Below are 113,384 nucleotides of genomic sequence, written 5' to 3'. Positions count from 1 at the left end.
GAACGACCAGATGGCCTACGGCGCGCGCCTCGCGCTGTACCGCCTGGGCCTGCGCGTCCCGGACGACATGTCGCTCGTGGGCTTCGACGACCTGCCCGGCTCGTCGTACACCATGCCGCCGCTCACCTCGGTCCGGCAACCCATGGGTGAGATGGGGCAGTGGCTGGCCCGTTACGTCCTGTCCCGGCTGCGCGACGAGACCATCGAGCCCTTCGAGCCGCGCCAGGAACTGATGCTGCGCGAATCCGTCGCCAGCCGCCGGGGCCGCTGACCGCACCCGGAGACTGCCGGCCCCGCCTGATACGGACTCGGATTGAAGGGGCTGCAAAGACCCTTCAATCCGAGCGGATGCGACTCGTAGAGCTGCCCCGCAGAGTAGGAGAGAAACGCCCCTCCGGACGTGGAGCTGACAATCCGGTGAAGTTCCGGATTGTCAGCGAAACAAACGGAATCCGTATGACATTCGCAGAGCTGCCCTCCGCATGGAGGCATCAGGAGTTCCCGTTCCTGATGCCTCCATGCGCGGCGGTGTGTCTCGTCAACAGCCTGAAGAGGATTCCGGGCATGGAGTTGGCAACCCGGTGCCCTGCCGGAGAGTTGACGAAACAGACGGAACCCGCATGAAAGGGCATTCTTTCACCTTTGACTGGAGAGACGCGCTTCCAGACAGTCTGAATCGATATACACGCTCCTGCCAGCCTGACGATGAGAGGGGAGGGCACTTCCCGTCTTGACAGCGCTTTCAAAAGGCGAGTACAGTAACCCCAAGCAGAACCGAAAGTTCAGACCTCTCGTTCACCCGCGAACGAAACGCCGTGCCACACGCCGCCACCGCGCGCCGCGTGCCTCATGGCGACACCTGAGCGGTCTGCCACGGCCCCCACCCGCCCCTGCTCCCGGAGGAACCACCATGCGCCAGCTGCCCCGACTGACCCTGACCCTGACTGCCGTCCTCTGCGCCGCCCTCGGCAGCGCCAGCGCCCAGAAAACCACCATCACCGTCGGCGTCTTCCCCGACCTCGACAGCGTCGTGAAGGCCGCGCTGCCCGGCTTCAACAAGCTCTACCCGAACATCACGGTCAAGATCAACTCGCTGGCCTACGCCGACCACCACACCGCCCTGACCACCGCGCTCTCCACCGGCAAGGGCGCCGCCGACGTGGTCGCCATCGACTTCGGCTACGTCGCCCGCTTCGCGGAAGGCAACGGTCTGGTCGACATCAGCAAGGCCCCCTACAATGCCGGGCAGTTCCGCAACCAGTTCGTGGCGTACACCTACCCGCAGGCCATGACCCAGGACGGCCGCATGGTCGGCATGCCCACCGACATCGGTCCCGGCGCGATGTTCTACCGCACCGACATGCTCAAGAAAGCCGGCGTGAGCGCCGCCTCCCTGAACTCCAGCTGGGAAAGCTACATCAGCAACGGCCGCAAGGTCGTCGCCGCCAACCCCGGCTCCTTCCTGATCCCCGACGCCGGGCAGGCCGCGCAGATCATCATCCGCACCGGCCTCAAGAGCGGCGAGGGCCTGTTCTTCGACAAGAACAACAACGTGCTGGTCGATCCCAAGAACCCCCGCTTCGTGCGTGCCTTCACCATCGCCAAGCAGATCCGCGACGCCAAACTCGACGCCCGCGCCGGCGGCGCGTTCAGCCCCGAGTGGACCACCGCCTTCCAGAAAGGCAACCTCGCCACCGAGTTCAGCGGCGCGTGGCTGGTCGGGCACATGCAGAACTGGCTCGCCAAGGACTTCAGCGGCAAGTGGGGCTCGCAGCAGCTGCCGGGCAACACCTTCGCCAGCTGGGGCGGCTCCTTCTACGGCATCCCCCAGCAGAGCCAGCACAAGACCGAGGCCTGGGCGCTCATCAAGTACCTGACCACCAACAAGGACCAGCAGGTCATGGCGTTCAAGACCACCGGCGCGTTCCCCGCGCTGCGTTCGGCCGCGAACGACCCCGTCTTCAACGAGGGCGTGCCGTACCTGAACGGCCAGAAAGCCCGCGTGCTGTGGCGTCAGGCCGCGCTGAAAATCCAGCCGCTGGACGTGAACAAGCTCGACCCCATCGCCGAACAGATCGTGAACGACGCCCTGAACAGCGTCCTTGACGGCAGCAAGGACATCACGGCCGCCCTGACCGAGGCGAAGAACCTGATCACCCGCCGCGCCCGCTGAACCACGCCGGCGAGGGGCAGGTCCGTTCGCCCGTTCAGAGGCGCCGGACCTGCCCCGCGCGTTCCGCCCGGCCCCCGCCCACCCCCACCCGGTCGGCGCGTCGCACCGCCTGCGCAGCACAGGCCCTGGAGACCACAGGCATGCAAGCAACCCTGAAACCATCCAAACCCCGCCGCCGCCCCAGCTGGAGTGACTTCCAGCGGCGGTACGCGCCGTACCTGTTCATCAGTCCGTTCTTCATCCTGTTCTTCGCGTTCGGGCTGTTCCCGATCCTGTTCAACGCCTACCTGAGCTTCCACCAGTGGCAGCCCGGCACCGGCCTGGGCGAGATGAAGTTCGTGGGCCTGCGCAACTACACCGACAACCTGACCGACCCGACCTTCTGGCAGTCCCTGAAGAATACCGCCATCCTGGCGCTGCTCTCGGGCCTGCCGCAGCACCTGATCGCCATTCCGCTGGCCTTCGCCATCCAGGGTGGCCTGCGGCGCATGCAGAACTTCGTGACCGCCGTGTACTTCCTGCCGTACATCACGTCCATCGTGGCGATCTCGGTGATCTTCTTCACGCTGTTCTCGTGGCAGTACGGCGTGATCAACTCGGTCCTGAACGCCCTGAGCGGCCTGCCGCTGATCGGCGCATTGTTCCCCTCCGAGAAGATCAACTGGCTGGGCGAGAAGGAGTACGTGCAGAGCGCCGTCGCCATGGTCGTCGTGTGGCGCTACACCGGCTGGAACATGCTGCTGTACCTCAGCGGCCTGCAGGCCATCCCGCGTGAACTGTACGAGGCGGCCAGCGTGGACGGCGCCACCCGCGCCCAGCAGTTCCGCTACATCACGCTGCCGCTGCTGCGGCCCATCATGTTCATCGCCGTGACCCTCAGCCTGATCGGCGGCCTGCAACTGTTCGAGGAGCCGTTCATCCTGACCAACGGCAGCGGCGGCGCCGGACAGGCCGGCCTGACCACCGTGATGTACATGTACCGCACCTACGCCTCGTACTCGGACGCCGGAGTGGCCGCCGCCATGTCCTGGCTGCTGTTCCTCGTGATCGGCGTGCTGACCCTCGTGAACAACCGCGCCTTCGGCCGCAGCGGCCTCGCCGGAAGGGACTGACCATGACCACCGCCCCCACACCCGACCGCCCCGCCCGCCGCGCCCCCAGCCTGGACGGCAAACGCATCGGCGCGTACCTGCTGATCGCCCTGGGCGCCCTGCTGACCATCGCGCCGTTCTACTTCATGTTCGTGTTCGCCACGCACACCCGCAGCGACATCTTCCAGCTGCCGCCGCCCACTTGGTTCGGTAGTAACCTCGACGAGAACTACCGTAACCTCGTGGAACGCGTGCCGTTCTGGCGCAACCTCTGGAACAGCCTGTACCTCGCGGTGCTGACCACCGGCTTCACGCTGTTCTTCTGCACGCTGGCCGGGTACGCCTTCGCGATGTTCTCGTTCAAGGGCCGCGAGGTGCTGTTCGGACTGCTGCTGGCCACCATGCTGATCCCCGGCACACTGAACATCGTCCCGTACGCGCTGATCATGCAGGCGCTGGGCTGGATCGACCAGCCGCGCGCCCTGTGGGTGCCGGGCATGGCGAGCGCCTTCGGGATCTTCCTGATGCGGCAGTACATCGGCAGTTCCATCCCGCGCGAACTGGTCGAGGCGGCCCGCATCGACGGCGCCACCGAATTCGGCATCTTCCGCCGCGTGATCGTTCCCCTGACCGGCCCGGCCATGGCCACGCTGGGCCTCGTGACGTTCGTGCAGTCCTGGAACGGCTTCCTGGGGCCGCTGATCATCTTCCGTACCGCCGAGACCTACACCGCGCCCCTGGCGCTGCGCTCCATGCAGGGCATCGCGAACACCGACTGGGGCGCCCTGATGTGCGGTGTCGCCCTGACCGTCGTGCCGCTGCTGATCCTGTTCGCCCTGGCCTCCCGCCAGCTGATCGAGGGCCTGACCGCCGGCGCCACCAAGGGCTGAGCCGCTGTTCCCCGGCCCGTCACATCCCGCCACCACACTCCACCGTCGCCCCTCCGCCCCCGCCGCACAGGAGTACCTGACATGACGAACACCCTGACCGACACCGCTGCCCTGACGCCCGCCGCCCGCGCCGCCAACCTGACCCGCCGCGACTTCCCCGCCGGATTCGTGTTCGGCGTCGCCACCAGCTCCTACCAGATCGAGGGCGCCGCGCAGGAAGACGGCCGCAGCCCCAGCATCTGGGACGTGTTCTGCGCCCAGCCGGGCCGCATCAGCGACGGCAGCAGCGGCGCGGTCGCCTGCGACCACTACCACCGCTGGGAACAGGACCTGGACCTGATCGCCGCGCTGGGCGTCGACGCCTACCGCTTCAGCGTCGCGTGGCCCCGCGTCATCCCCGCCGGACGCGGCCCCGTGAACCCGGCCGGCCTGGACTTCTACGAACGCCTGACCGACGGCCTGCTCGCACGCGGCGTGCAACCCCACGTCACGCTGTACCACTGGGACCTGCCCGCCACGCTGCAGGACCAGGGCGGCTGGACCAACCGCGACACGGCCTACGCCTTCGCCGAGTACGCGGCGGCCGTCGCCGGGCGCCTGGGTAACCGCGTGGTCAGCTACGCCACCCTGAACGAACCGTGGTGCTCCTCGGTCCTGAGCTACGAGATCGGCGAGCACGCCCCCGGCACCCGCGACCGCGCCGCCGCCCTGAGCGCCGCGCACCACCTGATGCTGGGCCACGGCCTCGCCATGCCCGAAATCCGCCGCCACGCCCCGCAGTCCCAGGCGGGCATCGTCCTGAACCTCGGCCCGCAGGAAAGCGCCAGCGACCGCCCCGAGGACATCAGGGCCGCCCGGCACGCCGACGGCCGCCTCAACCGCTGGTTCCTGGACCCCCTGCTGCGCGGCGAGTACCCGGCCGACACCTGGGAGGACGTGGTGGCCGACGCGCCCCCCGTGCAGGACGGCGACCTGCGACTGATCGCCGCGCCGATGGACTTCCTGGGCGTCAACTACTACTCGCGCGGCGTGATCGGCGCGCAGGGCGGCGTGATGCCCGAAGGCGCCAGCGTGACCGACATGGGCTGGGAGATCCACCCGCAGGGCCTGACCGACCTGATGCTGCGCCTGAAAGCCGACTACCCGGCCCTGCCGCCCATCTACATCACCGAGAACGGCGCCGCCTTCGCCGACGAACGCAGCGGCGACCGCGTGCACGACCCGCGCCGCACCGAGTTCATCAGCACCCACCTCAGCGCCCTGCTGGACGCCACCCAGGCCGGCGTGGACGTGCGCGGCTACTTCGCGTGGTCCCTGATGGACAACTTCGAGTGGGCGCACGGCTACCAGAAACGCTTCGGACTGGTGTACGTCGATTACGCCACCCAGGAACGCCTGTTGAAAGACAGCGCCCTGTGGTACCAGGCCTTCCTGAAATAACCCAGCCCAGGGCAGTGACGGTTCCCGGACGCACCGTGCGTTCCCGGCGGAACCGTCACTGCTCCTGTGGACGCCCGCCGCGTTCCGTCAGGCGCGCGTGAGAGACCTGCACTAAGCTGGAACGCGATGCACGCTCCCGCCCGACCCTCCGCCCGCCTCGCCCGGTTGTTCCCGCTGGCCGCCCTGCTGTGGCAGGGTGCGCTGGGCGCGCCGCCCGTGGACACCAACTACTACCCTCACCGTCCCGGCACGCGCTGGACGTACTCCAGCGGCGAGACGCAGGTCGTCGGCGCCCCCATCACGCACCGGGGCGTGCGGGTGGTGCCGGTCAGCCACCAGTACGGCAGCACCACCTACACCCAGGACCTGATCGAACACCGCGCGGACGGCAGTGTGTGGCTGCGCGGCGTGAACGCCGGGGGCCGCCTGAGCTGGTACGCCTCGCCGCTGAACATCTACCCGCCCGGCCCGCTGTCGCCCGGCCGGAGCTGGACCGGCAGCGCCGGCACCCTCAGGACCCGCTCGACCGTGACCGGCGTGACCCCGCTGAAACTCGCGGGCGGCACGTTCAACACCCTGACCATCCGCACCGAGACCACGGCGGGCGGCAAGGTCAGCGTGCAGACCACGTACTTCGTGCCCACCGTGGGGATCGTGCGTTACCAGACGGCCGACGGCAGCGTCATCGACCTGCTGCGCTGAAGCGTGCCAGGCCGACCCCCGACGCTCAGGGTTTGCGACGGCGCACGCCGTACGTCAGCAGCGACGCGTACATGCGGGTGCGGGCCGTGGCGCCGCGCCAGAACCCGCGTTTCTTCTCCTTGACGACCTGCGCCACGTTCGACAGTTCCACGTACGCCCAGCGCGCCCCCGTGACCTTCAGGTGCCGGGTGATCGCCGGTTCCGGCCAGCGCTCCTGATCCAGCCCCGGCACACCCAGCAGCCACTCGCGGCGGCAGGCGCGCTGCCCGCTCAGGTGCGGCGTGAGTTTGTTGCCCCAGTCGGTCACGAACCCGCCGCCCTCGAACACCCCGATGCTCATGTCCAGCCGCCCTTCCTGCACCGGCGCCGCGAGGATCTGCAGGTGCGCGGCGCTCAGGCCGGTCAGGTCCGCGTCGAGCAGCACGACCAGTTCGGCGGTCGTGGCGTGCAGCGCGGCCAGCAGCGCCGCACCCTTGCCGCCGTTCTGCGCGAGTTCCACGACCCGCGCCCCGGCGTCCCGCGCGGCCTGCGCCGTTCCGTCACTGCTGCCGTCGGAAGCCACGACCACGTCCGGCGTGAACTCCAGCGCCACCCTGACCACGGCCCCCACCGTGTCCTGCTCGTTGAACGCCGGAATCAGAACGGCCAGGGAAGGAGAACGGGACACCGCAGACATGCTGCCCATGGTAAGCGAAGGCGGCCCCGCGCGGCACGTTCTGCACGTTTCGTATGAATTCCATCAGCACTCATGGACGGACCGGGGGCCGCTGCCGTCCGTGAGCGCCACGCCCGGAACCCACTGGGCCGATACCGGACCGGCACGGACGGCATGGTTCTGAGAAACGCCGTGAGCCTGGATCAGTGCAGCAGGGACGGTTTGGCGCGCACCTGCAGGTCCGGGCCGATCACGTCCAGCGCCTCGTCGTGCCCGGCGGCGGCGGCCAGCCAGGTGCCGTGCCGCACGAGGATCACGTTCAGGTCCGGCACGCGCACCACCAGCAGGTCCTGCAGGATCATGGGTGCGTGACCGGGAATCACGACGGCCAGCTCGGACTTGTAATCCATCCGCAGCGTCACGGACCGCGTGCCTGCCTGAAGGGTCAGGGGCGCGTCCCCGAGTTGCACGCTGAGGAACCCGCCGGTGTCGGGCAGTTCGAAGGTCTCGCCCGCCTGCGGTTCGGGCAGCGTCTCGGGGCTGCGCAGCGCCACGTGCAGCGCCTCGTGCAGGCGGCGGCCCAGCAGCGGATGCACGCCGAGTGCCTCGGCCGCCGCGTGGAAGGTCTGGGCGGCCTGCACGGGGTCCGTGCGGGCCAGGCGCACCATCAGGGACTCCACGCCCTTGCGGGCAAAGGCCATCAGGGCGTCCGGGGTGGCGTCGTGGTACTTGCGGGCCGACGCGCCCTGCAGGGACGGCAGGTCCAGCGCCGCGCCGCGCAGCAGTTGCGCGGCCGCGCGGGCCAGCCGCAGGAACACGAACTCGCCGCCCGGATCCAGCAGCAGCGACACGGCCCGCCCCAGCGACGCCCGTTTGCCGAGTTCCAGCGCCGCCTGACTTTCCAGGCGCAGCATCAGGTAGTCGCCGCTGACGAAGGCGCGCAGTTGCGTGTCGGGCAGCGTGATGCTCTGCGGGCCGTCCGGCGCGTCCCGCGAGGGCCGCAGCAGCGCCACCTGCCCGCCCACCTGCATCTGCCAGTTCTTGCCGATGGGCTGCCACAGCAGGTCCAGGCCGCGCCAGCGGGCCGCCTGACCGCCGCGCAGGTGCACGACCAGCACGTCCGCGCCCTCGTCCGGGCCGCGCATGGCGGTCGCGGGGTGCCGGGCGTACAGGACGCTGCCGTGCGGTACGACGCCCAGCGTCGGGAGGGGCGCGGCGGCCATCAGCGGTTCCAGGAACTCGGTGACGCTGCGCGCCGCCGCGCGGATCGCGGGCCGCTCGCGCGGGTCGCGCGGCATGGGGTACTCGGCCTTCAGGGCGCGGATCAGGGACTCGCGCGCCCCGGCGGCCAGCGGTTCGCGCTCGGCCGCTTCCAGGCGGGCGGCCAGCACGTCCTCGTCCGGGTGGCGCGGGAACGGCTCGGCCGCCACCTGCGACAGCGCCGTCCGGACCCGCTGCCGGCCCGTGTCGGTCAGCAGCAGGTTCGACAGCGCGCCGGCGAGGTTCTGCACCACTTCCGGGTCGTGCAGGTCCATCAGCGGGTCGTGCGCGGCCGGGACCGGCACGGCGGGGCCACTGCTGGTCCCGGCCCGCTCGGCGTTCTCCGTGACCGCGAACAGCACCCGCAGGCGCGCCAGGGTCGCCTCCCGCTGCCAGCGCAGCGCCTGCTCGCGCACCTGCCGGGCCGCCTGATGGTGCCACGCGAGCAGTTGCAGTTCCTCCCAGGCGCGCGACTCGTCCGTCTCGGTACTGGCCGGCGCTTCCCAGGTGCTCGGGCCGCCGAAGCCCGCCCGGACCGGTTCGGGAGCGCGGTCGGCTTTCTGCACGGCGCGGTACTGCCGGTCGGCCTCGATCAGCCGGCGCAGCAGCGTGGGTTCCAGGGGCGCCTGCAGCAGTTCCTCACGCAGCAGGCCCAGCGAACGGCGACCGCCGCGCGGCACACGGCCGGCCAGCGCGTCGGCGACCTTGTACTCGAACAGTTCGGTCAGTTCGGTCCAGTAGGTGGTCGTCACGCGCGCCCGCCATTCACCGCGGGGGTGAGGCACGGGATCAGGACAGTGGGCATCCCATCCAGTATGCCGCATGAACCGCGGGGCGCGTCACGTCACTGCGCCGCGCTCTGGAAAGCCGCAACCTGTAAGCTCAGGGCAAGACTGGCCCTGTATAACTGTGGGTAATGTTCCCGCTGCTTCCCTTCCCGCGCCCGGCCGGTACTTCACCGTGATCGCGCTGTTGCTCGTACCCCTGTTCGTCGTGGGCGTCCTGCTGACCGTCCGCGCGCCGGAACGCGCACTGAGCGTGGTGGCCGCGGCGGCGGCCGTCCTGCTGCTGCTGCTGGTCGGGGGTCTCGCCCTGACCGCCCAGGGTGGCCCGCCCGCACTGGAGAACCTGAACCGCGCGCAGGGCGTGCTGGCCGTCACGGCCTTCGTGCTGGTCACGGCTGCCTTCCGCCTGGGCCGCGTCGTGATGCCCAGCCTGGACCGGCCGGGCCGCGCGCCTGCCCAGAAGCCCGTGCGGGTGCAGCGCACGTCGACGCCCGTGCCCCCGTCCCGGCGCCCCACGACCACCCAGACCGTCTCGGACCTGCGGTTTCAGGAGTACGAGGTGCTCGACCGGGTCGGGATCGGCGGGATGGGCAGCGTGTACCGCGCCCGCCGCCGCCAGGACGGCCGCGTGGTCGCCCTGAAGGTCCCGCAGGACAAGTACCTCGCGGACGCCAAGTTCGTCAAACGCTTCTACCGCGAGGCGGAGGTCCTCAAGCGCTTCAACCACCCGAACATCGTGCGGGTGTACGACTACCGCATGCAGGACCCCGAACACTACATCGCCATGGAATTCCTGGACGGCGACAGCCTCGAGGCGCTGCTGGAAAACCGCACGCTGACCTTCCACGAGGGCACGCAGCTGATCCGCGCGCTGGCCGACGCCCTGCGGCACATCCACATGCAGAACGTCGTGCACCGCGACATCAAGCCCGCCAACGTCATGGTCCTCAAGAACGCCTTCACGGACGGCGTGCTGCGCGACGGCGGCGTGAAACTCATGGACTTCGGCATCGCGGTCGGGAAGGTCCTGACCCGCCTGACCATGACCGGCGCGCGCGTCGGCACGCCCATCTACATGGCCCCGGAACAGGCCAAGGGCAACCGCGTGGACGCCCGCAGCGACGTGTACTCGCTGGGGCTGCTCGCCTACGAGATGGTCACGGGCCACACCGCCTTCAAGGGCAGTTACGAGGCCGTGGTGCACCAGCAGGTGTTCGAGACGCCCAAACCGCCCAAGCAGGTGCGGCTGGAAGTGCCGGGCAAACTGAACGACCTGATCCTGAACATGATCGAGAAGGACCCCGCCCAGCGACCCACCCTGGACGACGTGATCGCCCGCATCGACGCCGGCGTCCTGACCGACGAGGTCTTCAACGACCCCATCGCGCTCGCCATGAGCGTGCAGGAGAAACGCGGCACGCTGCGCCTGCTGGACCTGAAAGGAAAACTGCGCGCCAGCCTGCGCGACCAGACCGGCGGCGCCCAGGGCCTGCCCGGCGCGCCCAACGCCATGACCGGCGACCCGGAAGGCAACCTGTACGTCACGCTGCTCGACTACCGCCAGGGCAAGGCCGGCGCGCTCGTGCGCAAACTCGGACCTGACGGCGCGGAACTCCTGAGCTTCGGCCCCTACGGCCTGAACGAGGGCGAACTGCTGCAACCCGTCGGGATCGCCGCCGCGCAGGGCCAGGTCTTCGTGCTGGACGCCGAGGCGCATCAGGTCGTGGTGTTCGACGCGCTCGGGCGGTTCATCCGCCGCTTCGGCGGGCGCGGCCAGGGCCTGGGCCGCTTCGAGAAACCCAGCGGCATCGTCGCCGCGCCCGACGGGCACGTCTACGTCCTGGACACCGGGAACCACGAGGTGCAGCGCTTCAGCGCGCAGGGCGAGTACCTCAGCCGCTACGCGTTCCGCCTGGACCGCAACAGCGACAGCCTGCGCCCCCTGGAGGGCCTGGGAGTCGATCAGTTCGGCGCGGTGTACATCGTGGACAGCGTGGCCCGCAAGGTCCGTAAGATCGAGGCGGACGGCACGCCGGGTCTGACCTTCGCCATGGAAACCCTGGTCGGCGAACCCACCGAGGCCCCCTGGCTGATCCAGGTCGGCCCGGACGGCCAGATCTTCGCGGTGCGCCAGGGCGGACAGGTGCTGCGGACCTTCTCCAGCGTCGGCGACCTGCTCTCCTCGAACGACATGTACGCCCCGGTGCAGGCCATGAGCATCCTGAGTCGCCCGGCCGTCCTGGAACCCGCGTGAGCGCACCCGACCCCACCCCGCCTCCCGGCCTGCCGACCCTGACGCTGTACACCCGCCCCGGCTGCCACCTGTGCGAGCAGGCCGCCGGGAACCTCGCCCGCCTGGACTTCCGGGTGCAGAGCGTGAACGTGGACCTCGACCCGGAATTACGCGCCCGGCACGGCGACCACGTGCCCGTCCTGGCTCTCGGGGACCGCGTGCTGGGGCGCGGCGTGTTCAGCCCCGCACGCCTGAGCACCCTGAAACTCGCCCTGATCCGCGAGTACCACCCCGGCTGAGTGCCCCCGCCCCGCCCGCACACCCCTCCCGCCCGGAGGGGGTTTTTCGTTCACGGGGCCGGATGGCGGTGATCCGAACGGTTCAGCGCGGGTCCGGGACGCTATGGTAAACGCATGAACGTCACCCCCACCCACCCCGCCGGAGCGCGCGCGTGAGCTGGCTCGAACGCCTGCGCGACGGGCTCAGCAAGACCCGCCAGCAGATCAACACCACCGCCGGCTTCCTCGGACAGGACGTCCGGGACGTCGTCACCAACCGCCTCGACACCATCGAGGACCTCGAATACGCCCTGATCGCCGCCGACGTGGGCCGCGCCGCCACCGAGGAGATCCTCGAGGACATCCGCCGCGCCGAGGGCAAGAACCTCCAGCAGGCCCTGATGGACGCCCTGACCCTGCAACTCGAACCCGACGCCCGCCGCGCCGAATTCCGCAAGCTCGGCTTCGCGCCCGACGCCCGCCGCACCGGCGTCGACCCCAAGGGGCACGTCGTGATGGTCATCGGCGTGAACGGCGTCGGCAAGACCACCACCATCGCCAAACTCGGCCAGTACTACATGAACCGCGGCAAGAGCGTCATGTTCGCCGCCGGGGACACCTTCCGCGCCGCTGCCGGCGCGCAACTCGGCGAGTGGGGCGAACGCCTCGGCATTCCCGTCGTGCAGGGCACCGACGGAGGCGACCCCGCCGCCGTCGCCTTCGACGGAGCCAGCGCCCGCGCCGCGCGCGGCACCGACCTGCTGTTCATCGACACCGCCGGCCGCCTCCACAACAAGCACAACCTGATGGAAGAGCTCAAGAAGGTCCGCCGCGTCGTCGAGAAGGCCGACCCGGCCGAACCCTCCGAGACGTGGCTGGTCCTGGACGCCGTCACCGGCCAGAACGGCCTGCAGCAGGCCAAGAAATTCCACGAGGCCACCCCCCTGACCGGCGTGATCGTCACCAAACTCGACGGCACCGCCAAGGGCGGCATCCTGGTCGCCATCGTCCGGGAACTCGGCGTGCCCATCAAGTTCATCGGCGTGGGCGAACAGGCCGACGACCTGCAACCCTTCGACAGTCAGGAATTCGTGCGCGCCCTGTTCGACGTGAACATCCCGCGCGAGTAGCGAACTGGAACGGCAGGCGGGCGGCCCGGTTGGATGGGGCCGCCCGCGCTGCGTCTGGAACTTCAGGGAATGTCGAGTTCGCCCTGCCAGCCGGCCGGGAGGTCCAGCAGCTGACGCAGGGGCGTGTCGCCGTGCTTGAGCAGGAAGGTCAGGAAGTTCATCTCGCGTTCCTGGGGCACGCCGTTCGGAAGCAGGTGGGCTTTCAGGCGGGTCAGCTGGCCGCTGCGGTCGTTCTCGGCGCGGGCCAGGGCGCGCGTGGCGAGGTGTTGCAGGTGCGCCACGCGCGCGGTGGTGCGGGCGCGGGTGCGCTGCGCCGCGCCGTGCAGGGTGGGGTCCAGCGCGGCGAGTTCGTCGGTCAGGGCGAGCAGCTCGGCGTCCAGCGCGGCCAGTCGCTCGGCGCTGGCGGCGGCCGCGCCCCGCTCGGCGGCCAGCGCGCGGCCCAGCACGCCTTCCGGCTCGGCCTGCACCTGCGCGGCCGTGGCGTTCAGGCGGCCCAGCAGGCGGCGCACGTTCGGTTCGATCCACGTGACGCTGAGGCGCGGCCACAGCAGCGGCTGCCCCAGCCCGTGCAGCGGGTACACGTCCCGCAGCTGCGCGCCGTACGCGATCTCGCCCGGCCCGACCACGAAGGCCAGCGTGGGCAGCAGAGCGTCCTGCACGGCGGGGCGCAGGCCGGCAGCGGGCGTGAGGCGGCTGGGATCGCCGGCCAGCACGGCCAGCAGGTCCGCGCGCGAGTACGCAGCGTGATCGGTGCGGAAGGTGCGGCCGTCGAAGCGCAGCAGGCGACGCTGCCCGTCGTCTTCCTCGATGAACAGGTTGGTCGCCCCGGCCGGGCGGCGCAGCTGCGGCACGAATCCGTCGGTTTCCAGGCGAGCGGCGGCCGCCTCGATGGCCTCGCTGGACGCCAGGGGGCGTTCCAGTTCGCGGGCCAGGGTGGGGGCCATCAGGGCCGCCAGGGCCGGGTGCAGCGGGTCCAGGATCAGCAGGCCCGCCGGGGCCAGCAGACCGTGAATCAGGCGGGCGAACACGTCGGCGTAACTGCCCGCGCCCGCTGGCCCGCCCACGGCGCGCTCGAAGCGGGCGCGGACGGCCGCCACGTGCGCGGCGGGTGCGTCGAAGGCGTCCAGCAGCGCGTGAACCTGCGCCGTCCACTCCGCGCGCCACGGCACGCGCCCGACCGGCACGCCCTGCGGCACGTCCAGCGTCAGGCGGTGCAGGCGCTCGGCAAGGTCCAGCAGGGTGGTGCCCGCCACCTCGGCTGCGTCATGATCCTGACTGGCGATCCAGTACACGGCGACCACCGGGGCGTCCTCACGGTCCTCCTGGCGGGCCAGCAGCGCCGCGTCGGCGGCCTTGTGCACCGAGTACGCCGGGCCGGTCAGGGCGCCCGCCTGCTGCCCGGTCACGACCACGCGGGACGCCGGGTGCGCCAGTCGCTCCAGGGCCGCCTGTGCGTGGGTGTCCAGCGTGCCCAGGTCGCGGTGGTACGCGCGCAGGGCCTCTGCCAGCGCGGCGCGGTCCACGTCGCCACGGGTCTCGGCGCGTGCCTGCGCCAGCGCCCCTGCGGGCAGGCGGAAGTACTCCTGCATGCCCCCCTTCCTGAATTCCGCTCCTGCGTTCCGCGCCATTGTTCTTCCTTCCGCCCGGCGCCCCGTGTTCGCAGCGGCGCGGGCCGTCCCCGGCGTCTGCCGGGGCGCGTGCGGTGCCCGTTCTCTCCGGCTACCCGGTATGAGCGGCAACGGGACTCACACTACACTGACTGTCACAGCACACTGTGAAGTAAAGCCGACGGACGGTGCGGGACACGGCGCGGGGGCGCGGACCCGCCCCAGCCTCAGCGCAGCGGTTCGCGCGTCGCGCGTTGCAGGCCGTCACGGTCGGTCAGGATGATCCGGCGGTACCCGAGGTCCAGCAGGCCGCGCGTGCGGAAATCCCCCAGCAGTTTCGTGATCGTCTCGCGCGTGCTGCCCACCACGTGCGCCAGATCCTGATGCGACACCCGGTCGCGCAGCGCGTGCGACCCGCCCTCCGGCCATGGCCCCTCGCGCTCGGCGAGGTTCAGCAGCGCCAGCGCCAGCCGCTGCGACACCTCCAGGAACACCAGACCCGAGAGGCGCTCCTGCACGCCGCGCGTCTGCCGGGTGATCTGCTCGGTCAGGGCCACACCCACCGCCGGGTGCGCCTGCGTGACGCGGTGCAGGGTGTCCTGACCCAGCATCAGCGCCTCGGTGTCGTCCATCGCCTCGGCGTACATGCCGCAGCGTTCGCCGGGAATCAGGGACATCACGCCCAGCAGCGAACCGGGGCCGTGCACGTCCAGCGTGACCTCCCGCGCGCCGGACCCCAGGCGGTACAGCCGCACGGACCCCCGCGTGATGACGTACAGCGTCTCGGCGGCGTCCTCCGGGTGGTACAGCAGTTCGGCGCGGGTCCAGCGTCCCAGCCGTCCCGCCGCGACCACCTGCGCCTGAGCGTCCGCAGGTAAAGCACCGAAAGCACCGGGCAACATGCGTAGCAGTATGCCGTACCGGCGCGCCCCGCGCGCAACTCCACCCGCCGGGGCGAGCGGGCACCCCCCCAGGCCCAACTGCCCCCCAGGCCCAACTGCTCTACAATCCGCGACAGCATGACCAACCCGGACCACACCCAGCGACTGACCCTGTTCGACCTGCCGCTGGACAACATCACGCTCGACGGCACGCTGGACCGTCTGGGCGACTGGATCTATCACGCCCCCCGCGCGCCGCACACCGTCGTGACCCTGAACCCCGAGTTCATCGTGCAGTCACGCACCCAGCCGGACTTCGTGACCGCCATGCAGGTCGCGGACCTCGTGACCGCCGACGGCGTGGGCATCGTGTGGGCCGCGCGGCAACTGTGCGCGCAGGAGGTGCCGCGCGCGCCGGGCTTCGACATCGTGCAGGGCCTCATGCGACGCCACGGCGCGGACCTGCGCGTGTTCTTCCTGGGCGCCAAGCCCGGCGTGGCCGAGGTCGCCGCGCAGAACGCCGCGCGTGACTACGGCATTCAGGTGGCGGGCATTCACCACGGGTACTTCGACCTGCCCGAGGATCAGCGCGTGGCGGAACTCGTGCGCGACAGCGGTGCGGACCTCCTGCTGACTGCCATGGGTGCTGGACGGCAGGAGACCTTCAACCAGTACTGGCGGCAGGTCATGAACACCCCGGTCATGATCGGCTGCGGCGGCGTGATCGACGTGCTGGCCGGCACCGCCGACCTCGCGCCCGCCTGGACGCGCCGCCTGGGCGTCGAGTGGATCTGGCGGGTCGCGGGGGACCGCAAACGCTGGAACCGCGCGCCCCGCCTCGCGAAGTTCGTGCGGATGGTCCGCGCCGAGAAACGCCGCGCCGCCCGCGCCGGCTGATACGGACTCCGATTGAATGGCCTACAAAGCCCGCTGGGTCCGAGCGGATGCGACTCGTAGAGCTGCCCCGCAGAGTAGGAGAGAAACGCCCCTCCGGGCGTGGAGCTGGCAGGGGCGGTGAAGTTCCGGATGGTCAGCGAAACAGACGGAATCCGTATGACCCGCACCCGGAGTCCGGTCAGGCGAGGCCGCAGGCGCGCTGCACCAGCAGGTGCAGTTCGTCGCGGCCCAGGCGGCGGGCGTCCAGCGTCAGGCCGTCCGGCAGGGCGCTCAGGCCCGGCACCAGCGGCACGAACCGCAGTTCCGGCCGGGCGATCAGGTCGCGGCGGGTGGTGAAGGCCAGCACGAAATCCACCCGCAGTTCGAAGTGCGCGTTCAGTTCCGCGCGCAGCGGGGCCGGGTCGCCGCCCAGCAGGGCCAGCAGCGCCGGGTGCGGCGCGAAACCGTCCTCCAGGTCGCGGGCGGCCCGCGCCTCATCCAGGAAGATGCCGGCGTTCGCCAGGGTGTACCCGCTCACGCGGCGGCGGCAGACTTCCGGCGCGTCGCCGCGCACCAGCGTCACCTGCCGCCCGGCCCGCGCCGCGCCGCCCAGCATGGACCACAGGCGGCCCAGGCTGGAGTAGCGGGCCAGTTCCGCGTACCCGGCCGGACGGCTCGGCAGGGGGTGGGTGGGGCGCGGCGTGGACGGGGCGCTCATGGCCGGATGCTAGCGCCTGCCGTGAGCGGCGCGCCGGGCGTCCCGACCGTGAAGACCGCATGAACGGAGCGGCTCGTGAAGCGCGACAGCGCACGCAATCTGAGAATTGTTGAACGCGGTACAACACAGGGCATGAACACTCCCAACGTGGACGCCCAGGCGCTGCTGGCCGGGCTGGACCTCGAAGCGCTCGCCCGCCTGAACCAACGACTCGACCTGGGTGCCCTCGTGAAGGCCGCCGCCGGCATGAGCGACACGCAGCTCAAGGGCCTGACCCGCCTGATGAGCGCCGCGCCCGAGAAGGCCCCCCACCTGCCCACCCCGAACGCCGACTTCTTCGGGCAGATGGACACCCTGACCCAGCAGCAACGTGACTTTGCTGGCGAGGTGCGTGGCTTCATGCACACGCACGTCTCGCCCATCATGAACGAGTACTGGAACCGCGACGAGTTCCCCCGCCACCTGATCCCGGAACTGAAAAAACACGACTTCATGCGCCGCATCTGGAACGAGGACGGCAGCCGCACCCCCGACGCCACCATCATGGAAGGCCTGTTCACCATGGAAGCCTGCAAGGTGGACGTGAGTACCGCCGTGTTCTTCGGCGTGCACGCCGGACTGGCCTTCGCGTCCATCGCGCTGGGCGGCAACGACGCGCAGAAGGCCGAGTGGCTGCCCAAGATGCTGGACATGGAGGCGATCGGCGCGTTCGGCCTGACCGAACCCGAGGGCGGCTCGCAGGTCAGCCAGGGCATGCGCACCACCTGCAAACGTGACGGCGACAGCTGGACCCTGCGCGGCCAGAAGAAGTGGATCGGGAACAGCCCCTTCAGCGACTTCACAGTCGTCTGGGCCCGCGACGTGGACACGCAGGAGGTGCGCGGCTTCATCGTCCGCGCCGGAACGCCCGGCTACGAGGTCGAGAAGATCCAGGGCAAGACCGCCCTGCGGATCGTCGAGAACGGCCTGATCACCCTGACCGACTGCCGCGTGCCCGACACCGACCGCCTCCAGAACGTGCAGGGCTGGCGCACCACCGCCGAGGTCCTGAAACTCACCCGCGCCGGCGTGGCGTGGCAGGGCGTCGGGTGCGCCATGGGCGCCTACGAACTGGCCGCCGCTTACGCCCAGAGCCGCGAGCAGTTCGGCAAGCGTATCGGGGAATTCCAGCTCATCCAGAATCACCTCGTGCACATGCTGGGCAACGTCACCAGTCTGTTCGCGCTGTGCCTGCGCCTGAGCCACATGGCCGACGCGGGCGACATGCGCGACGAGCACGCCGCGCTCGCCAAGGTCGTCACCGCCGCCCGCTGCCGCGAGACGGTCGCCCTGGCCCGCGAAACCTTCGGCGGGAACGGCATCCTGCTCGAGTACGGCGTCGCCAAGCACTTCGCGGACACCGAGGCCATCTACTCCTACGAGGGCACCAACGAGATCAACACCCTGGTCGTCGGGCGGGCCATCACCGGCCTCAGCGCCTTCGTGTAAGGGCGGGGGAGGGCCGGGCCTATGCTGGGGGCGTGAGCACCGAACCTGCCCCGACCACCCCGGCCCCTGCCCGCCCCCGGCGTCGCCCGCGCCTCTCGCCCCGCGTGCGGGCGTGGGTGATCGCGGGCGTCTCGCTGCTGGGCGGGTACCTGATCTCGACGGCGCGGCAGGCGGTCGTGCGGCCCCCGCTGGTCGTCGGGCAGGACGGCGTGCCCCCGTCCGGCACCGACACGGCGCGCGTGACGCTGGAAAACGTGGGCGGCCCCGTCATTGACATCCGGCCCGCGCAGGGCGAGGCCGACACCCTGCTTGTGTTCTACCCTGGCGGGCTGGTGCGCCCCCAGGCCTACGAGTGGCTGGGCCGCGCGCTGGCCGCACAGGGCGTGCAGACGGTCATTCCCGCCTTCCCGCTGGATCTGGCCGTGACCAGTATTAACCGCGCGGACGGTCTGATCGCTCAGTACGGCCAGGGCAAGCGCGTGGTGATCGCCGGTCATTCGCTGGGCGGCGCGATGGCCGCGCAGTACGCCGCGAACAACGCCGACGCCCTGGCGGGACTGATCCTGATGGCCGCGTACCCCGCCGGGAACGTCAGCCTGAAAGACCGGACGTTGCCCGTGCTGTCGCTGCTGGCCGAACAGGACGGGGTGGCCGCCCCCGACGATGTGCGCGGCGGCCTGGAACGCCTGCCCGGCGGCACGACCCTGACCGTCATCCCCGGCGCGGTCCACTCGTTCTTCGGGCGGTACGGCCCGCAGAAGGGCGATGGCCTGCCCACCGTCACGCACGCGCAGGCGGAAGGCGAGATCCTGAACGCCGTGCAGGACTTCCTGGCCGGACTGCAATGACCCGGTACGCTGGAGTGCCGCTGGCCCTGACACTCCCACTGCTGGCCGGGTGCGACCCGCAGGGCCTGGACCTGTACTCGCCGAAGGACGCGCGGGACTACGTGCGGTCCTGCGCCCGCGCCGCCAGCGACATCATGTGCCGCGCCATGCAGCCCACCCTGGCCGCCGTGAGTGGCCCCGTGAGCGTGCTGCTGCCCAACATGGGAGATGACGACCGCCAGGACGCCCTCGCGCAGTTCCTGGCCGGGCGGGGCACCACCCTGGCCACCTTCCGGAGCGACGCGGCCCTCCAGGCGGCGTTCGCCCGCGCGAACATCTTCCCGGTCTCGTGGCTGCGTACCGGCACCCTCCGTACGCTGGACGGCACGCCGCACGAGGTGACCTGCACGCTGTCGGGGAGTGACCCGACACCGGACTGCCAGATCGACACGCTCCGCGGCAGGAATTCCCTGTACGAACTCAAGCCCCAGGCCGACGGCCTGTACGCGACGTTCCCGGCGACACCGGGGCAGCTCAGCTTCTTCCCGTTCTGACGGCCCTCACGACGCCCGAGCATGGGCAACGGCTGAAGGCTCCGCGCACCCGCCCGGCGACCGGCGGGGGAATCATGCCGGGATGAACGACCTTCCATCCTCCTCCCGCGACGGCTCTCCGCAGGACGACCGGTCCCGCGACGACCGGCCCCGCGACGGGTTCGTGCAGGTGCGCGGCGCGCGGGAACACAACCTGAAGAACGTGGACGTGGACCTGCCCCGAGACGCGCTGGTGGTGTTCACGGGCGTGTCGGGCTCCGGGAAGTCCTCGCTGGCGTTCGGGACGCTGTACGCCGAGGCGCAGCGCCGCTACCTGGATTCCGTGTCGCCGTACGCGCGGCGGCTGTTCAATCAGCTGGGCACGCCGGACGTGGACCGCATCGACGGCCTGCCGCCCGCCGTGGCCCTGCAACAGGGGCGGGGCGTCACGTCGGCCCGTAGCAGTGTGGGCAGCCTGACCACCCTGAACAACGTGCTACGCCTGCTGTACTCCCGCGCCGGGGATTACCCGGCGGGGCAGGGCATCATCTACGCGGAGGGGTTCTCGCCGAACACGCCCGAGGGTGCCTGCCCGGAATGTCATGGGCTGGGCCGCGTGTTCGCCGTGACCGAGGAGAGCATGGTTCCGGACCCGTCCCTGACCATCCGTGAGCGGGCCGTGGCGGCGTGGCCGACCGCGTGGGCCGGGCAGAACCAGCGCGACATTCTGGTCACGCTGGGCTACGACGTGGACACCCCCTGGCAGGACCTGCCGCGCGAGGCCCGCGACTGGATTCTGTTCACGGACGAGCAACCGCAGGTGCCGGTGTACCCAGGCTTCACACCCGAGGAGACGCGCCGGGCCGTGAAACGCCGCGCCGAACCGTCGTACCTGGGCACGTTCACGTCCGCGCGGCGGCACGTGCTGCACACCTTCGCGAACAGCGGCAGCGAGAGCATGAAGCGCCGGGCGGCGTCGTTCATGGTGATCCGCGAGTGCCCGGTCTGCCACGGCAAGCGGCTGACCCGCGCGGCCCTGGGCGTGACGTTCGCCGGGCTGGACATCATGGATTTCTCGCGCCTGCCGCTGCGCCGCGCCGCCGAACTGCTCGCCCCCGCCGCCGCCGGGCAGACCGACCGCCCGGACGCCACGCCCCGCCCGCCCGAGGAGGCGCTGGCCCTGACCCGGCTGGCCGCCGACCTGTGCGCCCGCGTGGACGTGCTGGAACGCCTGGGCCTGGGCTACCTGACCCTGGAGCGCGGCACGCCCACCCTGTCGCCCGGCGAACTGCAACGCCTGCGGCTGGCCACGCAGCTGTACTCGAACCTGTTCGGGGTGGTGTACGTGCTGGACGAACCCTCCGCCGGGCTGCACCCCGCCGATACCGAGGCGCTGCTGAGCGCCCTGGACCGCCTGAAAGCCGGTGGGAACTCGCTGTTCGTGGTCGAGCACGAGCCGGGCGTGATCCGCCACGCCGACTGGATCGTGGATGTCGGCCCGCACGCGGGGCAGCACGGCGGGCAGGTGCTGTACAGCGGTCCCCCGGCGGGCCTGCGGGACGTGCCGGACTCGCTGACCGCCCGGCACCTCTTCGGGCCGCCCGCACCTTTGCCGGGTGTGCGCCGCGACCCGACCGGCTGGCTGGACCTGAGCGGCGTGACCCGCAACAACCTGCGCGGCGTGGACGTGCGCCTGCCGCTGGGCGTCCTGACGGCCGTGACGGGCGTCAGCGGTTCCGGGAAGTCCAGCCTGATCACTCAGGCCCTCGCGGACCTGCTGGGCGCCCATCTGGGCCGCGAGATCGCCCCGGTCGAGGCGGGCGCCGACCCGGCCGACCTGCTGATCGCCGACGACGCGCCTGCCCCCACGCAGGGCAGCCTGGGCGGCGACGTGGGGCGCGTGCGGAGGCTGGTGCAGGTCACGCAGGCACCCATCGGGCGCACGCCGCGCAGCAACCTCGCCACGTACACCGGCCTGTTCGACCACGTGCGCCGCCTGTTCGCCGCCACACCCCTGGCCCGGCAGCGCCGTTACAGCGCGGGGCGGTTCTCGTTCAACGTGAAGGGCGGCCGCTGCGAACACTGCCAGGGCGAGGGCTTCGTGACCGTCGAACTGCTGTTCCTGCCGTCCGTGTACGCGCCCTGCCCCGTCTGCCACGGCACCCGCTTCAACGCCGCCACCCTGGAGGTCACCTGGAACGGGCTGAACATCGCGCAGGTGCTGGACCTGACCGTGGACGCCGCCGCGCCGGTGTTCGCGGACGAGGCGCCCGTCCACCGCGCCCTGAGCACCCTGCAGGAGGTCGGCCTGGGCTACCTGCGCCTCGGGCAGCCTGCCACGGAACTCTCGGGCGGCGAGGCGCAGCGCGTGAAACTGGCCACCGAACTCCAGAAGGCCGTGCGCGGCCACACCGTGTACCTGCTGGACGAACCCACCACCGGCCTGCACCCCAGCGACGTGGAACGCCTGCACGCCCAGCTGCGCCGCCTCGTGGACGCCGGGCATACCGTCATGGTCGTCGAGCACGACCTGGGCGTGATCGCCGCGAGCGACTGGGTCGTGGACCTCGGCCCCGGCGCGGGCGAGGACGGCGGTCAGGTCGTGGCGCAGGGCACACCCGAACAGGTCGCCAGGGCAAGCGGCAGCCGCACCGCGCCTTACCTGCGCCGCGAACTGGACGGACACGCCCAGCCCGCCCCGACCTGAACCGGCCTAAACAGCGAACCTCCCCCGAAAGTGGGGGAGGCCTTCATCTGCCATCCGCTATCAGGCATCTGCCGTCAGGCCGGATTACTGGAACAGTTGCGCGACCTTGATCAGTGTCTGCCACACGCCCCAGACGAGGGGAATGCCGGGCACCAGCCACGTCAGGTAGATCACGGGGGAGAGCGGTTCGGTGGATTCGGGGGTGGAACGGGTCATGCGGACCTCCTGGCTGGGATGGGTATCAGTCGTGGCTGGGGGCGGGCGTGCGGTTCTGCGCCCAGAACTTCTCGGCGACGGGGCGGACCAGCAGGTTGGCCACGAACCCCACGACCAGCAGCGCGGCCATGATGTACATGGTGGTGCTGTACGCCTGTGCGGCGGGAATCCCGGCCCTGATCTGACTGTCGCGGAAGCCGTTCACGAGGCTGGGGCCGACGATGGCGGCGGCACTCCAGGCGAGCAGCAGGCGGCCGTGGATCGCGCCGACGTTCGCGGTGCCGAACATGTCCCGCAGGTACGCGGGAATGGTGGCGAACCCGCCGCCGTACATGCTCATGATCACGCAGAAGCCCGCCACGAACAGCACCAGACTGCCCATGTTGCCGAACATGGGAATCAGGAAGTACAGCACGGCGCCCAGCGCGAAGAAGATCATGTACGTGGGCTTGCGCCCGATGCGGTCGCTGGTCGAGGACCAGATGAACCGCCCGGCCATGTTGAAGATGCTCAGCAGGCCCACGAAGCCGGCGGCGGCGGCGGCCGTCACGCCGTTCCCGGCGCCCAGCACGCGGTCACTGAACATCTCCTGAATCATGACGCTGGCCTGCCCGAGCACGCCGATCCCGGCGGTGACGTTCAGGAACAGCACGGCGAACAGCAGCCAGAACTGCGGCGTGCGGAAAGCCTGATCGACCAGCACGTTGTGCGAGGAGATCATGCCGCCCGCCGCCTGCGGTTTCGGACTCCACCCGGCGGGTTTCCAGCCCTCGGCGGGCACGCGGATCAGGAATGCGCCGAACAGCATGAACAGCAGGTACACGCCTCCCATGACCAGGAAGGTCGAGCCGACGCCCAGCGTGCCGTCCCCGGCAAAGCGGGCCATCAGCGCCGTGCCCAGCGGACTGCCGATCAGGGCGCCGCCGCCGAAGCCCATGATGGCCATGCCGGTCGCCAGTCCGGGGCGGTCCGGGAACCACTTGATCAGCGTGCTGACCGGGCTGATGTACCCCAGGCCCAGGCCGATGCCGCCCAGCACGCCGTTCCCGAGGATCACCAGCGGCAGCGAGTGCAGTTTCACGCCGAGCGCCGCGACGAAGAACCCGCCGCAGAACAGCAGGGCGCTGGCGAACATGGTCTTGCGTGGCCCCTCGCGTTCCACCCACTTGCCGAAGACGGCGCTGCTGGCCCCCAGGAAGAACAGGGCCACGCTGAAGATCAGGCCCACCTGAAACAGGGACCAGTCGCCGGGCGCGCCGGTCTCGGCAGTCAGGTCGCCGCTGATCAGGCGGGAGAGGGGCTTGTTGAACACCGAGTACCCGTAGATCTGCCCGATGCTCAGGTGTACGGCCAGCGCGGCGGGCGGGACCAGCCAGCGCGTCCAGTTCGGTCCTGCAACAGAATGCTCACGATCCAGAAATCCCATACGTCCTCCTGAAGCCCGTCAGTTTGTTTGACGTCAAGGAGTCTAACGGGCGTTAGCAGGGGCGCACTTCATCGTTTCGGACCTGAAAACTCATCTGGCGGTTCATCGACCAGGCAGTCCGCTCAATAGACCTCCTGCGAAAGTGGACTTTCAAGCCGCCCCGCTTCTCCGTTATTGCTGCCGGCAAGGAGGAATCTGGACACAGTTGCGAGGGACAGAGGAACTATCGCTGGAGGTCAAAAGAGCGGAATGATCCGGATTCCGTTTGTTTCGCCGACAATCCGGAACTTCACCGGATTGCCGGCTCCACGTCCGGAACCCGTTTCTCTCTTACTCGCATCCGCTCGGATTGAACGGGCTTTGCAGCCCATTCAATCGGAGTCCGTATGACAGAACAGTATCTTGAGCGGAATGGATCTCCCAAAGCTCAACAGCATCCTCGGCAATGCCGATCTGGCACGATCGATGCAGACGATGACGGAACGTGAATTGCGTCAACTGGCCGTGAACACCATCGAATGGGCACTGGGGCAATGTCAGGTAGACCCGCTTCAGTTTGCTCGCCCGCTAGACGCCATCTTGCTCGACAATTCGAACGTTGACAACGTTGACTGGGAGAGCTTGCGTGCTCTCGCAGACGAACTGGACGAGCAAGTTGATATCCACAATGAACCGTTTGCGCACGGCCCGCCGGCAAGCACAGAATCAGCGAATTTCCAGCTGAAATTTCAACTGGCAAGAATGTTGGCAGCTCTCTGTGAGGGTGGTGATCGTACGCGGCCGACTTTAGACAGCACCGTTTGGTGTCTGTACGAAGTGGCGTTCGCCGTTGGACAGCCAACTTTCGATGGCTATATCAAGACTCTACGGACAGACCAACATTGACGCTTCAACAGACCTGCCGCGAAAGTGGATTTTCAGATCGCCCCCCCACTGTTGCCTGAAGCGAGGAATCCGGCCGCAGGTTCGGTAGTCACAGAGACTGTTGCAGGAGGTCTAGTGGAACGCCACCCGCTCCGCCCCGGCGTACACCGTCAGGCGGCCCTCACGGGTGAAGCCGCACAGCGTCACGCCGAACACGGACGCCGTATCGACCGCCAGACTGGTCGCCGCGCCCACGGCCACCACCACGCCGATCCCGGCCGCCACGGCCTTCTGCGCGATCTCGAAGCCCGCGCGGCTGCTGACCACCAGTACCTGATCCCCCAGCGGCCCGGGCTGCTGGAGGTGTGCCCAGCCGACCACCTTGTCCACGGCGTTGTGCCGCCCCACGTCCTCACGCGCGCAGCGCAGCGCGCCTTCCGCCGTGAACAGCGCCGCGCCGTGCAGACCCCCGGTCGCCGCGAAGCCCGGCTGGGCCGCCCGTAACCTCTCGGGTAGGCCCGCCAGGAACGCGGCGTCCAGCGGCCCCGCCGTCCAGACCGGCGGCACAGCCCGGACCGCCAGCGCCTCGATGCTGCCCGACCCGCACACCCCGCAGGCACTCGACGACACCGCCAGTCGCGCGCCCGCCGCCAGCCGCGCGAACTCCGGCGTGCGCAGGTACCACACGTTCGCGTTCTCCGGGTCCGGGGCCAGCGTGAATGCGGCGGGCAGCAGACCCTCGGAGATCAGCCAGCCCAGCAGCAGGTCGCGGTCGTGCCCGGGCGTGCGCATCAGCACACCCAGCGGCAGGCCCGCTCCCGCGTCCTCCGTTCCCACACCGCCGGGCGCGTGCAGGCGCAGTTCCAGCGGCTCCTCGACCGCCACGGCGTCCAGCCGCTCCGCCGCCCCACCCGCCCGGAACAGCGTGACGGGGAGGCCCACGCTCGCCTCCCCGCCCTGGCTGCCGGCCGTGCTCAGCGGCCCACCTCGGACTGGTTCGCGGTGTTCGGGACGTCGCCGTTCGCCTCGCGCAGCGCCCGCCCCGCGCCCTTCAGGACCGCGAACAGGGCGCCCAGTGCCACCTGCACGTCCCGGTCCTTGAGCAGGCCCATCAGTTCGCCCAGGCCCACGCCCTTCCCGGCCGCGACGTGCCGCGCGCCCTCGTTCACGCCGGTCGTGATGGCGCTGCCCAGAATGCCGACCTCGCGCGGGTCCAGCGCCGCCAGGGTCTTGCCCAGTTCCGTGGCGTTGCGCAGCAGGGTCGTGCCGCTCTCGCCGCCCGTGATGTGCAGCAGCGACGCGATCAGACCCTCGCCGCCCCGCACGGTCTTGCCCGCCACGTCCAGCACGCCGTGCTCATGCAGTTGCCGCAGCAGGTACAGGCCCTCCAGCAGCGCGTCGGTGGAATCCTCGACCTCGGAATGCAGTTTCTCCTGCGCGGTCGGGATGCGGGGCGTGAATTCAAGTGGTTTCGCCATGGTGTCTCCTGCGCGGAAGCGGGGAGGCGGTTGCCTGCCCCGTCCCGCTGAATGTCAGTCGTCAGCGCCGCCCATGACCGAGCCGCCCAGTGCCGGGCCGGCCAGCGCGTCGGCGCGGGCGTTCAGGCTGTCGCCGTGCATGGGCAGCAGCCCGCCGGGGAACACGTAGTCCGGCCGTGACCACTTGCGCTCGACTTCCACGCCCGTCTGCGGGGTGGGGTGGCCCCAGCGGTGGTTCCTGGCGGGCAGCGGGTTCTCGCCCACGTCGTGCAGGACTTCCATGCGCACGCGGGTGTCCTTGTACGCGGGGGTGTTCGTGATGCTGTCGCCCCGGCTGCCGGTCAGGAAGTTCACGGCGTCCTCGGCCTTGCGGGCGTTCATGGGCACGAACACCTCGTTCCCGCTCACGCGGGCCGTGACGAGTGCGCGCAGGCGAACGGCGCCGTGCTCGCTGATCAGCCGCACCCACTGCCCGCTCTGGAGTTGCCGCTCGGCCGCGAGTTCCGGGCTGACCTCCACGAACGAATCCGGGGCCTTCCCGGCGATGCCCTCCGCCCGGAAGGTCATGTTGCCCTCGTGGAAGTGCTCCAGCATGCGCCCGCTGTTCAGGTGCAGGTCGAATTCGTCGTTCGGGGCTTCCTGGCGGGGTTTGTACGTCGCCGGGTACAGGCGGGCCTTCCCGTCCGGGAAGTTGAAGCGCTCCTGGTGCAGCAGCGGCGAGTCCGTGCCGTCCTCCGCGACCGGCCAGCACAGCGTGTCGTACCCCTGCAGGCGGTCGTAACTGACGCCCGCGAAGAACGGCGTGAGGCGCGCGATCTCGTCCATCACCTCGCTCGGGTGGCTGTACTTCCAGTCGGCGCCCATGCGCTGCGCGACTCCCTGGTAGATCTGCCAGTCGGGTTTCGTGCCCTTCAGGGGCGGCATGACCTCGTACAGACGCTGGATGCGGCGTTCGGTGTTCGTGAACGTGCCTTCCTTCTCCAGCGACGCGGCGGCCGGGAATACAACGTCCGCGTACCGGGCGGTGTTCGTGAAGTACAGGTCCTGCACCACCAGGAATTCCAGCGCCTCGAAGCCCTGCGCGAGGTGGTTGGCGTTCGCGTCGGTCAGGCTCATCTCCTCACCGGTGATCCACATGGCCTTCAACTTGCCCTGGATGGCCGCGTCGAGCATCTGGGTGTTGTCCAGGCCGCGTTCCGGGCGCAGCGTGACGCCCCACTCGCGCTCGTGGCGCTGCACGACCAGATCGTCCCCGACCGGCTGGTACCCGCTCACCTGATCGGGCATGGCGCCCATGTCACTGGCGCCCTGCACGTTGTTGTGACCACGCAGCGGGAAGCCCCCGGCGCCCAGTTTGCCGAAGTTCCCGGTGATCAGCAGCAGGTTGCTGATGGCGGCGCTGGTATCGCTGCCGCCGCACTGCTGCGTGACACCCATCGCCCACAGGATCGCCACGCGCTCCTCGGCGGCGATCTGGCGGGCCAGGGCCTCCAGCGTCCCGGCGTCGATGCCGGTCTCGCGTTCGGCGTACGCCAGGGTGTAGGTGCTGATGGACTGCCGGAATTCCTCCAGGCCGTTCACGCGCTCCGCCAGGAACGCCCTGTCCTCCAGGCCGTTGTCCAGGATGAACTTGCTGACGGCGGCCAGCCACACGAAGTCCGTGCCGGGTTTCGGGCGGATGAACTGGTCGGCGCGGGTGGCGAGTTCATGCTCGCGGATGTCGAACACGATGACCTTCGTGTGGCCCAGCTTCTGCGCGCGCTTCACGCGGGTCGCCAGGACCGGGTGGCTCTCGGCGGCGTTGCTGCCCACCGTGATCACCAGAGAAGCGTTCTCGATGTCCTTGATGGTGCCGCTGTCCGCGCCGATCCCGGTCGTCAGGGACAGCCCCTTGCTGGCCGGGGACTGGCAGTACCGCGAGCAGTTGTCCACGTTGTTCGTCCCGATCACCTGACGGGCGAACTTCTGCACCATGAACGCTTCCTCGTTGCTGGCCTTGCTGCTCGCCACGAACGCCAGGGCGTCCGGACCATCCTTGGCGCGGATCTCCATGAAGCGCCGCGCCACGAGGTCCAGCGCCTCGTCCCAGGTCGCCTCGCGGAACCGGTCGCCCTCGCGGATCAGCGGGGCGGTCAGGCGGTCCTCGCTGTTCACGTAATCCCAGCCGAACTTGCCCTTCACGCAGGTGCTGATGCCGTTGGCATGCCCCAGGCCGGGTTCGACCTTCAGGATGTGCCGCTCGTCGGTCCACACGTCGAACGAGCAGCCCACCCCGCAGTACGTGCAGACGGTCTTGGTCTTCTTCATGTAGCGGTCGCGCGCGGCCGACTCGATCTCTGACACGTTCATGATCGGCTTCAGGCCCGCGCTGGCCTCCACGCCCTTGACCACGTCGATGGCGGCGTCCCAGACGGGCAGCGGAATGCCCGTGAACAGGCCCGCCTCACCGATCATGGAGTTCTCGATCAGGGCGTTACAGGGGCAGACCGTGACGCAGTGCCCGCAGCTGACGCAACTGCTCTCGCCGATGGGTTTCCCGCCGTCCCACAGCACGCGCGGCTGCTCCATCTCCCAGCCGATGGTCAGGGTCTCGTTCACCTGCACGTTCTGGCAGGCCTCCACGCAGCGTCCGCACAGGATGCACTGGTCCGGGTCGTACCGGTAGAAGGGGTTCGACTCGTCCTTCTCGTAGCTCTTGGGCTGGAAGGGACGGGTCTGATGATCGATGCCCAGCACGCCCAGCGTGTTGTGCACCGTGCAGTTCCCGTTGTTGTTGTCGCAGACCGTGCAGTACAGGTCATGGTTCGCCACGATCCGGTCGTAAGCGTCCCGCTGCGCGGCGCGGGCGGCGATCGTCTGCGTGCGCACCGTCATCCCGGCCGCCACCTTCGTGCCGCAGGCGCGGCCCACCACACCGTCGATCTCGACGGCGCAGGTATCGCAGGTCTGGATCGGCCCCAGCTGCGGGTGGTAACACACCTGCGCCAGCTCGATCTGCGCGCGGTTGATCACGTCCACCAGCGGCTCGCCCACCCACGCCAGTTGCGGCGCGCCGTCCACCGTCACCTGAACCTGCTCGCCACGTGGCGGCCGCGTCGGCCCCACCGTGGAACGGATGTGCACGTCGTTCGGCACGTCAATCTCGCCCATACTTCCTCCCTGAAGCTTTCAACGGCGAGTATAGGCATGACCGTTCGACATGAAAGAACTGTCGCATGAAGCCCGGCTTCATGAACGCCCAGTGCGCGGCTACAGCACCAGCACGCCGTGATGCTTGGCCTTCTCCTGCGGCTCCACGTGAATGCTGATCGACGACTGCGGCGTCCCGGCCCGGATGGCGTCCTCGAGGCGGTCGCAGATGCTGTGCGCCTCCTGCACCGTCATGTCGCCCGGCACCACCATGTGAAACTCGATGAACGTCACGCTTCCCGCGTGCCGGGTCCGCAGGTCATGCATCTCCAGCGCGCCCTGCCCGTGCAGCCGCATCGCCAGCCGGATCTTCTCCTCGGTCTCCCGGTCCACCGCCGCGTCCATCAGGCCGCCCACGCTCTCCCGTACCAGCCGCCACCCGCTCCAGAGGATGTTCAGCGCCACCAGGATCGCCAGCAGCGGATCCAGCCACGCCTGACCCGTCAGGTGCGCCGCCAGCACGCCCAGCAGCACCCCCACGCTGGTCACCACGTCACTGAAGATGTGCCGCCCGTCCGCCAGCAGCGCCGGCGACCGCAGCGCCCGCCCCTGTCGCAGCAGCACCGACGCCCACACCGCGTTCAGCACGCCCGCCGCGAGGTTCACGCCCAGCCCCGCCACGCCCGAGAGCGCCGGCAACTCTGCCGGGTTCAGCAGGCCCGGCAGCGCCTCGCGCACGATCGCCGCCGCCGCCAGCACGATCAGCACGCCCTCGGCCACCGCGCTGAAGTACTCGGCCTTCGTGTGCCCGTAAGGGTGGTTGGCGTCCGCCGGGCGGGCCGCGACCCGCAGCGCGATCAGCGCCGCCACCGCCGCCGCCACGTTGATGATGCTCTCCAGCGCGTCCGAGTACAGCGCCACGCTGCCGGTCATCAGGTACGCCACGTACTTCAGGGCCAGCACCACCACCGCCACGAGAATGCTGCCCAGCGCCAGCCTGGAAGCGCGGGACGAGGTCTGCACGGAGGTCGAGGAAGCCGTCACCCGTGGAGGGTAGCAGGGTTAGGCGACCCGAAAACCGTGCCCTGCCCAGGAACACGCCCCGCCCGCCCATTACGCCCAGGGCAGAACGCAGGCTGGTACAATTCCCAGGTGAACCCGCCCGACCTGCTCGCCCAACTGAACCCCACCCAGGCACAGGCCGCCGACCACTACGAAGGCCCCGCCCTCGTCATCGCCGGCGCCGGCAGCGGCAAGACCCGCACCCTCATCTACCGCATCGCCCACCTGATCGGCCACTACGGCGTGCAACCCGGTGAGATCCTGGCTGTGACCTTCACCAACAAGGCCGCCGCCGAGATGCGCGAACGCGCCAGCCACCTCGTCCCCGGCGCCGACAAACTCTGGATGAGCACCTTCCACTCCGCCGGCGTGCGCATCCTGCGCGCCTACGGCGAACACATCGGATTGAAACGCGGCTTCGTCATCTACGACGACGACGACCAGCTCGACGTCCTCAAAGACATCATGGGCAGCCTCCCCGGCATCGGCCCCGACACCAACCCCCGCGTCCTGCGCGGCATCCTCGACCGCGCCAAGAGCAACCTCCAGACCCCCGCCGACCTCGACCGCGCCCACGAACCCTACCTCAGCGGCATCCCCAAAGAAGCCGCCGCCGAAGCCTACCGCCGCTACGAAACGCGCAAAAAAGCCCAGAACGCCATCGACTTCGGCGACCTCATCACCGAAACCGTCCGCCTGTTCCGCGAAGTCCCCGCCGTCCTGAACGCCGTCCAGAACCGCGCCAGATTCATTCACGTCGACGAGTACCAGGACACCAACAAAGCCCAGTACGAACTGACCCGCCTGCTCGCCTCCAGGGACCGCAACCTGCTGGTCGTCGGGGACCCCGACCAGTCGATCTATAAATTTAGAGGCGCTGACATACAAAATATCCTTGATTTCCAGAAAGATTACCCTGATTCTAAAGTATATATGCTGGAGCACAACTACCGCTCCAGCGCCCGCGTGCTCGGCATCGCCAACCGGCTGATCGAGAACAACGCCGAACGCCTCGACAAGACCCTGAAAGCCGTCAAGGAGGACGGGCCGCCCGTCGTGTTCCACCGCGCCACCGACCACCGCGCCGAGGGGGACTTCGTGTCCGAGTGGATCACGCGCCTGCACGCCCAGGAAGGCCGCCCGCTGACGGACATGGCCGTGCTGTACCGCACGAACGCGCAGTCCCGCGTGATCGAGGAGAGCCTGCGCCGCGTGCAGATTCCCGCGAAGATCGTGGGCGGCGTGGGCTTCTACGACCGGCGGGAAATCCGCGACATCCTCGCGTACGCCCGCCTTTCCATCAACCCCAGTGACGACGTGGCCCTGCGCCGCATCATCGGGCGGCCCCGGCGCGGCATCGGCGACACGGCCCTCACGAAACTCCTCGACTGGGCCGCCGCCCACCGCACCAGCCTGCTCGAAGCCTGCGCCCGCGCCGACACGGACGGCATCCTCGACCGTGGCGCGCAGAAAGCCGTGGATTTCGCCGCGCTGATGCACGCCATGAGCGACGCCGCCGACAACTACGAACCCGGCCCGTTCCTGCGCTACGTGATCGAAACCAGCGGGTACCTCGACCTGCTCCGCCAGGAAGGCCCGGAAGGACAGGTCCGCGCCGAGAACCTCGACGAACTCGTGAACGCCGCCGAGGAATGGTCCCAGGAGCATGAAGGAACCATCGGTGACTTCCTCGACGACGCCGCCCTGCTCTCCAGCGTGGACGACATGCGCACCAGACAGGAGAACAAGGACACCCCCGAAGACGCCGTGACCCTCATGACCATGCACAACGCCAAAGGCCTGGAATTCCCCGTCGTGTTCATCGTGGGCGTCGAGGAAGGCCTGCTGCCCAGCAAAGGAGCCATCGCCGAGGCGGGCGGCATCGAGGAGGAACGCCGCCTGTTCTACGTCGGCATCACCCGCGCCATGGACCGCCTGTTCCTGACAGCTGCCGAGAATCGCATGCAGTACGGCAAAACCAACGCCGCCGAGGACAGCCGCTTCCTCGAAGAAATCGAAGGCGGCTTCGACACCGTCGACCCCTACGGGCAGGTCGTCGAGTACCGCGCCAAAACCTGGAAAACCTACCGCCCCACCGTCCCCACCGCCAGCGCCGTCAAGAACACCAGCCCCCTCACCGCCGGCATGGCGTACCGGGGCGGCGAACGCGTCCGCCACCCCAAATTCGGCGAGGGACAGGTCCTCGCCGTGGCCGGTATCGGCGACCGGCAGGAAGTCACGGTGCACTTCCCGACCGCCGGAACGAAAAAACTCCTGGTGAAATTCGCAAATCTCTCACCCGCCTGAACGCCGCGCCGGAGTGCCAGACCAGCGCACCCGGCCGCCCGATCCGCCCAGCCCAGGCCCGCGCCGGAAGGTCACCGCGACCTGAGCCGGAACTGGGTGGGCGCGGGACACCTCAAGATCGGGGATACGATCAAGCAGGCCGACGGCACCACCGGATTGGTCGCCAACGTCGCCAACGTCACCACCGTGCAGCAGACGCGCGAGATGTTCAACCTCACCGTCAGCGAAGCCCACACGTATTATTGATACCGGCGTAAATCCGCATCACCTGTGCTGGCACGCAATACGTTCTAGCCAGCGTTCTCACAGCCCAGGGTAATGCTGGGCAATGTCAGCTTACGCCGTTGTCAATAAGTCATGATCCGCTTGACGTTGCGTCAACTAGCAACATCCTTGCCAAAGCCCTTTTCAGGCGCCTTTTAGGCCGTCTTTTACCAACGAGAAGGATCAAAAGGCGAAGCGGGCGGCATAAAAGCATTAAGACGCTCCACGGCCTGACGATGGCGTTCCTCTACGGCTTCGTCCCGGGAGCGGTCATCACCTAGCAGAGTAATCCAGACACCCTCACCCAGGCGCGCCACGTATGCTAGCCCAGCCTCAACGGTCAGGAGGGCTGCTGGAAGGCGCCGCGTGAGTTCTGGACCAAGAAAACAGTTTCGCGAAACCCTTGTCCAGTATCTAGGAAAATAGTAAGGGATATGGTCAGGGTTCGATGGAGCAACAACGTTTGCAATCACTGAGCAGTGCATTGGCTGCACAGCAGTCAGAAATGTCTGCATCGTCTGGTGAGCCGGATGCGTATCTCCTAAATTGAACTTCCAATTCCAACCGTCGCCATGGAAAGTTATATGGGCAACAGCCCAGTGTCTACGTTGCTCTAAGGTTAAGGGGAGTTGGTCATCCTCAGCGATCTCAACGGCAATGTAGTCGTCCAAATCGCTTGAGCCACGGAGCAGGAATTTTATGGCGCGTTCAAAGTCGTCCACTTGCAGCTCTGATCCATCCTCCATAGAAACGCCGCGTTCATTCAGCCACACAAGGTCATCCGCTAGACTCTTCGCAAGCTCATGCAGGGGTTTATGCCTATGCCACTCGGCCGGGTAAGAATGATGACCGGGTGTATCTTCCTCAGGGGCATACTTCTCCAGGGATTGTAAATCGAGTAAACCGCGTGCCAGTCGGTCAATGTTCATTAGGCCAAACATGGTTGGGAAAAAAGGCATCAACACCTCCTGTAGAGATTTCTCGGCGTGAAAGACAGTTTCATGCCGAGAAATCAATTTCTTTAGAAGAGTACTCTAAGATTCGCTCGGAAGATTACTGGTCTGTGCGTCATTCGGGATGGTCGTAGGGCTTCTTCCACCTCTGATCACAACTTTCGCCGTCTGTGATTAGCGGTCGGTCGAAAGCGCAAGCGCCCAGTCAGCGCATGAGTCCAGTCAGGACCGCGACGGGGTCCTGACCGCGCAACCGCGCGGTCTCCACGGTGGACTTGATCCGCATGTACGTCTGCGCGCCCACTGCATTTTTGCTGCACTGCGAGACCTTCCTTGCCATCACCATCGTCCGCAGGCTCTGTTCCGCTGCGTTGTTCGTCAGTGAAATGTCCGGGTCCTTCGGGAACCGCCACAGCCCCATGGCACGGCTGGGGTGCCGTGCTGAACGTGACCACCCTGACGTGCTTCCTGTCGGGTGGGCAGAAGCGGGAGGCGACGGCGGCGGTGGTGCGGGCCGGGGCGGAGTTCGTGAAGTCGGGTGCGGGCTTCGGCACGGGCGGCGCTGGCGCAGGTTCGCGCTGTTACTCTTCGTGGTTGATGATGTGGCGGATTTCGCCGGGTGGAACGTCCAGCAGGTCGCGGATGACCAGTGGGTAGACCGGGGTAAATTCTGTGGCGTTCAGTGGGAGCCAGTGGCAGGTCACGCCGGGGTTGTCCTGCACGGTGAATGGGCTGTCCGGCAGTTCCGGTGGGGCGGGTGTGTGGTAGTAGAAGCCGATCTCGTGCTGGCGGCGGTCGGGGGGGCCGAAGAAGTTCTCGACCACGCCGACCAGTCGCAGTGGGCCGGGGGGCAGGCCTGTTTCTTCCGTCCATTCGCGGGCGGCGGCGGAGTCCTCGCCGGTGGTGAGGGCCCCGCCGGGCAGGTAGTGAAAGCCGATGCCGGGCTCGGTGTTCGTGAGGAGCGTGTCGCCGCGCGTGCAGAGGATGGCGACCCGCACGCTGAATTTCACGTTACCCAGGGGCAGGCGGATATCGGTTATGCGCTCGCTTCGGCGCGTACGCTGGCGTCCGGGTCGGCGCGCAGGCGTTCGCGCAGGGTGGGGGAGAGGTCGGTGCGTCCGGCGAGGGCGAGGCGCACGCCGTCGTCCGGGTCGGCGGCCAGGGCGGCGTGCGTGCCTTCCGGGAGGTTGGGGTGGTGCGCGGCGGCGCGGCGCACGCCGGCGTTCGGGTCGCCGGCCAGCCGGGTCAGGATGTCCGCATTGGTGGCGGGGGCGTACGCGACGGCGCGGCGCACCTCGGGGTTCGGGTCGGCGGCCAGTCGGGACAGCAGGTCGCCGCTCAGGTCGGGCCGCACGGCGAGGACGGTCCGCACGTTCGGGTCCGGGTCGCCGATCAGGGCAGCCAGGACGGCCGGGCTGAGGTGCTCGGCGCTGGCGACGTGCAGGCGGATGTCCTGTTCGGGCGCGCGGGCCAGCGTCAGGACGGCCTCGTCGGGCAGGTCGTTGCGTTCCAGCACGGCGCGGCGCACCGTTTCGGTCTCGTCGGCGGCCAGTCGGGTCAGCGTGGCGGGGGGCGTGTCGGGGCGGCGGGCCAGGGCGGCGCGCACGTCCGGGTCGGCGTCCAGCTCGGCGCGGTCCAGCCACGCGGCGGGGACCGTCCAGCCCTGCAGGGCGGCGGCGCGCACGGTCGGTTGGTCGTGCGTGGCGAGCCACTCGCGGACGCTGCGGGGCAGGTCCACGCGGCGGGCCAGGGTGGCCAGGACGTCCGGGTCGCTGTCGGTCCCGAGGGTCAGGATGCAGTCGAGCGGCAGGTCCAGTCGCCGGGCCGCGCTGGCGCGGACCAGTCCGTGCGAGTCGCCGACCAGGGTGCGCAGGGTGTCGCCGGGCAGGTCCGTGCGGAGCGCGACGGCCTTGCGCACGTCGTAGTCGTCGTCGGCGGCCAGTTGCCGCGCCAGCGGTTCGGGCAGGTCCTCGCGGCGCGCGACGGCTTCACGGATCTGCCAGCCGGCGTCCACGGCCAGCGCCGCCACGCGCGCCTCGCTCAGGTCGGGGCGGGCGGCCAGGGCCGTGCGGACCGCGTAGTCCTCGTGGCGCAGCGCAGCGTCTGCCACCCAGCCGGGCGAGCCGTCCGCGTTCAGCAGCGCGATCACGCTGTCCGCCGGGAACGAGGACAGCAGGTTCGGGCGGGCCAGTCTCATCAGCGGCAGGCCGGGGTTGGCCAGCACGTCGGCCGGGTACGCGGCGGCCAGCGCGCCCAGGATGTCGGTGGGGGTGTTCGGGTGCCGGGCCACCAGCGCCCTGACGCGCGAGTCCGGGTGGGCCGACAGGCCGCTCAGCAGGTCCGCCGAGGCGCGCGGACTGGCCGCCGCCTCCAGCGCCCCCTCGGTCCCCAGGGTCGTCAGGGTCCGCGGATCAAGGTCGGAGAACGTCATGCGCCCGACTATGCCACGCGGCGCGGCTGGCAGTCCGTATCAGCGGCCGAAGGCCTGCACCCAGTAGTTGGCGAAGGTGTTGGTGGGGGTGCCGTTGCCCACGGCCGCGCCGAACTGGGTCCATTCGGGGTCCATGAGGGTGCGGCAGTGGCCGGGGCTTTTCAGCAAGGTGTCGAGCGCCTGTTCGGGGGTGATCGCGTCGTACGCGGCGTTCTCGCCGGCCACTTCACCCGTGAAGCCGTGCTGACGGGCGCGCTCCAGGGGTTCGCTGCCGGTTTCGGGATTCACGTGCCCCCGGAAGTTCAGGCGGATCATGTCGTCGACGTGCATCTGGGCGCTCAGGGCCAGGGGTTCGTGCCAGACGAGCGGGCCGGTCGTGCCGAACAGCCTGTCCCCGCAGCGCTGGCCATGCCGGCGGGCCTCGTTGGTGATGTTCATGAACCGCACCATCCACTCGCGCGGGTCGCTGAGGTCCAACTGCGCGGGCTGCACGTACACCAGCGCGGCGCGTCCGCCCTGCACGGCCACCCCGAAGCGGCTGAAGCCGACGCGGTGCCCGCACTGGTTGGCCAGGGCGTCCGCGACGGCCCTGACCTTCCCGAGTTTCGGGAGCGTGAACTGCGCCGAGCGTTTGGCGGGGTACTGGGCGCCGCTCAGTTCGGTTTTCAGTGGGAAGCCCCGCAGGACCCGCGCGGCGACCTCATCCAGCGTCGCGTCGCGCCGCGATTCCTGCCCGCAGCTCAGGAAGTCGGCCTGCACGAGCTGGGCGAACACGTCGGCGCTGCTGACCATCAGGTCGGGGCTGAGGACTGCGCCGCCCGGCAGGGTCACGCCGCTGCCGGTGGCGGGGGCCGGGGGCGTGCCGGTGGGCGCCGCGGGCAGCGGCACGGTCGCCTGGGCGTGAGCGGCGGTTCCTGCGCCCAGGCCACTCAGGGCGGCGGTCAGGAGGGCGGTGCGAAACCGGCGGGAGAGGGTAATGGGTGAGGAAAGTCTCAACATCTTCAGCCCACTACATCATGAGAACTGCACACTGTCCTCACGATCTGCCGCATGAGGATGCGGATTCTCACATCCGCAGGGCATACACCCGCCGGGGGGGCAGGCTGGATCAGCACCCCGGTACGGGCGCGGTACTCCGCTGCACAGCGCTGCCCGGCCGGCGGCGGCGGGGGCTACCATGCGGGGCATGAGCGACGCACTCCCGACGCAGCACACGCCCCTGAACCGCACCCGCCTGATCGCCCCCGGCCCGGTCGAGGTCGCGCCGGACGTGCTGGCACAGCTGGCGCAGCCGCAGATGCACCACCGCGCCCAGGCCGGTATCGACAAGCTGATGGAGGCCCGCGCCAAGCTCACGCAGCTGCTGGGTGACCCCTACGACGCGGTCATCACGACCAGCAGCGGCACCGGCGCGTTCGAGGGCGCGCTGCTGAGTACCACCCCGCCCGGCGCGCGGGTCGTGAACGCCCAGGCCGGGAAGTTCAGCGAACGCTGGGGCGAGATGGCGCAGCGCTTCGGATACGACACGGCACTGGTGGCCCGGCCCTGGGGCGAGGTGCTCGACCCGCAGGAGGTCGCGGACGCCGCACGCGGCGCGCACACGCTGCTGATCACGCACAGCGAAACCAGCACGGGCGCCCTGCACGACCTGGAAGCCATCGCGGGCGCCGCGAAGGCCCAGAACCCGGACCTGATCATCATTGCCGACTGCATCACGTCGTACGGCGTGGCCGAACTGCGTCCCGCCGCCTGGGGCGTGGACGTGATCGTCTCCGGCAGCCAGAAGGGCACCGCAACCCCGCCGGGCCTGGGCTTCGTGCTGTTCAGCCCCGAGGTGCAGGCGCGCATGATCCGCAATCCGGGCAACGCCTTCTACCTCGACATGACCCGCGAACTGGCCGGGCAGAAGGCCGGCAGCACCCCGCAGACGCCCGCCATCAACCTGATCTACGCCCTGAGCACCGCCCTGGACCGCCTGCTGAGCGTGCCGCACGAGGTCCTGTGGGCCGAGCAGCGCCGCAAGACCGACGCCCTGATCGCCGCCGGAACCGCGCTGGGCGCGCCCGCCTGGGCTCCGCGCACCAGCCCGGCTGTCGCGGTCCTGACACCCCCGGCTGGCATCACCGGCCGTCAGGTAGCCGCGCAACTGGCCGACATGGGCCAGCGCGCCCTGCCCGGACAGGCCCCCCATGAGGACACCGTGTTCCGCGTGAGCACCATGGGTTACGCCGACCGTTACGACGCCCTGGGCATCGCCGGGATTCTGGAGGACGCCTTCGCGGCCCTGGGCGTGCCCTTCGAGCGGGGCGCCGCCGTGAACGCCGCGTGGCAGGCCCTGAAAGGCTGATACGGATTCCGTTTGTTTCGCTGACAATCCGGGACTTCACCGGATTGCCAGCTCCACGTCCGGAACCCGCTTGACTCCCACTCTGCGGGGCAGCTCTACGAGTCGCATCCGCTCGGATTGAAGGGTCTTTGTAGCCCCTTCAATCCGAGTCCGTATGAGTGCCGCACAGCCCCGCACAACATGAAACCGCCCCAGCCTGAAGCCGGGGCGGTTTCATCTGGTGATGGTTGGTGTTAGCGGACGGGGGGCGTGCCGCTGGGTGGGTCACCGGCCGGGGGGTCACGGCGCTTGGTGCTGGTCACGCCCGCCAGGATGCCCAGACCGAGCAGCACCACGGCGCCGATCAGGGTGTACGACTGCGGCCAGGCGAAGGCGTTGCCGGCGATGAACAGTGCCACGATCAGCACCACGATTCCGATCATATAGATGGTGAAGTTCGACATGATGACCTCCTGTTCCGGTATAGGGACCGGACGCTGAATGCAGGGAATGGACGTTCGGTATTCACGGTCGGTCTTGTGATCCAGCAGCGTCCCGTTGAATGTGACCAGTGTAGGGAATCGAATCTGACGCTGCCGAAATGAAGTGTTGAACGGATCTTGAAAGGGGCTTTAAATGGCCTTCAGGTCTGTCGGGGCTCAGGCCGGTGCAGGCGCGAGGACCCCCCGTGCCGTACCCTGTCCGGCATGACCCGCGCCCTGTACCACGTTTCCCACGACCTCCTGTTCACCGCGCAGGTCACGCACGCCGCCGGGCACGAGGTGGCGCTGGACGCCACGGCCCTGTACCCGGAAGCGGGCGGGCAGGCCGCCGACACCGGCACCCTGCGCTGGGCAGGCGAAAGCGGCGAGCCCCGCGAGGCAACCGTGACGCACAGCCGCAAGGAGAAGACCACCGGCCTGATCTGGCACACCCTGGACGCCGGCGCCCCCCCGGTCGGCACGCCGGTCACGGGCGAGGTGGACGCCGCGCGGCGCTGGCGGCACTCGCAACGGCACAGCGCCGAGCACCTGCTGGCCCAGGCGTTCGTGCGCGTGAACCCGGCATTCACGGTGGACGCCGTGAACATGACCGGCCCCGAATGCACCCTGGACCTGCGCGGCGACCCGGCCGAGGTGCACGTGCGGGCCGCCGAGGCGCTGCTGCGCGAGACGCTGGGGCGCACCGACCTGACCCTGGACACGCCGGTCGTGCCGGACCATGCCCTGCACCTCTACCCGCTGCGCCGCGAGACGAAGGTCAGCGGGGACGTGCGCCTCGTGATCTTCCGGGACCGGCAGGGCGAGCCGTTCGACGTGAGCGCCTGCGGCGGCACGCACGTCCCGCGCGCCGCCATGGCCGCGCCCGTCGTGATCCTGCGCACCGAGCGCGTGCGGGGCGGCGTGACCCGCGTGACCTTCATGGCGGGCGAGGAAGCCGCCGCGCACCTGAGCGGCGTGTACGCCGACGCCCGCAGACTGGCCGTGGAGTTCAGCGTGCCGGTCGAGCGCCTGCCCGGACGGGTCGAGGCACTGAGCACCGAGCGGGCCGCGCTGGCCGCGCAGCTGGACGCCCTGCACGCCGCGCACGCCCGCACCCTGCGGGACGCCGCGCCCACGGAGACGCACGGAACCGTGACCCTGCGCCCGGTAACCCTGCGCCCCGTGACGCTGCCCGACCCGGCCGGTCTGCTGCCCGCCCTGACCGACCTGAAACCCGGCGAGGTCGTCGTGGCCGTCACCGACGCGGGGCGCGTGGGCATCGGGAGCGCCCACCCCGACGTGAACGCCGGAGGGCTGCTGCGCGCCGCGCTGACGGCCAGCGGCGGCAAGGGCGGAGGCCGACCCGACCTCGCGCAGGGCAGCACCAGCGACCCCGCTGCCTTCCTGGCCGCAGTCCGCGCCCACCTGCTGAACTCCGATTGAGCGCCCCGGATCCCCCGTCCCGGAGCTGCCCGGACGATCCTCCCGCACGCGCCTGTTAGCCTGTAAGGCATGAGTATTCACCTGAACGCCGAACCGGGCCAGATTGCCGAGACCGTCCTCCTGCCGGGCGACCCGCTGCGCGCCAAGCACATCGCCGAGACCTTCCTCACGGACCCCGTCCTGCACAACACCGTGCGCGGCATGCACGGCTACACCGGCACGTACAAGGGCAAACGCGTCAGCGTGCAGGGCACCGGCATGGGCATCGCCAGCTCCATGATCTACGTCAGCGAACTGATCACGCAGTACGGCTGCAAGAACCTGATCCGCGTCGGCACCGCCGGCAGCTACCAGGAGAACGTGCACGTGCGAGACATCGTCCTGGCGCAGGCGGCCTGCACGGACAGCAACATCAACAACATCCGCTTCGGCGCTAAGAACTTCGCCCCCATCGCGGACTTCGACCTGCTGATGCGCGCCTACCAGATCGCCCGCGAGCGCGGCCACACCACGCACGTCGGGAACATCATGAGCAGCGACACCTTCTACCACGACGATTTCGACCAGTACAAAATCTGGGCGGACTTCGGCGTGCTGGCCGTCGAGATGGAGGCCGCCGGGCTGTACACCCTGGCCGCCAAGCACGGAGTGAAGGCCCTGACCGTCCTGACCATCAGCGACCACCTCGTCACCCGCGAGGAAACCACCGCCGAGGAACGCCAGCTGACCTTCAACGCCATGATCGAGATCGCCCTCGACGCCGCGCTGGGCGAGTAATACGGATTCCGTTTGTTTCGCTAACAATCCGGAACTTCACCGGATTGCCAGCTCCACGTCCGGAACCCGCTTGACTCCCACTCACATCCGCTCGGATTGAACGGGTTTTGCAACCCATTCAATCGGAGTCCGTACAACCCTTCGGGCTTCACCTGCCGGGTCGCCGTGTGCGGCCCGGTTTTACACTGCGAGCATGAAGCGTGAACGGGGCTGGACGTTCGGGTATCCGGCGGTGATAGGTGGCCGTCAGGCGATGTGGGGACCTGCCCGGCTGGCCCGGCTGCGGCTGGCGCTGGGATTGCTGTTCCCGCCGCTGCGCTGGCCCCGGCGGCGCGTGGCGGACCTGCCTGCCCCGCTGCGCGGCGTGGTGTGGCCGGCGGGCGTGACCCCGCTGGGCGTGTACCGTGACCGGGCGGACGAGACTTTCGTGCGTCTGCGCGGCCCGACTGACCCGCACGGACAGTGGCGGGCGCTGGCCGGTATCCGCGCCGCGCTGCTGGCGGCCGGGTGCCCGTCCGTGCCGACGGGTGCCGTGGGCTTCGGCGTGCCTGCCGACCTGTTCGGGGTGGGGGAGGAGTCCCTGCTGGTCATGGTCAGCTCGGATGGCGGAACGCTGGACCTGCCGCTGCTGCCCCGGTCAGGGCACGCGGCCGCAGGGCCGGGCCTGAACCTGGGTGCCCCGCCCGGCGTGTCCTGGCCGGAACCGCAGGGAGCACCGCACGTCCTGTTGCCGCCGGGCACGGACATCCGCGCGGCGTTCACGCACTGGCTGGCACAGGCGGCCGCGCAGGGCTGGGCGGCCCAGCCTCCGCTGATCGGCCCCGCGCAGGCCTTCACCGTGTTGACGAACGGCGAACGGGTCGTGACCCTCAGTGCCGCGCAGTTCAGCGACATGCCCCCGGTGTGGGTCGCCGCGCTGGAGGGTGACCTGTGGAGTCATCTGCGGCGCGCCGCCCGTCCGTAGGGGCGATCAGTACTCGCTGTCGGCGCCGAACACCGGGCTGGTCAGGATGGCGTACCCGGTGGCGGTCGCGGCGTCATTGCGGCTGCCGAGCGTGAGCATGATCGCCTTCCCGAGCGCCTCGTAGCGGTCCACGCGGGCCTTCCAGTCGGCCGGGTCGAACTGCACGTAATCCTCGTCCGGGCCGGGGCGGTAGCGGCGCAAGGCCGCGATGTACGCCGCGTGGTCCGCGCGGGCCTGCGTGACCTGCCGCGCGTACAGGGCGCCCGTCTGCCCGCCGAGGGGGCTGCGGGCCAGCGCCGCCAGACTCCCGATCTGCTCTTCCAGGAACGCGTAGGACCGGGGGACGGCGTGTGCGTACAGGGTGCCGCCCCCGGCGCGCGTGCCCGCCAGTTCGCTCTCGATGGCGCGCATCTCGCGGTACTGCCTTCGCAGCGTGTCGATCCGGGCGCTGAGTTTCGGGTTGCCGGTCAGGGTGCGGCGCAGCGCGGCGGCGCGGCACTCGGCCCAGTTGTAACTGGCGTTGTCCTGATCGACTTCAGACCACGTGCTGATCGTCAGGTTGGCGTAGGTGCCGCTGTCCACGGCGTTCGCCAGCGCGCAGTTCGCCGGGGCCTGCGCCTGCGCGGCGCCGGGGGAGAGACTCAGGAGCAGGCTCAGCAGGACGGACCGGCGCAGGAGTGTCATGCCCCCAGCGTACCCGGCCCGGTCTGCGCTGCCTACCGCTTACGTCCGGCGTCCCATCCGCGCGATGAAGAACCCGTCGATGCCGCCGTCCGGGACGGTCAGCACGCCCGGTCCCGCCGGGACGGTGGGCACCTCGACGCCCGTCACGGGCTGCGCCTCGAAGTCCGGGTGGGCGTCCAGGAAGGCCTGCACGACCTCCGGCCCTTCCTGCGGCGTGACCGAACACACCGAGTACACCAGCGTTCCGCCGGGCTGCACCAGCGCCGCCGCGTTCGGCAGCATCCGTGCCTGCAACGCCGCCATCTCCTGCACGGCGTCCGGCGTGAGGCGCAACTTGATTTCCGGGTGGCTGCGCAGCGTGCCGCTGCCGGTGCAGGGGGCGTCCAGCAGCACCACGGCCGCCGGTTCCAGGGTCAGGGGTTCGGTCAGGTCGTGCGTCACGAACTCGGCTTTCAGGCCCAGGCGGCGCAGGTTCCCGCGCGCCGCGTCGTGCTTGCGGGCCACGAGGTCCACGCTGGTGACCTGCGCGCCGCGCGTGGCGAGCATCGCGGCCTTCACGCCCGCCCCGCCCGCCAGGTCCAGCACCCGCACGCCGCTCACGTCGCCCAGCGCGTCCACGCAGGCCAGACTGGCCGGGTTGATCGGCTGGGCCTGCCCGTTCTCGTACGCGGCGGTGCGGCGCAGCGGGCGGTCCAGTTCCACGCGGTCCACGCCCTGCACGCCCGGATGCACCACGCTGCCCTCTTCCTCCAGGGCGCGCACGCCCGCTTCCGACAGGCTCAGCCACAGCGGTTGCGGGCGCAGCAGGTCCGCCATGACCGCGCCCGCCTGCTCACCGAACGCCGCGCGGTACACCCCGGCCAGCCACTCGGGCAGTTCCGTGCGGGTCTCGTCGGTCGCGTCGGGCAGCGTCACGCGGCGCAGCACGGCGTTCACCAGTCCGGGCGGCCCCAGCCGCGCCCCGCGCGCCAGGTTCACGTACTCGCTCGCCACGGCGTGCGGCGCGGTGCCCAGGAACAGTTTCTCGAACGCGCCGGCCATCAGCACCGCCCGCGTCTTCGGGTGTGTCTCGCCCTTCAGCATGGGGCTCAGGGCGCGGTCCAGCGTGAGCGCGTGCCGCAGAGTGCCGTACACGATGTGCGTCGCCAGTCCCGAATCCCGGCCCGGCAGGCGCGCCTGTTGCAGGGCGTCATCCAGCGCCGGAGCCGCAAACGCGTCGCCGTTCAGCACGCGCAGCAGCACCCGCACCGCCACCTCCCGCGCGGGATTGAAAGGCCCCGGCAGGTCCTCGCGGGGACCGCGGGACGAACCGGAGGCAGGGCGGGCAGAGGGGCGGCGTGGAGCGTCGTTCACCTTGGCAGTGTACGCGCCGGAAGGGGGGAGGGTGGGGAGTGGGTGGCCTTGACATGTGCGGCCCGGCCGCGCACACGCTCTTGACCATCAGCCATCAGCCATCAGCCATCAGCCATCAGCCATCAGCCATCAGCCATCAGCCATCAGCTGCTCACCCTGGGCCGGGCGATCAGCGTCCAGGCGAGCAGGGCCAGCAGGACGGCGCCGCTGAGGAGGTAGGGGGCGGCGTGGCTGGCGCCCTGGTACAGGCTGGTACCGATCAGGGGGCCGGTCATGCGGCCCAGGGCGAGGGCGCTGGAGTTCAGTCCGGCGACGGCGCCCTGCTGGTCTTCGGTGACGCTGAGGCTCAGGGCGGCGCTGAGGCTGGGGCTCAGGACGGCGCTGCCGATTCCGATGACGGCCAGGGCCAGGGTGATGGGCCAGAAGCTCTGTCCGGCGGGCAGCAGGAACATTCCGGCGGCCATGATCAGCAGCCCGGCGGCGATCAGCGGCGTGGTCGGAAAGCGTCTGGCGAGGGGGCGGATCGCGCCGCCCTGCACGAGCGCGGCGACCAGTCCGAAGATGGTCAGCATGCCGCCGACGGTGCGGGCCGCGCCTTCCGGGGTGAGGGCCAGGGTGTCCTGCACGTAGAAGCCGATGGTCTGTTCCATGCCGACGCTGGCGAGGGTGCTCAGGGCGCTGATGGCCAGGAACAGCGGGATGGCTCCCTGGCGGAGCAGGGCGCGGCGGCTGCCGGCGGCGGGTTCGGGGGTGCCGGCGCGGCGCGTTTCGGGCAGGGTGCGCCACGCGACGAGGGCGGTGATCAGGCCCAGGGCGGTGCTGAAGTAGATGGGCGCGGTGAGGCTGACGGTGCTCAGGAGGGCGCCGATGGCGGGGCCGAACACGACGCCCAGGCCGAAGGCCGCGCCGATCAGGCCGAGGCTGGCGGCGCGGTCGTTCTTGTCGCTCAGGTCGGCCATCATGGCCTGCGCGGTGGGCAGGGTGGCGCTCGACAGGACGCCGCCGATCAGGCGGGAGGCGACCAGCAGCGCGAACAGCAGCGTGCCGCCCAGGACGCCCTGCAGGCCCAGTTCGGCCAGCAGTCCGAACAGGCCGAAGCTGATGGAAAAGCCGACGAGGCCCAGGATCAGGATGGGTTTGCGGCCCTGGCGTTCGCTGCGGTTTCCCCAGATGGGGGAGAACACGAACTGCATCAGGGAGTAGCCGGTCGAGAACCAGCCGGTCTGCGTTTCGGTCAGGCCGAGTTGCCGGCCCAGCGGCGCGATGATCGGGAACAGGACGCTCAGGCCCAGCATGGCGATGAAGATGGTGAAGAACAGCGTGAGGCGCGTGCGGCCCGTGGCTGCGCCTGGAGTGGGGGAGGCCGACATGCGCGGAGTATACGCCGCCCCTGACCGGCCGGTAAGGACGGCTGTCTGCGGGCCGCGTCACCGGACGGCCGGTGGTGGGGAGCGGTCTGGAACCGGCCGGTCCGTTCCACGGATCGGGGGCGGTGACAGCCGGGGCCGGCGTGACGTATGCTGGTGTCTCATCTCCTTTCGGAATCACCGGATTCATCAGCTGCGTCCTGACCGTTCGCATCTTTTGGACTTGGTGTGGCGAAGCATACTTTTGCGCGGCTGACACGCTCGTTTCCTGAATCGCAAGGGCATTGTCAAGCGGGCGGTGCGGGCCTATACTGTTTCGCGAGCAATCAGAATTCATTCGGCCGAAAGCGCTCGAATCGGCCACCTCCAGAAGGCTCCTTCCGTGGAACGCCGATGGAACAGGATCAACCCCAATTGGAAGCGGTTCACAAGGCCGCCGTCCTTCAAGGAGCTCTATGAAAAAAGCACTGACCGTTCTCTCGCTCGCGCTGATCAGCCAGGCCAGCGCCGCCACCCTGACCGTCTGGACGCACTTCGGCGACGCCGAACTCGCGTGGCTGCGCACCCAGGCCGCCCAGTACAAGACGAAAACCGGTAACACCGTCAACATCGTCAGCGTGCCCTTCGACCAGATCCCCGACAAGCTGATCCAGAGCGCCCCCAAGGGCCAGGGCCCCGATCTGATCACCACGCTGCCCCAGGACCGCCTCGGCCAGCTGGCCGCCGCCGGCGTCATCGAGCCGATGGACAAGTACGTCACCAGCAAGACCGACCTCGACAAGACCGCCGTCAGCGCCCTGACCTACCAGGGCAAACTGTTCGGCATCCCCATGTTCGCCGAAGCGGTCGCCGTCGTGTACAACAAGAAACTCGTGCCCAGCGCCCCCACCACCTGGAGTGCGTTCCTGGCCGCCGCGCAGAAGAACACCAGCAGCGGTAAATTCGGCTACCTCGCCGACCTCAGCAACGCCTACATGCAGTACGGGATCGTCAGCGCGTACGGCGGCTACGTCTTCAAGAACACCGGCGGCACCCTGAACACCAAGGACGTGGGCCTCGCCAACGCCGGAGCCGACAAGGCCAGCGCCTTCCTGAACGACCTGCGCTACAAGTACAACCTCGTGCCTGAAGGCGTGGACGGCGGCGCCGCCAAGAGCGCCTTCGTGGACGGCCGCCTCGCCATGTTCCTCACCGGACCCTGGGACATGGGCGACATCAAGAAAGCCGGCATCGACTACGGCATCATGACCTTCCCCACTCCTCCCGGCGCCACCGGCAAGTGGAGCCCCTTCGTGGGTGTGCAGGGCACCATGCTCAACGCCTACAGCAAGAACAAGGCCGCTGCCGCCGCCTTCGCCCGCCAGATCAGCGCCAGCGACGCGCAGGTCGCCTTCAACAAGGCCGGCGGCCGCATCCCCGTCAGCCTCAGCGCCCGCACCAAACTGAAGGCCGATCCGGTCGTCGTGGGCTTCGGCAAGAGCATCAGCGCCGGCACCCCCATGCCCAACGTCCCGCAGATGGGCGCCGTGTGGGGCCCCTGGAGCAACGCCATCGCGCAGAGCGTCCAGAAGCCCGGCCAGAACTACGGCCAGATCCTCGACAAGGCCGTGCAGGAAATCAACAGCAACATCAAGTGATCCTGTAACGCCGCCTGCTGCCCCGCCGCGCCCACCGAGGCCGGGCGGGGCAGCCGCTTTGTCGGCCCGGCAGGGCCCTCCAGGGTGTAGGCTGCCCGGTACCCAGGTCCGCTCCGCCCCGTTCTGCCCGCCGCTCCGGTAGCGGTTCCACCTGCCCACACGCGCAGGGAGGTTCTCCCCACCCATGACCCACACGATGCACCCCCCCATCCGCCGCCGGCCAGCCAACGTGCCGCCCCAGGGAACGCGCGGCGTCTTCCTGGCCCTGCTGATCCTGAGTGTCCTGATCGGCGTGAGCTTCCTGATCGGCTGGCTGCTGTCCGGCCTGACCGCCCAGGTGCTGCCCGGCGCGCCCGCGTACACCATCCTGATCTTCACGCTGCTGACCCTGCTGGTCCTCACGCCCCTGACCTACCGCCTGTTCCCGTGGATCACCAACTGGTTCTACCTGCTGCCCGCGCTGGTGTTCATCCTGGCATTCACGGTGCTGCCGGTCATCCTGACCGTGAACTACGCCTTTACCAACTACAGCGGCGCGAACAGCGGCAACCCGGACAGCGCCTCGCGCACCGCCGCGACCCTCAGCGCCGACCGCCTGACCGTGACCCTGCCCGAGCAGCAGGGGCAGAACCTCGCCGAGTTCCTCAAGTGTGCCGCGCCCACCTGCGCGGGCGCCACCATCGTCCTGTACGACGAGGAAGCCAGCGTCCCGTACCGCCAGGCGGTCAGCGGGATCAGCGGCAACACCGTCACGCTCGCCGCGCCCGTCCCGGAGACGGTGGCAGTCGCGAACGCCACCCGCATCAACCGCTTCGAGTACGTGGGCCTCGCCAACTTCCAGGAGATCTTCGGGAAGGCCAGCCGCGCCCTGTGGCCCGTGTTCCTGTGGACCGTGGTGTTCGCCTTCTCGACCATCGTCATCAACGCCCTCGCCGGCCTGATCCTGGGCATCCTGCTGTACAACAAACGCCTGAAGGGCCGCAACGTGTACCGCACGCTGCTGTTCCTGCCGTGGGCGGTGCCCGCCGTGATCAGCGTGCAGATGTGGGTGGCGCTGTTCAACCAGCAGTTCGGGATCGTGAACAAGACTCTGGGCCTGCTTGGTATCGCCGCCGTGCCCTGGCTGGGCGACCCGCTGTGGGCGAAGGTCAGCATCCTGCTCGTGAACCTGTGGCTGGGTTTCCCGTACATGATGACCGCCACCATCAGCGCCCTGAGCACCATCAACGAGGACCTGTACGAGGCGGCCGAGATTGACGGGGCCAGCCGCTGGCAGCAGATTACCAACATCACGCTGCCGCTGCTGCGCACCTCGTTCACGCCGATCCTGCTGTCGGGCTTCGCGTTCAACTTCAACAATTTCGGCATCATCTACCTGCTTACGGCGGGCGGCCCGGCCCAGGAAGGGCGTGAAAGCACCGCGCAGAGCACCGACATCCTGCTGTCGTGGGGGTACAACACCGCGTTCGTGTCCAGCGGCGGGCAGAACTTCGCGCTGGCCAGCGCCATTGCGCTGATCATCTTCTTCCTGACCCTCGCCATCAGCCTCGTGAACTTCCGCGCCGCCGGCGTGTTCGAGGAGGCCCGCAAGTGACCGCCACTCCCAACAAACCCGGCCAGACCCCGGGCCTGCCGCCCGGCGGGTACGTGCACCGTGAACCCAGCCTGCTGCGCCGCGCGCTGCCGTGGCTGGTCACGGCCGCCCTGATCATCGGCCTGCTCGTGCTGGGGCAGGCGCTGGTCGAGAACATGAAAGGCCGCCAGAAGAGCTTCTCGATCTACTTCGTGGAACGCGGCTGGGTTCGCTTCCTGCTGTTCCTGCTGGCCGCCAGCGGCGTGCTGGCCCTGACCAGCCTGCTGGGGCAGCGGATCGGCATGGCCCGCACGGGCCGCCGCATCAGTTACGCCGCCGTGCTGGGCGACCAGCTCACGCACCTGTTCCTGATCCTGGTCGTGCTGGTCGCCGTGTACCCGCTGCTGTACGTGCTGATCGCCGCCTTCGACCCGCGCAACAGCCTCTTCGCCTTCCCGGATTTCGAGAACCCCAACATCCTGTACCGCAGCGGCCTGATGCCCCGCCTGGACGTGCTGAGCACCGAGAACTTCGCCAAGCTGTTCGAGGGTGTCACCATTCCCGGCTGGCAACTGCTGCTGGCCGGCGTGGGCGGCGCGTCCCTCGCCACGCTGCTGCTGCTGATGCTGGTCGGCCGTTTCGGGCGTGACAGCGTGGGCCTGCAACGCACCCGCACCTGGGCGCTGCGCGTCGTGATCGCCGCGCTGGCCGCGCTGGTGCTGTTCATGACGCCCGCGCAGTTCACGGGATTCAGCAACGAGAGCAAGTTCCTGCTGTCGGTCCGCAACACCCTGTTCGTGTCCGGCGTGACCGGCATCCTGGCGATCCTGCTGTCCACCACCGCCGGGTACGCCATGGCGAGACTGCGCTTCCCCGGCCGTTTCCAGATGCTGCTGTTCTTCATCTTCATCCAGATGTTCCCGGTGTTCCTGGCGCTCGTCGCCGTGTACAAACTCCTGACGGACCTGGGCCTGGGCAACACCTTCACGGGCCTGATCCTGGCTTACTCGGGCGGCGCCATCGCCTTCAACACCTGGATCTTCAAGGGCTACGTGGAAAGCCTGCCCGAATCGCTGGAGGAAGCCGCCATGGTGGACGGCGCGACCCGCTGGCAGACCTTCGTGCAGGTCGTGCTGCCACTGTCGGGCGGGATCATGGTGTTCATCTTCCTGAACCAGTTCATCGGCACGTACGCCGAGTTCATCCTGGCGAACGTCCTGCTGACTGGCGTGGAACAGTGGACGGTCGGCGTGATGCTGCGCTCGTTCACGACCGGGCAGTTCAGCACCAAGTGGGGCGTGTTCGCCGCCGCCAGCACCCTGGGCGCCCTGCCGATCATTGCTCTGTTCTACGGCTTCCAGAACTACTTCGTGGGCGGCACCGTGTCCGGCGGCGTCAAGGAATAATCACCTTCATCCTGCACAGGCGAAGGCCCCCAGCTCGATCGGCTGGGGGCCTTCTTCGGTGTGCGGATTCAGGTCTGTGGGGCGGCGTCGGGGTCGGGCATGCTGGCGGTCACGGCCGGATCCACGCCGTCCTCGAAGCGGCGGAAGTTCTCGCGGAACATCCGGGCCAGCTTCCGGGCCGTCTCGTCGTACGCCTGCGGGTCGGCCCAGGCGTCGCGGGGGTTCAGGACGCCCGCTGGAATGCCCTGCACGTCGGTGGGGATCTCCAGCCCGAAGTGCGGTTCGCGTTCGGAGGTCGCGCTGTCCAGTTCGCCGCTCAGGGCGGCGCTGATCAGGCGGCGGGTGTGCGCGATGCTCATGCGCTGGCCCGTGCCGTACATGCCGCCGGTCCAGCCGGTGTTCACCAGCCACACGCGCGCGCCGCTGTCCTGCACCTTGCGGGCCAGCAGGCGGGCGTACTCGCCGGGGTGTCGGGGCATGAACGGTGCGCCGAAGCAGGTGCTGAAGGTGGGGCTGGGTTCGGTCACGCCGTCCTCGGTGCCGGGGATCTTGGCGGTGAAGCCGCTGATGAACTGGTACATGGTCTGCTCGGCGCTCAGGCGGCTGATGGGCGGCAGCACTCCGAAGGCGTCGGCGGTCAGGAACACCACGTTGCGGGGGTGGCCGCCCAGACTGCCGGGTTGCACGTTCGGAATCTGGCTGATCGGGTAGGCGCTGCGGGTGTTCTCGGTCAGGCTGCCGTCGTTCAGGTCCGGGTTGCCTGCTCCGTCCAGCACCACGTTTTCCAGCACGGTGCCGTAGGTGCGGGTGGTGCGGTAGATGTCGGGCTCGGCCTCGGCGTTCAGCTTGATGACCTTGGCGTAACAGCCGCCCTCGAAGTTGAAGATGCCCGTATCGGTCCAGCCGTGCTCGTCGTCGCCGATCAGGTGGCGGCTGGGGTCGGCGCTCAGGGTGGTCTTGCCGGTGCCGCTCAGGCCGAAGAACAGTGCCACGTCGCCACCGTCGCCCACGTTCGCCGAGCAGTGCATGGGCATGACGCCCTGATCGGGCAGCAGGAAGTTCAGCACGCCGAAGATGCCTTTCTTGTTCTCGCCGGCGTACTGGGTCCCGCCCGCGATGATCATGCGGCGCGTGAAGTTCATGATGATGAACGTGTCGCTGCGCACGCCGTCCAGCGTGGGATCGGCGCGGAACGACGGGATGTTCAGCACGGTCCAGTCCTCGTGGAAGTCCGCCCGTTCGGCCGGGGTGGGCTGCACGAACATGTTGTGAATGAACAGCGAGTGGTACGCCATCTCGGTCACCATGCGGCACCCAATGCGGTAGCGGGGGTCCGTGCCGGCGTACACCTGCTGCACGAACAGTTCCCTGCCTTCGGCGTAGCGGGTCATCTTGTCCAGCAGGCGGTCGAATACCGCGCCGCTGATGGGCGTGTTGAATCCGCCCCACCACACGGCGTCGCGGGTCAGGTCGTCCTCGACGATAAAGCGGTCTTTGGGGCTGCGGCCGGTCTTGTTGGTGCGGACGGTCAGGGGGCCGCAGGCGGCCTGCACGCCCTCGCCCAGGCGGGTGGCGTGCGCGTACAGGTCGTCCACGCCGGGGTTCAGGTGAATGGTGGCGGTCTTGATGCCGAGGTCGGCAAGGGGTGCGCTGGCGGTCAGACTCATGGCGGTCCTCCTCTGGCGGGGCAGTCGGGTACAGGGTGAATGAGGGGAGGCGCGGGACGGTCCGGGGCAAGCCCGGCGCTGCGTGAACGCAGCCGTTCCTGCAAGCAACCTGCACTAAGGGCGGAGTTGGTGTGTTGTCCTACACTGGAATCTTCGCCTGGGAAACGGTTCCAGTCAAACCTTTCGGGTGTCACGCCTGGGGGAACAACACACACTAATGTCCGAGCGCGCCGGACAGCGCACCGGCCGCCTGCCTCCTGCCACCAGCATCCACCCCCGACTTACAGCGCCGTTACGACCAGCCCGGTCCCACCACGCACATGACAGGTCCAGCCCACCCGGACAGCCCCGTACCAAAGAAAGCAGGAGGCGAGCCCCGGACCGGGGTGCCTCCTGCCACTGCCGCCCCCAGTCCCCGGCCGTGCAGACCGGAGGGGAGCTCAGTAGGTCAATCAGTTGGTGGGTTTGGTATCGCCCGCAGGCTTGCCGGACTCGGCCGCCGTGCGCGCCGCTGCCGGAGCGTCCGGGGCGACCGCGCCGCCCGCGCTGCTGCCGGTCGTGGCGGCCTGCGTGGCCTGCGCCGCGCCGGGAGCCGGGGTCGCCTTGTTCTCCTCGATGCGCTCCAGCCACGCCGTACCGATCAGGTTCCGGGCGTTGCGGCCCGCCTGACGCAGCGACTGCGCCGCCTCGGGGCTCACGCCCTCCACGGCGCTCAGGATGCCCTGGCGGGCCGCCGGTACGCGGGCCAGCACCACCGCGCCGGTCCCGATCAGGGCCAGGGCGGTCAGGCTACCGGCGGGGCCGCCGCTGCGGTCATCCCGGCGCGCCCGGCGCGTCTGCTTCTCCAGCACTTTCAGTTCGCGGGCCAGCTCCTTCTGAAGCGGGGCCACCTTTCGGTCGACAGCCTTCTGAAGTTTCGCGGGGCTCAGGGCCCTGCGACCGGCGGCCAGTTCACGTTCCGCGTCGCGTCGCGCCTGTTTCAGGGTGCGGTCCATGCGGCGCTGACGGGTCTGCGCGCCGTCGGCCACCTCGTGCAGGGTGCTGCTCACGCGGTCGTGCACGGTGGCCAGCAGTTCCTTCCCGGCCCCCTGGGCGCCCACCAGGGTATCCCCGGCGCTGTGCTGCGCGGCACTCAGCAGACGCCCAGCCTGCTGACGGCCCTGTTTCGTCACGGCCTGCGTGGTGTCGGCCAGGCCGCCAGCCAGCGCGCCGGCCCGCTCCTGCGCGGTTCCGGCCAGTTCGCCTGCCGTGCCCGCCAGCCCGCCAGCGACAGTGACGACCTCGTCCAGCATGCTGCTCAGCAGGCTGGACGCGCGGGGCACGCCTTCCTCACGGATCAGTTGCGCGGCGCTGTGACCCCGGCGGGCGGCCTCGTGGGCCAGCCCCTGCGAGAGCTCCTGCGCCTGCGCCAGCCCCTGGGTCAGGCCCTGCGCCAGGGTGGGCTTCACAGTGTCTTCCAGCGTGGCCTGGGCGTCCGTCCAGGCGGTGCGGCTGCCCTGCACCAGGGCGCGGCGGGTGTCCTTGTTCAGTGCCAGGGCCGCGAGGCCACCCAGCAGCAGCAGGCTGCGTTTGCTGACGCCGCCGTTCATTTCGTTACTCATGACTTGCTCCTTTGAAATTCACCCGCGTGAGTGGGTGGCCCGGCCCACCTTGAGCCCGCGACCTGCCCGGAGTGAACCGGTTGCCCGCATTCTCTCCCCGCACCCGCAGCCGAACGTGGGGGCAATGTAATGAGGATTTCATGTTCAGCGCCCCCGCCAGACATCTGCGCGCCCATCCTGATCCCCAGCCAACCCTGAAACCTGCCGTTCGCCCCGCTTGCCCGGCGGGGCAGACGCTAGACTGGCCGGCGTGATCCGAAAGGCCCGCCCACGCGACGAGACCACCCAGACCGCGCCGCTCCCGGTTGCCCCCGCGCTGGCCGCGGACGCCGGGCCGCCCCTGACCCGGCTGGAAGTCCGGAACCTCGCGACCATCCAGATGCTGGACCTGCACTTCGGCGCAGGCCTCAGCGTCTTTACCGGCGAGACCGGCGCGGGCAAGAGCATTATCGTGGACGCCCTGGGCCTGCTGCTGGGATCGCGCAGCAACACCGACCTGATCCGCACGGGCGAGGACGACCTGCTTGTGACCGGCTTCTGGAACGACGATGTCGCCAGCCGACGCGTGACCAGCCAGGGCCGCAGCACTGCCCGGCTGGACGGCGAGGTCGTCACGCTGCGCGAGTTGCAGGACTGGGCGCAGCGCCGCCTGACCATCCACTGGCAGCACAGCGCCGTCAGCCTGCTCGGCCCGGCCAACCAGCGCGCCCTGCTGGACCGCCAGCTGCCCGCCGAACTGGGTGCGTACACGGCCGCGTACCGCGCCTGGACGGACGCCCGCGCCCGCCTGGAGGCCCTGCGCGCCAGCGAACGCGAGCGCGCCCGGCAGCTGGACCTGCTGCAATTCCAGGCAGCCGAGATCACCGAGGTGAACCCCACGCCCGGCGAGGAGGAACCCCTCCAGGCCGACCTGAACCGACTGGCGAACCTGGAAAGCATCGCGCAAGGAGCCGCCGGGGCCATCACACTCCTCAGCGACGGCGATGAGAACGCCCTGGGCTTCCTGGCCGAGGCGGTGCGGTCCCTGAACGTCAGCGCCCGCTACGACGAGACGACCGCGCAACTGCAACGCGAACTGCGCGAGGCGCTCGACAGCGTGCAGGCCGTCACCGGGGAACTGCGCGCCGTGGCCGAGGATCAGGCGCCGGACCCCGAGGAACTCGCGCGGGTCGAGGCCCGCCTGGGCGCGCTGGGCAAACTGCGCGCCAAGTACGGCCCGGCGCTGGAGGACGTGCTGACCTTCCAGGCGCAGGTCGAGCAGGAACTCGCCGCCCTGACCCGCGACGAGCAGGATGCCGGCACCCTGGACGCCGACGTGGCCGCCCTGCACGCCGACCTGCTGCGCGCCGGGGCGGCCCTCGACACCGCCCGCCAGGACCGCGCCGCGCCGCTGGCCGCCGAACTGGTGGCCGTCATCCGGCAGCTGGGCATGCCGCACGCCCGCCTGGAATTCCGCCTGCACGCCCTGACCGAACCCGGTGCGCACGGCCTGAGCGACGTGACCCTGCACTTCACTGCGAACCCCGGCGAGGACCTCGCGCCGCTGGCGGACGTCGCCTCGGGCGGCGAACTGTCCCGCGTGATGCTGGCCATCAGCACGGTGCTGGGCGCCGACACGCCCGCCGTGGTGTTCGACGAGGTCGATGCGGGCATCGGCGGCGGCGCGGCCCTGGCGGTCGCGGCGCAGCTGCGGCACCTCGCGCAGGCCCGGCAGGTGTTCGTGGTCACGCACCTCGCGCAGATCGCCGCGCAGGCCGACCATCACTACAAGGTCGAGAAGAGCGTCGAGGACGGCCGCACCGTCAGCCGCGTGCGCCTGCTGCCCCCCGAGGAGCGCCTGCACGAGATCGCCCGGATGCTCAGCGGCAACACCAGCGAGGCGGCGCTGCGGCACGCCCGCGAACTGCTCGGCCCCGCCCACGCCAGCGCAGATGCTGCCGGTACGGACCCCGCCGCCCCCGAGCCCGCCAGTTCCGCCCGCTGACCGGCCGGACGCGCCCGGCTTGGTGTGCCTGTGTGATACGGATTCCGTTTGTTTCGCCAACAATCCGGAACTTCACCGGATTGCCGGCTTCACGTCCGGAACCCGTTTTGCTCCCACTCGCTTCGCTCGGATTCAACGGGCTTTGCAGCCCATTCAATCGGAGTCCGTATGACTTGGTGTGCTTTTGGTAAAGGTGACCTTCAGTTGAGCGTCAGGCCCGCTGCCTAAGCTGGGCAGCATGACCCGTACTCCCCGCAAGACGCTACCCGCTGCCGCGATCCTCGGCGTCAGCCTCCTGAGTGCCTGCACCATGACCGGCCCCAGCAACCTGCGCGTCCACGAGGCCCTGCTGTACGGCGGCACCCAGGAACGCATCGTGTGGGTGTACGGCACCCTGGCGCAGGGCAGCGCTCAGAGCAGCGTGAAACTCGGCGCGGCCACCGCCGACCTGCGCGCCCAGGTGAACGACCCACTGGCCCTGGAAGGCACCCTCAGCGTGAACGGCAAGGCCACCTTCCGCGCACCCACCACCGCCACCACCCAGAAGCTCAGTGTCACGCGCCGCACCGACGGCACGTTCAACGTCACCCCGCTGCCCGGCGCGGCCCTGAGCGCCGTGTACTTCACGGACGGGCAGACCTGGACGAAACTGAACGGCACCAGCGGCGTCGTGACCGGCACCCGCAGCGACGGCCTGAGCGGCGCCGGTCAGCTCAGCAGCGCCGAGGCGACCGCGCTGGGCAACGCCCTGCTGGGCCAGGGACCGCTCGCCGTGGGCGTCCTGGACAGCGCCAGCATCCCCGACGCGCCCCTGACCGTGGAACCCGCGCCCGGCGAGTACCAGCGCACCGGCCTGTACGTCCTGCCGAACGTCACCACCCAGACCGCCGTGACCCCCACGCCCGGCACGCCCGCCCGACCCACCCTGCCCGGCACGGGTACCCCGCCCGCCGTGAGCCTCCCAGGAGCCGCCGTGACCTTCACCGAGATCGCCGCCGGATCCCAGGCCACCGTCACCGGCCTGAGTGTCCAGACCGCCCGCACCGACGCCGAGGCCCGCGCCCTGTACGCCGCCGCCTACGGTCGCCAGACCGGCGTGCCCACCCCCGCCGCCCTGAACGGCTCGACCCTGGTGGGCGTGTTCCTGGGCCAGCGCGCCACCGGCGGGTACAGCGTGAAAGTCACGGGCGCCAGCGTCAGCGGCGGCACCCTGACTGTCGCCGTTCAGGTCAGGGCTCCGGCCGCCGGATCGTTCACCACGCAGGCCATCACCAGCCCCTGGGCCATCGTGCGCGTGCCCGGCAGCTTCAGCACCGTCAACGTCGTCGACGAGACCGGCCAGCCCCTGCGCCCCACAGGAAGTGGCACCAACCGCTGAGCGATCCCCACAGTTCAGAACAGAGGCGCGGTCCGGGAGCATTGTTCCCTGGATCGCGCCTCTGTCTGTTGCCAGAAGAAGGGCGGCCTTCCCGGAGGAGGCCGCCCGCGTGTGTGCGTGGATTACTTGGTGGGAACCTTGATGGCGCCGCTGATGATCTTGGCCTTGACGGCCTCGACCTTCTGCACCTGCGCGCTGGTGATCAGGTTCTTGTTGTACTGGTCGACCGCGTAGCCCACGCCGCCTTCCTTCAGACCGAAGCGACGCTCGCCGGCCTTGAACTTGTTCTCCTTGACGTCCTTGATCAGGGCGTAGACGGCGTTGTCGACGCGCTTGAGCATGCTGGTCAGGCCGTGGTTCATGGTGGCGGGGTTCTTGTCGAAGTCGCCCAGGTAGTTCTGGTTGCTGTCCACACCGATGAAGAACATGGGGCGGGTGTTGCCGGCGCAGGCCTTGGTGTAGGCGGCGCTCTTGGCGACCTTGGCGAAGTTGTTCGTGTTGAACTTCACGCCGCTGGGCAGGTTGCCGGCCTTGAGGCACTGGGTCTGCTTGATGTAGTCGATCACGCCGTTGCCGCTGCCGCCGGCGGCCGCGAAGATGATGTCGGCGCCCTTGGAGCGCATGCTGCCGGCGATTTCCTTGGCCTTGCCGGGGTTGTTCCAGGCGTCAGGGGTGGTGCCGACGTACTGCGCGATGACCTTCACCTTTGGGTTGGCGGCCTTGGCGCCGGCCGTGTAGCCCGCCTCGAACTTGTGGATCAGGGGAATGTCCATGCCGCCCACGAAGCCCAGCACGCCGGTCGAGGAGTTCAGCGCGGCGAGGTAGCCGACGAGGTAGCTGCCCTGCTCTTCCTGGAAGACCAGGCTGGCGACGTTCTTCTCGGCGGAGATGTCGTCGATCAGGCCGAAGGCGAGGTCGGGGTTCTCCTTGGCGACCTGGCTGATGCTGGCGTTGTTGGCGAAGCCCACGCCGATGGTCAGGTCGAAGCCCTCGTTGGCAAACGAGCGGATGCCTTGCACGGACTGGCTGGGATCGCTGGGTTCGAAGTCCTTGGCCTGGACGCCCAGGGCCTTCACGGCGCGCTGGCTGCCCTCGTAGGCGCTCTGGTTGAAGCTCTTGTCGAATTTACCGCCGGCGTCGTACGCGAGGCCGACGCGGAGGGTCTGGGCGCTGGCGACGCTGGCGCTCAGGGCAAGGGCAATGGTCAGGATCTTCTTCATGGGTGTTCCTCCAGAGATGAAAAGTGGGTTTGCTTGAACAGAGTATACGGAATTCCGGCGTTGTCTATGCCCCATAAGTCCCAATCGCTAAACACGGGCCCGGAGAGAGTGGATGGGACTTTCCTTGTGAACTTCTTAACGCTTGTGGCTGACCCGCCACTGATCACCCTGAACCCGCGCCGGACGCCCTGAAATACGGCAGCAGAAACCCGCCGCGCAGCGCAGGAGCGGCGGGGCGGGCCATGCTCATCACGCCCGTCAGGACAGGGGAGGGCAGCGGTTTTCGGGACCGATCCGGACTGCCGTTTCGCCCTCCACCCGGAAGGACACCGGGTTCCCGGCTTCACGCTCCTAGCAGCGCTGCGCGCCTGACCCCGCAGGGCAGTCCGCGATCAGGCGTCCAGCGTGCCGAAACCCTCCAGGCCGTCGAACAGGCCGCGCAGCGGGTACGACCTTACCGGGGCGCGCGTGCCGCCCAGGCTGAAGTGCTCGTGGTTCAGGCGCTCCTCCATGGCCTGCCGCTCCTCGGGGGTCATGCGGCCCAGCAGGCTCTCGGCGCCCATCTGCGTGCCGTGGGCTGCCAGCGCCGCACGTTTGTTCTCCGCGTACGCCGAGACGTCCATGCTGACCGCGAACGTACCCTCCGACACGCCGTACACCAGCGGATCGAGATCCTGCCCCATCCGCGCGATACCGGCCGCCGACTCGACGCTCATGGCCGTGAAGAACAACCGCTGCGGGCCACCGTACGGCAGGTGCCCGGTACTGAAGAACGCCGCGCTCGTCGCCCGGTGAATCTGCAGGTGATCCACGTGCCCGTACCCGCCGTGCGGGTCAAAGGTCAGCAGCACCTGCGGCTGCACCCGCGCGATCAGGTCACGCAACCGGACCTCCACGTCCAGCGGGTTCACGTTCATCATGGCCTTCGGGTCGTCGTGCCGGGTGCGCTCGTACCGGCCGGAATCGTGGTAATCCAGGAACACGGGGTCCGGGATCTCCAGGGCGCGGCAGGCCTCGCGCAGTTCCTGTTCGCGCTGCGCGCCCAGGTCGTCCACGGTCATGCCGGGCACCGTGATCTTGCCCGCCTCGCCGCGCGTGGCGCAGGCCAGGATCACGTTCACGCCCAGGCGGGCGTAGTGCGTCAGGGTGCCGCCCACGCTGAAGGCCTCGTCGTCCGGGTGGGCGAACACGGCCAGCAGCGTGGGGCGGGGGGTGGCGGGGGCGGGCGCGTCCGGGTGGGTCATGCCCGGCAGTGTACGGGCGGCCGCCCGGAGCGGGTGTGCCGCCCTCCCTATTCGCCGCCCGGCCCACTGCCTTGCGGCCCGCCGTGTTCCTGCGCGGCCAGCCGCTGCCCGCGCCGGTAGAAGTCCCACAGGGCGTCCGGCCAGGTCCGGTAGATCAGGCGTCGGTTGCTGGCGTCGGCGGCCTCCAGCGCCGCGCCCAGCGCGCGGTAGAAGCGGCTGCCCTGCTCCTGAAGGGCGCGGGCGGTCCAGTACACCCCGGCGCATTCCATCTCGTTGAGCTGTTCAGGCGTGATCACGGACCACAGCATGTCGCGCGGCGCGCTTGACGAACAGGGGGGAGCGCGGGAACGGCGCCCTGACACGGCCCGGCCGGGGCGTCTGCTACGCTCGGACGCATGACAAAGGTGGTGGCCATTACATCCGAGAAGGGCGGCGTGGGAAAGAGCACCCTGGCCGTTCACCTCGCCGGGGCGGCGCACGCGGCCGGCCAGTCGGTGCTGCTGATCGACGAGGACGGCCGGGTCGGCAGTTCCCTGCGCTGGGCCGCCCGGACCGGCGGGCTGCCGTTCCCGGTGATGGACGCCGGGGACGTGAAACCCAAACGGCTGGCCGGCTTCGACCTGATCATCCTGGATACCGAGGGCCGCCCGCGCCGCCGGGACCTGCGGCAGCTGGCGGAACGCACCGACCTGATCCTGGTGCCCAGCGGCGTGTCCCCGCTGGAACTGGAAGCCACCCGCGAACTGCTGGACTTCCTGTCCGGCGAGGACGCCGCCCGCAAGACCCGCGTGGTCCTGACCCGCGTGCCCCCGGTCGGCCGCGCCGCCGAGGAGGCCCGCGAGGACCTGCGCGAGGACGGCGTGACCGTCTGCAACGCCATGGTGCGGCACTACGCGGCGTACCAGAAGGCCGCCGAACTGGGCATCCTGGCGGGCGAGGTGCGTGACCCGCGCGCCGAGGCCGCCTGGAACGACATTCTGGCGCTGGCCCGCGAGGTCCTGTGACCGGCGCGTGCGGGGGGCGCTGACGTGGGCCGCTTCGATTACCTCGAGGGCCGCGCCAGGACGGGCAAGGGCCGCAAGGGCAAGGACGGCAAGCGGGAGCGGTCTCCCAAGATCACGCCGGAACCCGACGGCCGCCAGAAGGGCGAGACGGCTGAACGGGTCGAGGCCGTGTACGTGCGCAAGGAGACCGTGCGCGCCGTGTGGCGGCAGGTGAAGGCCGAGGGCGGCGAGAGCGTCAGCGAACTCGTGGAGGACCTGCTGCTGCGCTGGCTGCGCGAACGCGCCTGAACGTGCCGGCGTCCGCCGCGCGCTGGGGACGGGCCGCCGGGCTGCTGCTGGCGCTGTGGCTGACCGTGCCGGGCCTCCTGGACCCGCTGCGCGGCGACCTGCTGGGCGGCGTGAATCTGGTGTTCCACGAGGCCGGGCACGTGCTGCTGATCTGGGCCGGTGAGACCATCATGCTGCTGGGCGGCAGTCTGGGGCAGGTGGCCGTCCCGCTGGCCTGCGCCGCCGCGTTCCTGTGGCGCGGCGACCGTTTCGCGGCGGGCGTGGTGGGCCTGTGGCTGGCGCACTCGCTGGCGGGCGTGGCAGCGTACATCCGGGACGCGCCGCTGCGGCAGCTGGACCTGATCACGGGCGACCCGGACACGCACGACTGGTGGCAGCTGCTGGGCGGCTGGAACCCGCAGGCGAACGCCCTGAACCTCGCCGACCCGCTGGGGCGTTTCGTGACCTTCCTGGGGCTGGCGACCCTGATCGTGTCGGTCGTGCTGGCCGTGTGGGACGACCTGCGCTAGGGTGGCCCGGATGAACACGGAGCCAGGGCTTGAGGGGGGCCGCGGGGTGCCGGTGGGCCGTTACGCGCCGAGTCCCACCGGGGCCATGCACCTGGGCAACGCCCGCACGGCGCTGCTGGCGTGGCTGCACTCCCGCGCGCCCGGCGGACGGCACCTGCTGCGCTTCGAGGACCTGGACACCGGGCGGGTGCGCCCCTGGGCCTACGACCTGATCCGCCGCGACCTGGAGTGGCTGGGCCTGGACTGGGACGCCGAGAGCGTGCAGTCCCGGCAACTCGACCGCTACCGCGAGGCCGCCGCGCGCCTGGACACCTACCCCTGCACCTGCACCCGGCGCGAGGTGCAGGCCGCCGTGCAGGACAGCGCCGGAGCGCCGCACGGCGCCGAGCCGGTGTACCCCGGCACCTGCCGCGACCCCGGCGCGCGGCACCCGGACCGCCCGGCGGCGCTGCGCTGGCGCGTGCCGGACGCGCGGGTGTGCGCCCATGACCGGCTGACCGGGCAGACGCTCTGCCAGGACCTGCGCGCGGACGTGGGTGATCTGGTGCTGCGCCGCAACGACGGCGTCTACGCCTACCACCTCGCGGTGGTCGTGGACGACGCGGCGGCCGGCGTGACCGACGTGCTGCGCGGCGCGGACCTGTGGACCGCCACGCCCCGGCAGGTGGCGTTGCAGGCGGCGCTGGGCCTCCCGACGCCCCGCTACCTGCACGTGCCGCTGATGACCGACTACCGGGGCGAGCGGCTGGCCAAGCGCGGGGGTGCGCCGCCCGTGTCGGCGCTGCGCGAGGCGGGGGAGAACGCGGCAGGAGTGCGGGCGCAGCTGGCCCGCAGTCTGGGCTGGCCGGTGCCGGACGAGGTGGAGGTGGCGGACCTGCTGCCGCTGTGGCGCGCGGCACTGGCCGGAACACGGCTGGCCTGAATCGCCGGTCCGTGATGGATTCCGTCGCGCTGCCAGTCGTAGCCGCGCGGACCGGGCGGGACTGGCAGGCCTGTCAATCGGAGCCCTTCTTACTGTCCAGCCTCCTCAGACGAAAACAGCCCGAAATGCCCAAACTTAGACGAGTTGTCTAAGTTTGCCTAACGGCCGTTCGGACTGGCAGTTCTACCCTGCGTCCATGTCCCTGACACTCCCCACCTACCCGCAACCCGACGGACGTGGCCGCTTCGGTCGCTTCGGCGGGCGGTACGTGCCCGAAACGCTCATTCCCGCCCTCGACGAACTCGAACGTGCCTACGCCGCCGCCAAGGTGGACCCCGCGTACCTGAACGAACTCGACCGGCTGCTGCGCGACTTCGTGGGCCGACCCAGCGGCCTGTACCTCGCCGAGCGCCTCACGGCCCACGCTGGCGGCGCGAAGATCTACCTGAAGCGCGAGGACCAGAACTACACCGGCGCGCACAAGATCAACAACTGCCTCGCGCAGGCCCTGCTGGCCAAGCGCATGGGCAAGCAGCGCGTCGTCGCCGAGACCGGCGCCGGACAGCACGGCGTCGCCAGCGCCACCGCCGCCGCCCTGCTGGGCCTGGACTGCGTGGTGTACATGGGCGCCGAGGACATCCGCCGCCAGGAACTGAACGTGTTCCGCATGAAACTCCTGGGCGCCGAGGTCCGCGCCGTCACCAGCGGCACCAGCACCCTGAAAGACGCCACCAACGAGGCCATCCGCGACTGGGTCACGAACGTCCGCGACACCTTCTACATCCTGGGCAGCGTCGTCGGGCCGCACCCGTACCCGGCCATGGTCCGCGACTTCCAGAGCGTGATCGGCGAGGAGGTCAAGGTGCAGCACCAGGCGCTGGAGGGCCGCCCCGTTCCGGACGCCATCGTCGCCTGCGTGGGCGGCGGCAGCAACGCCATCGGCATCTTCGCGCCGTTCGCGTACCTCCCGGAAGAGCAGCGCCCCCGCCTGATCGGCACCGAGGCGGCCGGTGAGGGCGTGGATTCCGGCCGGCACGCCGCGAGCGTCGCGGGCGGCCGCGTGGGCGTCCTGCACGGCGCGATGATGTACCTGCTGAACGACGACGAGGGCCAGATCGTCCCGCCGCACTCCATCAGCGCCGGCCTGGACTACCCCGGCATCGGCCCGGAACACTGCCTGTACTCCGAGACGGGTGTGGCCGAGTACGTGCCGGTCACGGACGCGCAGGCCATGGACGCCCTGCAACTGTGCACCCGCCTGGAGGGCATCATTCCCGCGCTGGAAACCGCGCACGCCCTGCACCACGCCGTGGAACTCGCGCGCACCATGCGCCCCGACCAGACGATCGTCGTGAACCTCTCGGGCCGCGGCGACAAGGACGTGGCCGAGGTCATGCGCCTGCTCTCCCTGCCCGCCGGTCAGAGCAGCACGCCCGGCACCCTGCACGCCCGCCCGGAGGTCCAGGCATGAGCGCCCCCACCCCGACCACCCCCACCACAGCCACCACTCCCGGCGCTGCGCGCCTGCACGCCGCCTTCGCCCGCGCCGCTCAGGCGGGCCGCGCGGCCTTCATTCCCTTCATGACGGCCGGCTACCCCACCGCCGAGGGTTTCCCCGCCGTCGCCGACGCCCTGCTGGAACGCGCCGACATCCTTGAGGTCGGCATTCCATACAGCGACCCCCTGGGCGACGGTCCCACCATCCAGCGGGCCAGCGAGCAGGCGCTGGGCGGCGGCACCAGCACCCGCCACACCCTGCGGCTGGTGCGGGACCTGCGCGCCCGGCACGACACGCCCATCGTGATCATGACCTACGTGAACCCCATCTACGCCGTCGGGCCGCGCGAGTTCATGCGGCTGGCCCAGGAGGCCGGGGTGGACGGCCTGATCCTCCCGGACCTGCCACCCGACCAGGACCTGGAAATCGCGGACCTGGCCGCCCAGCACGGCATTGCCGTGACCTTCCTGATCGCCCCGACCAGCACCCCGGAGCGCGTGAAACTGGTCGCGGAGGCCTGCACGGGCTTCCTGTACGCGGTCAGCGTGACCGGCGTGACCGGCGCCCGCGAGGGCTCGGCGCTGGGTGAGGTGCCCGCCATGCTGGCCCTGGCCCGCCAGTACGCGCGCGTGCCGGTCGCCGTGGGCTTCGGCGTGAACGACGCCCAGACCGCCCATCAGGTCGCGCAGGTCGCGGACGGCGTGGTCGTCGGCAGCGCGTTCATCAACGCCGTGCGCAACGGTCAGGACGTGGGCGCGCTGGCCGCCAGCATTGCGGACGGTTGCCACAAGGGCTGAGCCGGACCCACAGAACGGGCAGGCCCACGGCAGGGCAGGGCCAAGAGGCGGGCTTCCGGGAAGTGATTCTCTGGAAGCCCGCCTCTTGGCCCTGCGTTCAGGCGTGCGTCGTGCGGCGGTTGTTGAGGGCCATCACGCCCCAGGCGACCAGGGACAGGGCGGCGCACAGGATGAACACGCTGCGGTACCCGAAGGTCTGCGCGACCGCGCCGGACGTGATGCCGCTGAGCATCGCGCCGACGCTGGACGTGTTGGCGTACAGGGTGGTGGCGGCGCTGAAGCGGCCGGGCATCAGGGTCTGGAAGTAGGTCATGCCCAGGCCCGCCAGGATCGCCAGGACGACCGCCCGGACGACCTGCGCGGCGATCAGGGCGCCCATCCCGCCGGCCAGCACGACCAGCCCGAAGTGCAGCACGAACAGGCCCATCCCGGCGGCGATCAGGACAGGCACGCCGGGCAGGCGGCGCCACGTGACCAGCGCCAGCATCACCGGGATTTCCAGCAGGGCGCACAGGCCCACCAGCAGGCCCACCTCGCCCGCCGTGCCGCCCAGGGTGTCGGTGACGAACAGCGGGAACATCGCCATGCCCATGTGCATGCTCATGCCGTACAGCACGAACGCGGCCGCGCCCCACGCGATCACGGCGCGCGGGATGGGGGGCGGCGCGGTGACCGGCGCCGAACCGGGACTCGGTTGCGGGCGGCGGCCCGGCACGCGGATCAGGGGCGCGGCGGCCAGCGCGAAGCAGGCGGCGGCCGCCAGGAACACGGCGTGGTAGCGGCTTTCGCCCAGCAGCAGCGCGCCCAGGCCGGGGCCGACCACCCACGACAGGCTGAACACGCTGCGCAGCAGGGTCATGGCGCGGTCGGCGAGTTCGCCCGGCGTGTCGTTCAGGCTGGCCCGCGCGAACGAGAACACCTGCGGGAACGCGGCGGCCCCCAGCGACAGCAGCAGCGACCCGATCAGCAGCAGGCCCGCGAAGTTCGGGGTGACGGCGATCAGGGCGTACGCGGCGGTCCCGGCGGCCAGGGTGAGCAGCAGGATGGGTTTGCGGTTGGGCAGCCGGTCGCTCCAGCGGCCCAGCAGCGTGGCGACCAGCACGGCCGACACGGCGTTCACGGTGAGGAACACCCCGAGTTGCAGCGGGGTCATGCCCGCGCGGTTCACGGCGTACAGCGTCAGGTACGGGATGGCCAGCGACAGCCCGAAGCCCAGCAGGAAGACGCTCAGGGCCAGTCCGGCGGCGTGCGGGAGGCGCAGCATGGCGCCCAGGCTGCCGGGCCCGGCGGCGGCGGCGGCGGTCGTGGGGGTGGTCATGGAGTGGTCCGTCCGTTCATCCGGACCACTGTAAGCCCGCTGCGCCGGCGTGGACCGTGAGGAGGTGCTAGCCTCCGGCATGACCCCTGAATCGATCAAGGAGCTGCCGCGCCGGCAGGACGTTCCCCGTGAGCAGACCTGGGACATCGAGGCCCTGTACGCCACGCCCGACGCCTGGGAGGCCGACGAGGCAGGACTGATGGCCGGCGTGGACGCCCTGGCCGCCCATGCCGGACGCCTCGGCACCCCGGAGGGCCTGCTGGCGTACCTCGCGGCGGCCGACGAGGTCGAACTGCGCCTGACGCGCTTCATGTCGTACGCGGGCATGACCGCCAGCGTGGACGGCCGGGACGCCGTAGCCGCCGCGCGCCGCGACCGCGCCAGTGGCCTGGGCGCCCGCTACGGCAGCGTGACCGCCTTCTACCGCCCGGAACTCCTCGCGCTGGACGAGGCGACGGTGCGCGGCTGGCTGGACCGCCCGGACTTCGCAGATCAGCGCGTGCGGCTGGAACGCATCCTGCGCGGCAAACCGCACGTCCGCAGTGCCGAGGTCGAGGAACTGCTGGGCGCGGTGCAGGCCCCCTTCGCGTCCGAACGCGGCATTCACCCCACCCTGGCGAACATGGACCTGCGCTTCGGTACGGCGGGCGGCGAGAAGATCACCCAGGGGAACGTGGACCGCCTGACCTCCCACCCGGACCGCGAGGTGCGCCGCGAGGCCTGGGAGAACTACGCCGACGCGCACCTCGCCGCGCAGCACTCGCAGGCCGCCATGTACGCCACGAACATCCGCCAGAGCGTGTTCCTGGCCCGCGCCCGCCGCTACCCGGACGCGATCACGGCGTCCCTGGCCCCCGACCGCATCCCGACCGACGTGGTCACCACCCTGCTCGACACGTACCGCGCCAACACCCCGGTCTGGCACCGCTACTGGCGGGTGCGGCGCGAGTGGCTGGGCCTGAACGAACTGCGCGAGTACGACGTGAAGGCCGCGCTCGTCGAGCCGCGTCAGGTCAGCTACGGGCAGGCCGTGGACTGGATCTGCCAGGGCATGGCCCCGCTGGGCGAGGCGTACGTGACCGACATGCGCGCCGGCCTGACCACCGAACGCTGGGTGGACTACGCGGAGAACGACGGCAAACGCCAGGGCGCTTACAGCAACGGCGGCGGGCGCGTCAAACCGTTCATCTTCATGACCTGGAACGGCACCATGAACAGCTACAGCACCCTGGCGCACGAGATCGGGCACTCCATGCACTCGCTGCTGTCCATGCGCGAGCACCCGTACTCGGTGCCGCGCTACACGCTGTTCCACGCGGAGGTCGCCAGCAACTTCGATCAGGCGATGGTGCGCGCCCACCTGCTGAAACAGGCCCGCGAGAGCGGCGACACCACCTTCGAGGTGCAGATCATCGAGGAGGCCCTGTCGAACTTCCACCGGTACTTCTTCATCATGCCGACCCTGGCGGCCTTCGAACTCGAAGCGTACCGCCGCGTCGAGGCGGGCGGCACCCTGAGCGCCCCGGACCTGAACACCCTGACCGCCGACCTGCTCGCCCAGGGCTACGGCGACGGCGTGACCATGGACCGCGAACGCAGCGGCAGCCTGTGGGCGCAGTTCAGCACCCACCTGTACGCGAACTTCTACGCGTACCAGTACGCGACCGGCATCAGCGCCGCGCACCAGCTCCTGGAGACCTTCGCAGGCGACCCGGACGCCGCCCGCGAGAACTACCTGCGGTTCCTGCGCTCAGGCGGCAGCCAGGACCCCATCGACGCGCTGCGTGAGGCTGGCGTGGACATGCTGAGTCCCGCGCCCGTGCAGGCCACCTTCCGCACCCTGGAAGGCTACGTGGCCCGCCTGGAGGAACTGCTGGCCGCGCGCCGCTGAGCGCACCGTAAGAGAGCTGAAGGGGGGCAGGCGGCGGGAGCCTCTGCTCCCGCCGCCTGCCCCGTGCGTTGATGGAACCGCCCCGCCGCACAACAGAAAAGAGCGGGCAGGGGCCGGGAGGTCATAGGGGTTCCGTTTGTTTCCCACTCGCATCCGCTCGAATTGAACGGCTTACAAGGCCGTTCAATCGGAGTCCGTATCAGGAGATGCGTGGGTGAAAGCCCCCACCGGGGGCAACGGCCACCGCTTACCGGGGGAATTGTATTGACCAATTTGATGAACATAGAATGAAGGGGCTTTGAGCTTCAGAGAGGAGAGTCCCATCTTGGAAACCCTGCGTGTCTCCGGCACTTCACGTCCCAACGCCATCGCTGGTGCCATCGCTGCGCTGCTGCGCTCACAGGGGCAGGTGGAAATGCAGGCCATCGGCCCGGCCGCCGTGAACCAGGCGGTCAAGGCGCTGGCCATCGCCCGCGGTTACCTCACCGGCGACCAGCTCGATCTGGTGGCCCAGCCGGAATTCGTGAAGCTGGAAACCCCCCAGGAAGAACGCACCGCCGTGAAATTCACGGTGCGCGCCATTCCCGCCCCGCCCGCGCCGCACTGAATCCCTCCCGCCCGGCACGCCGGACCTCAACGTCCCGTCAGTGGCCTCTCACGGCGTCTGGGCGCCCCTCACCTAGATTGAGGTCAGGAGGAACGCCTCATGGAATTCCTGGGTCCCTACACCCCACTGATCCTGCTCGTGTTCGTGGCGTCCATGCTGATTCAGGGCTACCTGACCCGCACGTACAACCGCTGGAGTCAGGTTCGTAACCCCCGCAACCTGACGGGCGCCGACGTGGCCCGCCTGATGCTGGACGCCAACGGTCTGGGCCATGTCCCCGTGAACGCCGTGCCCGGCAACCTGAGTGACCACTACGACCCCATCCGCAAGACCGTGAACCTCAGCCAGGGCGTGTACGGCGTGCCCAGCGTGAGCGCCATGGCCGTCGCCGCGCACGAGGTCGGGCACGCCATTCAGGACAAGGTCCGCATGCCCGCCCTGTTGCTGCGCGGCCGGCTCGCCGTACCCCTGAGCCTCGGCATGAACCTCGCGCCGTGGCTGCTGATGGCCGGCATCGTCCTGCAAGTCACGGGCCTGATCTGGGTCGGCGTGATCCTGTTCGGCGCGGCGCTGCTGTTCCACCTCGTCACGCTACCCGTCGAATTCGACGCCAGCCGCCGCGCCCTCGCGTATCTGGAAGCAGGCAACCTGACCGGCAGTCCCGAAGGCCAGAAGGGCGCGCAGGCCGTCCTGACCGCCGCCGCCCTGACATACGTCGCCGGATTCGCCATGGCCCTCGCGCAGTTCCTGAACGTCCTGGGCATGGCCCGCAACCGCAGTTGACCACCCCGGAATCCCACATGGACAGCCCCCGACAACAGAAGTCGGGGGCTGCCTGCTGTTTAGCGTCCTAGAAGGCCAGAATCATACGGATTCCGTCTGTTTCGCTGACAACCCGGAAGGGCGCCGGGTTGTCAACTCCACGTCCGGAACCCGCTTCGCTCCTTCTGGCTTCGCTCGGATGGAATGGTTTTTGCAAACCATTCCATCCGAGGATCAGACGTTGAAGCCGAACATCCGCATCTGGCGTTTGCCGTCCTCGGTCATCTTGTCCGGACCCCACGGCGGCGTCCACACGAACTCCACGTTCACCTCGGACACGCCGTCCAGGCGGCCGACCGCCATCTCGGCGTCCGCGCGGATCAGGTCCTGCACGGGGCAGCCCACGCTGGTCAGGGTCATGGTGATGTCGATCAGGCCGCCCTCGGCGATATCCACGCCGTAGATCAGGCCCAGGTCCACCACGTTCACCGGGATTTCCGGGTCCTTGACGATCTTCAGGGCTTCGAGCACCTGCTCCTCGGTGGGCAGCGTGACTCCCTCGGCGCTCACTGCGCGCTCCCGGTGGGCAGGCCCGCCTCGACCCAGGCGAGCGTGCCGCCGGCCACGTTCACGACCTGCGAGTACCCCTGCGCTTTCAGGTACTCGCCGGCGCGGGCGCTGCGGGCGCCGCTGCGGCAGATCATGACCAGTTCACGGTCCTTGGGGAGTTCCGAGAAGCGCGCCTCGAACTCGCTCAGGGGAATCAGGGTGGCGCCCTCGGCGTGCACTTCCGCGAACTCGTTCGGCTCGCGAACGTCGACCAGCAGCGCGCCGGCCTGCACGCGGCTCTGCCCTTCCTGCACAGTGATGTCTTCCATGCGGGTCAGCATAGCGGAGCGCCGGGCCGGGAATGTGCCCGCCGCCGCTGACGCGCGCCCCGCGCCCCCTATGCTGCCCGCATGACCCCGCCCGACTCCCGGCCCGCGCCCCTCCCTGACGGCGTGACCCTGATCGACCTGCGCCCCGAACCGCTGCGCTGTCCGCTCCTGACCGACCTGACCGCCCAGACCGTGCGCGTCGTCAGTCTGGACGACATCGAGAACGGCGCGCACGGCCTGACCCGCGACCTGGGGCCGCTGCTGGTCGTGTGCGAACGCGGCGTACGCAGCGCCCTGGCCGCCCGCTACCTGCGCGCCGACGGCCTGGACGCCGACGCGTACCCCGGCGGCGTGCCCGCGTTGCAGGAAGCCCTGCGCGGCCCCTGATACGGACTCCGATTGAATGGGCTGCAAAGCCCGCTGGGTCCGAGCGAAGCGAGTGGGAGCGGGGCGGGTTCCGGACGTGGAACCGGCAATCCGGTGAAGTTCCGGATTGTCGGCGAAACAAACGGCAGTCCGTATGACCCCGGCCCACCCGTCTGCCTCTACCCCTGCGCCTGTGCCTGCGCTCCGCGTGTCTCACGCGCTGCGGCTAGACTGCTTGCCATGTCAGCTCTGCCCCCCGGTTTCATCACGACCAGCGACGTGCTCGAAGGGCGCCTGAGCGGCGCGGACGTCCGCCGCCTGGAACTCGCGTACGGCAACGAGGAACTCCTGTACGGCCTGGATGTGCTCGGCCTCGCCGGGCCGTTCAGCCGCGTCACGCCCTGGGAACTGGAGGACGAGCGGGGCGTGCGCCGCATCAACGCCAGCGGGTACGCCGCCACGCCCTTCGGGGAGATGCCGCCCGCCATCACCGAGTTCATGCAGGCGTTCCTGCGGGAAAACCGCGCCATGGGCCTCCCGCAGCAGAGCACCGGCCCGTGGCGCGCGGCACTGGAAGCGAACCTCGTGCGGCTGCTGGCCCGCGAACTGCCCAGCCACGCGGACAGTCAGGTGTTCTTCTGCTCCAGCGGCACCGAGGCCATCGAGGGCGCCCTGAAATTCGCCAGGGCCTGGAGGCCAAAAGCGAAATTCCAGATCTCGTTTGCCAGCGGGTACCACGGCAAGACGCTCGGCAGCCTGAGCCTCACGCCGAACCCCGAGTACCAGGACATCTTCCGGCCCCTCGTGCCCGGCGCGCTGACCAGCCCCTACGGCGACCTGGACGCCCTGCGCAGCCTGATCCGCCGCGTCGGCCCCGACAACGTCGGCTGCGTGGTCGTGGAACCCATCCAGGGCGAGGGGGGCGTGAACATCCCGCCCGCCGGATTCCTGCGCGGCGTCGGGGAACTGTGCCGCCAGCACGGCATCACCGTCATCGCCGACGAGATCCAGACCGGCCTGGGCCGCACCGGCCACTGGTTCGAATCGGCCGCGCAGGGCCTGGACGCCGACATCATCACGCTCGCCAAACCCCTGGGCGGCGGCATGACCGCCGTGGGCGCCACCATCGTCCGCGCGCCCATCTACAAGAAAATGCTGGGCGGCCTGAGCAGCAAACGCCACAGCAACACCTTCGGCGGCGGCGCCCTCGCCATGGCCGTCGGCATGAAAAGCCTCGAGTACCTCATCGAGAACGACCTGCCCGCCCGCAGCGCCCGCCTGGGCGAACAGGGCCTCGCGCGCCTCCAGGCTCTCCAGGCGCGCTTCCCGAAACTGCTTCAGGCGGTGCGCGGCCAGGGCATGCTGTTCGCCCTGCAATTCCAGCCGATGGTCGGCGTGCCCCTGCCCGGCGCCCTCAAGGAACTGGTGTTCGAGGCGACCGCCATCCTCGCGTTGCGCGAACTGCACGGCGCGGGCGTCATGGCGAACCTCAGCCTCAGCAGCAAACGCACCGTGCGCCTGACCCCCGCGCTGGACATGCCGCAGGACGTGTTCGACACCATGTTCGACCGGGTGGAGGCCTTCGTGCAGACCCACCCGAACGCCCGCGACCTGCTGACCCGCACGCCCCCGCAGGTCACGGCCCGCCTCGCCGCGTTCGCCGCCAGCAAACCCAAGAAACGCACGCCCAGCGACGGGTAAGACGGACTCCGATGGAATGGTTCGCAAAAACCGTTCCATCCGAGCGGATGCGACTCGCAGAGCTGCCCCGCAGAGTAGGAGTGGAGGCGGGTTCCGGGAGCGGAGTTGGTCAATCGGTGCTTTCCCGATTTGTCAACGAAGCAGACGGAATCCGTTTTACAGGTACCGCTGCCTCACAACCCGCGTGCCAGTGCCGTGTCCAGCCGCTCCAGCAGCAGCGTGACCTCGCCCGGCGTGATGCTCAGCGGCGGCCCCAGCAGCAGGTGGTCGCCGCGCACGCCGTCGAGCGCGCCGCTGCCGGGGTACGTGAGCAGCCCGGCGTCGCGGGCGGCGGCGGCGACCCGCTCGGCCACGCCGGGGGTCGCGTGCGCCTGCCCGGTGGCGGGGTCGCCCAGGATCACGCCCAGCAGCAGCCCGTGCCCGCGCACGTCCAGCACGCCGGGGTGGTGACCCTGCAGGGCACGCAGGCCGCCCAGCAGTTGCGCGCCACGTTCCTGCGCGGCCCGCACCAGTTCCTCGCGCCCCACGATGTCCAGCACGCTCAGGCCCGCCGCCACGCTGACGGGATGCCCGGCGTACGTGAAGCCGTGCTTGAACGCGCCGCTGCCGTTCATGACCGTGTCGTACACCGCCCCCGAGGCCATCACGCCCGCCAGGGGCGCGTACCCGGCGGCCAGACCCTTGCCGAGCACCACGAGGTCCGGCGTGACCTGCGGGTCGTGCAGACGCACGCAGAGCGGCTCCCCGCAGCGGCCCATGCCGCTCATGACCTCGTCCGCGATGAACAGCACGCCGTACTCCCGGCAGATCGCCGCGATGTGGGCGTGATACCCGGCGTTCGGGGCGAGCGCCGCGTCCGACGCGCCCACCACCGGCTCGCACATGAACGCCGCGACCGACTCCGGCCCGACCTCCTCCAGCAGCGCCCGCAGGCGCTCGGCGTCGGCCTCGCCGCTCAGGGATGGGTCGGGTTTCGGCAGTTTCGGCCACGCGTCGGGGCGCATCAGCGGGGCGTACACCTCGCGCCGCGCGCCCATGCCCGACGCGGCCAGCGCGCCCAGGCTCGCGCCGTGGTAGCTGGGCACCCGCGTGACCACCCGGAAGCGTCCCGGCTCGCCCCGCTCGACGTGGTACTGCCGCGCCAGCTTGATGGCACTCTCGTTCGCCTCGGACCCGCCCGACACCGCCCAGAAGCGGTAGCCGGGCAGGTTCAGGAACCCGGCCAGCCGCGAGGCGTACGTTTCGAGCACGTCACTGGAGAACTGCGAGCCGTGCACGAACGCCAGCCGCGCCGCCTGCTCCGCCATGGCCTGCGCCACCTCGCCCCGCCCGTGCCCCACGTTCGCCACGAGCGCCCCGGACGACCCGTCCAGGTACGAGCGGCCCTGATCGTCCTGAATGAACACCCCGTGGGCAGAAACGGCGGTCGGGTACGACTTGCGGCTGCGGTAGAACACGTTCGACATGGGCAGGATTCCTTGTGCGCAAAGAGAGAGTGGGAGGAGAGCGGGGGGCGGTTTATGAACGGGTCGGACGCGCTCCGTTCTGCGCCGGAGGTTGGGGGGCCGTGCTTACCACGTGTCGCCCCCACCGGCGGGCGGCCAGGCGTTCAGGGCCTGCCGGACCGTCACGACCTGCCCGAAGTGGTGCGCGGTGTGCAGGGCCATGTCGGCCAGCAGTTCCCCGATGGTTTCCTCGTGGTTCACGGGGTTCGCCAGGTCCGGGCGGGCGGCGTGCGGGTCGATGCGGGCCAGCAGCTCGTAGAATTCGTTCTTCACGCGCGGCCAGTCCTCGCTGCTCACGGTGGGCCAGGTGTCGGCGGCGTGCTTCGGGTAGGGTTGCGCCTCGCCCATCTCGATGATGTCCAGCATCCAGCGGTTCCACCAGTTGATGTGCGCCACGAGTTCCGCCACCGAGTGCGGCAGGCCCGCCGGGCGGGTGGTGGCCGTGTCGGCGTCCAGGCTGCTCAGGGACGCCTCGACGCCCACGAAGGCCTGCCCACCCCGGAACAGTTTGGGCAGCAGGCGCGCGAAGGCCATCTGGGTTCGTTCAGTGCGGTTAGGATCAGTCATGGGGCCAGTGTTCCAGAAAAATTCGTGGGGCGGAGGTCACGGGAATGCCGGAGAATCATCATGAACAGCAGATCGGCGGGGTCCGGACCCTGAGCGAACTGGGCCTGAGCCTGCCGGACGCCGGGGCAATCCGCGAGGCACTGGGCGCCGCATATTCCCTGGACGGCCTGATCGTGCAGGAGGCGGACCTGGACCCGGCGTTCCTGAACCTGCGCAGCGGCCTGCTGGGCGAACTGTTCCAGACGTTCACCAATCACCGCCTGCCGCTGGCCCTGGTCGTCCCGGACCCGGCGCGCCACGGCGAGCGCTTCGTGGAACTTGCCCGCGAGCACACCGGGCACGCCCTGGTGCGCGTCACGCCGACCGTGGAGGCCGCGCGGGAGTGGCTGGCGCGGGCCTGACGCCCGGGCCGCGCCGTCCACGCCCCCGTCAGTACCGCTGCGCCACCGTCTTGGTCTGCAGGAACCAGAACAGGTAGTCGGGGCCGCCGACCTTGGCGTTCGTGCCGCTCATGCCGTACCCGCCGAAGGCGTGCGTGCCGCTCAGGGCGCCCGTGCACTTGCGGTTGATGTACAGGTTCCCCACGTGCATGTCGCGGCGGGCCACCGCGATCTTGTGCGGGTCGCGCGAGTAGAACGCGGCGGTCAGGCCGTACTCGGAGTCGTTCGCCAGTTCTATGGCGTGTTCCCAGTCGCGGGCGCGGGTGAAGGTCAGGACCGGCCCGAAGATCTCCTGCTGGAACAGCGGATCGGCCGGGTCCACGTCCGCGAACAGGGTGGGGGAGACGTAGCCGCCCACCCGGTCCCCGGTGTCGGGCGTGTCGCCGCCCAGCACCAGCCGCGCGCTCGTGCGGCCCGCCTCGACAAACTGCGCGATGCGGTCGGCGCTGCCCTGGTGGATGACCGGGCCGATGGCGGCGTTCTCCTCGGGCAGACCGACCTTCAGGGCGCGGGTCTTCTCGGTCACGCGGGCCAGCAGGTCGTCGTACACGCTGTCCTCGGCGATCACGCGGGAGCAGGCGCTGCACTTCTGGCCGCTGTACCCGAACGCCGCCTGCACGATGCCGGTCGCGGCGGCCTCGATGTCCGCGTCCGCGCACACGACCGTGGGGTCCTTGCCGCCCATCTCGGCGATCACGCGCTTGAGCCACCGCTGGCCCGGCTGCACCCGCGCGGCCCGCTCGTAGATGCGGCAGCCGATCTCCTTGCTGCCGGTGAAGGCGATCATCCGCACGCCCGGATGGTCCACCAGCGGGTCGCCCAGCACGTCGTCCGTGCCGGTCAGGAACTGCACGGCGTTCCGGGGCAGGCCTGCCTCGAACAGCAGTTCGACCATCAGGTACGACGAGAGCGGCGTCTCCCCGGCGGGTTTCCACAGCACCGTATTCCCGGCGGCCAGCGCGCCCAGCGCCATGCCCAGCGGAATGGCGCTCGGGAAGTTCCACGGGCTGATGCACGCCACCACACCCAGCGGCTCGTACACGGTGGTCACGTGCTCGTCCAGCATGGGGTACACGGCCTTGCCCTGCGACCAGCGCAACGTTTCACGCGCGAAGACCTCGAAGTGATCCACCGACTCGGCCACCTCACCGTCGGCCTCGGCCCAGTTCTTGCCGTTCTCCAGCGTCATGACCGCGTTGAATTCCATTCGGCGTGCGCGCAGCAGCTCGGCGGCCCGCTTGAAGATGCTGGCGCGTTGCAGCGGATCGGTGCGGCGCCACTCCAGGAAGGCGGCCTGCGCGGCGGCCACGGCCTCGTTCAGCTGTGCAGGCGTGGCGTTATGAAAGTGCCACAGCGTCTCGCGGGTGTCGGCGGGGTTGCGCACGGCGAAGGTGCCGCTCCCCTGGGCGTCCTGTCCGGCGACGATCAGCGGGAAGGTGCGGCCCACGTAGGCCTCGCGTACGGCCCGGAAGGCGTCGCGCTGGCGGGCGGCGACCGCCTCGTCCTGAAAGATGTGGTACGGCTCGTGCTCGAAAGGCAGCAGGCCTTCCAGATGGGTGGTGGTCATCGGTCTCCTCTGGGTCGTGCGGGGTTGAAGTGCCGTGAGGCTAACACGCCGCGCAGGCAGGCGTAAACACGCTGTCAGACGGCAGAAATACGGCGCATGTGCCTGAGCGGCAGGCCCGGCGAAGCCCCAAAACCTTGCATTTGAGAGGCGGGCTTCACGGCGCTGACCGGCAGTCACGCCGTGGTCACGCCCCGCCCGTCACCCTGAACCCGTCCCCCCAGCCCCGACAGGAGGCCCCGCCATGCATGTTCCCGGTCCGCACGTCCCCACCCTGCCCAGCGGCACCCACCCCATCGGCAACTACCAGATGCACCCCGACCCTGGCAGTGGCCGCTACCGCATCCAGGTGCAGTGCGCCGGGCGCTGGCACGCCGTCACCGTCCCGCCCGGCGAGGAACACCTGCTGCTCACGCTACTCCAGACCCCCTTCCCGGCCGTGCAGGACGGCTGGATCGTCGCCGCACGCTCACCCCTGGGCAGCCCACTCACCTGACACGGACGCTGCCCTGAAAGCTCCGCGCCGCTGCCGGAACCCGGATCAGGGCGTCACGTCCACCTGTCCCGCCCCCACGATCAGCCGCGCCACCCCGGACGACCGCAACGCCACGGGGGCGCGGTTCAGGTGACCCGGTACGCTCACCTCGGCGTGACGCACGCCGTCCGGCAGCGGTACCTGCCACGACTCGTGCGGCCACAGCACCCGGCGGTTCAGGCAGCGCCCGTCCGGCAGGCACACCCGTAACCCGGACAGGACAGCGCCGGAACGGTTCGCGATCCGCAACCCTTCCGGCTCCTGAAACAGCAGTTGCCCCCACGCGCCCAGCGTCAACGCGGCCAGCAGGACGGTCAGGGCAGCGGGAACAGGCCCGAACCGTCCGGGCACGGCCGAGGTGGGGGAGGGCAGGTGGGCGCTCATGCCTCCCAGCGTGTCAGGAGTTCTTCTGCGGCGCGTCAGCCATTCGGACGAGGCCCGGCGGCGGGGAAAGACCGAACGGCCATCGGCGGCCCTGGCGGTCAGTCAGGCGGAGATCCGGGTCAGCTGGACATGGGTTTCGGGCGGGTGTCCTTCCAGATACCCCGGCTGGCCGCCTGCACGGGCGTGAGCGGCGCGCCGCCCGGTTCGGGCGCTGGCGGCCACCACCCGGCCGGTGGCGCAGTCAATCCGGGTTGCGGCGCCCCGTGGCCCGCCTGTGTGCCGCCCATCAGCGGTACCGGCCCACGAAGGCCCCGACGTTCAGGACGCCCTGCCCCAGCTTGCCCTTGAACAGCAGGTCCGGGCTGGGCGTGGCGGTCAGGCGCAGGTTCGCGGCGATGTTCGCGGGGCTCAGGCTGGCCGCGCCGGTCGACAGGGCCAGCGCCGCCGCCCCCGACACCGCCGGAGCGGCGAACGACGTGCCCGACGCGTACGCCAGTCGGCTGTCCGGGTAACTAGTGATCACCTTCTCGCCGGGCGCGGTCAGTGACATGCCCGCGCTGTACGTCGAGAAGCTGGATTTCATGCCTTTCAGGCTCACGCTCCCGATGCCCAGCAGGCCGCTGTTCGCCGTGAACAGCCCGGTCGTGAGGTTCTGTGCTGGAAACACCATGCCTTCTGTACCGCTGTTGCCCGAGGAGTTCACGACCACGATGCCCCGCGCGAGCGCCGCACTGATCATGGTGTTCAGGGCCGCCGAGTCCGTAACGGACCCGAGTGACAGGTTGATCACGCGCGCTCCGCTGGCCACCGCGCGGTCCATGGCCTGCAGGACCCGCGACATCGGCCCGCGCCCGTTGGGATTCAGGACCCGCAGCGGCAGGATCTCGGCGTTCGGCGCGACCTGCAGCACCACGCCACTCACGGCCGTGCCGTGACCGTACTTCCCGACGCCGCTGACCGGCAGTTCCTCCTGCGGGCTGGCGTCGCCGCCCACGTAATCCCACGCGCCCACCGTGTCGATCCGGCCGCGCAGCAGCGGGTGGTTCAGGTCGATGCCGGTGTCGATCACGGCGACCTTCACGCCCCGCCCGAGTTCCGGGACCAGCCGGTGGGCCGCCTGGAGGTTGATCGCGGCCCAGTACTCCTGGGTGCTGGCCCAGTCGCGGGGCGTCAGGAAGGTGCTGCCGCCCGCCCAGTTGGTGGTGCCGCCCGCCCAGTTTGTCGTGCCGCCGGCCCAGTTGGTGACACCCAGTCCGTCGGCCAGTCCCTCGGCCGTTCCCTCGTTCATTACTTCCAGTTCCTGATCGACTTCCAGGGTCACGCCCTGGGCATTCACGCCCAGCGCCCGGAGCCCCTGGCTGCTCAGGCTGGCGGCCTTCAGGGTCGCCGGAACCGACAGCAGGGCGTACCCGCTGTCTGCATGGAACGCGATGATCTGCGCGCCGGGCAGCGCGCCGCGCAGGGCCGCCTCGGTCACGTCCGGCCCGATCCGGACCGTGGCGATCTGACCGCCGGAGGCCAGCGGCGCCGGTGCGGGCAGCGCACTCTGAACCGGCGCGGTCCGCTGACCGCAGGCGGCCAGTGACAGCGCGGCGGCCAGCAGGGTCAGGCGGGACAGAACAGTCGTGTCGATCTTCATGATGCTTCCTCCACTCTCCGGCAGCGCCGCCCGGTGCGGCGGGCAGTCTGGGAGCTTCTGGAGCCCAGTGTGCGCGGCCAGTGTGACGCTCCCGAGACAGACGGACTGCCTGCCGGGTGCCCCCGACGGGTGAGGTCAGGCGCGTGCTGGGCGGCATTCACCGCGCCGCCACACCCCTGAAAGCCAGGAAAAGTCACAGAACGGAGTTTTATGACAGCGGGACCACACGCGGCCGCAGGCCGGAGGGCCGACCGCGCGGGAGCAGATCACCGCCCATGCGTCGCTCACAGCGGTTTTCAGTTCCTCGCTCTGTTACGCAGCTCTACGGGTCCGCTCGATTCAGGGGTACCGATGGATACCCTCGACGCCGCTCAATCCTGCGGTCAGTGCCCGGCTTCCGGAAGGACGCAGACCCGGTTGCGTCCGGAACGCTTGGCGCGGTACAGCTGCTCGTCGGCCAGCGACACCAGCCGCTCGTGGTTCGGGACGCGCGGATCGGTCGCCACGCCCATCGACAGCGAAACCGTCAGCGACGGGTGAATCTGCGACCAGTCGTAGGCGTTCACCAGTTCCCGGACCCGCTCGCAGATCCGCTGCCCCTGCCCGGTGGTGGTGTTCGGGAACACGAACAGGAACTCCTCGCCCCCGTACCGCCCGACGCTGTCGGTGGGCCGCACCGCGTTCTGGAACAGCGCCGCCACTGCCCGCAGCACCTGATCCCCCACCAGATGCGAGAACTGATCGTTGATCTGCTTGAAGTGATCGATGTCCGCCATCGCCACGCACAGCGGCGCCTGCGTGACCCGCCCGTGCAGGAACTCGTGCTGCAACACGCCCTCCACGTGCCGCCGGTTGAACAGCCCGGTCAGGCCGTCCTCGGACAGCTGCCGCTCCAGCAGCCGCGACTGCTCCTCGAGCATATTCACCAGCCCGCTCTTCTCGGTGTTCACCCGTTCCAGCGCCTCGTTGGCACTCGCCAGTTCGATGGTCTTCAGGCGGTAGATCTGCGCCTCGGACTTCACCCGCTCGACCTCCAGCTGCGTCATCAGCGCCCGCGTCTTCAGGGCCGCCGTCACGCTGTGAATCTCGCGTTCCACGTCATGGTGCCGCCGGTACAGTTCCAGCGCTTCCTGCGCGTTCCCCTGCGAGGCAGACAGCTCCGACAGTTGCAGGTACGTGTTCATCATGACGTCGCGGGCCATCAGTGGTTCGGCCAGGGCAAGCGCCTGACCGTAGGCGTCGCGGGCGCCCTCCAGATCGCCGGTGCGCTGGAGGATCCGGCCCAGTTCCAGATAGTGCCCTGCCAGCGGAACACTCAGTTCATGAATCCGGGCGTCGTCGATAGCCCGGTGGATCAGGCTGATGCCTTCCGCTACTTCACCCAGTTGCGCGATGGCGCGGCCCGCTGTGGCGCGCGCTGTGTTCCCTACGCTGAGATTCCCAGCCTGCTCGGCGTACATCATGGCGGCCCGCGCGGCCTGCGCGGCCTGTTCCGGCTGTCCCAGGTCAAAGGCGACGGTGGCCTGCATGCTCAGCGCGAAGGCCACACCGTTGACGTGATCCAGCGACCGGTACAGTTCCAGGCCTTCCTGCACGAGTTCCAGGGCTTTCGCAAGATCGCGGTTGTGGTAGTAGAGATTCGAGAGGTTGTGCAGCGAATGAGCCTCGCGCAGGCGGTCGTGGTCCTCGCGGGCGATGCGCAGCACCACGGCGAGGTGATCGGCGGCCTTCTCGTACTCCTGCAGGTTCGAGTACACGGCGGCCGTGAAGTTCGCGCAGTCGGCCTGCAGGGCGCGGTTGTCGCACAGGATGCCGATGTCCATGCCCTGCGACAGGTGCGTCAGGGCTTCCTCGTACTGGCCGGCCATGAAGCAGTAGAAGCCGCTGGTGCGCTGCGCGAGACCCAGGGTCAGGTCGTCGCCGCAGCGGCGCGCGGCGTCCAGGGCGCGCGGGGCGATCAGCGCGCCGCCCCTGGGGTCGCTCTGGCGGACGCTCCAGGCCTGCTCGATCAGCCGCTGCGCTTCCTGGCAGTCCTGGTCCTGGGCCTGCGGGCCGGGCGTGGGCGGGTGCAGGTCCGGGTGCCGGCGGGGGGCCAGCATGGGTTTGAGTTCCGGCTGGTTGCTGGTGACCATCATGATCAGGCGCTCGACGATGTCCGGGTCGAACTGCGTGCCGCTGCCGCGCTGCATCTCCTCCAGGGCGGCGGTGACGGTCCACGCCTCCTTGTACGGGCGTTCGGAGGTCAGGGCGTCGAACACGTCCGCGACCGCCACGATGCGGCCCGACATGGGGATGTCCGTGCCGCGCAGTTGGCGGGGGTAGCCGGCGCCGTCCCAACGTTCGTGGTGCGTGCGGGCAATCTCCTCGGCCATGCGCAGCAGGCGGGACGTGCTGCCCTCCAGCACCTTCGCGCCGATGATGGTGTGGAGTTTCATGCGCTCGAATTCTTCCGGGGTGTACGGACTGGTTTTCAGCAGGATGTCGTCGCTGACGCCGATCTTGCCGATGTCGTGCAGGCGCGCGGCCCAGCGGATCAGGTCGACCTCCTCGGGCGGGAGGCCCATCATCTGCGCGAGCTGGCCGCTGAGTTCCCCCACGCGGCGGGTGTGCTGCCCGGTGCGGTCGTCGCGGTACTCGGCGGCCATGCCGAGCCGCGTGACGATCTCGATCTGCACGGCTTCCAGTTCGGCGGTGCGGACCCGCACGGTCTCCTCGGCCTGGAGGCGGGCGTGCTGCGCGGTCTCGTTCAGCTGGCGGTACACGTCGGCGTCGTGGCGGGCGCGTTCCGCGTCGAACTGACTGCGCAGCGACTGCACCTGCCGTTCGCTGTCCTCGGTGAACAGCTGCCGTTCCAGGTCCCGCAGGTCCCGCAGGTACGGGTACGCCTGCGTGACCTGCCCGTCCGCCTCGAGCCCGCCGACCAGCGCGTTCAGGATGGTCAGGACCGACGCGTTCAGGTGATGCTCGCGCGCCTCCCCGAGTGCGCCGTTCAGGTGCGTGAGCGCGCCGCCGGGGTCGCGGCGGGCGAAGGCGGCCCGGCCGAGGCTCAGCAGGGCGTTCACGCGGCCGTGCACGTCACCGGTCGCCTCGGCCCAGTACAGCGACTGCTGGAACATCGCCCCGGCCTGCACTGAATCCCCGAGTTGCAGGTGCACCTGACCCAGGTTGTCGAACAGGTCGATCAGGTGCGTCGTCTGATCGTGCACGCGGGCCAGTTCGATGGCGTCCAGCAGCGTCCGGGTGGCCTGAGCGGTGTCGCCCAGGTCCTTGTGCGCCAGTCCCAGGATGCCCAGCGCGGCCAGTTCGGTCTGCAGGTCCCCGCAGCGGCGCGCGAAGGTCAGGCCGGGGTGCAGGAACGTCAGGGCGTGCGCGGGCTGACCCATCAGCAGGAACGCGTGCGCGATGTTCACGCGGCACGCGCCGCGCAGTTCGTCCGGCAGTTCCTGGTACTGGTCGCACAGCTGCTGGCAGCCGTGCAGGGCGGCCAGCGCGTCGGCGTGCGCGCCCAGGTTGGCGTGCAGCATCCCGATGTTGTTCAGGCAGTGCGCCTGCCCGGCCCGGTCGCCGCGCCGGGCGTGCAGGTCCAGTTCCCGCTGCTGGCATTCCACGGCCAGTCGCAGTTGCCCGCCGCGCTGCGCGGCGCTGGCCAGCAGCGACAGCGCCTCGATCTCGGCCGCCTCGTCCCCGGCGGCGTGCGCGGCGTTCACGTAGTCGGTGGCGGCGCGCAGCAGTTCGTTCAGGGCGTCCGGGTGGGTCAGGTCGCTCAGGGCGGCGCAGCGCCCGGCGTGGGCGCCCAGGTCGCTCAGGGGGCCGCCGGGTGGCGCGGCAGACGGCAGGTCCCCGGCGGCCACGGGGGACACGGTGGGGTTATCCGTCATGGGGGCGCCGTCGGTCCTGCGGGGAAGAGAGGCGGTGGTCGGCCGTTCCCGGCAGCGGGGGCGCGGGCGGCTGGACGGGACCCAGCTTCTCCAGCGCCTGCCGCAGCAACTCGGAAGTGCTCGCGGCGTCCTCCGGGCAGACGACCAGCGAGGTCTGCAGGTCCAGCGGAACGGGCGCGGCCTGCTTCAGCTGCGTCAGGGCCGCGCCCAGCCGGTCCTGCCACCCGCGCACCGCCCCGCCGGGTTCCTGTGGCAGGCGCAGCAGCAGCGCGAAGGTCGCGCCGTTCAGGCGGTACGCGCGGTCCTCGGTGCGCGTCACGGTGCGGAGCGTCCGCGCCAGCCGCGAGATCAGGTCGTTCCCGCCCGCGTACCCGGACGTGGCGTTCAGGTACCGGATGTTCCCCAGGTCCACCAGCGTCACCGCGAACTGCGCGCCGTGCCGCGCGGCGAACGCCACCTCGGCGTGCAGGTCCGCCAGGAACGCCTGACGGTTCCCCAGGCCGGTGTACTCGTCCGTCAGGGCCGTGCGTTCCAGCGCGCGCAGCAGGGTGGCCTGCGTCAGGGCCAGCGCCGCGCAGCGCGCCGCGACCGGCAGCAGCGGACTCGCCGCCTGCGTGCGGGTGCCGACGGGACGCAGGCTCAGCGTCTGATCGCCGATCTCGACGGTCAGGTCGCCCGGATGCGCCGGATCAGACGCGTTCCGGGTCAGCGGGGTCACCGGCAGGCCCGTGCGGTGCAGGGCCGCGCTGGCCGGGCCGCCCGCGTACGTGAACCACGCGGCGCAGGCGTCCGTGCCCGCCAGTTCCGCCAGGACCGGCAGGCTGACGTTCAGGATGTCCGGCACGCTCCGGGCGTCCTCCAGCAGGTGCGTGAGGCCCAGCAGCGCCGCGCTGTCCTGCCGCGCCTTCACGGCCCTGTCCTCGAAGACCCGCACCTGTTCCCGCAACTGCCCGAGCGCCTGCTGCCCGGCCCTCACCTCCAGCGCGCGGTGCAGCGCCCCGGCAACGGGCGCCGCCGCGCCGCGCAGGGACGCCTGCACGTCCGCGTCCCAATCCGCGCCGGGCTGCCCCGTGAAAGCCAGCGTGAGATCCGGTTCGGCGGCCGTGGGCACCGGCAGCAGCAGCACCGGTGCGTCCTCGCTGGACACGGTGCCAGACATGGTGCCGGGCGTAGTGCCGGACGCCGTGGGCAGGGTGATCAGCCCGGGCAGAGGCCCGCTGCCGGTGTCTCCTGCGGCGCCGGGCGCGGGCAGCGGCGGCCAGCGCGGCGGGGGCGAACCGGCCGCCGCCAGCACCTCCGGAGAGGCGTGAGGCGACAGGCGCAGCAGGGTCAGGCTGTCCAGGCCCGGCACGCTGCCTAGGCTGTCCAGCAGGCCCTGAAGCAGGTCGTCCGGCCGGTCCCCGGCAGCGCTGACGAGTTCCAGCAGGCGTCTGGCCCCGACCGGCCACTGCGGCAGGTCCGGCCACGCCGGGCGTTCGGGGTTCTCCGGCAGGACGCAGCGGTACCCGGCTCCCCGCACCGTCTCGATACGCGGCCCGCCTCCGCCTTCCAGTTTGCGGCGGATACGGTTCACGTAGGCGTCCACGACCCGTTCGTCGCCGCTGAAGTCCAGTCCCCACACGCGTTCCAGAATGTCGGCGCGCGTGTACAGGCGACCCGGATGGGCGCGCAGGAGCGTGAACACCGCCTGCTCCCGCGCGGTCAGCTCTGTCGGGGCGGGAGCGGCCTCTGCCGCCAGTGCCTCCCGCCGGACCGAATCGTTCATACCGGGCGATCCTGTCACGCTTCCGCTTACAGAATTCTCTCATGCGGAGTGATGGTTGCGACAGGGAACGGCCCACCCGCGCGGCCCCGCCCGGAACGCCCGTCACCCGGTCGTCAGGTCATACGGGTTCCGTTTGTTTCGCTGACAATCCGGAACTTCACCGGATTGCCAGCTCCACGTCCGGAACTCGCTTGACTCCCACTCTCATCCGCTCGCATTGAACGGGTTTTGCAACCCATTCAATCGGAGTCCGTATCACCATTCAGGAAGGCCAGCACGGCGCGCTGCATCTGCACGCTGGTGTAATGCCCGACCCCGGCGAAGGTGCGTTCCACCAGCCCGGCCCCGGCAGGCCCGAATGCCTCCCGGTACGCCGCCGCCGTGGGTGCGTGATGCGCCGCCAGCGGAAAGGTCGGGTCGGCCTCCCCGCTCGCCAGCAGCAGCGGCGTGAGCGGCGCAGTGCCCGCGTGCGCCACCGGGCGGTAGGCATCCAGGAAGGCCCGCAGGTGCGGCGCACGGACCGCCGGTTCCTGCCACACGCCGGACGTGATCAGAGCCGCCGTCCGCGCCACCGGCAGGCCCGCCTCCGGCAGCGTGCGGCGCAGCGTCTGCGCCACGTACCCGCCCATGCTGGACCCCACCAGCCACAGCGGCACACCGCTGACCTCCGGCCCGAACGCCGCGTGCGCCCCGTCCAGCAGCGCCGGCGCCTCCGCCACCGTGCGGCTCACGCTCTCCCACACGTACTCGCGGTCGTTCAGGCCGGGTGGGGTGTCGCCCTGCCGCTCGCCGTGCAGCGCCGCGTCCGGCAGGATCACCGCCGCGCCCCCGGCGGCCAGCGCCGCGTACACGCCCAGCTTGCCCTCCTTGGTCGCCCAGGCCCCGTGGTACACCACGCACAGCGCCGTCACCGCCTGCCCCTCCGGCGGGAGTTCCAGCAGGCACGGCACGCCCCCCAGGACCCGCCGCACCACCCGGTACGGCCGGCCCCCGACCAGCGGCGCGGCGCGGGGATCGGCGGGAACGTCACCGGTCACGCCGGCCACCGCTGCGGCGTCCCCGTGTGCAGCGTCCACACGTCCGGGTTGCGCAGCGCCGCCCACTCCCCGAACCCCAGGCCCAGCGCCAGGGCCAGCAGGTTCCCGTGCGTCACCACCACCGTCACGCCCGCCGGGTCGCGCGCGTCCGCCAGGGCCGCCTGAACGCGCGCGCGGGCCGCCGCGCCGGACTCGCCGCCCGGCAGGCACAGGCTGTCGTCCGCGAAACTGTCCCGCAGCCGCTCGCGCCAGTCGGCCCTGGGCACGCCGCTCAGGACCCGCTCGGTCAGGCGCTCGTCCGTCCTGAGCGGCAGGCCCAGCCGATCTGCCAGCGGACGCGCCGTCGCCGCCGCCCGCACCCACGGACTGCTGACGATCCGCGTGACGCCCAGCCCAGCCAGCGAAGAAGCCAGGGCCTGCGCCGCCGCCTCGCCGTCCGGGGTCAGCGGCGCCCCCGGTTCCTGCCCGGTCGCCCGCGCGTGCCGCACCAGCAGCAGCGTGCCGGGCTCCAGCACCTCCTCGCGGCTGCCGTCCGGCCCGGCGTGCCCGGCCCAGTCGTGCGTCAGCAGGTGCCGCAGCGCCGCCTGCGTCAGCCAGTCGAAGGTGTCCGGCGCGTCCTGAAAGCGGCGGCGGACCTCACCCAGTGCCACCCACTCGTGACCGGCGGCCCCGTCACCCTGCTCGGTCAGGTCACCGCTGGCCTGCACGCGAAAGAAGAAGCCCACACTGTCCACCGGGCCGCGCCGGGTCTGGTACACGAAACTGGGCGTCAGGCATTCCACCTCGGCGGCCGGGGTCACGGTCACGGTGCCGTGCAGGTCCGTCAGGTAGCCGCTGACGGTCAAGCCCGTCTCCTCACGCACCTCGTGGGCCAGGGCGTCCGTGATGCCCTCGAAGGGATCAAGCTGTACGCCCGGGAATTCCAGGCGTCTGGGCTGCCCTGGTTTCACGCGGCGTTGCAGCAGCACCTCGCGTCCATGCGGGCTGTCCCGTTCGATCACGGCGCGGGCGTTCACGTAGAACTCCTTGCGGTGGTGAAGGAAAGGGGCCACCAGGGAGGGCCGCCTGAGCGCACCCATCAGTCCGGTCGCCGCCATCAGGGCCGCGCCCACGGGAAAATGGCCTGGGTCATACCGGGCAGGCTACATGACGCCGCGACGGTCAGGTAGCAGAAACCAGCCTCCCCGGATGGGAAGACTGGCGTGGGAGGAGCGGCCGGGTTTACTTGCCGTCGCCGTCGGTCGCCTCGCGCTTGCCTTCGCTGTACTCGGCGTTGGCCTGCGCGTTGTGAACCTCGGCCTTGGCACGGTCCTCCAGGGCCTCGGCCTTGTGGTGCGCGTCGCCCGTCACGGCGTGCGCGGCGTTGTGGCCTGCCTCGCGCAGGCGGTCGGCGCCCTCGTTGACCTTGGCCTTGGCGGCGTCCAGCATGTTCCCGGCGGTGCTTTTGTCATCAGTCATCGTGAACCTCCTGCAAGTTGAATTCCCTACTGGGATTGGCCCTCTTGGGTTCATCCACCATCGGTCATCCGTCCACGGTTGCGGTGAGTGGGCCTTCACACCTGCCGCAGCAACCCGAAGGCAATCCTTCATGAATTCCGGCATGGATTTCGCGCCGCCGCCTCCGAACGGAACTCTGAACTGCGTCCAGACCGCGCCTTGAACCCTTCGGGTAACACGGACACCAACTCCCCGCTCACCCGACTGGGGTACAGTGATTCCCGTCATGGATAACCACATCAAGGTGCCCGCGCAGGGCGAGAAGATCACGATGCAAGACGGCAAGCTCAGCGTGCCGAACCACCCCATCATCCCCTTCGTCGAGGGCGACGGCACTGGCCCCGACATCTGGAAAGCCAGCGTCCGCGTCCTCGACGCCGCCGTCGAGATCGCCTACGGCGGCGAGAAGAAGATCGAGTGGATGGAAGTCTACGCCGGTGAGAAGAGCCTGCAGGTGTACGGCGCCAACGAGTGGCTGCCCCAGGGCACCCTGGACGCCTTCCGCGAGTACCTGTTCGGCATCAAGGGCCCGCTGACCACCCCGGTCGGCACGGGCATCCGCTCCATCAACGTCGCGCTGCGCCAGGAACTCGACCTGTACGCCTGCGTGCGCCCCGTCCAGTACTTCAAGGGCGTGCCCAGCCCCGTCAAGCGCCCCGAAGACGTGGACATGGTCATCTTCCGCGAGAACACCGAGGACATCTACGCCGGCATCGAGTACAAGGCCGGCACGCCCGAGGCCGACAAGATGCGCGGCTTCCTGATGCGCGAGATGGGCGTCACCAAGATCCGCTTCCCCGACACCAGCTCCTTCGGTATCAAGCCCGTCAGCCAGGAAGGCACCGAGCGCCTCGTGCGCGCCGCCATCCAGTTCGCCATCGACAACGGCCGCAAGAGCGTCGCCATCGTCCACAAGGGCAACATCATGAAGTTCACGGAAGGCGGCTTCCGCGACTGGGGCTACGAGCTCGCCAAGCGTGAATTCGGCGCGGTCGAGATCGACGGCGGCCCCTGGTGCCAGCTCCCGAACGGCATCGTCATCAAGGACGTCATCGCCGACAACTTCCTCCAGCAGATCCTGCTGCGCCCCACCGACTACGACGTGATCGCTACCCTGAACCTCAACGGCGACTACGTCAGCGACGCGCTGGCCGCTCAGGTCGGCGGGATCGGCATCGCCCCCGGCGCGAACATCAACTACGTGACCGGCCACGCCATCTTCGAAGCCACGCACGGCACCGCCCCCAAGTACGCCGGCAAGGACGTCATCAACCCCAGCTCCGTGATCCTCTCGGGCGAGATGATGCTGCGCTACATGGGCTGGACCGAGGCCGCCGACCTGATCCTCAAGGGCCTGGACGACACCATCCAGCAGCGCGTCGTCACGTACGACTTCGCCCGCAACATGGAAGGCGCCACCGAAGTCAAGACCAGCCAGTTCGGTGACAAGATCATCGAGAACATGAAAGCCCGCAAGGCATAACCCGCAGAAAGAGGGGAGGCCCGGACCGCACACGCGGCGTCCGGGCCTCCCCCTTTGCATGCTCTGGCGCCAGCAGGACAGGCCCGCCCACCGGAGCGGCAGAGCGGGCTTGTCTGCGGCTGCGGGTTTACCCGATGGCGAGCATGCGTTCGATGGGCACCAGGGCCTTCTCGCGGATGTCGGCGGGGACAGTAACGCGCGGTTGCAGGTTCGCCAGCGCGTCGCGGATGTTCTCCAGGGTGATCATCTTCATGTACTCGCAGCAGGCGGTGCGGCTGACCGGAATGAAGGTCTTGCCGGGCACGTCGTGTTCCAGGCGGGTGACCATGCCGGTCTCGGTGACCACGATGAATTCCTGCGCGGCGCTCTCGCGGGCGCGGTGGACCATGCCCTCGGTGGAGTACAGCTGCAACTCCGGCAGGGCGCCCAGGATTTTCGTGGAGCAGCCGCACTCGGGGTGGATGAGCAGTTCGGCGTCCGGGTACGCGGCCTGCTGGTCCTGCACGTCCTCGGGGCGGATGGCCTCGTGCACGTGGCAGGCGCCGTCCCAGACGTCCATGGCGCGGCCGGTCTCGCGGATGACGTGCGCGGCCAGGAAGCGGTCCGGCGCGAACAGGACCGGCACGTCTGCCGGGAGGTTCTGCACGATCTGCACGGCGTTTCCGCTGGTGCAGCAGTAGTCGCTCTCGGCTTTCACGTCGGCGGTGGTGTTCACGTACGTGACGACCAGTCCGCCGGGGTTCTGCGCTTTCCAGTCGCGGATGCCCTGCGCGGTGACGGTGTCGGCCAGCGAGCACCCGGCGCGCAGGTCGGGCAGCAGCACGGTCTTGTCCGGGTTCAGGATGGCGGCGGTTTCGGCCATGAAGTGCACGCCGGCGAACACGATCACGTCCGCGTCGGTCTTCGCGGCCTGCCGGGACAGGCCCAGCGAGTCGCCCACGTAATCGGCGATGCCCTGCACCTCGGGCCGCTGGTAGTTGTGCGCGATGATCACGGCGTTCTTCTCGCGGCGCAGGCGTTCGATGTCCGCGCGGATCTGCGTCTCGTCCGGCAGGACTTCGAGTTGCAGCAGGTCGCGGTGCGGCGTCTGCGGGCGCGGCACGACCGGGGTGCCGGCCGGGTCGGGGCGTTCCGTGACGGGGCGGGGGGTGGGGGCGGTGTTGGGCAGGTCGGTCATGACGGTTCCTCGGGTGCAGCGGGGTCGGGGGTGGGAATGAAGTTCAGGCTGATGTCCAGCGCGGGCGCCGAGTGCGTCAGCGCCCCGGCACTCACGAAGTCCACGCCGCTGGCCGCCACGCGGGGCAGGCGGGACAGGGTCATGTTGCCGCTGGCTTCCAGCGTCACGTGCGGCGCGAGGCGGTCACGCAGCGCCACGGCCTGGGCCAGCAGTTCGTCGCTCATGTTGTCCAGCAGCACGCGGTCGGCGCGGGCGTGCAGGGCTTCCTCCAGGCCCGCGAGGTCCGGCACCTCGCACTCGATCTTCAGCAGGTAACTGTGGTCGCGGGCGCGGCGGATGGCTTCCGTGATGCTGCCGGCGGCGGCCACGTGGTTGTCCTTGATCAGGATGCCGTCGTCAAGGCCCGCGCGGTGATTGAAGCCGCCGCCGTGCCGCACCGCCTGTTTCTCCAGGTCGCGCCACAGCGGGGTGGTCTTGCGGGTGTCGAGCAGGCGTGTGTGCCCGCCGCCCAGCGCGTCGGCGTAACGGCGGGTCTGCGTGGCGACGCCCGACAGGCGCTGCATCAGGTTCAGGGCGAGGCGTTCGCCGGTCAGGAGGCTGCGGGCCGCGCCGCTGACCGTGCCGATCGGGCCGCGCGTGCGGGCCTCGCCGTCCCGCGCGGTCCAGGTGACGCTCACAGCCGGGTCCACCAGCGCGAAGACGCGCGTGGCGACCTCCAGGCCACTCAGGACGCCCGGTTCCTTCAGCAGGAATTCGGCGGTGGCGCCCTGCGAGGCGGGAATGGTGGCGAGGGTCGTGGCGTCCCCCCGGCCGATATCCTCGGCCAGGGCGGCGCGCAGGCGCTCGTCGAGGCTCAGCACGGGGCGGCCCCCAGAGGTGACGTTGTGCGGGATTTCACGCGGAAGACCCTAGCACAGCCGGTGCCGCCGCGCCCACCGGCACCCGCACCACCGTTTCCCCCAGCAGGCGCGACTGCACGGAATGCACCGCGCCCGCCGCCTCGCCCGGAAAGTCCGTCCGGTGATGCCCGCCTCGCGACTCCTCCCGCGCCAGCGCCGCCCGCAGCACCCGCTCGCCGATCAGGGCCAGATGCCCGGCCTCCAGGCTCTCGCGGGACTCGGTGCCCGTGGTCGGCCACGCCCAGGCGTCCAGTGCGGCCCGCAGTGCCGTCCCGTCGCGCCGCAACCCCGCCGCGCCCGCCACCAGTGCCCGCAGCGCGGGAAGGCAGGCGGGGTCCACCAGCGGGGCCAGGAGCGCCTCGGTGCGCGCCGGCACCGGTTTCAGCACCGCCAGGGCCGCCCGCGCCGCCCGCGCGCCGAACACCAGCCCCTCGGACAGGCTGTTGCTGGCCAGCCGGTTCGCGCCGTGCAGCCCGCTGGACGCCACCTCGCCCGCCGCGTACAGGCCCGGCACGCCCGTGCGGCCCTGCACGTCCGTCTGCACGCCGCCCATCGTGTAATGCACCGCCGGCTGTACCGGAATGAGGTCCGCGCCCAGGTCCAGTCCCAGCGGCGCCAGGGACGCCGTGACCGTCGGAAAGCGCGAGCGCACGAACGCCGCGCCCAGGTGCCGCAGGTCCAGGTTCACCCGGCCCGTCGCGGCGATCTCGGCGGCGATGGCACGCGCCACCACGTCCCGCGGCGCGAGTTCGTGCGCCGGATCGTACCGCTCCATGAACCGCTCGCCGCGCGCGTTCAGCAACCGCCCCCCCTCGCCGCGCGCGGCCTCCGTCACCAGGAACGCCTCGCCGCCCCGCACCACGGCCGTCGGGTGGAACTGCACGAATTCCAGGTCCCGCAGCGCCGCGCCCGCCTGCCACGCCAGCCCCAGCCCGTCCCCGGTGCCCTCGGGCGGCGCGGTCGTCACCGGGTACAGCCGCCCGAAGCCCCCGGTCGCCAGCAGCACCGCCCCGGCGCGCACCTGCACCGGCCCGTCCGGCGTGAGCAGGTCCGCGCCCACCACCGCGCCCCCCGACACCCGCAGGTTCCGCACGAACGCGCCCTCCAGCACGCCCAGCGCCGGCCCCCGCGCCGCCCCGAGCGCCCCGGCCAGCGCCAGGCTGATCGAGTGCCCCGTCGAGTCCCCCGTGTGCCGGATCCTGGCCCGGCTGTGCCCGCCCTCCAGCGTCACGTGCGCGCTGAACGTCACGCCCAGGTCCCGCAGCGTCTCCACGTGCGACCGGGCGTCCCGCACGAACGCCTGCACCGTCTCCGGTTCGCACAGGCCCCGCCCGGCCTTCAGGGTGTCGAGCGCGTGCGCGTCCTCGTCACCCACCGCCAGCGGCGCCGCAATGCCACCCTGCGCCCAGCGGGTCGAGCCGCCCGTCAGCGGCGTCTTGCAGGCCAGCACCACGTCCGCCCCGTAACTGCGCGCCGTCAGGGCCGCGTACGCGCCCGCCACACCGCCGCCGACCACCAGCAGCTCCGTCTCGACAATCCTCACGCCCGACAGGGTACGGCACAGGGAAGAGGAAGGGGCTTGACAGGAGCCGCCGGGTCGCGCACACGCTGCCATCTGCCATCCGCCATCCGCCATCCGCCATCCGCCATCCGCCATCCGCCATCCGCCCGCTTGCTAGACTGCGCGGCATGACGCGACTGCTGCTGGCCCTGGCGGGCGTGATTCTCCTGGCGGTGACGGCGCTGGCGGCCGTGTGGCTGATCGGGCAGTTGCTGACCGGGGTGGGGGCGTTCGTGGTGGGTGCGGCGGGCGTGCTGGGGCGTCTGCTTTGGTTCCTGCTGGTGACGGGTCTGCTGGCGGGGCTGGTGTACTTCGTGACGAGCGCGTGGCGTCCGGCGCTGCGGGCGCGTGGCGGCAGCGAACCTGCGCGGCCCCGTGAATCTGCGCGGCCCAGTGAACCTGCTCGGCCCGGTGCCGTTGCCCGCCCGGCCAGCGCCACTCCGGTTCGCCTGGAGAAACCTCCGGTCTCGCCGGACACCTCCGCCTGAAGCTGTGCAGTTGCTCCCGCGCCGTGCGGGCCACCATGGCAGGATGAGGGTATGTCTGACCTGACGCCCGAACAGACCGATTCCAGTGTGGTGAACCCGGCGCGGTTCCTGGGCCGCGCCGACGTGTACGCGCAGGCCCGGCCCGGTTACCCGGACGCGCTGGGCGCGTGGCTGCGGGACCTGGGGCTGCTGAACGCACGGGTCGCGGATATCGGCGCGGGGACCGGCCTGTTCACGCGGCTGTTGCTGGCGCACGGCGCGGCCGTGACGGCCGTGGAACCCAACCCGGACATGCGCGCCGCGCTGGGCGAGGGGTTGCGTGGCGTGCCGGGCCTGACCGTGCAGGCCGGAACGTCCGAGGCGACCGGGTTGGCGGGCGCGTCGGTGGGTCTGATCACGGCGGCGCAGGCGGCCCACTGGTTCGACCCGGCACGCACGACCCCGGAGTTCCGGCGGGTGCTGAGGCCGGGCGGGCAGGTGCTGTTCGTCTGGAACGACTGGCGGGCCGCCGGGGACACCGCGCCGTTCAACCGCGCCTACGGTGAGGTCGTGCGGGCGTTCACTGCTGGCGATCCCCTGCCACTGCGCGTGCCGGAGGACGACCTGCCGCTGTTCATGCCCGGCGGGTTCGAGGGGCGCGAGTGGATGCACACGCACCCCCTGACGCGCGCGGCCCTGCACGCGCTGGCGGGCAGCGTGAGTTACCTGCCCGCGCCGGACTCGCCGGACTTTCCGGCCCTGCGGGCGGCGCTGGACGCGGCCTTCGATGCCCACGCGACCGTGGAACCGGGCGGCGCGGAGGCCCGCGTGGAACTGGTGTACCTGACGCGCGCGTACCTGGGCACGCTGGACTCCGTCGCTCCCGCCCCCAATGCTTCCGGCCCCGCCGTGTTACGCTGAGGACAGAACCCCGGCGGGTCTGACCGGCTGGGAAAGGAGGTTTTCGCCATGACCCACCCTGAGCCCGTCACCCCCTGGCCCGCCGCGCTGCCCCCCGGTGGGTACGCCGCCGAGGTCGTGGCGAACGCCTTCATCGAACTGGCCCGCCGTGAGGGGCGGCACCTGACGCAGATGCAGGTGCACAAACTGGTGTTCATCGCGCACGGCTACGCGCTGGCCCTGCTGGGCCGCCCCCTGACGTACAACACCGTGCACGCCTGGAAGAATGGCCCGGTCATCCGCCGCCTGTGGGAACGCTGGGGCGGGCGGGGCGTGCAGCCCATCGAGTCGCCGCTGCCGGTCGCGCCGTCCGAACCGGACCTGCACGCCGACCCGGACGCGGCCGAGGTGATCCGCAGCGTCTGGAGCGCCTACGGCAGCATGGACGGCCTGGAACTCTCGCGCCTGACCCACCGCGCCGGCAGCCCCTGGGCGCAGGTGTACGCGGCCCGCGCGGACCTGATTCCCGACGAGATCACCCGCGAGTACTACATCGCCCTGGCCCGCAGCGCCTGATGCCGGACCCCGCGCCGCCTGCCACTCCGCCCCCGGCACCGGAACGGACCGCCATCGAGCAGGCCGTCCTGCACGGCCTGGAAGCCGAGCGACGCACCATGCCCACCCAGGCGGACCTGGAACGCCGCACCCGCGAACTGCGCTACCGCGAGGCCGTGGATCAACGCTGGCTGCGGCTGGGCGTGGGGGCCATCGTGTTCCTGCTGTCCGGCGCGTGGCTGGCCGCCGACGTGGTCCTGACCCTGGCCGCCGGGTGGGGTGAACTGGGGGGCCGCCCGTTCCGGCTGGACAGCAGCGTGCTCGTGGCGTTCCTGACGACCAGCACCGCCACCGTGATCGGCCTGTTCCTGGTGTTCCTGCGCTGGCTGTACCCGCAGGGGCGCGCCCTGCCGGACGCCCCGCCCCCCACCCCGGACCCGTAGTCCCCGCCGGGGCATGTGCGCGTCGTAACGCGGACTTCAGTTGGGTGTGCGTAATCCGCTAGAATGGCAGATTGTGACGCGCGCCGCCGCCCGAGCCCAGCCCCTGCGCTGAGACCTGCTCTGGTCCCCTCCGGCGCGGCCCACGCTCCCGGAGGACTTTTGAGTTACTGGCGCAACACCATCAAACCCCTGCTGGACGACGAGACCGGCACCCTGTTCAAGCAGGCCCCCGTCCGCGTGACCCTGGCCTTCCCCAACCGTTACTCGGTCGGCATGGCCTCGCTGGGGTATCAGGTCATCTACCGCATGTTCAACCAGGAAGAAGGTGTCGCCTGCGAACGCGCCTTCCTGCCCGACGACGTAGAAGCCTTCGAGCGGACCGGGCAGGCCCTGCCCACCGTCGAGACCGGCCGCGACGCCGGCGACTGCCAGCTGCTGGCGATCAGCGTGTCGTTCGAGCTGGACCTGACGAACATCATCCGCCTGCTCGACGTGACCGGGCTGCGCCCCCTGCGCGAGGAACGCGACGACAGCGACGCCATCGTCATGATCGGCGGGCCGTTCACCAGCTCCAACCCCTACCCGCTCGCTCCCTTCGCGGACGTGATCATCATCGGGGACGGCGAGCAGATCATCCCCGTCGTCAGCGAGGCCCTGCGCGAGGCCGAGAGCCGCGAGGACTTCTACGACCTCGTGGACGGCATGCCCGGCGTGTTCCTCCCGGCGCGGCACACCCACGAACCCAAGTGGGCGACCGCGCCCAAGGAACTCCTGCCCGCCTACAGCCAGATCGTCACGCCGCACAGCGAACTGAGCAACATGTTCCTGGTCGAGGCCCAGCGCGGCTGCCCCCGCCCCTGCACCTTCTGCCTCGCCCGGACCATGTACGGCCCGAACCGCAACAACCAGGCGCAGGAACTGCTGGACGTCATCCCCGACTGGGCCACCAAGGTCGGACTGGTCGGCGCGGCCCTCAGCGACTTCCCGCACACCAAGTTCGTGGGCCGCACCCTGACCGACCGGGGCATCAAGCTGGGCGTCAGCTCCATCCGCGCCGACACGGTCGACGCCGAACTGGCCGAGATCCTCAAGGCCGGCGGGCTGCGGACCTTCACCGTCGCCAGCGACGCGCCCAGCGAACGCCTGCGCCGCTGGCTGAAAAAGGGCATCACTACCGAGGATCTGATCAAGACCGCGCACATCAGCCGCGACCTGGGCTTCAAGGGCGTCAAGGTGTACATGATGATCGGCCTCGGCCCCGAGAACGACGACGACATCACGGAACTGATCTCGTTCACCAAGGAACTCGCCGGGATCAACCGCATCGCGCTGGGCATCAGCCCCTTCGTGCCCAAACGCCACACGCCGCACTTCGCGGACCCCTTCGCGGGCGTGCAGGTCATCGAGAAACGCATGAAACGCATCCAGAAGGAACTGCGGACCACCGCCGAACTCCGCAACGTGTCCGCCAAGTGGGCCTGGGTGGAAAGCGTGATCGCGCGCGGCGGCCCGGAGGTCGGCATGGCCGCCTACCAGATCTACCGCAACGAGAGCATCGGCGCGTGGAAGAAAGCCCTGGACGAGGTCGGCTGGAGCGACGAATTCGAGACGAACGCCCCCGCCATCGACCTGCCGCCCGGCCAGTACGAGAGCAAGGACGTCAGCGCCCACGCGCAGGGCCTCGCCATCTGATACAGACTCCGATTGAATGGCTTGCAAAGCGTTCAATCCGGGCGGAGTGATCAGCAACAGGGAGCGGCGGCAGGGGATATTCCTTGCCGCCGCTCCCTGTTGCTGGTGGTCAGCTGCTCGCGGCGGGACGGGCGGGACGGGTCAGCCACGCGGCGATGGGCGCGTCGAAGCGGGCCAGGACCGGGCCGATCAGGGCGGTCAGCAGCACGTACACGGCGGCCAGCGGCCCCAGTTGCGGCGCGAGCCCCAGGCCCAGGCCCGCGATCAGGATGCTGAACTCGCCGCGTGCGATCAGGGTCGCTCCGGCGCGGACGCGGCCGCGTGTCTGCACGCCTGCGCGGGCCGCGCCGATCCAGCCGACCGCGAACTTGGTGGCGGCGGTCACGACGGCCAGCAGCGTGGCGGCCAGCAGCACGTCCGGCACCTCCGCGAGGTTCAGTTGCAGGCCGAAGAACACGAAGAACACGGCGGCGAACAGGTCCCGCAGCGGCTCGATCTGCCGCCGGGCGCGGTCGGCGACCTCGCCGGACAGCGCGATGCCCACCAGGAACGCGCCGATGGCGGCGCTGACCTTCAGCAGGTCGGCGGCGCCGGCCACGACCAGCACCAGTCCCAGCACGCCCAGCAGCAGCGCCTCGTCGCTGGGGACGTTCAGCGCGCGGCTCAGGAGGTGCCCGTACCGCAACGCCAGGAAGAAGGTCAGGGCGAACACGCCCAGCGCCACGGTCAGGTTCACGCCGATGGCGACCAGCGTGCCGCCCAGCAGCAGCGCCGCCACGACCGGCAGGTACACGGCCATGGCGACGTCCTCCAGCACGCACACGCCCAGGATGACCGGCGTCTCGCGGTTCCCGAGTCGGCCCAGGTCCGACAGGACCTTGCTGGCGATGCCGCTGCTGGTCAGGTACGTCACGCCGCCCAGCAGCACGCAGGCCATGGGGGGCAGGCCCAGCAGCCACCCGGCGATCAGGCCCGGCGGGAAGTTCAGGGCGAGATCCAGCGCGCCGATGTTCCGCTGCTTGCTCAGGCTCTCGCGGAGTTCCTGACTGGTGAATTCCAGGCCCAGCGTGAACAGCAGCAGCACCGCGCCGATCTCGGCGCCCACGTGAATGAATTCCTCCGGGGCGCGGCCCAGGTGCATGAACGCGCCCAGCCCCACGCCCGCCAACAGGTACAGCGGGATGGGTGTGATGCCCAGCCGCCCGGCCGCGCGGCCCACCAGCGCCAGCGCCAGGATGACCACCCCGAGTTCCAGGAACAGTTGACCTAACGGCACGCGCCCCCCGTGCGGGCGGGTGGGGAGGCGGTCACGGGGTGCCGCGCAGCAGCGCGGCCGCCTGCCGGATGCCGGGCGCGGTGCCCACCACGACCACCACGTCGCCGCGCTCGAAGGTCAGTTCCGGTCCCGGCGCGGGGACGGCCTGCTGGCCGCGCATGACCGCCACGATGGACGTGCCGGTGCGGGTGCGCATCATGGTGCTGCCCAGCAGCTCTCCCACGAAGGGGCTGGTGTCGGGCAGCGGTAGCCAGTCCATGGCGAGTCCCTGGATGTCCTGCATGGAGGTTTCCAGGCGGCGCGTGACGGCGCTGCCGCCCAGCAGGTCCGCCACGGCCTCGGCCTCGTCGTCGGCCAGGACGATGCTCTCGGCGCAGGCGTCCGGGTCGTCGCGGCGGGCGACGAAGATCTCGCGCCGCCCGTCGCGGTGGGTGATGACGCCCACGCGTTTGCCGGAGCGGCTGTCGAAGTCGTAGCGCATGCCCACGCCGGGCAGCGGAGTCTCGTCGAGTTTCACCATGCGGCCCATGATAGGGCAGGGGGTGTCATACGGACTCCGATTGAATGGGCTGCAAAGCCCGTTCAATCCGAGCGAAGCGAGTGGGAGAGAAACGGGTTCCGGACGTGAAGCTGACAAGCCGGCGATGTTCCGGGTTGTCGGCGAAACAAACGGAATCCGTATCAGGCGCGCAGGTAGGCGGTCACTTCACGCTGCCCAGGAACGCCGCCTGGTTGCGGTAGAAGGTCTTCACGTCCCGGAACGACAGGTTGCCCGTGATGTCGATGTGGTCGTACCCGCTGACGCGGCCCAGGCGATACCAGCTTCCGGGCGTGGTGGCCTGCCCGGTGTACGCGGCGCTGCCCTGGCTGGTCGGGGCGTTCATGGACGTGTTCGGGACGATCCCGTCGTTCGCCCACCACGCGCTGCTGTACGTGACGGCCCCGCCGGGGCTGCGGCCACTGACGTTCCCCAGCCCAGGCTTCAGCGGCCACGCGTGGGGGTAAGCGATGGGTTGCAGGACGGCGTTCATGGTGGGGTTGGGGTAGTGCCAGCCGCTGAGCAGGCCGGGCGTGCTGGCGTTCGTCTCCCACGAGAAGTACCGCGTGGTGCGGCTGCGGCCCGCGTAGGCGTTCAGGGCGGCCGCGCCGTCCGGGCTCAGGTCGTACGCCGCCTGATCGCGGGTGTTCCAGATGCCGGAGTTGAACACGCGGGTGTTGTACGTGGTGAAACTCTCGCCCGGCGCGCGGCTCAGACCCCACTGGCCCAGGTCGAAGTTGTACACGAAGTTCTGCGGGTCGAGCCCGCCGACGCTGCCCGCGAACGCCAGGATCAGGTTCTTGAACATGGGCACGGCGTCCTGCAACGTGTCGGCGGCGGGACTGCCGTTGTTGGGGCTGCTGACCGTCATGACGCTGCGCACCCACCCGGCGCGGCCTCCGGCGAACAGGCCGCCGCTGGCGCGGTTGGCGGCGTCCCCGTCGTCCAGCAGTTTCACGAGCACCCGCGCGGTCTGCCCGCCCATCGAGTGCCCCAGCAGGTTCACCGGGTGCTGCGCGTCCCACTGCGGGTAGAAGCCGGGGTAGCACTTGGCGGTGTCCGTGCGGGCGTGCCTGTGCGTGGCGGCGTGCGCCGCGCCGTAGTCCACGCAGCCACCCTTGATCTGCGCGTACAGTTCGGCGGCGCGGTCCCAGTTGCTGCTGACCGGCCCCAGGCTGGCCGTGAACACGCTGTACCCCTGGCCGCGCAGGTCCTGCTGCACGTCGTTCAGGCCGCCCCAGTAGCGCAGGCCCAGCGCCTCGTCCCGTCCGAAGCCCCCCAGGCCATGCACCAGGATCAGCGGCGTGCTCTTGTCCAGCGCCTGCGCGTTCAGCGGCGCGGGCAGGGCGGTATCGCGCAGGTCGGTGCGGGTGGGCGCGGCCGTCGCCTCGGGCGGGATGGGCACGGCCGCTGTCACCGGAACGGTGGTGGCGGCGGGGCCGGTGGGGGCGCCGCACGAGGCGAGCAGCAGCGCGGCGCTCAGGGCGGCCAGGACGGGGGTGCGGGCAGGCGTACGGTGCGGGGCATGGGACATGACGGCTCCTGGGCCACGGGCGGAGGCAGGCCCGCGCCGGGTGCCGGAACAGGACTGCTGAAGTCCGTTCACGCTGGAACGGACGGATCTGCCGCGGGTGGCAGCTGGGTTGTGGGTACGCTCCGCACAGTGACATACCGGGGCAGCGGTTGACTTGACTGGGGTTCATTTTTGAACTGCACCCTTCCCACCCCTTCCTGGCGTTTGCAAACAATTCAGCCTGAAATCCAGTCAATCTCACGCCGACCCTGGCCGGATGCGGCATGATGGGGCGCATGACGAACCCCACCCCCCGCCCGCAGACCATGGCGGAAAAGATCCTCTCCCGACGCGGCACGCAGGTTGTGTACGCCGGCGACCTCGCGGTCGTCGAGGTCGATCAGGTCATGGTCGTGGACTCCATCGCCCAGAGCTTCATCCAGCGCATGGGGCAGGACCTGAACGCCACGCCCAGATACCCCGAGCGGGTCAGTATCGTCATCGATCACGTTGCCCCCGCGAGCACCGTCAGCGTGGCGCAGGCGCAGAAGGAAGCACGCGAGTACGCCGCGCAGACCGGCGTGCGCCTGTTCGACGTGGGGCGCGGCATCTGCCATCAGGTGCTGATGGAGGAAGGACTGGCCCGGCCCGGCTGGATCGTGCTGGGCAGCGACAGCCACTCCACCACGTACGGCGCGGTCGCCGCGTTCGGGACCGGCATGGGCGCCACCGACATCGCCCTGGCCGCCGCCAGCGGCAAGACCTGGCTGAAAGTCCCCGAGAGCGTGAAAGTCACCTTCACCGGCGACCTCAGAGCGGGCGTGAGTGCCAAGGACGTCGCCCTGGAGATGATCCGCCGCCTCGGCGCGGACGGCGCGACCTACCAGAGCATCGAGATGCACGCCGGGGACCGCTTCACGCGCGGCGAACGCATGACCCTGGCGAACCTCTGCGTCGAGGCCGGAGCGAAGGTCGGACTGGTCGTGCCCGGCGGCGAGATCCTCACCGCGTACGGCTACGACATCCCCGACTGGGTGTACCCCGACGACGGCGCCACGTACGTGCAGAGCATCGAGATCGACCTGGGCACCCTGAACCCCCGCATGAGCGCCCCCAACGAGGTCGACAACGTGTTCGACGTGGCCGACCTGCGCGAACAGCTGCGCGACCAGCACGTGGATCAGGTGTTCATCGGCACCTGCACGAACGGCCGCATCGAGGACCTGCACGCCGCCGCCGACGTCCTGCGCGGACGGCGCGTCGCCCCCGGCACGCGACTGCTCGTCATTCCGGCCAGCAGTCAGGTCATGGAGGACGCCATGGCCGACGGCACCCTCCTGACCCTGCAACGCGCCGGAGCGGTGCTGGGAACGCCTGGCTGCGGGCCGTGCATGGGCCGCCACCAGGGCGTGCTGGCCCCCGGCGAGGTCTGCGTCAGCACCAGTAACCGCAACTTCATCGGGCGGATGGGCGACAAGGACGCCCGCATCTACCTCGCGTCGCCCGCCGTGGCCGCCGCGACCGCCGTCATGGGCCGCGTCGCACTGCCAGAGGACGTGCTGTCCACCCCGGTACCCGCGTGAACGTCCGGCTGGATCACTGCGTGCTGCACGTCTCCGACTGGGCGCGTTCGAACGAGTTCTACGCGCGGGTGCTGGGGGCCGAGGTCATCCCACGCGCTCAGGGCTTCGCGTACCGCTTCGGGGCGCAGCAGCTGAACCTGCACGGGCCGGGCCTGAGTCCGCAGCCGCTGGCGCGCGTGCCGGTCGCGCCGGGTGGCAGTGACTTGTGCTTCGTGTGGGACGGCCCGGTCAGCGGGGCCGCCGCGCACCTGAGTGCGTGTGGCGTGCCGGTGGAACTGGGCCCGGTGGCCCGCGCGGGCGCGCAGGGTGACGGCCTCAGTGTGTACTTCCGCGATCCGGATGGGTCGCTGCTGGAATTCATCAGTTACGAACAAGCGTACGAGCAAGAGGGGGCCTGAGATGGCGAGAATCTGGAAATTTGGTGACAGTGTGAACACGGACGACATCCTGCCGGGCAAGTTCGCGCCGTTCATGGCGGGCGAGGACGTGTTTCAGACTTTCGCGTTCCATTACATCCGCCCGGAGTTCGCCGCGTCCGTGCAGCCCGGCGACGTGCTGATCGGGGGGCGCAACTGGGGGCTGGGCAGCAGCCGCGAGTACGCCCCGCAGGCGCTGAAGAAGTTGCAGGTGGGCGGGATCGTCGCGCCGAGTTTCGCGCGCATTCATTACCGCAACCTGCTGAACCTGGGCATCCCGGCGTTCGAGTTCGACCTGACCGGGCTGCTGGAGGACGGCGCGGACGTGTCGCTGGACGTGCCCACCGGCGTGCTGACGCATGCGGGCGGGACGGTGCAGTTGCCGCCGCCACCGGAGTTCCTGCGCGAGGCTCTGGCGGAGGGGAGCATCCTGGCGTTCTTCAAGAAGCATGGGCGTTTTCCCGGCGAGCCCGCCTGAACCGGGGGCCCTACACTGGGGGCATGGCGACCCTGGAGATTGAATGCCCCGTGTGTGCGGAAGTGCTGGAACTGACCGACGAGGACCGTGCGGAGCTGATGGTGGGGGACGTCATCGTGTGCGACTCCTGCCATTCGGAGATGGAAGTGACCCGCAACGGTGAGGGCGAGGACTTCGATCTGGAGCTGCTGGGTGAGATGACGACCTGCCCGAATTGCGGTGAGGAGTTCGAGGTGACCGAGGACATGCTGGGGGCCGCGCCGGTGCAGGTGCTGGACGGTGTGGAGGTCAGCGTGGTGTCGTGTCCGCACTGCAAGGGTCTGGTGGCGCTGGAGTTGATGGACGACCCGGACGTGATCTGAGCGCAAGGTTTCTACCACCTGCCTAGGCAATTGCGAACGCCATAAATTAGGTGCGTTAACCTACCAAACGTAAGGAGTGAATATGGCTACCATTCAATTTGAAAACCCCGATACCGGCGCGACCATCGAACTGACCAACCCCGAACTCGGCGAACTCGTCACCGACGACGAAACCGGCGTGGAATACGAGGTCGTGTCCATCGAACCGCCCCGCCTCGAAGCCGCCCCGCAGGAAGCGGAGGACTGGGGAGAGTGACCCCGCCAGGGCACGCGGTCAGGCCGTTCCACCGGAACACCTGACCGCGCTCCCTTGCAGGGCCACCCACCCCGGACACCCCCATGGCAGACCTCGCCGTCCTGTACGACCGCATCCGCCCCGACGAGAAAATGCTCTTCGAGGCCCTCGACGACCTCGGCGTGCCCTACGACAAGGTTTACGCGCCGCAACTGACCGTCACCTTCGACGAGCAGGGCCGCGCCGCCGTGCCCTGGAAGGTCGCCATCGAACGCTGCGTCAGCCAGAGCCGCGGCCACGGCGTGACCCGCGCCCTCGAAGGCTTCGGCGTGAAGGTCATCAACCCCGCGCACGTCATCGAACTGTGCGGCGACAAACTCGCCACGAACGCCGCCCTGCACGCCCACGGCCTGCCCACCCCCCGTACCGGCGTGGCCTTCGACGGCGACGCGGCCCTGCAACTCATCGAGGAGATGGGCTACCCGGTCGTCCTGAAACCCACCGTCGGCTCGTGGGGCCGCATGGTCAGCCGCCTGAACGACCGCGCCGCCGCCGAGGCCGTCATCGAGCACAAGGAAGTGCTGGGCGGGCCGCAGCACGGCATCTTCTACGTGCAGGAACTCATCAACAAACCCGGCCGTGACATCCGCGCGTTCGTGGTGGGCGGCGAGTGCATCGGCGCGATCTACCGCACCAGCGAACACTGGATCACGAACACCGCGCGCGGCGCCAGGGCCAGCAACTGCCCCGTCACGCCCGAGATGGCCGACCTGGCCGTGCGGGCCGCCGCCGCCGTCCACGGCCAGATCGTCGCCATCGACCTCGTCGAGGACCCGGGTGCCCAGAACGAGTGGGGCGGCCTGAAGATCATCGAGATCAATCACACCATGGAATTCAAGAACTCCGTGGCGACCACCGGCGTGAACATCCCGCGCCGGATGGGCGAGTACGCCATCAGCCTGCTGTAACCGGCTGCAAAGAGAGAGGCCCGGTGTGCCGATCACCGGGCCTCTCTTCTGGTTGCGTCACCTCTGTGTGGGTCAGTCCAGCACGTCGATGCCGGTGGCCCGCACGCGCTCGCGCACGTCCTTGAGGCCCTCGCCGCTGACGCGCATCACGAAACGGCGCCGGCCGTTCTCGCCGCCGTACGTGGCGACGCTGATGATGTTGCTCGGCAGGATCGCCCCGGTCGCGCGTTCCAGGCTGCCCGGCACGTCCGGCATGTCCAGCGTCAGGCGCTGCCCGCCCTCGCGCATGCCCAGGATGCCCGTGAAGGCCCGCAGGACATCCATGGTCGTGATGATCCCACTCAGGCGGCCCGCGTCGTTCAGGACCGGCAGGCCCCCCACGTGATGCTCCTGCATGCGCAGCGCCGCGTCCTCCATGTACTCGCCCTCGGCGGCCGTGATGACCGGGCGGGCCATCATCTCCTCGACCGTCAGTTTGCTCAGCAGGTAATTCAGTTCCCAGACGCTCAGGGTCGTGGCCTTGCTGGGCATGGCGTCTTTCAGGTCCTTGCGGGTCGTGATGCCGACCAGCCGCTCGCCCTCCATGACCGGCAGGCGGCGGAACCCACCCTCTTTCAGCAGTTTCAGGGCGTCCATGACGGGCGTGTCGGGAGTCACGGTGGTCGGATTACGGGTCATCCAGTCGCGAACGAGCATACGCGCAGTGTACAGGTGACCCGGCCCGGCACACGTCCCGCCTGCCTGCGTACAGCCCCACGAACGGGGGATGGAAAGGAGGTGTGAACCGGGTCAGCTGACCTTCATTCGGCTCAGAAAGGCGCGTGATACGTTGCGCGACATGAAGATCAACGCCAAGATCCTGGCCCCCCTGGCCCTCGCGGCCGCCTACGGCCTCGGTACCGTCGCGCCCCACGCGCAGACCACCCCCCAGAAGGTCGGGTTCGTGGACGTTTCCAAACTCCTGGCCGCCCACCCCGGCGACAAGGAAATCCAGGCCATTCAGAAGAAAGCCGACGATGAACTCACGGCGCTCGACAAGCAGGTCAAGGCCATCGATGCCAAGGGCGCGAACGCCTCGGCCGCCGAGAAACAGACCCGCGAGCAGCTGGTCACCACCATCCGCAGCAAGGCCGACGCCTACGACAAGCAGCTGGCCCCGAAGATCGCCGTGGTCGAGAAGGCCGTGGACACCGCCATCAACACCGTCGCCAAGAGCAACGGCTTCTCGATCGTCATGGACCGCGACGTGGCCGCCAAGAGCGGACTGGTCATCTACGCCGACCCCACCAGCGAACTGACCGACGCGGTCGCCAAGTCCGTCAAGTAATACGGACTCCGATTGAATGGGCTGCAAAGACCGTTCAATCCGAGCGGATGCGACTCGTAGAGCTGCCCCGCAGAGTGGGAGAGAAACGGGTTCCGGACGTGGAGTTAGCAACCTGGCGCCCTTCCGGGTTGTCAACGAAACAAACGGAATCCGTATAAGCCCGCCTCCGCGCGATCACCCCTGACCCGAAGCTGGCCCCGCGCGGTACTCGCTGCGGGGCCGGCTCCGTCACCACCGGCTTCCTGCCGGGCCAGGAGAACTTCCCTTGAACCGATTCATGCTCCTCCTCCCGCTCGCCCTGCTGACCACCGTCCCGCACGCCCAGCAGAGCAAGAACCGCGTCGGCATCCTGAACGTCCAGACGGTCGTGAAGGGCATGCCCGGCGCGCAGGCCTACCTGGACCTGAACGCCAGGGCCAGCAGCGACCTCGCCGCGAAGCAGAAGAACATCCAGGCGCTCGCGGCGAAGGCCAGCACCGCCGCCGACCGCGCCGCCCTCACCAAGGCGCAGCAGGCGTACGCGGCCGCCCGCACCGACTACGCCAAACGCATCGACGCGGCCTTCAAACCGCTGGGCACCAAGATGAACGCCGCCGTCGCCAAGGTCGCCCGCGCCAACGGCTACACCGTCGTCCTGGACGAACGGGTCGCCGCGCAGACCAGCCTGATCGTGTACGCCAACGAGGGCGCCACGAACCTGAACAACGCCGTCCTCAAAGAACTGAAGTAAACGGCGGGAATCACCTCACAGAACAGACTCCGGAAGGCGGGCAGCTGCCCCTCTTCCGGAGTCCGTTCTGTGATCATGTCTGACCCGATGTGGTCAGGGCGCGCAGCCGATCAGAGTCGGACGGTTTCGTTCTCGCCCATGTCGGGCTTCCCACCGACCAGTCCCTTCGCGAACGCCAGCAGGCTGCGGATCTTGCCGTTGCCTTCCCAGTACTCGGCGCCGTTCGCGTGAATCTGGATCAGCTGGATGTTCGGGTCTTCCTTGCCCTGCGGGAAGTACGTCTGGTAGAAGTCACTCCAGAGTTCATCGAGTTTCGCGCGGTTCTCGACCAGTTGCGCGGTGCCGTTCACGCTGACGTACACGCCCTTGTCGGGGCTGGAGTAACTGACGTTCACCTGGGGGCGGGCCGCCATGTTCTGCACCTGCTCGGTGTCCTTGCCGCCGATGAACCAGATGTCACCGTCGAACTCGACCTGCTGCGTGGTCATGGGGTGGGCGTGCAGGTGACCGTCGGCGGTCTGCACGGTCAGCATGGCGAAGTGGACTTCCTTGATCATGGCGGCCAGCGTCTTGATGGAGTCCGTGCGGGCGGTATCGGATTGCGCGGTATCGGATTGAGTCATGGGTTCACCCTGTCACGCGCCCGCCGCGCCGAACTGAAATGAGAGGCACCGTGTGAACAGCTTCGTAACCCGTTCTGAAGGAACCCTGCACGCTCCGTGAGGAACAACCGGACACCCCGCACCAGGGCCAACCATGGGAACGGCCCGGACCTCTGGCGTCCGGGCCGCGCACTTCCGCTACTCATACGGACTCCGATTGAATGGACTGCAAAGACCGTTCAATCCGAGCGGATGCGAGAAGGAGAGAAACGGGTTCCGGACGTGGAGCCGGCAATCCGGTGAAGTTCCGGATTGTCGGCGAAACAAACGGAACCCGTATCAGCAGAGGTGACGCTCAGGCAGGCAGGTGCTGACCTTTCGGGCGGGTGTCCGGCACGTTGCGGACCAGCAGTACGCCCAGGATGAAGAAGGCGGCGGCCACGCCGAACACCAGCGTGTACCCCAGGTTGCCGCCCTGCGCGTTCCCCCAGTCGAGCAGCGCGCCCTGCGGCCCCCCGATGAACTGCGGAGCCACGAACGCCACGTGCCAGATGCCCATGTCCCGCGCGAAGCTGGTGTCGCTGGGCATGGCGTCGCTGCCCAGCGCCCAGTCCACGCTGGTGAACGCGCCGAAGCCCAGACCGAACACGACGGCCAGCAGCAGCGCTGCCCCGAAACCCGGCACGACCAGCAGCAGCAGCGCGGCGGCCGCCATGGTCGTCCCGGCGACGTAGATGACGGGTTTACGGCCCACGCGGTCACTGATGCGCCCGCCGATCAGGGCGGACACGATGCTCGCCACGATGATGCACGCCAGCATGATCGAGTTCGACGTGGCCGGGTCCTTCTGGCCCAGCACGTCGGCGTTGTAGTACTGCAAGAAGGGCTGCACCGAGTACTGCCCCAGCGCGAACAGGACGCGCGTGACGAACACCCACAGGAACGGCCGGTACGCGAACAGCGACTGCCACGGCGCGGGCCGGGTGCCGGCCGGGGCGGGGCGGGCGTCGTCCGGAACGCCGCGCATCGTCACGAGCGCCGGCACCAGCAGGAACACCGCGATCAGCACGAACGACACCATGGACGGCAACCCCAGCGTCCCGACCACGAAGGCACTGACCGCGCCCAGCAGCTGCCCCGCCGCCTGGAGCATGCCCATCACGCCGCTGTACCGGCCGCGCTGCTCGGTCGGCACGAGCTGCGGAATCAGGGCCGAGTACGGCGCGGTGGCGTAGTTGTTGCCGAACTGCACGAGCAGGAACCCCAGCACGTACACCCAGAAGCCGGTCATGCCACTCAGCAGGGTCACGGCGGCCCCCATGACGGCCAGACCCGCGATGTTCACGCCCACGCCCAGCCGCAGGTACGGCACGCGCCGCCCGGTGCGGTCGCTGTGCGCGCCCACCAGCGGCGGAATGACGAGCGCCATGACCGCGCCGATGGCGGTCAGCGCGCCCACGTACGTGCCCTTGCGGTCCGGGCCGACGAATTCGAGGACGTTGGCGGGCATCAGGACCAGCAGCAGCAGCAGCCAGTGGAAGGCCGTGCCGAACCAGAACGCGGACAGCACCCACGGGCTCACGCGCGGGGCAGCAGGAGGGGAGGCAATCATGATGCGGCGAGTATACGGGCCGACCGCCCGGCGCTCATGCGCAAGCGGGCAGGCCGGACGCGCCGGGCCTTCAGGGTGTGTCCGGCAGGGCGTCCCAGTACGCCTGCAGGTCCGGGGCGAGCGGCACCTCGGCCACGACCTGCGTGCCCGCCCACGGAACGCGATGCGCGCGGCGTGCAGCGCCTGACGCGCCAGCCCCAGCCGCGCCGTGAGTTCCGGCGTCTGCCCGGTCTCCATGAACGTCAGGAACACGCCGGGATCGCGGCCGTAGATCTTGTCGCCCACCATCGGCAGGCCCAGGTGCGACAGGTGCGCGCGGATCTGGTGCAGGCGGCCGCTGCGCGGGTACGCCTCGATCAGGGCGTGACCGGCGCGGCGGGCCACCACCCGGAAGTCCGTCACGGCGGGCCGTCCGTCCGGCACGACCCCCTGCCGGATGCTGACGCGGTTCGCGCCGCCCAGCCCCAGGTCGCCCAGCGGGGCGTCCAGCGTGCGCCGTTCCCAGTCGGGGGTACCGTGCACGATCGACAGGTACGTCTTGCCGACCAGATGCGTCTTGAACAGCGTGAAGAACCGCTGCGCGGCCTCGCGGTCGCGGGTCAGGACCTGCGCGCCGCTCGTCTCGCGGTCCAGGCGGTGCGGCGGCGCGAGGTCCGGCTCGCCGGTCGTGCGCTGCATGAACGTCAGCAGGTCCGGCACCTCCACCCGCGCCCGCACCGGGTGCGTGAGCCACAACGCCGGTTTGTGCACCACGTAGAAGTCCGGGTGTTCCAGGATCACGCGCGGGCGTTCCGTGGGCGGCAGGAGCGGCGCAGGCCGGGCCGGGCCGGGCGCGGTCACAGTTCCCACACGCTGGCGTAATCGCGCCCGGCCAGCCGCTGCGAGAGATCCACACCCCGGTCCACGGTGCGCGCCAGCCGCCCGCGCAGCCACTCGCCCGGCACGCCCGGTGCGTCCCAGTGCGCGGAGGTGGCGTACACGAAGTGCGGGTTCACCACGCAGCGGAAATCCACCATCAGGCCGAACGCGAACGCCCCGTGACTCAGGTACCGTGGTCCAGCCGCCGGACACCAGGAACGTGACGGGCCGGTCGAACCACGCGCCGTGCAGGCCGCGCGCCTCGTCGCTGCTGCCCGTCAGTTCCACCAGGGCTTTCGCTCCGGACCCAGGCCCCAGTTGTACACGGGCACGCCCAGGAACACGCCGTCCGCGCCCGCCACGGCCGCGTGGTACCGCGCGGCGTTCGGGTGGTCGTAACAGCCCCGGCTCCCTGCACGTTGTCGAAGGGCGGGAGCGGATCGGTCCGCAGGTCGAGGAACGTGACCTCGTGTCCCTGCGCCCGCAACTGCGCGGCGGCCAGGGTGCACAGCCACGCGCTGCGGCTTTCCGGGTCGAGACTGGTGGACAGAACCGTGAACTTCACGCCCCAGAGCGTAGTGCATGAGGCGCTGTCCATCTGTGCCGGGCTGTCTGTGTGTGCCGCGTCTGTGCCCGCCGGGTCAGCGGGCCGCGTCCTCCAGCCGCCGCAGGTGCTCGATACGGGCGTCCGTGCCGGGGTGGGTGTTCAGCAGGTCCGGCAGGCCGCCCGCACCTCCCTGGGCCGACTCCAGGCGGGCCAGGATCGTCTGAAGGGGCCGGGTGGTGCCGTACCGCTCCAGCAGGTAGCGGGCGGCGATCCGGTCGGACTGCGTCTCGGCGGCCCGCGAGTACCCGCCCTGCACCAGCGCGACCGGCACCGCCGCCGCGAACGTGGACGCGCTGACCACGTCCCCGGTCAGGGCTGTGACGATCAGGCCCAGGCCCAGCGCCTGGTACACGCTGGCCAGTCCGTGCCGCTGCGTGACGTGCCCCGCCTCGTGCGCCAGCACCCCGATCAGTTCCCGGTCACTGCGGCCCAGCTCGACCAGCTGATCGGTCATGACGACCGTGCCGTTCGGCAACGCGAACGCGTTCGCGCCCAGTCCGCTGCTTCCCGCCGGCTCGCCGTCACGCAGCAGCAGCCGGTACCCGTACCCGCCGCCCGCCCAGGCACTCACGTCCCGGAAGGCGGCCTGCAGCTCGGCTGCCGCGCGGCGCTCAGGCGGCTCGGCCCGACCAGTTCCTGCTGCTCCAGGACCGTCAGTGCCTCGCGGTCGAAGGTGGCCAGCACGCCCTGCGGGGTCACGGCCGCCGCCTGACGCGCCAGGACCGGCAGGCCGAAGGTCACGAAGCCCCACAGCAGCGCCCCGGTCACGGCGACCGCGCCCAGCGCCGCGCCCCAGCTGGCCTCCAGGCGGGCCACGCCGCCCAGCAGGCGGTTGCGTCCTGCCGGGACTCCCAGTCGCGGACGGCGGCGTGGTCGGTGGTCTCGAACCGGCTGCCGTCCGGGAAGGACAGCGCGCGCGCACGCCGGGCAGCGCCGGGTCCACGGTCACGTCGGCCGCGCGCCAGTGGTGGTCGGCGCGGCCCGGCAGGCGCAGCCGCGCGCCGTCCGGTCCCAGGTGCAGCGTGGCGGGTGGTCGCGGCTGACCTGCCCGTCGAAGTACACGCCCGGCACTCGGGCCAGGAGTCGCGGCCCGACATCCTCAGAACCCCAGCCGATGTCGAGGAGTTCCGTGGCGGCCTCGCCCAGCGCCGACTCCGGACCACCCTGACGGCCCGCGAACTCGTCGAGCGGCACGATGGCCCGCACGGTCACGCCCTCCAGGAGGTAGCGGTTACGGCGGATGTCCGCCCAGGGGGTCGCGAGGCCCAGTGTCAGCACCTGCGCCACGCCGTTCGACACGGTGATCCACACGACCTGCCAGGGGTTGAAGGTCGCGCCGTGCGGACCACGCCGCCCAGTTCGGCGTTGTTCAGCACGTACCGCATGGTCGCGGCCCGCACGTACTGCCACGCCACGCCGTTCATCGCCAGCAGGATCACGTACGCCACCACGACGAACAGCACGCCCAGCAAGCCCGCACTATTCCAGTTCAGGCTGTCCAGCTCGAAGCCCTGACTGGCCATCCACGCCACGAGCGCCACGCCGCCGGAATGGCCAGCAGCAGCCCCGCCCCGACCAGCAGGCCCACGCCGACCAGCGCGATCAGGTACATGGGCGCCACGTCCCCCGGAACAGGCCGCGCGCCGACCCGTACCGCAGGTTGTTCAGCTGGTAGCGGCGCTGCATGAACCACGCCCACGGCAGCGCCAGACCCCCGGACACGGCCGCCGCCACGTTCGCCGCGCCGTACGCCACGTAGGCGTCCTGCACGCGGCCGTCAAAGTGAAAGCGCAGACCACGGTGCACGGTATTCACCGCCTGGAACCGCATGGACTGCGCCACCAGCCACGGGTACAACCCCAGGAACAGCAGGGCGATCAGGCCGACACCCAGCCCAGGCTCTCGCTCTCGCTGGTCAGCACATAGGCCAGGAACAGCGCCCCACCAGCAGGTAAGAGCGCAGCAGGCGGCGCGGATCGGCCCGGTACTCGAAGTTGTGACCGTCCACCCAGGTGTGCCCGTAGAAGTACTGCGGTTGCGAACCCGCGCCCACGGCAGGTACAGGCCCAGCGTCACGACCGTCAGCGCCGAGTTCACGATCCACAGCCGGAAGTACTCGCCTGCCGACCCGTGAACGACACCGGGTAGGCCGTGACGACGGCGCGGCCTGCGGGCCGTCCGCCGCGTGCGTGCCTGCGGAAGGGCCGGTGCCAGAGCCTGTGTCAGGGCCGGTGCCAGAGCCGGTGTCAGGGCCTGTCGCGGGCGCGGCGGCGTGTCGTCCGAGGGGCGTGCCGGAGTCCGGGACGGCCGCCGGGCGGTCCTTGGACAGGGAGACGGGGTCGCTCATGTCCGCCATGCTACGGGCTGCGCGGCCGACGCGTGGACGCATCTGACGGACTCCGAACGGGTTGCAACAACCGTTCAATCCGAGCGGCAGCGAGTGGGAGCAGTCCGTACGAGTCGGCCGCGCCCGGAAACGCAAGCAGCGGACGACGACGCGTCCGCTGCACAGGTGAATCTCCGAATGGTGGGGGGGCTGAGCCGCAGGGGTGCTGTCCGCTCAGGCTCCGCAGGGGAGCCTCAGCCGGACGTTACCAGCGGCTGCCGCCGCGGTTGCCGCCCATGCCGCCGCCCACCGGAGCGGGCGCGGCGTTGGTGACGACACGTTCTTGGCCTGCGGGCCCTTGCTGCCCTGGCCGGCCTCCACCTCGAACTCCACCTCGTCACCCTCGTTGAGCTTGCGGAAACCGCCGCTCTGGATGGCGCTGTAGTGCACGAACACGTCAGGGTTGCCCGGGTGCTCGATGAATCCGTAGCCTTTTTCAACGTTGAACCACTTCACTCGACTTGAGCCATAACTCTCCTTGCATCTCAAGAATTCGCTGCCTGGTATCCCACCCTCTGGGTCAGACCCAACAGATGACGCGAATTTTAAGACCCCAGTATTATCGCATGACTCGCGCCGGGCGGTGTGCAGATTTGCGCCCCTGCCATCCCGCTGCCCGGCCCCGTCCCAGCGGGGCAGCGGCGCGGTGACAGCAGGGTCATGCTAGGCTGACACCCAGTTCAACGCCGCGTGTGTCACTGACGAAGCCCCCGGGCCCTGCGCCGCAGCGACCGTTACGCACACGCGACCTTCCGGAGGAATACAGCATGCCGCGCTACGCCCTGGACGGGCACGTCCCCCACATTCACCCCACCGCGTTCATCGCGGCCAGCGCCGACATCATCGGTCAGGTCACGGTCGCGGCGCACGCCAGCGTCTGGTTCGGTGCCGTGCTGCGCGGCGACATCGAGGCCGTCACGGTCGGCCGTCCTGCAACGTCCAGGACGGCGCGGTCCTGCACACGACGCCGGCTGGCCTGCATCCTGACCGATCACGTGACGGTCGGGCACGCGCCATCGTGCACGGCGCCATCTGCGGCCCCGGCAGTCTGGTCGGCATGGGCGCGGTCATGCTCAGCGGCTCCAGTCTGGGCGCGGGCGCGGTCCTGGGGGCCGGCGCGGTGCTGCCGAAGGGGTACACGTCCCGGACGGCATGCTGGCCGTCGGCATTCCCGCGCGGGTGGTCCGGCCCGCGCGGGCGGCGGAAACGCGGCGCGGTACGTGCAGAACGCCGCCCGTTTCCGTCAGGGCCTGATCTGCTGCCCCGACGATGCGGACGCACGGCCGCCCGGACGCAGCGGCCGCCCCGGCGCTGGACGGAGAGTCCCGCGTACTCTCCCGCGTGGACGGCCTGTGACCGTGCCGGGCGCCCGGAGGGCCGCGTGAAGGAGAAACGTCGCGCCGGCCCCCGAGCCGCCGCTCCGGCGAGCGTCCCGCAGAACCTGCCCCGAATCCGGCGCCGAACGACGGCCGGGCTGCCTACCGAACCGACGGCCGAACTGACCGCCGGGCCGACCCCGAGGCCACATGACCGAACCGACCGGAACCCGCCGGCCTGACGCCCGCCCCACCGAACCGGCCGGGGAGGCCGTGCCGGAACTGCAGCCCATGTATCCGGGGGCCGCGCCGTTCCTGGCGCGCTTCCTGCCGCACGCGCCGCCCACGCACGCCGGGCTGGAGCAGTCGTTCTGCGACCTGCACGCGTTCCTGAAACACTGCACGAGCAGGCGTGGTTCGGGTACCTGCACGCCACGCTGGGCGAGCAGAGTGCCTTCGCGCTGCTGTTCGAGGGCCGCGCCGTCACGGCGCCGCCGCGACCGCCACGGGCGAGCAGGCGCTGGGAGAGCTGCTGAAC

Annotated in this window: 107 protein-coding genes and 3 pseudogenes (1 of these 110 running past the window's edge); 54 read left to right on the top strand and 56 right to left on the bottom strand. The window is 69.9% G+C overall.

Translation table 11 applies throughout. The features are described from left to right. The 6 genes from BXU09_RS00525 to BXU09_RS00500 form a co-directional block, all read left to right on the top strand. Positions 1 to 271: the 3' end of a LacI family DNA-binding transcriptional regulator gene (locus BXU09_RS00525; RefSeq protein ID WP_078299566.1), read on the top strand. It extends 743 nt beyond the left edge of the window; the window shows 271 of its 1,014 coding nt (coding positions 744–1,014); the start codon falls outside the window, past its left edge; its stop codon occupies positions 269 to 271. 639 nt (positions 272 to 910) lie between these two features. Beyond that, the gene (locus tag BXU09_RS00520; protein ID WP_078299562.1) at positions 911 to 2,173 is read left to right on the top strand and encodes an ABC transporter substrate-binding protein; all 1,263 of its coding nucleotides are present in this window, start codon (positions 911 to 913) and stop codon (positions 2,171 to 2,173) included. A 140-nt stretch (positions 2,174 to 2,313) separates the two neighbouring features. After that, entirely contained in the window at positions 2,314 to 3,285 is a 972-nt protein-coding gene (locus tag BXU09_RS00515; protein ID WP_055363333.1) for a sugar ABC transporter permease, read from the top strand. Positions 3,286 to 3,287: 2 nt separating this feature from the next. Beyond that, a complete protein-coding gene (locus BXU09_RS00510; RefSeq protein WP_078299559.1) occupies positions 3,288 to 4,154 on the top strand; it encodes a carbohydrate ABC transporter permease in 867 nt (288 codons plus the stop codon). An 81-nt stretch (positions 4,155 to 4,235) separates the two neighbouring features. Beyond that, positions 4,236 to 5,594 carry a GH1 family beta-glucosidase gene (locus tag BXU09_RS00505; protein ID WP_078299555.1) on the top strand — a complete coding sequence of 453 codons (1,359 nt, stop codon included), beginning with the start codon at positions 4,236 to 4,238 and terminating at the stop codon, positions 5,592 to 5,594. Between the two features lie 126 nt (positions 5,595 to 5,720). Beyond that, positions 5,721 to 6,296, top strand: coding sequence for a hypothetical protein (locus tag BXU09_RS00500; RefSeq protein ID WP_078299551.1), 576 nt, complete (start codon positions 5,721 to 5,723; stop codon positions 6,294 to 6,296). Between the two features lie 25 nt (positions 6,297 to 6,321). Here the strand turns inward: BXU09_RS00500 and BXU09_RS00495 are convergent, their stop codons facing one another. After that, positions 6,322 to 6,972 carry a glycosyltransferase gene (locus BXU09_RS00495; protein ID WP_078299548.1) on the bottom strand — a complete coding sequence of 217 codons (651 nt, stop codon included), beginning with the start codon at positions 6,970 to 6,972 and terminating at the stop codon, positions 6,322 to 6,324. A 182-nt stretch (positions 6,973 to 7,154) separates the two neighbouring features. Continuing rightward, positions 7,155 to 8,996 (bottom strand): hypothetical protein, encoded by a 1,842-nt coding sequence (locus BXU09_RS00490; protein ID WP_205684128.1) that lies wholly within the window; start codon positions 8,994 to 8,996, stop codon positions 7,155 to 7,157. Positions 8,997 to 9,171: 175 nt separating this feature from the next. On the opposite strand from BXU09_RS00490, the gene BXU09_RS00485 reads away from it, so the two are divergent. From BXU09_RS00485 to ftsY, 3 genes are all read left to right on the top strand, one after another. After that, positions 9,172 to 11,250 (top strand): protein kinase, encoded by a 2,079-nt coding sequence (locus BXU09_RS00485; RefSeq protein ID WP_230275387.1) that lies wholly within the window; start codon positions 9,172 to 9,174, stop codon positions 11,248 to 11,250. Next, the gene (locus BXU09_RS00480) at positions 11,247 to 11,528 is read left to right on the top strand and encodes a glutaredoxin family protein (protein ID WP_230285259.1); all 282 of its coding nucleotides are present in this window, start codon (positions 11,247 to 11,249) and stop codon (positions 11,526 to 11,528) included. The genes BXU09_RS00485 and BXU09_RS00480 overlap by 4 nt, the downstream gene beginning before the upstream one ends. A gap of 152 nt (positions 11,529 to 11,680) precedes the next feature. Beyond that, the gene (gene ftsY, locus BXU09_RS00475) at positions 11,681 to 12,637 is read left to right on the top strand and encodes a signal recognition particle-docking protein FtsY (protein ID WP_078299542.1); all 957 of its coding nucleotides are present in this window, start codon (positions 11,681 to 11,683) and stop codon (positions 12,635 to 12,637) included. 62 nt (positions 12,638 to 12,699) lie between these two features. Here ftsY and bshC read toward each other — a convergent pair whose 3' ends face one another. Both bshC and BXU09_RS00465 read right to left on the bottom strand, forming a co-directional pair. Then, positions 12,700 to 14,265 carry a bacillithiol biosynthesis cysteine-adding enzyme BshC gene (gene bshC / locus BXU09_RS00470; RefSeq protein ID WP_078299539.1) on the bottom strand — a complete coding sequence of 522 codons (1,566 nt, stop codon included), beginning with the start codon at positions 14,263 to 14,265 and terminating at the stop codon, positions 12,700 to 12,702. A gap of 206 nt (positions 14,266 to 14,471) precedes the next feature. Next, positions 14,472 to 15,146 (bottom strand): Crp/Fnr family transcriptional regulator, encoded by a 675-nt coding sequence (locus tag BXU09_RS00465; protein ID WP_078299535.1) that lies wholly within the window; start codon positions 15,144 to 15,146, stop codon positions 14,472 to 14,474. 117 nt (positions 15,147 to 15,263) lie between these two features. Here BXU09_RS00465 and BXU09_RS00460 point away from each other — a divergent pair, with 117 nt between their 5' ends. After that, a complete protein-coding gene (locus tag BXU09_RS00460) occupies positions 15,264 to 16,022 on the top strand; it encodes a WecB/TagA/CpsF family glycosyltransferase (protein ID WP_078299533.1) in 759 nt (252 codons plus the stop codon). A gap of 178 nt (positions 16,023 to 16,200) precedes the next feature. Here the strand turns inward: BXU09_RS00460 and BXU09_RS00455 are convergent, their stop codons facing one another. Then, positions 16,201 to 16,719, bottom strand: coding sequence for a hypothetical protein (locus tag BXU09_RS00455; RefSeq protein ID WP_078299530.1), 519 nt, complete (start codon positions 16,717 to 16,719; stop codon positions 16,201 to 16,203). A gap of 132 nt (positions 16,720 to 16,851) precedes the next feature. Between BXU09_RS00455 and BXU09_RS00450 the strand changes: the two genes are divergently transcribed. The 4 genes from BXU09_RS00450 to BXU09_RS00435 all read left to right on the top strand — a co-directional run bounded on the left by BXU09_RS00450 (position 16,852) and on the right by BXU09_RS00435 (position 22,274). Further along, the gene (locus tag BXU09_RS00450; RefSeq protein ID WP_078299523.1) at positions 16,852 to 18,207 is read left to right on the top strand and encodes an acyl-CoA dehydrogenase family protein; all 1,356 of its coding nucleotides are present in this window, start codon (positions 16,852 to 16,854) and stop codon (positions 18,205 to 18,207) included. Positions 18,208 to 18,239: 32 nt separating this feature from the next. Further along, positions 18,240 to 19,055 (top strand): alpha/beta fold hydrolase, encoded by an 816-nt coding sequence (locus BXU09_RS00445; protein ID WP_144011913.1) that lies wholly within the window; start codon positions 18,240 to 18,242, stop codon positions 19,053 to 19,055. After that, entirely contained in the window at positions 19,052 to 19,588 is a 537-nt protein-coding gene (locus BXU09_RS00440) for a hypothetical protein (RefSeq protein WP_078299516.1), read from the top strand. Before BXU09_RS00445 ends, BXU09_RS00440 begins: the two co-directional genes overlap by 4 nt. An 82-nt stretch (positions 19,589 to 19,670) precedes the next feature. Continuing rightward, positions 19,671 to 22,274: an excinuclease ABC subunit UvrA gene (locus BXU09_RS00435; RefSeq protein ID WP_144011912.1), complete on the top strand. Its 2,604-nt coding sequence runs from the start codon at positions 19,671 to 19,673 to the stop codon at positions 22,272 to 22,274. Positions 22,275 to 22,358: 84 nt separating this feature from the next. On the opposite strand, the gene BXU09_RS21820 is transcribed toward BXU09_RS00435, so the two are convergent. Next, positions 22,359 to 22,490, bottom strand: a complete 132-nt coding sequence (locus BXU09_RS21820) for a hypothetical protein (RefSeq protein ID WP_255578773.1) — start codon at positions 22,488 to 22,490, stop codon at positions 22,359 to 22,361. Positions 22,491 to 22,515: 25 nt separating this feature from the next. Then, on the bottom strand, positions 22,516 to 23,916 hold the full coding sequence (locus BXU09_RS00430; RefSeq protein ID WP_078299513.1) for an OFA family MFS transporter: 1,401 nt from the start codon (positions 23,914 to 23,916) through the stop codon (positions 22,516 to 22,518). Positions 23,917 to 24,327: 411 nt separating this feature from the next. Between BXU09_RS00430 and BXU09_RS20020 the strand changes: the two genes are divergently transcribed. Beyond that, a complete protein-coding gene (locus tag BXU09_RS20020; protein WP_144011911.1) occupies positions 24,328 to 24,801 on the top strand; it encodes a hypothetical protein in 474 nt (157 codons plus the stop codon). 111 nt (positions 24,802 to 24,912) lie between these two features. Here BXU09_RS20020 and BXU09_RS00425 read toward each other — a convergent pair whose 3' ends face one another. From BXU09_RS00425 to BXU09_RS00410, 4 genes are all read right to left on the bottom strand, one after another. Continuing rightward, a complete protein-coding gene (locus BXU09_RS00425; RefSeq protein ID WP_078299509.1) occupies positions 24,913 to 25,722 on the bottom strand; it encodes a formate dehydrogenase accessory sulfurtransferase FdhD in 810 nt (269 codons plus the stop codon). A gap of 32 nt (positions 25,723 to 25,754) precedes the next feature. Continuing rightward, complete coding sequence (locus BXU09_RS00420) at positions 25,755 to 26,258, bottom strand: DUF1641 domain-containing protein (protein ID WP_078299505.1); 504 nt, start codon at positions 26,256 to 26,258, stop codon at positions 25,755 to 25,757. Positions 26,259 to 26,312: 54 nt separating this feature from the next. After that, positions 26,313 to 29,408, bottom strand: coding sequence for a formate dehydrogenase subunit alpha (gene fdhF, locus BXU09_RS00415; protein ID WP_078299501.1), 3,096 nt, complete (start codon positions 29,406 to 29,408; stop codon positions 26,313 to 26,315). 99 nt (positions 29,409 to 29,507) lie between these two features. Continuing rightward, entirely contained in the window at positions 29,508 to 30,431 is a 924-nt protein-coding gene (locus BXU09_RS00410) for a cation diffusion facilitator family transporter (protein WP_078299497.1), read from the bottom strand. Between the two features lie 108 nt (positions 30,432 to 30,539). Here BXU09_RS00410 and BXU09_RS00405 point away from each other — a divergent pair, with 108 nt between their 5' ends. Both BXU09_RS00405 and BXU09_RS00400 read left to right on the top strand, forming a co-directional pair. Then, positions 30,540 to 32,756 (top strand): UvrD-helicase domain-containing protein, encoded by a 2,217-nt coding sequence (locus BXU09_RS00405; RefSeq protein WP_078299493.1) that lies wholly within the window; start codon positions 30,540 to 30,542, stop codon positions 32,754 to 32,756. Between the two features lie 96 nt (positions 32,757 to 32,852). Further along, a complete protein-coding gene (locus BXU09_RS00400; protein WP_240500859.1) occupies positions 32,853 to 33,002 on the top strand; it encodes a hypothetical protein in 150 nt (49 codons plus the stop codon). A 185-nt stretch (positions 33,003 to 33,187) separates the two neighbouring features. Here the strand turns inward: BXU09_RS00400 and BXU09_RS20015 are convergent, their stop codons facing one another. The 5 genes from BXU09_RS20015 to BXU09_RS00380 all read right to left on the bottom strand — a co-directional run bounded on the left by BXU09_RS20015 (position 33,188) and on the right by BXU09_RS00380 (position 37,403). Next, positions 33,188 to 33,979, bottom strand: coding sequence for a hypothetical protein (locus tag BXU09_RS20015; protein ID WP_144011910.1), 792 nt, complete (start codon positions 33,977 to 33,979; stop codon positions 33,188 to 33,190). A 199-nt stretch (positions 33,980 to 34,178) separates the two neighbouring features. Then, complete coding sequence (locus BXU09_RS00395) at positions 34,179 to 34,394, bottom strand: transposase (RefSeq protein ID WP_240500857.1); 216 nt, start codon at positions 34,392 to 34,394, stop codon at positions 34,179 to 34,181. A 160-nt stretch (positions 34,395 to 34,554) separates the two neighbouring features. Then, positions 34,555 to 34,983 (bottom strand): NUDIX domain-containing protein, encoded by a 429-nt coding sequence (locus BXU09_RS00390; RefSeq protein ID WP_240500856.1) that lies wholly within the window; start codon positions 34,981 to 34,983, stop codon positions 34,555 to 34,557. 26 nt (positions 34,984 to 35,009) lie between these two features. Beyond that, positions 35,010 to 36,404, bottom strand: a complete 1,395-nt coding sequence (locus BXU09_RS00385; RefSeq protein ID WP_078299489.1) for a hypothetical protein — start codon at positions 36,402 to 36,404, stop codon at positions 35,010 to 35,012. 39 nt (positions 36,405 to 36,443) lie between these two features. Further along, entirely contained in the window at positions 36,444 to 37,403 is a 960-nt protein-coding gene (locus BXU09_RS00380) for a CAP domain-containing protein (protein WP_078299486.1), read from the bottom strand. Positions 37,404 to 37,590: 187 nt separating this feature from the next. On the opposite strand from BXU09_RS00380, the gene BXU09_RS00375 reads away from it, so the two are divergent. After that, positions 37,591 to 38,751 (top strand): aminotransferase class V-fold PLP-dependent enzyme, encoded by a 1,161-nt coding sequence (locus BXU09_RS00375; RefSeq protein ID WP_078299482.1) that lies wholly within the window; start codon positions 37,591 to 37,593, stop codon positions 38,749 to 38,751. A 233-nt stretch (positions 38,752 to 38,984) separates the two neighbouring features. On the opposite strand, the gene BXU09_RS00370 is transcribed toward BXU09_RS00375, so the two are convergent. Continuing rightward, positions 38,985 to 39,194: a hypothetical protein gene (locus BXU09_RS00370; RefSeq protein WP_055363254.1), complete on the bottom strand. Its 210-nt coding sequence runs from the start codon at positions 39,192 to 39,194 to the stop codon at positions 38,985 to 38,987. Between the two features lie 243 nt (positions 39,195 to 39,437). On the opposite strand from BXU09_RS00370, the gene BXU09_RS00365 reads away from it, so the two are divergent. From BXU09_RS00365 to BXU09_RS00355, 3 genes are all read left to right on the top strand, one after another. Beyond that, positions 39,438 to 40,655, top strand: coding sequence for a DHHA1 domain-containing protein (locus BXU09_RS00365; protein WP_078299479.1), 1,218 nt, complete (start codon positions 39,438 to 39,440; stop codon positions 40,653 to 40,655). A gap of 69 nt (positions 40,656 to 40,724) precedes the next feature. Next, on the top strand, positions 40,725 to 41,432 hold the full coding sequence (gene deoD, locus BXU09_RS00360; RefSeq protein WP_078299475.1) for a purine-nucleoside phosphorylase: 708 nt from the start codon (positions 40,725 to 40,727) through the stop codon (positions 41,430 to 41,432). Between the two features lie 193 nt (positions 41,433 to 41,625). Next, a complete protein-coding gene (locus tag BXU09_RS00355; protein ID WP_144011908.1) occupies positions 41,626 to 42,396 on the top strand; it encodes a hypothetical protein in 771 nt (256 codons plus the stop codon). A gap of 6 nt (positions 42,397 to 42,402) precedes the next feature. On the opposite strand, the gene BXU09_RS00350 is transcribed toward BXU09_RS00355, so the two are convergent. From BXU09_RS00350 to BXU09_RS00340, 3 genes are all read right to left on the bottom strand, one after another. Next, entirely contained in the window at positions 42,403 to 43,080 is a 678-nt protein-coding gene (locus BXU09_RS00350) for a hypothetical protein (protein WP_078299469.1), read from the bottom strand. Between the two features lie 39 nt (positions 43,081 to 43,119). Beyond that, entirely contained in the window at positions 43,120 to 44,328 is a 1,209-nt protein-coding gene (locus tag BXU09_RS00345) for an RsmB/NOP family class I SAM-dependent RNA methyltransferase (protein ID WP_240501291.1), read from the bottom strand. 248 nt (positions 44,329 to 44,576) lie between these two features. Continuing rightward, positions 44,577 to 45,803: an MFS transporter gene (locus BXU09_RS00340; RefSeq protein ID WP_078299466.1), complete on the bottom strand. Its 1,227-nt coding sequence runs from the start codon at positions 45,801 to 45,803 to the stop codon at positions 44,577 to 44,579. A 452-nt stretch (positions 45,804 to 46,255) separates the two neighbouring features. Here BXU09_RS00340 and BXU09_RS00335 point away from each other — a divergent pair, with 452 nt between their 5' ends. The 3 genes from BXU09_RS00335 (at position 46,256) to BXU09_RS00325 (ending at position 50,416) form a co-directional block, all read left to right on the top strand. Beyond that, entirely contained in the window at positions 46,256 to 47,437 is a 1,182-nt protein-coding gene (locus BXU09_RS00335; RefSeq protein WP_078299462.1) for an extracellular solute-binding protein, read from the top strand. A gap of 184 nt (positions 47,438 to 47,621) precedes the next feature. Beyond that, the gene (locus BXU09_RS00330) at positions 47,622 to 49,031 is read left to right on the top strand and encodes an ABC transporter permease subunit (protein WP_078299459.1); all 1,410 of its coding nucleotides are present in this window, start codon (positions 47,622 to 47,624) and stop codon (positions 49,029 to 49,031) included. Continuing rightward, positions 49,028 to 50,416, top strand: coding sequence for a sugar ABC transporter permease (locus BXU09_RS00325; protein ID WP_078299456.1), 1,389 nt, complete (start codon positions 49,028 to 49,030; stop codon positions 50,414 to 50,416). The genes BXU09_RS00330 and BXU09_RS00325 overlap by 4 nt, the downstream gene beginning before the upstream one ends. Positions 50,417 to 50,484: 68 nt before the next feature. Here BXU09_RS00325 and pckA read toward each other — a convergent pair whose 3' ends face one another. Together pckA and BXU09_RS00315 are read right to left on the bottom strand one after the other, a co-directional pair. Continuing rightward, positions 50,485 to 52,083, bottom strand: a complete 1,599-nt coding sequence (pckA, locus tag BXU09_RS00320; protein ID WP_078299452.1) for a phosphoenolpyruvate carboxykinase (ATP) — start codon at positions 52,081 to 52,083, stop codon at positions 50,485 to 50,487. Positions 52,084 to 52,535: 452 nt separating this feature from the next. Further along, positions 52,536 to 53,684, bottom strand: coding sequence for an alginate biosynthesis protein AlgP (locus BXU09_RS00315; RefSeq protein ID WP_144011907.1), 1,149 nt, complete (start codon positions 53,682 to 53,684; stop codon positions 52,536 to 52,538). Between the two features lie 250 nt (positions 53,685 to 53,934). On the opposite strand from BXU09_RS00315, the gene BXU09_RS00310 reads away from it, so the two are divergent. Then, positions 53,935 to 55,668 carry a DNA repair protein RecN gene (locus BXU09_RS00310; protein ID WP_078299445.1) on the top strand — a complete coding sequence of 578 codons (1,734 nt, stop codon included), beginning with the start codon at positions 53,935 to 53,937 and terminating at the stop codon, positions 55,666 to 55,668. A gap of 238 nt (positions 55,669 to 55,906) precedes the next feature. After that, on the top strand, positions 55,907 to 57,046 hold the full coding sequence (locus BXU09_RS00305) for a protease complex subunit PrcB family protein (protein WP_144011906.1): 1,140 nt from the start codon (positions 55,907 to 55,909) through the stop codon (positions 57,044 to 57,046). Between the two features lie 122 nt (positions 57,047 to 57,168). On the opposite strand, the gene BXU09_RS00300 is transcribed toward BXU09_RS00305, so the two are convergent. From BXU09_RS00300 to BXU09_RS00290, 3 genes are all read right to left on the bottom strand, one after another. Beyond that, positions 57,169 to 58,266, bottom strand: coding sequence for a BMP family ABC transporter substrate-binding protein (locus tag BXU09_RS00300; protein WP_078299441.1), 1,098 nt, complete (start codon positions 58,264 to 58,266; stop codon positions 57,169 to 57,171). 392 nt (positions 58,267 to 58,658) lie between these two features. After that, entirely contained in the window at positions 58,659 to 59,510 is an 852-nt protein-coding gene (locus BXU09_RS00295) for a PIG-L deacetylase family protein (RefSeq protein ID WP_078299439.1), read from the bottom strand. Positions 59,511 to 59,557: 47 nt separating this feature from the next. After that, entirely contained in the window at positions 59,558 to 59,818 is a 261-nt protein-coding gene (locus BXU09_RS00290; RefSeq protein WP_078299438.1) for a hypothetical protein, read from the bottom strand. Positions 59,819 to 59,905: 87 nt separating this feature from the next. Between BXU09_RS00290 and BXU09_RS00285 the strand changes: the two genes are divergently transcribed. The 6 genes from BXU09_RS00285 (at position 59,906) to trpA (ending at position 64,528) form a co-directional block, all read left to right on the top strand. Then, entirely contained in the window at positions 59,906 to 60,514 is a 609-nt protein-coding gene (locus BXU09_RS00285; RefSeq protein WP_078299435.1) for a ParA family protein, read from the top strand. Between the two features lie 24 nt (positions 60,515 to 60,538). Then, positions 60,539 to 60,802, top strand: a complete 264-nt coding sequence (locus BXU09_RS00280; RefSeq protein ID WP_078299432.1) for a hypothetical protein — start codon at positions 60,539 to 60,541, stop codon at positions 60,800 to 60,802. A 2-nt stretch (positions 60,803 to 60,804) separates the two neighbouring features. Then, positions 60,805 to 61,311, top strand: coding sequence for a hypothetical protein (locus BXU09_RS00275; RefSeq protein ID WP_078299428.1), 507 nt, complete (start codon positions 60,805 to 60,807; stop codon positions 61,309 to 61,311). 10 nt (positions 61,312 to 61,321) lie between these two features. Then, entirely contained in the window at positions 61,322 to 62,233 is a 912-nt protein-coding gene (gene gluQRS / locus BXU09_RS00270) for a tRNA glutamyl-Q(34) synthetase GluQRS (protein ID WP_078304457.1), read from the top strand. Positions 62,234 to 62,429: 196 nt separating this feature from the next. Continuing rightward, positions 62,430 to 63,704, top strand: a complete 1,275-nt coding sequence (gene trpB / locus BXU09_RS00265) for a tryptophan synthase subunit beta (protein ID WP_078299425.1) — start codon at positions 62,430 to 62,432, stop codon at positions 63,702 to 63,704. Continuing rightward, positions 63,701 to 64,528: a tryptophan synthase subunit alpha gene (trpA, locus tag BXU09_RS00260; RefSeq protein WP_078299422.1), complete on the top strand. Its 828-nt coding sequence runs from the start codon at positions 63,701 to 63,703 to the stop codon at positions 64,526 to 64,528. Before trpB ends, trpA begins: the two co-directional genes overlap by 4 nt. Positions 64,529 to 64,625: 97 nt before the next feature. Here trpA and BXU09_RS00255 read toward each other — a convergent pair whose 3' ends face one another. Continuing rightward, positions 64,626 to 65,846, bottom strand: coding sequence for a sugar efflux transporter (locus BXU09_RS00255; protein ID WP_078299419.1), 1,221 nt, complete (start codon positions 65,844 to 65,846; stop codon positions 64,626 to 64,628). Between the two features lie 79 nt (positions 65,847 to 65,925). Here BXU09_RS00255 and pepF point away from each other — a divergent pair, with 79 nt between their 5' ends. From pepF to BXU09_RS00240, 3 genes are all read left to right on the top strand, one after another. Continuing rightward, positions 65,926 to 67,737 carry an oligoendopeptidase F gene (gene pepF, locus BXU09_RS00250; protein ID WP_078299415.1) on the top strand — a complete coding sequence of 604 codons (1,812 nt, stop codon included), beginning with the start codon at positions 65,926 to 65,928 and terminating at the stop codon, positions 67,735 to 67,737. Between the two features lie 325 nt (positions 67,738 to 68,062). Then, positions 68,063 to 68,344: a stage V sporulation protein S gene (locus BXU09_RS00245; protein ID WP_078299411.1), complete on the top strand. Its 282-nt coding sequence runs from the start codon at positions 68,063 to 68,065 to the stop codon at positions 68,342 to 68,344. Between the two features lie 99 nt (positions 68,345 to 68,443). After that, on the top strand, positions 68,444 to 69,127 hold the full coding sequence (locus BXU09_RS00240) for a zinc metallopeptidase (RefSeq protein ID WP_078299407.1): 684 nt from the start codon (positions 68,444 to 68,446) through the stop codon (positions 69,125 to 69,127). A 213-nt stretch (positions 69,128 to 69,340) separates the two neighbouring features. On the opposite strand, the gene BXU09_RS00235 is transcribed toward BXU09_RS00240, so the two are convergent. After that, positions 69,341 to 69,676 (bottom strand): metal-sulfur cluster assembly factor, encoded by a 336-nt coding sequence (locus BXU09_RS00235; protein ID WP_055363478.1) that lies wholly within the window; start codon positions 69,674 to 69,676, stop codon positions 69,341 to 69,343. Further along, positions 69,673 to 69,984 (bottom strand): rhodanese-like domain-containing protein, encoded by a 312-nt coding sequence (locus BXU09_RS00230; RefSeq protein ID WP_055363477.1) that lies wholly within the window; start codon positions 69,982 to 69,984, stop codon positions 69,673 to 69,675. Before BXU09_RS00230 ends, BXU09_RS00235 begins: the two co-directional genes overlap by 4 nt. 81 nt (positions 69,985 to 70,065) lie before the next feature. Between BXU09_RS00230 and BXU09_RS00225 the strand changes: the two genes are divergently transcribed. Then, on the top strand, positions 70,066 to 70,371 hold the full coding sequence (locus BXU09_RS00225) for a rhodanese-like domain-containing protein (protein WP_078299400.1): 306 nt from the start codon (positions 70,066 to 70,068) through the stop codon (positions 70,369 to 70,371). A gap of 219 nt (positions 70,372 to 70,590) precedes the next feature. After that, the gene (locus tag BXU09_RS00220) at positions 70,591 to 72,051 is read left to right on the top strand and encodes an aminotransferase class III-fold pyridoxal phosphate-dependent enzyme (protein ID WP_078299396.1); all 1,461 of its coding nucleotides are present in this window, start codon (positions 70,591 to 70,593) and stop codon (positions 72,049 to 72,051) included. Between the two features lie 173 nt (positions 72,052 to 72,224). Here the strand turns inward: BXU09_RS00220 and BXU09_RS00215 are convergent, their stop codons facing one another. Beyond that, entirely contained in the window at positions 72,225 to 73,517 is a 1,293-nt protein-coding gene (locus BXU09_RS00215) for an aminotransferase class III-fold pyridoxal phosphate-dependent enzyme (RefSeq protein WP_078299394.1), read from the bottom strand. A gap of 105 nt (positions 73,518 to 73,622) precedes the next feature. Further along, on the bottom strand, positions 73,623 to 74,123 hold the full coding sequence (locus BXU09_RS00210; protein WP_078299390.1) for a DinB family protein: 501 nt from the start codon (positions 74,121 to 74,123) through the stop codon (positions 73,623 to 73,625). 44 nt (positions 74,124 to 74,167) lie between these two features. On the opposite strand from BXU09_RS00210, the gene BXU09_RS00205 reads away from it, so the two are divergent. After that, positions 74,168 to 74,524: a DUF4180 domain-containing protein gene (locus BXU09_RS00205; protein ID WP_078299388.1), complete on the top strand. Its 357-nt coding sequence runs from the start codon at positions 74,168 to 74,170 to the stop codon at positions 74,522 to 74,524. A 28-nt stretch (positions 74,525 to 74,552) separates the two neighbouring features. On the opposite strand, the gene BXU09_RS00200 is transcribed toward BXU09_RS00205, so the two are convergent. Then, positions 74,553 to 76,130 carry an L-glutamate gamma-semialdehyde dehydrogenase gene (locus BXU09_RS00200; RefSeq protein ID WP_078299386.1) on the bottom strand — a complete coding sequence of 526 codons (1,578 nt, stop codon included), beginning with the start codon at positions 76,128 to 76,130 and terminating at the stop codon, positions 74,553 to 74,555. Between the two features lie 241 nt (positions 76,131 to 76,371). On the opposite strand from BXU09_RS00200, the gene BXU09_RS00195 reads away from it, so the two are divergent. Further along, on the top strand, positions 76,372 to 76,623 hold the full coding sequence (locus BXU09_RS00195; RefSeq protein ID WP_055363006.1) for a hypothetical protein: 252 nt from the start codon (positions 76,372 to 76,374) through the stop codon (positions 76,621 to 76,623). A gap of 45 nt (positions 76,624 to 76,668) precedes the next feature. Here BXU09_RS00195 and BXU09_RS00190 read toward each other — a convergent pair whose 3' ends face one another. The 7 genes from BXU09_RS00190 to BXU09_RS00160 form a co-directional block, all read right to left on the bottom strand. After that, positions 76,669 to 77,046, bottom strand: a complete 378-nt coding sequence (locus tag BXU09_RS00190) for a hypothetical protein (protein ID WP_055363007.1) — start codon at positions 77,044 to 77,046, stop codon at positions 76,669 to 76,671. A gap of 286 nt (positions 77,047 to 77,332) precedes the next feature. Then, positions 77,333 to 78,685 (bottom strand): S8 family serine peptidase, encoded by a 1,353-nt coding sequence (locus BXU09_RS00185; protein WP_078299382.1) that lies wholly within the window; start codon positions 78,683 to 78,685, stop codon positions 77,333 to 77,335. 383 nt (positions 78,686 to 79,068) lie between these two features. After that, positions 79,069 to 82,563 carry a diguanylate cyclase gene (locus BXU09_RS00180; protein WP_078299377.1) on the bottom strand — a complete coding sequence of 1,165 codons (3,495 nt, stop codon included), beginning with the start codon at positions 82,561 to 82,563 and terminating at the stop codon, positions 79,069 to 79,071. Further along, a complete protein-coding gene (locus BXU09_RS00175) occupies positions 82,553 to 84,328 on the bottom strand; it encodes a winged helix-turn-helix domain-containing protein (protein WP_078299373.1) in 1,776 nt (591 codons plus the stop codon). The genes BXU09_RS00180 and BXU09_RS00175 overlap by 11 nt, the downstream gene beginning before the upstream one ends. A 239-nt stretch (positions 84,329 to 84,567) precedes the next feature. Continuing rightward, on the bottom strand, positions 84,568 to 85,365 hold the full coding sequence (locus tag BXU09_RS00170; protein ID WP_078304455.1) for an alpha/beta hydrolase: 798 nt from the start codon (positions 85,363 to 85,365) through the stop codon (positions 84,568 to 84,570). Further along, entirely contained in the window at positions 85,362 to 86,417 is a 1,056-nt protein-coding gene (locus tag BXU09_RS00165) for a histidine phosphatase family protein (RefSeq protein WP_168174530.1), read from the bottom strand. Before BXU09_RS00165 ends, BXU09_RS00170 begins: the two co-directional genes overlap by 4 nt. 169 nt (positions 86,418 to 86,586) lie before the next feature. After that, positions 86,587 to 86,823 carry a hypothetical protein gene (locus tag BXU09_RS00160; RefSeq protein ID WP_078299366.1) on the bottom strand — a complete coding sequence of 79 codons (237 nt, stop codon included), beginning with the start codon at positions 86,821 to 86,823 and terminating at the stop codon, positions 86,587 to 86,589. Between the two features lie 265 nt (positions 86,824 to 87,088). On the opposite strand from BXU09_RS00160, the gene icd reads away from it, so the two are divergent. Next, positions 87,089 to 88,345, top strand: coding sequence for an NADP-dependent isocitrate dehydrogenase (gene icd / locus BXU09_RS00155; RefSeq protein WP_055363425.1), 1,257 nt, complete (start codon positions 87,089 to 87,091; stop codon positions 88,343 to 88,345). A gap of 127 nt (positions 88,346 to 88,472) precedes the next feature. On the opposite strand, the gene nadA is transcribed toward icd, so the two are convergent. From nadA to nadB, 3 genes are read right to left on the bottom strand one after another with little or no spacing between them, the layout of a single operon-like run. After that, positions 88,473 to 89,522 (bottom strand): quinolinate synthase NadA, encoded by a 1,050-nt coding sequence (gene nadA / locus BXU09_RS00150; RefSeq protein ID WP_078299363.1) that lies wholly within the window; start codon positions 89,520 to 89,522, stop codon positions 88,473 to 88,475. After that, positions 89,519 to 90,382, bottom strand: a complete 864-nt coding sequence (nadC, locus tag BXU09_RS00145; protein ID WP_078299358.1) for a carboxylating nicotinate-nucleotide diphosphorylase — start codon at positions 90,380 to 90,382, stop codon at positions 89,519 to 89,521. The genes nadA and nadC overlap by 4 nt, the downstream gene beginning before the upstream one ends. Positions 90,383 to 90,416: 34 nt before the next feature. After that, positions 90,417 to 91,964, bottom strand: a complete 1,548-nt coding sequence (nadB, locus tag BXU09_RS00140; protein WP_078299354.1) for an L-aspartate oxidase — start codon at positions 91,962 to 91,964, stop codon at positions 90,417 to 90,419. 146 nt (positions 91,965 to 92,110) lie between these two features. On the opposite strand from nadB, the gene BXU09_RS21260 reads away from it, so the two are divergent. The 5 genes from BXU09_RS21260 (at position 92,111) to BXU09_RS00115 (ending at position 96,039) form a co-directional block, all read left to right on the top strand. Next, entirely contained in the window at positions 92,111 to 92,470 is a 360-nt protein-coding gene (locus tag BXU09_RS21260) for a hypothetical protein (protein ID WP_240500853.1), read from the top strand. Positions 92,471 to 92,521: 51 nt separating this feature from the next. Then, a complete protein-coding gene (locus BXU09_RS00130) occupies positions 92,522 to 93,370 on the top strand; it encodes a class I SAM-dependent methyltransferase (RefSeq protein ID WP_078299350.1) in 849 nt (282 codons plus the stop codon). Between the two features lie 48 nt (positions 93,371 to 93,418). Further along, on the top strand, positions 93,419 to 93,925 hold the full coding sequence (locus BXU09_RS00125; protein WP_078299346.1) for a type II toxin-antitoxin system antitoxin SocA domain-containing protein: 507 nt from the start codon (positions 93,419 to 93,421) through the stop codon (positions 93,923 to 93,925). After that, the gene (locus BXU09_RS00120; protein WP_078299342.1) at positions 93,925 to 94,347 is read left to right on the top strand and encodes a hypothetical protein; all 423 of its coding nucleotides are present in this window, start codon (positions 93,925 to 93,927) and stop codon (positions 94,345 to 94,347) included. The genes BXU09_RS00125 and BXU09_RS00120 overlap by 1 nt, the downstream gene beginning before the upstream one ends. A 159-nt stretch (positions 94,348 to 94,506) precedes the next feature. Continuing rightward, on the top strand, positions 94,507 to 96,039 hold the full coding sequence (locus BXU09_RS00115) for a radical SAM protein (protein ID WP_078299338.1): 1,533 nt from the start codon (positions 94,507 to 94,509) through the stop codon (positions 96,037 to 96,039). A gap of 109 nt (positions 96,040 to 96,148) precedes the next feature. Here BXU09_RS00115 and BXU09_RS00110 read toward each other — a convergent pair whose 3' ends face one another. The 3 genes from BXU09_RS00110 to BXU09_RS00100 form a co-directional block, all read right to left on the bottom strand. Next, positions 96,149 to 97,315 (bottom strand): cation:proton antiporter, encoded by a 1,167-nt coding sequence (locus tag BXU09_RS00110; protein WP_078299330.1) that lies wholly within the window; start codon positions 97,313 to 97,315, stop codon positions 96,149 to 96,151. A 31-nt stretch (positions 97,316 to 97,346) separates the two neighbouring features. After that, positions 97,347 to 97,835, bottom strand: a complete 489-nt coding sequence (locus BXU09_RS00105; protein ID WP_078299323.1) for a cation:proton antiporter regulatory subunit — start codon at positions 97,833 to 97,835, stop codon at positions 97,347 to 97,349. 181 nt (positions 97,836 to 98,016) lie between these two features. Next, positions 98,017 to 99,387 carry a lipase gene (locus tag BXU09_RS00100; RefSeq protein WP_078299317.1) on the bottom strand — a complete coding sequence of 457 codons (1,371 nt, stop codon included), beginning with the start codon at positions 99,385 to 99,387 and terminating at the stop codon, positions 98,017 to 98,019. Between the two features lie 275 nt (positions 99,388 to 99,662). On the opposite strand from BXU09_RS00100, the gene BXU09_RS00095 reads away from it, so the two are divergent. From BXU09_RS00095 to lysX, 6 genes are all read left to right on the top strand, one after another. Next, complete coding sequence (locus BXU09_RS00095; protein ID WP_078299312.1) at positions 99,663 to 100,949, top strand: 3-isopropylmalate dehydratase large subunit; 1,287 nt, start codon at positions 99,663 to 99,665, stop codon at positions 100,947 to 100,949. Further along, positions 100,946 to 101,347: a VOC family protein gene (locus BXU09_RS00090; RefSeq protein WP_078299309.1), complete on the top strand. Its 402-nt coding sequence runs from the start codon at positions 100,946 to 100,948 to the stop codon at positions 101,345 to 101,347. Before BXU09_RS00095 ends, BXU09_RS00090 begins: the two co-directional genes overlap by 4 nt. A 1-nt stretch (position 101,348) precedes the next feature. Then, positions 101,349 to 101,843, top strand: a complete 495-nt coding sequence (locus BXU09_RS00085; RefSeq protein WP_078299306.1) for a homoaconitate hydratase — start codon at positions 101,349 to 101,351, stop codon at positions 101,841 to 101,843. Between the two features lie 23 nt (positions 101,844 to 101,866). After that, entirely contained in the window at positions 101,867 to 102,205 is a 339-nt protein-coding gene (locus BXU09_RS00080; RefSeq protein WP_078299303.1) for a hypothetical protein, read from the top strand. Between the two features lie 82 nt (positions 102,206 to 102,287). Further along, a complete protein-coding gene (gene lysW, locus BXU09_RS00075; RefSeq protein ID WP_078299300.1) occupies positions 102,288 to 102,461 on the top strand; it encodes a lysine biosynthesis protein LysW in 174 nt (57 codons plus the stop codon). Positions 102,462 to 102,544: 83 nt separating this feature from the next. Then, a complete protein-coding gene (lysX, locus tag BXU09_RS00070; protein ID WP_078299297.1) occupies positions 102,545 to 103,408 on the top strand; it encodes a lysine biosynthesis protein LysX in 864 nt (287 codons plus the stop codon). Positions 103,409 to 103,480: 72 nt separating this feature from the next. Here lysX and BXU09_RS00065 read toward each other — a convergent pair whose 3' ends face one another. After that, positions 103,481 to 104,104, bottom strand: a complete 624-nt coding sequence (locus BXU09_RS00065) for a CBS and ACT domain-containing protein (RefSeq protein ID WP_055363034.1) — start codon at positions 104,102 to 104,104, stop codon at positions 103,481 to 103,483. Between the two features lie 142 nt (positions 104,105 to 104,246). On the opposite strand from BXU09_RS00065, the gene BXU09_RS00060 reads away from it, so the two are divergent. Both BXU09_RS00060 and BXU09_RS00055 read left to right on the top strand, forming a co-directional pair. Beyond that, positions 104,247 to 104,735: an OmpH family outer membrane protein gene (locus BXU09_RS00060; protein ID WP_055363035.1), complete on the top strand. Its 489-nt coding sequence runs from the start codon at positions 104,247 to 104,249 to the stop codon at positions 104,733 to 104,735. A 265-nt stretch (positions 104,736 to 105,000) separates the two neighbouring features. Beyond that, a complete protein-coding gene (locus BXU09_RS00055; protein ID WP_055363036.1) occupies positions 105,001 to 105,465 on the top strand; it encodes an OmpH family outer membrane protein in 465 nt (154 codons plus the stop codon). A 110-nt stretch (positions 105,466 to 105,575) separates the two neighbouring features. Here BXU09_RS00055 and BXU09_RS00050 read toward each other — a convergent pair whose 3' ends face one another. The 11 genes and pseudogenes from BXU09_RS00050 to BXU09_RS00015 form a co-directional block, all read right to left on the bottom strand. After that, positions 105,576 to 106,088 carry a pyridoxamine 5'-phosphate oxidase family protein gene (locus BXU09_RS00050; protein ID WP_055363037.1) on the bottom strand — a complete coding sequence of 171 codons (513 nt, stop codon included), beginning with the start codon at positions 106,086 to 106,088 and terminating at the stop codon, positions 105,576 to 105,578. Positions 106,089 to 106,422: 334 nt separating this feature from the next. Beyond that, positions 106,423 to 107,679 (bottom strand): MFS transporter, encoded by a 1,257-nt coding sequence (locus BXU09_RS00045; protein ID WP_078299293.1) that lies wholly within the window; start codon positions 107,677 to 107,679, stop codon positions 106,423 to 106,425. Positions 107,680 to 107,749: 70 nt separating this feature from the next. After that, positions 107,750 to 108,459: pseudogene (locus BXU09_RS00040) on the bottom strand (RluA family pseudouridine synthase). Between the two features lie 56 nt (positions 108,460 to 108,515). After that, positions 108,516 to 108,677: a hypothetical protein gene (locus tag BXU09_RS21255; RefSeq protein WP_240500850.1), complete on the bottom strand. Its 162-nt coding sequence runs from the start codon at positions 108,675 to 108,677 to the stop codon at positions 108,516 to 108,518. Between the two features lie 501 nt (positions 108,678 to 109,178). Further along, positions 109,179 to 109,715 (bottom strand): M48 family metallopeptidase, encoded by a 537-nt coding sequence (locus tag BXU09_RS21250; RefSeq protein WP_240500847.1) that lies wholly within the window; start codon positions 109,713 to 109,715, stop codon positions 109,179 to 109,181. Further along, positions 109,712 to 109,960, bottom strand: coding sequence for a hypothetical protein (locus tag BXU09_RS21245; RefSeq protein WP_240500844.1), 249 nt, complete (start codon positions 109,958 to 109,960; stop codon positions 109,712 to 109,714). Before BXU09_RS21245 ends, BXU09_RS21250 begins: the two co-directional genes overlap by 4 nt. Positions 109,961 to 110,089: 129 nt before the next feature. Then, complete coding sequence (locus tag BXU09_RS00025) at positions 110,090 to 110,455, bottom strand: DUF898 family protein (protein WP_168174529.1); 366 nt, start codon at positions 110,453 to 110,455, stop codon at positions 110,090 to 110,092. Next, entirely contained in the window at positions 110,416 to 110,667 is a 252-nt protein-coding gene (locus tag BXU09_RS20800; protein ID WP_168174528.1) for a hypothetical protein, read from the bottom strand. Before BXU09_RS20800 ends, BXU09_RS00025 begins: the two co-directional genes overlap by 40 nt. Continuing rightward, positions 110,634 to 110,756, bottom strand: coding sequence for a hypothetical protein (locus BXU09_RS21815; protein ID WP_276205821.1), 123 nt, complete (start codon positions 110,754 to 110,756; stop codon positions 110,634 to 110,636). Before BXU09_RS21815 ends, BXU09_RS20800 begins: the two co-directional genes overlap by 34 nt. Next, positions 110,747 to 111,241: a DUF898 family protein gene (locus BXU09_RS00020; RefSeq protein ID WP_168174527.1), complete on the bottom strand. Its 495-nt coding sequence runs from the start codon at positions 111,239 to 111,241 to the stop codon at positions 110,747 to 110,749. Before BXU09_RS00020 ends, BXU09_RS21815 begins: the two co-directional genes overlap by 10 nt. 494 nt (positions 111,242 to 111,735) lie before the next feature. Beyond that, positions 111,736 to 112,019 (bottom strand): annotated as a pseudogene (locus tag BXU09_RS00015) (cold shock domain-containing protein). Positions 112,020 to 113,056: 1,037 nt separating this feature from the next. Between BXU09_RS00015 and BXU09_RS21155 the strand changes: the two are divergent. After that, positions 113,057 to 113,384, top strand: a pseudogene (locus BXU09_RS21155) (hypothetical protein); the annotation flags it as partial.

It is taken from the genome of Deinococcus sp. LM3, assembly GCF_002017875.1.
Classification (GTDB): domain Bacteria; phylum Deinococcota; class Deinococci; order Deinococcales; family Deinococcaceae; genus Deinococcus.
Note: the sequence above shows the minus strand (reverse complement) of the source record. Positions and strands in the feature narration are given on the sequence as shown.

Coding starts and splice junctions, on each gene's coding strand:
- BXU09_RS00520 (WP_078299562.1), top strand. CDS start 911: ATGCGCCAGCTGCCCCGACTGACCCTGACCCTGACTGCCGTCCTCTGC.
- BXU09_RS00515 (WP_055363333.1), top strand. CDS start 2,314: ATGCAAGCAACCCTGAAACCATCCAAACCCCGCCGCCGCCCCAGCTGG.
- BXU09_RS00510 (WP_078299559.1), top strand. CDS start 3,288: ATGACCACCGCCCCCACACCCGACCGCCCCGCCCGCCGCGCCCCCAGC.
- BXU09_RS00505 (WP_078299555.1), top strand. CDS start 4,236: ATGACGAACACCCTGACCGACACCGCTGCCCTGACGCCCGCCGCCCGC.
- BXU09_RS00500 (WP_078299551.1), top strand. CDS start 5,721: ATGCACGCTCCCGCCCGACCCTCCGCCCGCCTCGCCCGGTTGTTCCCG.
- BXU09_RS00495 (WP_078299548.1), bottom strand. CDS start 6,972: ATGTCTGCGGTGTCCCGTTCTCCTTCCCTGGCCGTTCTGATTCCGGCG.
- bshC (WP_078299539.1), bottom strand. CDS start 14,265: ATGGCGCGGAACGCAGGAGCGGAATTCAGGAAGGGGGGCATGCAGGAG.
- BXU09_RS00465 (WP_078299535.1), bottom strand. CDS start 15,146: ATGTTGCCCGGTGCTTTCGGTGCTTTACCTGCGGACGCTCAGGCGCAG.
- BXU09_RS00460 (WP_078299533.1), top strand. CDS start 15,264: ATGACCAACCCGGACCACACCCAGCGACTGACCCTGTTCGACCTGCCG.
- BXU09_RS00455 (WP_078299530.1), bottom strand. CDS start 16,719: ATGAGCGCCCCGTCCACGCCGCGCCCCACCCACCCCCTGCCGAGCCGT.
- BXU09_RS00450 (WP_078299523.1), top strand. CDS start 16,852: ATGAACACTCCCAACGTGGACGCCCAGGCGCTGCTGGCCGGGCTGGAC.
- BXU09_RS00440 (WP_078299516.1), top strand. CDS start 19,052: ATGACCCGGTACGCTGGAGTGCCGCTGGCCCTGACACTCCCACTGCTG.
- BXU09_RS00435 (WP_144011912.1), top strand. CDS start 19,671: ATGAACGACCTTCCATCCTCCTCCCGCGACGGCTCTCCGCAGGACGAC.
- BXU09_RS21820 (WP_255578773.1), bottom strand. CDS start 22,490: ATGACCCGTTCCACCCCCGAATCCACCGAACCGCTCTCCCCCGTGATC.
- BXU09_RS00430 (WP_078299513.1), bottom strand. CDS start 23,916: ATGGGATTTCTGGATCGTGAGCATTCTGTTGCAGGACCGAACTGGACG.
- BXU09_RS20020 (WP_144011911.1), top strand. CDS start 24,328: ATGGATCTCCCAAAGCTCAACAGCATCCTCGGCAATGCCGATCTGGCA.
- BXU09_RS00420 (WP_078299505.1), bottom strand. CDS start 26,258: ATGGCGAAACCACTTGAATTCACGCCCCGCATCCCGACCGCGCAGGAG.
- fdhF (WP_078299501.1), bottom strand. CDS start 29,408: ATGGGCGAGATTGACGTGCCGAACGACGTGCACATCCGTTCCACGGTG.
- BXU09_RS20015 (WP_144011910.1), bottom strand. CDS start 33,979: ATGCCTTTTTTCCCAACCATGTTTGGCCTAATGAACATTGACCGACTG.
- BXU09_RS00395 (WP_240500857.1), bottom strand. CDS start 34,394: ATGGGGCTGTGGCGGTTCCCGAAGGACCCGGACATTTCACTGACGAAC.
- BXU09_RS00385 (WP_078299489.1), bottom strand. CDS start 36,404: ATGACGTTCTCCGACCTTGATCCGCGGACCCTGACGACCCTGGGGACC.
- BXU09_RS00380 (WP_078299486.1), bottom strand. CDS start 37,403: ATGTTGAGACTTTCCTCACCCATTACCCTCTCCCGCCGGTTTCGCACC.
- BXU09_RS00375 (WP_078299482.1), top strand. CDS start 37,591: ATGAGCGACGCACTCCCGACGCAGCACACGCCCCTGAACCGCACCCGC.
- BXU09_RS00370 (WP_055363254.1), bottom strand. CDS start 39,194: ATGTCGAACTTCACCATCTATATGATCGGAATCGTGGTGCTGATCGTG.
- BXU09_RS00365 (WP_078299479.1), top strand. CDS start 39,438: ATGACCCGCGCCCTGTACCACGTTTCCCACGACCTCCTGTTCACCGCG.
- deoD (WP_078299475.1), top strand. CDS start 40,725: ATGAGTATTCACCTGAACGCCGAACCGGGCCAGATTGCCGAGACCGTC.
- BXU09_RS00355 (WP_144011908.1), top strand. CDS start 41,626: ATGAAGCGTGAACGGGGCTGGACGTTCGGGTATCCGGCGGTGATAGGT.
- BXU09_RS00350 (WP_078299469.1), bottom strand. CDS start 43,080: ATGACACTCCTGCGCCGGTCCGTCCTGCTGAGCCTGCTCCTGAGTCTC.
- BXU09_RS00340 (WP_078299466.1), bottom strand. CDS start 45,803: ATGTCGGCCTCCCCCACTCCAGGCGCAGCCACGGGCCGCACGCGCCTC.
- BXU09_RS00335 (WP_078299462.1), top strand. CDS start 46,256: ATGAAAAAAGCACTGACCGTTCTCTCGCTCGCGCTGATCAGCCAGGCC.
- BXU09_RS00330 (WP_078299459.1), top strand. CDS start 47,622: ATGACCCACACGATGCACCCCCCCATCCGCCGCCGGCCAGCCAACGTG.
- pckA (WP_078299452.1), bottom strand. CDS start 52,083: ATGAGTCTGACCGCCAGCGCACCCCTTGCCGACCTCGGCATCAAGACC.
- BXU09_RS00315 (WP_144011907.1), bottom strand. CDS start 53,684: ATGAGTAACGAAATGAACGGCGGCGTCAGCAAACGCAGCCTGCTGCTG.
- BXU09_RS00305 (WP_144011906.1), top strand. CDS start 55,907: ATGACCCGTACTCCCCGCAAGACGCTACCCGCTGCCGCGATCCTCGGC.
- BXU09_RS00300 (WP_078299441.1), bottom strand. CDS start 58,266: ATGAAGAAGATCCTGACCATTGCCCTTGCCCTGAGCGCCAGCGTCGCC.
- BXU09_RS00295 (WP_078299439.1), bottom strand. CDS start 59,510: ATGACCCACCCGGACGCGCCCGCCCCCGCCACCCCCCGCCCCACGCTG.
- BXU09_RS00290 (WP_078299438.1), bottom strand. CDS start 59,818: ATGCTGTGGTCCGTGATCACGCCTGAACAGCTCAACGAGATGGAATGC.
- BXU09_RS00285 (WP_078299435.1), top strand. CDS start 59,906: ATGACAAAGGTGGTGGCCATTACATCCGAGAAGGGCGGCGTGGGAAAG.
- gluQRS (WP_078304457.1), top strand. CDS start 61,322: ATGAACACGGAGCCAGGGCTTGAGGGGGGCCGCGGGGTGCCGGTGGGC.
- trpB (WP_078299425.1), top strand. CDS start 62,430: ATGTCCCTGACACTCCCCACCTACCCGCAACCCGACGGACGTGGCCGC.
- trpA (WP_078299422.1), top strand. CDS start 63,701: ATGAGCGCCCCCACCCCGACCACCCCCACCACAGCCACCACTCCCGGC.
- BXU09_RS00255 (WP_078299419.1), bottom strand. CDS start 65,846: ATGACCACCCCCACGACCGCCGCCGCCGCCGCCGGGCCCGGCAGCCTG.
- pepF (WP_078299415.1), top strand. CDS start 65,926: ATGACCCCTGAATCGATCAAGGAGCTGCCGCGCCGGCAGGACGTTCCC.
- BXU09_RS00240 (WP_078299407.1), top strand. CDS start 68,444: ATGGAATTCCTGGGTCCCTACACCCCACTGATCCTGCTCGTGTTCGTG.
- BXU09_RS00230 (WP_055363477.1), bottom strand. CDS start 69,984: ATGGAAGACATCACTGTGCAGGAAGGGCAGAGCCGCGTGCAGGCCGGC.
- BXU09_RS00225 (WP_078299400.1), top strand. CDS start 70,066: ATGACCCCGCCCGACTCCCGGCCCGCGCCCCTCCCTGACGGCGTGACC.
- BXU09_RS00220 (WP_078299396.1), top strand. CDS start 70,591: ATGTCAGCTCTGCCCCCCGGTTTCATCACGACCAGCGACGTGCTCGAA.
- BXU09_RS00215 (WP_078299394.1), bottom strand. CDS start 73,517: ATGTCGAACGTGTTCTACCGCAGCCGCAAGTCGTACCCGACCGCCGTT.
- BXU09_RS00210 (WP_078299390.1), bottom strand. CDS start 74,123: ATGACTGATCCTAACCGCACTGAACGAACCCAGATGGCCTTCGCGCGC.
- BXU09_RS00205 (WP_078299388.1), top strand. CDS start 74,168: ATGCCGGAGAATCATCATGAACAGCAGATCGGCGGGGTCCGGACCCTG.
- BXU09_RS00200 (WP_078299386.1), bottom strand. CDS start 76,130: ATGACCACCACCCATCTGGAAGGCCTGCTGCCTTTCGAGCACGAGCCG.
- BXU09_RS00195 (WP_055363006.1), top strand. CDS start 76,372: ATGCATGTTCCCGGTCCGCACGTCCCCACCCTGCCCAGCGGCACCCAC.
- BXU09_RS00190 (WP_055363007.1), bottom strand. CDS start 77,046: ATGAGCGCCCACCTGCCCTCCCCCACCTCGGCCGTGCCCGGACGGTTC.
- BXU09_RS00185 (WP_078299382.1), bottom strand. CDS start 78,685: ATGAAGATCGACACGACTGTTCTGTCCCGCCTGACCCTGCTGGCCGCC.
- BXU09_RS00180 (WP_078299377.1), bottom strand. CDS start 82,563: ATGACGGATAACCCCACCGTGTCCCCCGTGGCCGCCGGGGACCTGCCG.
- BXU09_RS00175 (WP_078299373.1), bottom strand. CDS start 84,328: ATGAACGATTCGGTCCGGCGGGAGGCACTGGCGGCAGAGGCCGCTCCC.
- BXU09_RS00160 (WP_078299366.1), bottom strand. CDS start 86,823: ATGACTGATGACAAAAGCACCGCCGGGAACATGCTGGACGCCGCCAAG.
- icd (WP_055363425.1), top strand. CDS start 87,089: ATGGATAACCACATCAAGGTGCCCGCGCAGGGCGAGAAGATCACGATG.
- nadA (WP_078299363.1), bottom strand. CDS start 89,522: ATGACCGACCTGCCCAACACCGCCCCCACCCCCCGCCCCGTCACGGAA.
- BXU09_RS21260 (WP_240500853.1), top strand. CDS start 92,111: ATGACGCGACTGCTGCTGGCCCTGGCGGGCGTGATTCTCCTGGCGGTG.
- BXU09_RS00130 (WP_078299350.1), top strand. CDS start 92,522: ATGTCTGACCTGACGCCCGAACAGACCGATTCCAGTGTGGTGAACCCG.
- BXU09_RS00125 (WP_078299346.1), top strand. CDS start 93,419: ATGACCCACCCTGAGCCCGTCACCCCCTGGCCCGCCGCGCTGCCCCCC.
- BXU09_RS00120 (WP_078299342.1), top strand. CDS start 93,925: ATGCCGGACCCCGCGCCGCCTGCCACTCCGCCCCCGGCACCGGAACGG.
- BXU09_RS00105 (WP_078299323.1), bottom strand. CDS start 97,835: ATGGTGAAACTCGACGAGACTCCGCTGCCCGGCGTGGGCATGCGCTAC.
- BXU09_RS00100 (WP_078299317.1), bottom strand. CDS start 99,387: ATGTCCCATGCCCCGCACCGTACGCCTGCCCGCACCCCCGTCCTGGCC.
- BXU09_RS00095 (WP_078299312.1), top strand. CDS start 99,663: ATGACGAACCCCACCCCCCGCCCGCAGACCATGGCGGAAAAGATCCTC.
- BXU09_RS00085 (WP_078299306.1), top strand. CDS start 101,349: ATGGCGAGAATCTGGAAATTTGGTGACAGTGTGAACACGGACGACATC.
- BXU09_RS00080 (WP_078299303.1), top strand. CDS start 101,867: ATGGCGACCCTGGAGATTGAATGCCCCGTGTGTGCGGAAGTGCTGGAA.
- lysW (WP_078299300.1), top strand. CDS start 102,288: ATGGCTACCATTCAATTTGAAAACCCCGATACCGGCGCGACCATCGAA.
- lysX (WP_078299297.1), top strand. CDS start 102,545: ATGGCAGACCTCGCCGTCCTGTACGACCGCATCCGCCCCGACGAGAAA.
- BXU09_RS00065 (WP_055363034.1), bottom strand. CDS start 104,104: ATGCTCGTTCGCGACTGGATGACCCGTAATCCGACCACCGTGACTCCC.
- BXU09_RS00060 (WP_055363035.1), top strand. CDS start 104,247: ATGAAGATCAACGCCAAGATCCTGGCCCCCCTGGCCCTCGCGGCCGCC.
- BXU09_RS00050 (WP_055363037.1), bottom strand. CDS start 106,088: ATGACTCAATCCGATACCGCGCAATCCGATACCGCCCGCACGGACTCC.
- BXU09_RS00045 (WP_078299293.1), bottom strand. CDS start 107,679: ATGATTGCCTCCCCTCCTGCTGCCCCGCGCGTGAGCCCGTGGGTGCTG.
- BXU09_RS20800 (WP_168174528.1), bottom strand. CDS start 110,667: ATGGCCAGTCAGGGCTTCGAGCTGGACAGCCTGAACTGGAATAGTGCG.
- BXU09_RS21815 (WP_276205821.1), bottom strand. CDS start 110,756: ATGTACCTGATCGCGCTGGTCGGCGTGGGCCTGCTGGTCGGGGCGGGG.